This is a genomic window from Corynebacterium silvaticum, from assembly GCF_002162115.2.
In the GTDB taxonomy this organism is placed as follows: domain Bacteria; phylum Actinomycetota; class Actinomycetes; order Mycobacteriales; family Mycobacteriaceae; genus Corynebacterium; species Corynebacterium silvaticum.
The window spans coordinates 344432-459774 of record NZ_CP021417.2 but is presented as its reverse complement, the minus strand read 5'-3'; the positions used below and the strand labels follow the sequence as shown (position 1 = coordinate 459774).

The window sequence follows — 115343 nt, the reverse complement described above, 5'->3', positions numbered from 1 at the left end:
TTTACACGGTTAACACCCTCAACGAGGACCTTATCGGTCTTCGGGAAAGCCTGAATGACCTTGCCCTTAGCACCCTTATCGGGGCCAGAGATCACCAGAACCATATCGCCCTTATGGACCTTCATTCTTAGATCACCTCCGGTGCAAGAGAAACGATCTTCATGAAGCGCTTGTCGCGCAGCTCACGAGCAACGGGGCCGAAGATACGGGTACCCTTAGGCTCGTTGTCGTTCTTGATCAGAACAGCAGCGTTCTCATCGAAGCGAATGTAGGAGCCGTCTGCACGACGGGTTTCCTTCTTTGCGCGAACGATAACAGCCTTCACAACCTCGCCAGCCTTGACGTTGCCGCCGGGGGTTGCTTCCTTGACAGTCGCGACAATAACGTCGCCGATGCCAGCAAAGCGTCGGGTGGAGCCACCAAGAACGCGGATGCAGAGAATCTCTCGTGCACCAGTGTTATCGGCAACCCGCAGACGCGATTCCTGCTGAATCACTATGGGTCTCCTGACCTGGATGTTTGTGCGGCAGATTTCCGAACTGACGCACGCGGTCTATGTACTACTACCTACACATGCTCAACGAACCATCAATGGTCGAGGGGTCTCGGCCGCGACACTCGGAAACTAGTGCACAATCAGCCGACCTATATAGGCAACCTGAACATTTAACCACAAGCCCCACCACACCAGCAAGCTTCACCTCATATCAAACCCAAGAGCCTTCCCAACAAGCCCCCACGCGCCGCCAACACCCTCAAGAGATTTAGGACATTGCTTTACGACGTCCCCTCCCACCCAGACATTCCACCAAACACCCCAGCAAGGCCAGGAACCTGCAAACCACCCCCAAACGGGGAAAGGTGGGTGGTTTTCATTCTGGATACCTTTTACAAACGACCTGTTGGCCAACAGGAACAAGCGGAATAAATGTTAAATCCGACATCTTTTCAGATTAAAAATTTCCCCCGATCTACCATATCTACAAAGGTGAAAGACAGAAAACGAGGCTTAATAAGCAATAGAAGCATGGAAATAATTAATTTGAACTTTCTTGAAAGAATCACACAAAAAGTCCCTCATCTCTGCTAATTTTCATACTTAATATGAACTGACTCACGTTAAGAGTGTTTAGTGATTCCCTTTACTTTTGGCAGGTAAGGCTTCATCCAACGCTCACACATAAAATCACGACAGGCAGCCCATACCTATGATCAAGTTTCTCATTAAGAAAACGCTTGGCTGGTTGGCCATGATTTTTCTCGCGGTGAACCTTACATACTTCCTCGCGTCCTTCTTCCTTAATCCCCGTTCAAACTATGTTGGCCGCCGACCGCCTGTTCCGGAAGATCGTGTCGACGCGATACTGAGCCCGCTCAACCTCAATGACAAAGAACCGATCATTGAGCGCTGGTGGCACTGGCTTTCCAACATCATCATGCACTGGGACTAGGGGTCTTCACCGCTAGGCGATTCCGTAAACTCTCAGATCTCCTATCGCATCTGGGTTTCCGCCCAACTTCTGCTCCTCGCCACAATCATTTCCGTGCTGCTTGGCGTAGGCATTGGTGTTTTCACGGCTTTCCGCCAATACAAAGCCGGCGATCGGGTCTTCCAGTTCATCTCTATCCTGGCCATGAACATCCACGTTGTCGTGGCATCCATCGTGGTTGTATGGCTTGCTATTAAAACTAATCAGGCTCTAGGCACCAATCTCTTCTTTGTTACAGGGGCCTCATCCGTGGGCGTTGAGGGATTCTTACCCAAGCTCATCGATTACGCGCAGCACCTCATATTGCCCACCGTTTCACTCATCATCATCTCTTACGCGAGTTACCACTTTCTCCAGCGCTCAATATTGCTCGACAACATCGACGCCGACTATGTGCGCACTGCACGTGCAAAGGGACTCACCAGGGCACAGGCTGTGCGTCGACACGCTCTGCGCACGTCCATCATCCCCGTAGCTACTACCGTCGCATTCTCCATACCCGGAATTTTTACCGGTGCGATTATGACCGAAACGATCTTCGGATGGCAGGGCATGGGGCAATATTTCGTCTCCACTATTAATAAGAATGACATCCATGGAGTTGTCGCAGTCGCTGCCTTTGGTGCCCTTATGACGGCCATCGGCGCAGTCCTCGCCGACATCTTTGTTGTCATTCTCGATCCACGAGTCCGGGTGAGCTAACCATGCGCAAGGAATATCGCAATAACGGCGAGGATCGGCACGAGGACCTCTCCCCCAACGTTCTGCCTACCGCAGACCTCACGGTTTCCAGCTCTCCGCTGGCGCAAACCAACACCTCTAGCGTCACAGAATCGGAAATCCTCAACGCCCAGCAGGGTATTGAAACAGCGCATGTTACTGTGCAAAAACCGATGAACAAATACCGTCTCTATCTGCGCGTTTCCTTCGCAACAAGACGGCAGTAGTCGGCTCAGTAATCCTGTTTCTGCTCTTCCTGCTGGCGATTTTTGGTTCTTTCATAGCTCAATGGGACTTTGATGACCCAGACTTTTTAGCACTGAGTAGCCCGCCTTCCCCTGAGCACTGGTTTGGCACGAGTTCTTCAGGAAACGATCTTTTTGCCATGGTCGTTCATGGACTTGGACGTTCCCTCACCATCGCCATCACTGTTTCACTCGCCACTACCCTTATCTCCGCATTCGTCGGTTCCACTGCAGCTTTGCTCGGCGGACGCCCCGAACGCGCGATCTTAGGGATTATTCACTTCCTCCTGGTGATCCCATCCTTCCTCATCATTACCCTTATTGTTTCTGGCTCCGGCGGTGACTGGAAACTACTCATCGTGGTTTTGATTGCATTCGGATGGATGTACTACGCCCGAGTGATCTGGTCTATGTCGCTGTCCCTCAGAGAACGGGAATATATCAAGGCAGCCCGCTACATGGGGGTCTCTAACTTCACTATCATTCGCTACCACCTTATCCCCAACATTGGCTCGCTTCTTGTCATTAATGCCACGTTAGGTGTGGTCAGCGCGGTCATGAGCGAAACTGGGTTGTCCTTCTTGGGACTTGGCGTCAAGATCCCCGACGTATCCCTCGGTACCCTGCTCTCTACCGGCGCGAATTCACTCTTATCTTCACCTTGGGAATTCTATTTCCCAGCTGCAGTGCTCACTCTCCTCACCGTTTCCATGGCGTTCATTGCTGATGGTCTCCGCGACGCGCTCGATCCCAATTCCGCAGCAGTTGGAAAGGCTTAAACCATGACTAATCCAGTCCTTAGCGTCCAGAACCTCAACGTCACCTTCCCTTCAGAAGCTGGAAACGTCAACGCAGTTCGCGGTATCTCTTTTGATCTTTATCCTGGTCAGACACTCGGCATAGTGGGAGAATCTGGTTCCGGAAAATCCGTAGCCTCTATGGCAGTCATGGGTTTGCTGCCCGACTACGCCACAGTTACAGGTTCCGTTCAACTTCATGACCGCGAGCTCATCGGGCTTTCCGACGACGCCATGTCCGCAACACGCGGCAAGGAAATTAGCATGATCTTCCAAGATCCACTCTCTGCGCTGACACCCGTATTCAATGTGGGATCTCAGATCGTCGAAGCCCTGCGCTGCCACCAAAAAATTTCTAAGGCCAAAGCGTGGGATATGGCTATCGAGCTTCTGGACCTCGTGGGCATACCTGATCCCAAGCGTCGCGCCCTTGCTTTTCCCCACGAATTTTCCGGCGGTATGCGCCAACGCGTCGTGATAGCCATCGCCATCGCCAACAATCCGTCAGTCCTTATCGCTGACGAGCCAACCACGGCCCTCGACGTGACTCGTGACTATTCAGGCCCAGATCCTCCGACCTGATCAAAATGGCGCAAAAGGAAACTAACGCCGCGACGATCATGATTGCTCATGACATGGGCGTTGTTGCTGGCACCGCGGACAACGTGATGGTTATGTACGCAGGACGCCCCGTAGAATACGCCGGCGTTCACGAGCTTTTCAGCGAGCCTAAGATGCCTTATACCGTCGGATTGCTTGGCTCTATCCCCTCTGTACGCAAACGCGAAAAGGTCTCACTTACCACTATTGAGGGAAGCTCTCCGATCGTGGTTAATCTGCCCGACGAGTGCTCTTTTGCACCGCGCTGCCCCATAGCCACGGACGAGTGCCGTGCGACTGAGCCTGGCCTGCTGCCCATTAATGATCAGCATCAGGCAGCGTGCGTGTATCCGCTCTACTGCGATCTCCCGCGGAGAACTTCATGGCGCTCCGATTTTCCCCACGCCTCCTGTTCATGAGGGCGCCCTCATGCGAATCCCCCGCGAGAAGCGCTCCTGCGTGCTTAGCGTCTCTGATCTGACTAAAACATTCCCATTGGTCAAAGGTGCTCTCCTGAAACGAACGGTGGGAGAAGTCCGAGCGGTGAGCGGCCTGACCTTTGACATCAAAGAGGGCGAATGCTTTGCTATCGTCGGCGAATCTGGCTGCGGTAAGACCACCACGCTGTTGGAGATCATGGATCTGGCCCCGCAAGCACCCACTCAGATTCGGTTAGGTGAGCAAGACGTCGCGGGCATATCCAAGCATCAACGACGACTCCTACGCAAAGACATTCAGATCGTTTTCCAAGACCCCATGGGAGCTCTTGACCCACGACTCACTGTCGCAGAGATCCTCCGCGAGCCTCTCGATTCCTTGGGATGGGACGGCGATAAAAATGAGCGTATCCGCGAGCTTATCCGACTAGTCGGCTTAAACCCCGCCCATATTGATAGGTTCCCCGGCCACTTTTCCGGTGGCCAACGCCAGCGCATTTCCCTAGCTCGTGCGCTTGCTGCCAATCCCAAGTTGATCGTCCTTGACGAGCCCGTCTCTGCTCTCGACGTCTCTGTCCAGGCAGGAATGCTGAACCTCCTCGATGAGCTCAAAGCCCGCCTAGGCATCAGCTACCTGTTTGTGGCTCACGACCTCTCCGTTATCCGTCACATTTCTGACCGTGCCGCAGTAATGTACCTGGGTCGTTTTGTCGAACAGGGCGATACAGATTCTCTCTTTGACAATCCGCAGCACCCTTATACCAAAGCGCTGCTCTCGGCGATCCCGCTGGCGGATCCCGTCGCCGAGCGCAACCGAAGACGGATCATCCTCACCGACTCGCAGCCTTCCCCCACAGAGGAGATCACGGGCTGCGCGTTTCGGGGACGATGCCCGCTTTACGCCACGCTTGGCGACGCCCACCAGCGTCGATGCCGCGACCAAGAACCGGAGGTACGCAGAATAGACGATTCAGAAAATTCAGATCATCTTCACGCTTGTCACTTTGCGGGTACTCCCCTCAATTAATCCTCTCAACTTAGGAAGAAAGGCATGTCCATGAAACTCAGAAGCCCCAGCGGGAAATTAGCCGCTGTGTTTGCTGCAAGTGCGTTATTCCTTGCAGGATGCGGTGGCGACTCGCCCACGTCGAAGGACGCGCAGACTGCCGATACCATCAGTATCGCCGATTCCAATCCTTTGGATCGCGACAAGATTAAGCAGGGCGGCACGTTCACCACTGCTATTGGTGAATTCTCTGAACAGCAGAATCGCCACCACGCGGATTCCACGCGTTACACCACGATGCTGTGGGAATGGTACAACCCGACACTTATTGATTCCACTCCAGAGAGCGAGTTCTCTTTTAACAAGAACTACGTGACGGATGTGAAGGAAGAATCTTCCAGCTCCAAAACCAAGCTCGTTTACACCATCAACGACAAAGCTGTTTTCAATGATGGAACCCCATCGACTGGCGTGCTTTTGAAACCACCTGGAAAATCAACAAACGGCAAAGACCCTGCTTTTGTCCCCTCAGCCACTGACGGTTATGAGAACATCACTTCGGTGACCAAGGGCGCTAATGACAAGCAAGCTGTCGTAGAATTCGACAGCACCTACCCTTGGTGGACGGGCCTATTCAGTATCATCGCTCACCCAGCGTTGGGTGATCCCCACAACTACAATGACTATGTAAAGAAAGTGCACCCTGAATGGGGCGCAGGGCCCTACAAGGTGGAATCTATCGATTTCAACCGAGGCGAAGCCACGTTCGTTCCCAATGAAAAATGGTGGGGTGACGCACCAAAGCTAGATAAGCGCATCTTCCGTCAGATGGACACCACTGCGGCTGTCAACGCGTTTAAGAACGGTGAGATCGATTCTACGGCTGTTCCGTCGAAAGACCGCTACGCTGCAGTCAAGGATATGCAGGGTATTGAGCTCCGCACCGGTCGTCTACCTAAGAACGCATTGCTGCTACTCAACGCAAAGTCCGATATTTTGCAAGATATCAAGGTGCGCGAGGCAGTATCTCGTGGTCTAGACCGTAAGCTGCTGTCCTCGATCTGGTTCCAAGGCGTTCCTTACACCGAGGATCCTCCTGGATCTCTCATCAACTTCCCCTTCCAGAAGGACTATCAGGACAACTTCTCCAAGGTAGCTACCTTTGACGCAGACAAGGCTAAGGCTCTTCTTGATGAAGCCGGCTGGGCTGAAGGCCCCAACGGAATCCGTGAAAAGGACGGCAAGCCTCTAGCTATTCGATATGTTTTGGTTGGTGAAGACGAGCAAACTACGTCTGTTGCTAAAGCCAGCCAGAAGATGCTCAAAGACATCGGTATCGATTTGAAGATCGAGACTCATCCATCCTCTGATTTTTCCAAGCTCGCAACCAGTGACGACTACGACATCTTCCCCATCGGTTTCACCGCTGGCGATCCTTTCGGCGTCACGTACTTCGGGCAAACGTACCTCTCCGATTCCCAGCTCAATCGTTCTCACTCGGGAACCCCCGAACTTGATGCTAAGATTCGCGAGCTCCAGGCGCTTCCTACCCGTGAGGAACAAATCAAACGTGCAAACGAACTGGAAGTAGAGGCTCTCGCTCGCTACGGGGTAATCCCTGAATTCAACGGCGTTAATATCGTCGCGGTGAAGAAGGGGCTTGCTAACTACGGCGCCTATGCTTTTGCTAGCGTTCCCATAGAAAACATCGGCTGGGCTGCCGAATAAAGATAGTACAAACTAGTACAAACCGGACCATACTGAACTGCTCCCCGCTAGTTCAGTATGGTCCGGCTTGTTTTTGCCATCACAGGCTTGCAAGAGCCCAGAGCTTACTGCTCTGTGCAAACGCGGTGCATATCTCAATTTCTCAAGATATACACCGCGTTTGCGATTAGCCAGGAGCTAATTCTCTGTCAAAGACTACTTAGCCTTCTCAATGATCTCAACGAGACGGAAGTGCTTGTCCTTGGACAGCGGACGAGTCTCCTCGATGCGGACGAGGTCGCCGACGCCGGCGATGCTGTCCTCATCGTGTGTCTTGACCTTCGAGTTGGTACGAATGGTCTTGCCGTACTTGGCGTGCTGCTTGCGGTCCTCAAGCTCAACAACGATGGTCTTCTGCATCTTGTCAGAAACCACGTAGCCGGTGCGGACCTTGCGTGCGCCCTTTTCCTTCTTGTTCACGTTTGCCTCACTCATGTTTAAGCCTCAGCTCCCGGAACCTCGGACAGGCCCAGCTCACGCTCGCGAATAACGGTGTAGATGCGGGCGATGTCGCGCTTTACCGTGCGAAGGCGGCGGTTGTTGGTCAACTGGCCGGTAGCAGCCTGGAAGCGCAGGTTGAACAGCTCTTCCTTGGCTTCGGTCAGACGGGTCTTCAGCTCCTCGGCGTTCAGCTCGCGAAGCTCGTGTGCGGGGGTACCGTTAGCCATTAGAACTGGTCCTCCTTCTTAACGATACGAACTTTGCAAGGAAGCTTCTGGCCTGCACGGCGCAGAGCCTCAAGAGCTACCTCTTCATTCGGGAAGCTCATCTCGAAGAGGATACGACCCGGCTTGACGTTAGCGATCCACTTCTCCACGGGGCCCTTACCGGAACCCATACGCACGCCGAGCGGCTTCTGGGTCAGCGGACGATCCGGGAAGATGTTGATCCACACCTTGCCACCACGCTTGACGTGGCGGTTGATGGCGATACGTGCAGACTCGATCTGACGGTTGGTGATATAGGCAGGCTCAAGAGCCTGGATGCCGTAGTCACCGAAAGTGATGCGGTTACCGCCCTTGGACACGCCACTACGAGTCGGACGGTGCTGGCGACGGTATTTGACGCGCTTAGGGATAAGCATTCTTAGCCCTCCTGCTTCTGCTCAGCGCGGTTACGACGCTGGCCACCGCGACGCGGGCATGCGTTGCGGTCACCACGGCGGCGACGCTCTACGGGTGCATTGATCTCGCTCTCACGACGACCACCGACGACGTCACCCTTGTAGATCCACACCTTGACGCCAATGCGACCGAAAGTGGTGTGTGCCTCGTAGGTGCCGTAATCGATCTCGGCGCGGAGGGTGTGCAGCGGAACGCGACCCTCATGGTAGCGCTCGGTGCGGGACATCTCGGCACCGCCGAGACGACCGGAACAAACAACCTTGATGCCCTTGACCTGTGGCTGGCGCATTGCAGACTGGATAGCCTTGCGCATTGCGCGACGGAATGCCACACGGTTGGTCAGCTGCTCGGCGATGGACTGAGCCACCAACTGAGCGTTTGCATCAATGTTCTTGACCTCAAGGATGTTGAGGGCGACCTGCTTGCCAGTGAGCTTCTCCAGCTCTTTGCGCAGACGGTCTGCCTCAGAACCACGACGACCAATCACGATGCCCGGACGAGCGGTGTGAATATCGACGCGGACGCGATCGCGGGTGCGCTCGATAACGATATCGGCGATACCTGCACGGTCCAAGGTCTTTACCAAGTACTCGCGGACACGGATGTCCTCAGCAACGTACTCGGAGTAGTTCTTGTCGGCGTACCAGTGGGACTTCCACTCGGAAGTGATGCCCAAACGTAGGCCGTGAGGATGGATTTTCTGGCCCACTACTTGGCCCCTTCCTTCTGGCTCTCAACAACCACGGTGATGTGGCTGGTGCGCTTGCGTATCTGGAAAGCACGACCCTGAGCGCGGGGGCTGAAACGACGCATGGTCGGCCCCTCGTCGGCAAAAGCCTCAGAGATGACCAGGGAGCGGCGATCTAGACCGAAGTTGTTCTCAGCGTTAGCGGCTGCAGAAGCAACGACCTTTGCAACCGGCTCAGAAGCAGCCTGTGGAGCGTACTTCAGGATTGCGAGTGCTTCCTCGATGGACTTGCCGCGGACCAGATCGATCACACGACGTGCCTTCATAGGAGAGACACGGACGAAGCGCGCGGTAGCGCGTGCGGAGGTGACAGATTCACTCATCGCTTATCGACGTCCCTTCTTATCGTCCTTGATGTGACCCTTGAAGGTCTTGGTGGGTGCAAACTCACCGAGCTTGTGGCCGACCATAGAGTCGTCCACGAACACTGGCACGTGCTTGCGACCGTCGTGGACGGCGAAGGTGTGGCCAATGAAGTCCGGGAGAATGGTGGAACGGCGGGACCAGGTCTTGATGACCTGCTTGGTGCCCTTTTCGTTCTGAGCATCGACCTTTGCGAGGAGGTGCTCATCGACGAACGGGCCCTTCTTAAGGCTGCGTGGCATCTAAGTTTTCCTCCTCTTAGCGCTTCTTGCTCTTGTTCGTGCGACGACGCGACACGATCATATTGTTGCTGTAACGGTTGGGGTTGCGGGTACGACCCTCTTTCTTTCCCCATGGGGAAACAGGGTGACGACCACCGGAGGTCTTACCTTCACCACCACCGTGTGGGTGATCGACCGGGTTCATAACGACACCACGGACGGTCGGGCGGACGCCCTTCCAGCGCATACGGCCGGCTTTACCCCAGCGGATGTTGATTTGGTCAGCGTTGCCGACCTCGCCCACGGTTGCGCGGCAACGGATATCCACGCGGCGGATTTCCGAAGACGGCATACGCAGAACTGCGTACTTACCAGCTTTACCGAGGAGCTGGATGGAGGCACCAGCGGAACGAGCCAGCTTAGCGCCTGCGCCCGGCTTCAACTCGACGCAGTGAATGGTGGTACCAGCAGGGATGTTACGCAGCGGAAGGTTGTTGCCAACCTTGATGTCTGCAGCAGCACCAGATTCGATCATCTGGCCCTGCTTCATACCCTTAGGAGCGATGATGTAGCGCTTCTCGCCATCTACGTAGTGCAGAAGTGCGATGTTAGCGGTACGGTTCGGGTCGTACTCAATGTGAGCGACCTTTGCGGGAATGCCGTCTTTGTCATTACGACGGAAGTCGATGACGCGGTACTGGCGCTTGTGTCCACCGCCCTTGTGGCGAACGGTGATGTGGCCGTGAACGTTACGGCCGCCCTTCTTAGGGAGCGGGCGAACCAGAGATTTTTCCGGAGTAGAACGAGTGATCTCGTCGAACATGGAAACGGAGCTCTGGCGGCGACCCGGGGTTGTCGGCTTGTACTTACGAATAGCCATAATTTGTCCTTACCTCGAACCTTAAGCGGCGGAGCCGCCGAAGATGTCGATTGCGTCGCTGCCCTCTCGAAGCGTCACGTAAGCGCGCTTGGTTGCCTTGCGTACGCCGTAACCGGAGCGAGTGCGCTTGCGCTTGCCCTCACGGTTAGCGGTGTTAACGGAAGCAACCTTGACGCCGAAGATCTGCTCGATTGCGATCTTGATCTCGGTCTTGTTGGCGGTAGGAGCAACGAAGAACACGTAGGTGTTCTGCTCCATCAAGCCATAAGACTTCTCGGAGACGACCGGGGCGAGAATGATGTCACGGGGGTCTGCGATCTTAGCCATTACTTCTCCTCCTGAGCCGCGCCGGTGACGCGGTTGATGAAGGTGTTCAAAGCCTCGACAGAGAACACAACGTCATCAGACTTGAGGACGTCATAAGTGTTCAGCTGATCAGCGAACAGGATGTGAACGCCGGGCAGGTTACGAGCACTCTTCTGTGCGGTGGTGTCCTCACGACCGACAACGAGAAGAACGTTGCAACGATCGGTGATGCGCTCAACGAAAGCGCGTGCGGACTTGGTGGAAGGAGTCTGACCAGCGACCAGCTCGGTGATCACGTGGATACGCTCGTGGCGAGCGCGATCCGACAGTGCACCGTACAGAGCAGCCTTGATCATCTTCTTCGGGGTGCGCTGGCTGTAGTCGCGTGGCTTAGGGCCGTGCGAGATGCCGCCACCGGTGAAGTGAGGAGCACGGATCGAGCCCTGACGAGCGCGGCCAGTGCCCTTCTGACGGAACGGCTTGCGTCCGCCACCGGAGACCTCAGCGCGGGTCTTGGTCGAGTGAGTACCCTGACGCTTTGCAGCAAGCTGTGCGTTGACAACCTGGTGCATAAGTGCCACAGAAGCTTCACGATCGAAGATCTCTGCTGGCAGTTCGACTTGACCGTCGGTCTTGCCCTCAGCGGTGAGGACGTCCAACTTTAGATTGGTCATGCGTGTGCACCGCCCTTCACTGCAGTCTTAACGGTAACGATGCCACCGCGGTTGCCAGGAATAGCGCCCTTGATCAGAATCAGGTTGGCATCTGCATCAATCTTCTGAACCTTCAGGTTCTGGGTGGTGACGCGATCATTACCCATGCGGCCTGCCATGCGGGTGCCCTTGAAAACGCGACCTGGGGTAGCGCAGGCACCGATGCCACCGACGCGGCGGTGTGCAGCCTGGTTACCGTGGGCAGCGCCCTGACCTGCAAAGCCGTGGCGCTTCATAGCACCTGCGTAGCCCTTACCCTTGGTCGTTCCGGTGACGTCAACAAAGGTGATGCCTTCGAAGATCTCAACGGTAACGTCCTGACCGAGCTCGTATGCAGAAACGTCGTTCATACGAATCTCTGCAACGTGACGGCGAGGGGTAACGCCAGCTTTCTTGAAATGACCGGTTGCAGGCTTGTTTGCCTTGCGAGGGTCGATGTCGCCGTAGGCGATCTGGATGGCGTTGTAGCCATCGGTTTCGATGGTGCGAATCTGGGTGACCACACACGGCCCAGCTTCAACGACGGTAACCGGGATTACTCGGTTGTCCTCGTCAAAGATCTGGGTCATGCCGAGCTTGGTGCCCAGAATGCCCTTGATCTCAGTTTCACTCATAAGTTATTCTCCGCTGCCAAAAATTTCGTCGATCACTGAATATTCACGTCGACGCTGGCCGGAAGGTCGATGCGCATAAGAGCGTCAACCGTCTTCGGCGTCGGGTCGAGGATGTCGATCAGGCGCTTGTGAGTGCGCATCTCGAAGTGCTCGCGAGAATCCTTGTACTTATGGGGAGAACGAATAACGGCGTATACGTTCTTTTCGGTGGGCAACGGCACCGGGCCGACGACACGTGCACCCGTACGGGTCACGGTCTCGACGATTTTGCGTGCAGACGCATCAATCGCCTCGTGATCGTAGGCCTTCAGCCGAATGCGGATCTTTTGTCCCGCCACGCTTATCCTCTTCCTCGCTTGTCCCACATCCTAGGGATTGGTGGGAATCGCTCTTAATATCTCTATAACGTTGTCCGGACCTTAGGGCCTGGGCGCAACGCCAGTTCTTACTTGACTGTCTATGACGACTTGGTGGAGTTAGTGGACGTGGACACAAACACACGCCATAACACCTGACGGGGTACAAGACCCGTATGTCAAGCCGGAAGGGACCTAATATCTCACGATAAGCGTGGCCCTTACGTACTGCCGCTGTTTATTTGCCATGCCCCTTCACTCCGGCCCTCAAGAAAAACGTGCATTGCACCCAATCTCTTAAGGATCCTTCCGTTTCCCTCATTCACGTTTCCGCTCAGAGGTTCACCATGAAGGTGTCATGTTTGCTTTACCAGCAGTAATTCAAAATTTCCGCACCATATATGCGAAGACTTTGCGATAACTGTGTCAAAGCAACCTTTGTATTTAAACATCAATAGCCATCCAGCACAACCCTTCCCAGAACTTTCTCCACACTTTTCACGTGTTTTCCGTCACATAGGAAGGTTCTAGCTTTTCGACGCCCCCGCGCCCCCATCACGCCGACTTGTCTAAAAATTGTCCGCATCGTTATCCACATGGAGTTGCCCTCCCCTCCCCTTTTAAGAAAAACCCTTTTAGTATAGAGGACGTAACTTCAGGGGCTGAACAAACCGGCTGCGTACGCGTTACACCGCCATATACGAGGAGGATCGTCTCATGTCCGATACACAGAATGCTCCAGCAGTAGAAACTTCAACTGCTGGTTCCCCTACAACATTGGAAACCACTCACGGCAGGACTGTCATTGAAGATACCGTCGTGGCAAAGATCGCTGGCCTAGCCACCAGAGAAGTATCGGGAGTTCATGCCGTCGGCGGCAACGCTGCGCGCGTAGTCGGGGCACTGCGCGACTCGATTCCTGGATCGCGCACCAATCTTCAGCAGGGTGTCGAGGTGGAGGTTGGCGAGCGCCAAGCTGCAGTAGACGTTGCCATCGTCGCTGAATACGGAGTCGCTATCCACCAGCTGGCACAAGCAATTCGACAGAACATTATCAATGCCATTGAGCGCATGACGGGCCTTGAGGTCACTGAAGTCAACGTCACCGTTCATGACGTCCACTTGGAGCTCGATGAAGACGAAGGCGAAGCCAACGATTCTCCTGCTCACACTCGCGTCCACTAAGGAGCTTTCACAGTGACAACCCCGCGACCATCAGGGCTTCCCACTCTCCCCTCATATGAATCTGCATACGCGCTAACAGAAAAGATTCTTGGGATTGATGGTGTTGCGGAGCTTCGTGGCGGACGTTTTGGTGAGGTCGCGCTGCTCTATCCGCGGTGCAAAATCACCGGACTCCGATTAGACGATATACAACAGGGCCAGCAGACCCTTGAGGTAAATGTTGCTGCTTATTACGGCTATAACCTCACGGAGCTTGCCCAATCAATCACTGCGGCTGTGGCGGATTCTGATCTCTGCGATGTTAATTCGATTGACGTGGTCATCAGTGACGTCGTAAAGCTAACCCAGCTAAAGGAGCTTTAATGTTTCAGAATAAAACCCTTCTCGGCGCAATCCTCGGCGTTTTGGTGATCTTTGCGATCCTGTCGGGCCATTTGCTCACGCTCCTCATTCTGGCGGTCGCTGGAGGCATAGGTGCCCTTATCGGCGCGCACTTTGATGGAAAGATCGACCTGTACAAGATTTTCCACGACCTCGTTGAGAATCTCCGACGTGGAGGCCGCGGATAATGACAGCCCCTCCGGTAATCATCACGGATCGGGCTCTCACCAAGCTGGCTAAAGCGGCTGTGCACTCAGTCCCCGGCACAGTACGCGTTCCACGCCGCGCTGGCCGCTCGCTTCCGCGTATCGACGTCCGCCGCGACGACCTCCACTCAATCCCCACAGTGGAAGCCTTTGTAGCAGTAACGTGGCCCAGTCCGGTGACAGCCGTGGCGGAAAATGTGGCCGCTGCGATTAGCGAGTGGTTCTCTAGCTACGCGGGTATTCAGGGCGTACCTGTGAATGTTGTAGTCACCGCTCTTAACCACGGAGCACGGCTTGACGTCGCGCCCGAGCCACAGCCACCACGGGTAACACACCCTGTGGCTCCTGAACCGCAATCGCTCGTGCCTATCGTCACTGCGCCCCAACGCGCACTGAAACCCATAACTATCCACAGAATCGAATCAAGGAGGAGCCATGGATAGCCCCACTGCTATCAAAGGACGCCCCGCCGCCCGCCTTGCCGCGATTCTCATTGGGCTCGTCGCTATAGGCATCGGCTTTGTCGCCGCGCGAGAACTCTGGTGGGTGCGAACTGAAGGCCACCACCGCCATGCCTGGGTGAACCCAGTGCTTCGTTTTATTTCTGCCGTCACCTACCAGCCTTGGATGCTAGCTGCGGGCATAGCAACGGTGATTCTCGCCCTGGTTCTGATAGCTATTGCTTTCAAACCTCGACCTCGTACCCATGTGGCGCTTATCGACGATGTCACCTGTTATGTGCGCCCCCTTGATATCGCACGCCTAGCTACTTTGAACGCCAAGCAGGTCCCTGGGGTCAACCAAGCGCACACCACAGTAAATGGTTCCGCTCGCTCCATCAGGGTGGTGGCGTCCATTGATTCTCACCAGCTCACAGAAGCTAAAACATATGAGGAACGTATTCGTACTGCTGTTGAGCCCCTCGCCCTGAAGCTGTGCACACGTCCCAAGCTCAAAGTTGTAGTGAGAGGTGAAAGTCAATGAAACGATCTACGGCTAGTTTCGACCGTCTCCTATGCCTCCTCATCGGTGCTCTTCTCGGAGCTCTGGCTGCGTGGACCATTGCCCTCAATTTTGATCTTCCGTGGGCACAGCAGCTCGCTGATCTTGCTGAGTTTCCGCGTTGGCACCAGGCATCTCAGCAACGCTGGTTCGATGTCGCTTTGTTCTTCGCCGCGGTTCTTTTCTTAATCAGCGGAGTCTGGATTGTGGTTGCCAATATGCGTCGCAATCATATTTCCCGCGTCACTCAGAAGAACGGGACAATCAGCGTCAACATAGACCACATAGCAGAACTAGCAGCCGAAGACATAGAAGAACTCGATCCTGTTATCTCCGCCCACGGGCATGTGGAAAGACGCGGCGAGGAGACAGTCATCGCCCTCACGATCCTCTTGGAATCGGTACCGAATGCGCTGAGCATCCAGCAGGCGCTTCAGCAACTAGACCAGGACATAGCAGCGGTTTTACCGGACACGCCTATTCGCACCGAGTACCGTGTGCACATGGCTAAAGTTGAAGACTAAGGATAAAGCCGGTCTACGCCCGCTACGCCCCGTAACAGCTCGGGGTCTACCGGGGTTCCTTCCCTAAAAATCGAGAGTTCTCCCGTGGGCTCAAGAATCACGCACTGCACCATGTCCATACGGTGTATCCCAGCTCTTCTAATGGCGAATCGGACATCCGACTTAGCCAAGTGAGTCTTACGCAATTCCTCAAAAATCCACTCGCCGTGCACCAGCACTATGCGCGGACGGCCGTCAAAGGTTTGTCGCAGACCAGAAGAAACACCACGTGCGGCCCCAAACATAGCTTCCAGCAGCATCAGAGTTATCAACCCGATCACGCCAGCGGCGAGCGTCGGAGGATGCCCGATGATAACGCGACCCGCCACAGCACCAACCATTGTGAGAACCACCGCGTCAAAGGCTGTCATACGGGAGAGCACCCGTGCGCCGAATATTCGGATCATCAGCAGAAAAACAAGATAAATACCAACCCCGGCGATAATCACAACGGGGATACGCCACGGCTCGATGGTCAGTTGCTCTACGAGGATAGGTTTAAACTCCTGCACCACAGGAACTTTACCGGCAGTAGAAACCTCAGTGCTCCTACCCAAGGATATGTGCTGCGATAGCGGGCAACTCCACCGCAGTGCGTTCCTTGGTGAGGAGCTTTAGTGGCTTTTCTATTTCAGGCGACCACGCCTGAGGAACCCGATACTCGTGGGTCTCCACCTCGCGACACCTGCGCACAAAGTGACGCGCTTGATGGCCTCTTTGGAGAACCACGGAGGCGTCGGCAAGCTCAATTACGCGCGTATCCGTATCTTCCGCCAGCGTTGTCTTCTCAATACGGCGAATCGTGTCTAGACGGTGTTCAATGCCCTGGTGGTCAGCCACAACGAGGGGCAAGCCCACCCGTGCTTGCACTAGGGACTTGTAGTTCCACCAGATAGGTTGCTGCCAACCGCGAAGCAGCACAATGCGCTCCCGGGTAAGTACTGCGGTGGTGTTGTTGGCAAGCAACACGCTGTACCGCCCTGTGACTTTGGAGAGCTCCCCCGGATAGGTAGTGGCAATCATCATGCATATGTCATGGGCATCGTTATCGGAAATTCCCCACGTAAGTCCGTGGGTGTTCAGCATGCCCATGAGTGCAGCAAAATCCAGATCCGGCTGGCCTTCCCACACTTCTCGGACGGCATCAAGCATTCTATCCATGTGGGAACGATCGATCATGGGTTCCGATTTTATCCCACGGCATAAAAAATCCGCCCTGGCACAGAGACCAAGGCGGATTTTTAAAAGCCTAGCAGCGAACTGCTAAAAGATCATTACTTGATGATCTTGGTGACGCGGCCAGCGCCAACGGTGCGGGAGCCCTCGCGGATAGCGAAGCGCAGGCCCTCGTCCATAGCGACAGGCTGGATCAGGGTGACGGACATGTCGACGTTGTCGCCAGGCATAACCATCTCGGTGCCCTCAGGAAGCTTCACAACACCGGTAACGTCGGTGGTGCGGAAGTAGAACTGAGGACGGTAGTTGTCGAAGAACGGGGTGTGGCGGCCGCCCTCGTCCTTGGAAAGGACGTAGACAGAGCCCTCGAACTCGGTGTGAGGAGTGTAAGCGCCTGGCTTAACAACAACCTGACCGCGCTCGACGTCTTCGCGCTTGATACCACGGAGGAGGAGACCACAGTTGTCGCCAGCCTCGGTGTAGTCGAGAAGCTTACGGAACATCTCGATACCGGTAACGGTGGTCTGGGTGGACTTTTCCTTGATACCGATGATCTCAACGTCTTCGTTGACGTTCAGCTGGCCACGCTCAACACGGCCGGTAACAACGGTGCCACGACCGGTGATGGTGAAGATGTCCTCGATAGGCATGAGGAATGGCTTGTCGGTCTCGCGCTCTGGATCCGGGATGGAATCGTCGCAAGCCTGCATGAGCTCGAGGATGGACTTGGTCCACTCCTCGTCGCCCTCGAGAGCCTTCAGTGCGGAGATGTGGATGATTGGAGCCTCTTCATCGTAATCCTGCTCAGCGAGCAGCTCACGGATCTCCATCTCGACGAGCTCGATGATTTCCTCATCGTCAACCATGTCGCACTTGTTAAGAGCAACGAGGATGTAAGGAACGCCAACCTGGCGAGCGAGCAGAACGTGCTCACGGGTCTGAGGCATTGGGCCGTCGGTAGCAGCAACCACGAGGATTGCGCCGTCCATCTGAGCAGCGCCGGTGATCATGTTCTTGATGTAGTCGGCGTGACCCGGAGCATCCACGTGTGCGTAGTGGCGCTTCTCGGTCTGGTACTCAACGTGGGAGATGTTGATCGTGATGCCACGCTCCTTCTCCTCCGGTGCCTTGTCAATGGCGTCGAAGGCGAAAGCCTCGTTGAGATCCGGGTATGCGTCAGCCAGAACCTTGGTGATAGCAGCGGTAGTGGTGGTCTTGCCGTGATCGACATGACCGATGGTACCGATGTTAACGTGCGGCTTAGTACGCTCGAACTTAGCCTTTGCCACTGTGTGTCCTCCTGGACTTCGTGGTGGCTACGATTTCGCAGCCACGAGTTGACAGTTGCTGTACATTCTGACCGCTAATTCGGCAGTCTGGCAGTACAGCTATTTACTAATGCGCCAGTTACATGATCCTAGGGTCACACGGTGTTTTTATCAAACCACCGAAGGATCCAGATGGATCTTACAGGGTAACGGCCGGCTCAGCATTCCGCAGGTGGAAACGCTCAACGAGCCGCTACCCCTTTCCGTACCGCCCCTTTCCCCACCAGCACAGGAGGGAAAAGGACATAGTACGAGAGGGCTTAACGCTTAGGCAGTGCCGTTGCGCTCAGCAACGATCTCGGTTGCTACGTTGGTCGGAACCTCTGCGTAGGAATCGAAGATCATGGTGTAGTTAGCGCGGCCCTGGGTACGAGAGCGCAGGTCACCAACGTAACCGAACATCTCGGACAGCGGAACCTTTGCCTTAACAACCTTGGCGCCAGCACGGTCACCCATTGCGGAGACCTGGCCACGACGAGAGTTGATGTCGCCGATAACGTCGCCCATGTACTCCTCAGGAGTAATGACCTCGACAGCCATCAAAGGCTCAAGAAGAACTGGCTTTGCCTTTGCGACAGCCTCTTTAAGAGCCTGAGAACCAGCAAGTTTGAAGGCCATTTCAGAGGAGTCAACCTCGTGGTATGCGCCGTCGATAAGCGTTGCCTTGATGTTTACCAGCGGGAAGCCAGCGAGGTAGCCGTACTGCATTGCATCCTGGATACCTGCATCCACGGAAGGAATGTATTCCTTCGGAATGCGTCCACCGGTGACAGCGTTCTCGAACTTGTAGATTGGGGACTCGCCCTCTTCCAAGGTCTCCAGCTCAGGAACGTAAGGCTCGATGCCGATGATGACCTTAGCGAACTGACCGGAACCACCAGTCTGCTTCTTGTGGGTGTACTCAAGCTTCTCGACGGTCTTACGGATGGTCTCGCGGTATGCAACCTGCGGGTTACCAACGTTAGCTTCGACCTTGAATTCGCGCTTCATGCGGTCAACAAGAACGTCGAGGTGGAGCTCACCCATGCCGCCGATGACGGTCTGGCCGGACTCTTCGTCGAGCTCAACGGTGAAGGTTGGGTCCTCTTCAGAAAGCTTCTGAATAGCGGTACCGAGCTTCTCCTGGTCAGACTTGGTCTTTGGCTCGATGGACACCTTGATCACTGGGTCCGGGAAGTCCATGGACTCAAGGATGATCTGGTCGTTCTTATCGCAGAGGGTGTCACCAGTGGTGGTGTCCTTCAGACCGATGAACGCGTAGATGTTACCAGCGCGTGCCTCGTCAACAGGGTTCTCCTTGTTGGCGTGCATCTGGAACAGCTTACCAATGCGCTCGTTCTTGCCCTTGGTGGAGTTGGCAACCTGAGCACCAGGCTCAACAACACCGGAGTAAACGCGAACGAAGGTGAGCTTGCCGAAGAACGGGTGAGCTGCGATCTTGAACGCAAGAGCAGAGAAAGGCTCTTCAACGGAAGGCTTACGAACCAAGTCCACAGACTCGTCGCCAACCTTGTGTCCGTGAACCTCTCCGATGTCCAATGGAGTTGGGAGGTAATCGATAACAGCGTCGAGCAGTGGCTGAACACCCTTGTTGCGGTAAGCGGTACCACAAAGAACTGGGTAGACCTCAGAGTTAACGGTCAGCTTACGGATACCGGCCTTGAGCTCTTCGATGGTGAGTTCCTCGCCACCGAAGTACTTCTCCATGAGAGCCTCATCGGCCTCAGCGACGGTCTCAACGAGCTTCTCGCGGTATTCAGCAGCCTTGTCAGCCAAGTCAGCTGGAATCTCCTCGATAACTGGCTCAGCGCCGGTCTCGACCTTGCCGCGCCACGTGATGGCCTTCATCTCAAGAAGGTCAACAACACCATCGAAGTCATCTTCAGCGCCGATAGGCAGCTGCATGACCAATGGCTTAGCACCGAGGCGATCGATGATGGTCTGAACGGTGAAGTAGAAGTCTGCACCGAGCTTGTCCATCTTGTTCACAAAGCAGATACGGGGAACGTCGTACTTAGCAGCCTGACGCCACACCTGCTCGGACTGAGGCTCAACGCCCTCTTTACCGTCGAACACTGCGACTGCGCCGTCGAGAACGCGAAGGGAGCGCTCAACCTCAACGGTGAAGTCCACGTGGCCTGGGGTATCGATGATGTTGATCTGGTTGCCGTTCCAGAAACAGGTAACAGCAGCCGAGGTAATGGTGATGCCGCGTTCCTTCTCCTGCTCCATCCAGTCAGTGGTGGAAGCACCATCGTGGGTCTCGCCGACCTTACGGTTGATGCCGGTGTAGAAGAGGATACGCTCGGTGGTGGTGGTCTTACCGGCGTCAATGTGGGCCATGATGCCGATGTTGCGGACCTTGTTCAAGTCCTTAAGCACTTCTTGTGCCACAGTTGTCCCTAACTTATGTAGCTAGAGTGGTCTTTGTCCCTAGAGCGGTAAACGCTGCAGGAAGACACACTCACTGCACGGATAGTTCGTGTTTATTCTGCCAAAAACTCGTTGAATTCTCAGCCGAGTTCCAACAAAACGTGAAAGTTTACGAGATCTTTCCTATGGAAAAGTGACCCAACTGGCGGCGCGCAGCTTCTCACATCTCCTTGTCGCCGTGGTTTTACACGTGCGCAACGAGGGTGAAAACTCTGAGCCGTCCCAGTCGGGTCACAATACGCATACGAATTACCAGCGGTAGTGGGCGAAGGCGCGGTTAGCCTCAGCCATCTTGTGGGTGTCCTCGCGACGCTTCACGGAAGCACCGAGGCCGTTCGCTGCATCAAGGATCTCGTTAGCGAGACGCTCGATCATGGTGTTCTCGCGGCGCTGACGGGTGAACGTAACCAACCAACGCAGGGCCAGGGTGTTTGCACGGCCCGGGCGAACCTCAACAGGAACCTGGTAGGTAGCGCCACCGACGCGGCGGGAACGAACCTCAAGATCAGGCTTGATGTTGCCGAGAGCCTTCTCAAGGGTCAGAACCGGATCAGTACCGGTCTTTTCCTTGCAGATGTCCAGTGCGCCGTAAACGATACGCTCAGCGGTGGACTTCTTGCCGTCCAACAGAACCTTGTTTACCAACTGGGTAACAACCTCAGAGCCGAAAACTGGGTCTTTAACGATAGGACGCTTGGGAGCTGCATTCTTACGCATTGATTACTTCTCCTTCTTTGCGCCGTAGCGGGAGCGAGCCTGCTTACGATCCTTCACACCCTGGGTATCCAGTGCGCCACGGATGATCTTGTAGCGAACACCCGGAAGGTCCTTCACACGACCACCGCGGACGAGCACCATGGAGTGCTCCTGGAGGTTGTGGCCCTCACCTAGGATGTAAGCGGAAACCTCGATGCCGGAGGTAAGGCGCACACGAGCGACCTTACGCAGAGCGGAGTTCGGCTTCTTAGGAGTAGTGGTGTACACACGGGTGCACACGCCACGACGCTGCGGGGAGCCCTTCAGGGCTGCAGTGGAAACCTTTGCAGTCTTATCGTGGCGGCCCTTGCGGACCAGCTGCTGAATAGTAGGCATAGCCGTCTTTCTCAATCGGTACTTTTCTTCGAAGCTGAAAACCTCGAAGAAGTTATCGCTTCATGTGCCTGGCTAGTGCGGAATGGCCCCTAAAGGACCCTAGAAAAACCAAAAAAGGGGCTCTTTTCCGGGGCCGCTTCCGCATTTACCACAACGCTTCAATCCACTGTGGACTGGTATGCAACCTTTCACAAGATCACACACTGGCGCCAACCAGGCAAAACGTCAGGCTCCCACCATCAAACAAGTGGGACTAGCACACAACCTACAGCATCTGGCCAAGACAAGCAAGCCAAAGGCCTTAAAGATGCCGCAACACAGCAGGCACCACACCAATACTTCCGCACACAGCGCAACAGCTACCGCAGCGATTGTCGTTTTTGAGAATGCTAGCCCCCTAGCCGTCAGAAAAAGCCCAAGAGAGACTTTTCAGCGTTCTCAAAAACGACATTTTTACCGCAGAGGCTTCCTTATTCCCCCGCTAGAACCACAACTCCGAGTCCGGAGGAGCGCGCACCCTCATAGAAATCAGTGAAAGAACGAATAGCCTCCCCAAGGCCAGCTTCCTGCACTGCAGCATCATCCACGGAAGAGAGATCTGAAAGTACTTTTTCTACACGCTGCGGAGCAACGATCCCCACCATCGGGTCCCCCACGATAATTTCTTCCCCGTCAACCGCAGCAGTACTCAGCCCCGCCGAGTGCAGCAGCTCCTGTACATCCATCCATGCGGCAGCAACATCAAAAAGCTCCCCATGACTGCCCGTATACAAAGCCTCCACCAGATCGTCATCCTTGATGCGAAGGTCATCAAGAATCCAGTCCTCGACTGCCACATAAGAGTTGTAAGACATATTCATTCCTTCATCATTTTCTATTGTAGTCGCCGAGATTACCCGCAACAGCATCAAGAGTGTCATCCCACGCCATTAAAGCCCACACCACCACATGCAATAAAGTGATACAGGCCATAAAAAAGAAAAATCGAATTAGACGACAAATATCACCCCCACAAGATATACCTACGTTTCCGCAAGGCAAGTCACAGTCACGCCACAACATATAGTAATTGGTGACACTTCAACAACTATATAATGTAGTTACAAAGGGATAATTCCGCCTATGTTATTCCCTATGACCGAATCCTATGTTAACTCCCGCTCCACTATCGAGGAATACCTCGATCGATCAGACTGGCGCGTCAATGCCAACGCAAACCAGGACTATTCCCTCGGCGGGATGATCCTCAATTCGGCGGGAAAAATCACCGCCAATTATTGGTTGGATAACGTCTTCAGCCCAGAGGCCGGGCAGGCACATCGCGATGGCACCATCCACATCCATGACCTGGATATGCTTTCCGGCTATTGCGCAGGCTGGTCCTTGCGCCAGCTTCTGGAACAGGGGTTCAACGGTGTTTCAGGCACAATCTCCTCACATCCTCCCAAGCACTTTTCTTCCGCATGTGGGCAGATAGTTAATTTCCTGGGTACGTTGCAAAACGAATGGGCCGGTGCACAAGCGTTCAGCTCTTTTGACACATACATGGCCCCCTTTGTCCGCCTGGATAATCTCAGTTACGAGGACGTTGTCCAGCAGATGCAGGAGTTTATTTTCAACCTCAATGTACCTTCACGTTGGGGTACGCAGACACCTTTTACCAATCTCACTTTCGACTGGACCTGCCCCGAGGATCTGCACGACCAGGTTCCATTCATCGGCGAGGAGCCGCAGGCGTTTACGTATGGCGAGTTGCAAGCAGAGATGGACATCATCAACCGCGCATTCATTGAGGTCATGAGCGCAGGCGACGCGGATGGACGTCCCTTCACCTTCCCGATCCCCACGTATAACATCACCAAGGATTTCGACTGGGATTCGTCGAACTCTCAAGCTCTCTTCACGATGACCGCGAAATATGGGCTGCCCTATTTCCAAAACTTTATTAACTCCGACCTTGATCCCGGCATGATTCGCTCTATGTGCTGTCGCCTGCAGCTGGACCTCCGCGAACTACTCAAACGCGGTAATGGGCTCTTTGGTTCGGCGGAGTTGACCGGTTCCATTGGCGTGGTCACGCTCAACTGCGCCCGCCTGGGGTATCTCCATGCTGATGATGAGGAAGGCCTGCTGGCGAGCGTCGACAAGCTTGTTGATCTTGGCATAGAGACCCTCGAACGCCGCCGGGCCTTTGTGGCTAAGCAAATGGACGCGGGCCTCTACCCCTACAGCTCTCGGTGGCTGCCCAGCTTGGACAACCATTTCTCCACTATCGGAGTTAACGGCTGCAATGAGATGATCCGTAATTTCACCCACGATGCCTATGACCTCACCGATCCCCAGGGCCACGCCCAGGTGGCTCGTCTGCTTGATCACATCAACGATCTCTTGGTCAAGGCTCAAGAGCGCACAGGTCACCTGTTTAATCTTGAGGCCACCCCCGCCGAGGGCGCCACCTACAGGTTGGCCAAGGAAGACATCAAGCGCTACCCCGGCGTCCTCCACGCTGGTACGGATGAAGAGCCCTATTACACTAATTCTTCCCAGCTACCGGTGTCTCATACCCCAGACCCCTTTGAGGCGCTTGCTCTCCAGGAAGATCTGCAATCTAAATACACCGGTGGAACCGTGCTCCACCTTTATATGGGTGCCGCCATGAGCGATGGCGAGGCGTGCGCAAAACTCGTCCGGCGTTCTTTGGAAAACTTCCGTCTTCCTTACGTCACTATCACTCCCACGTTCTCCATTTGCCCTACCCACGGCTATATTTCCGGCGAGCACCCAGAATGCCCCGATTGTGGAGAAAAGACTGAGATGTGGACCCGAGTGATGGGCTACTTCCGCCCTGTCCAGAGCTTTAATACCGGAAAGAAGGGCGAGTTCCATGAGCGCACCTACTTTGCGGAGACCCTTGCCTGATACAACGACTGCTCAGACTGCCTCACTGCCGATCGCGGGGATCATTCCTTTCTCCGCAACGGACTGGCCGGGCAAGCTCACTGCAACGGCCTTCACACAGGGATGCCCCCTACGCTGCGTGTATTGCCATAATCCGCAGTTGCAGGCCTTTACACCCGGCGCGCACTCGCTTGCAGAGTTTCTCTCCCTTTTGGGTTCTCGGCATGGGCTTATCGACGCCGCCGTCATCTCAGGTGGCGAACCTACCTCCGTCCGCGGTCTAGCAGCTGCGATCGCCGCTATCCATGACATCGGGTTCCCCGTGGGGATTCACACGTGTGGTTATGCCCCGGGGCGCATTGCTGAGCTAGTGCGGGACCCTGCCACCACTCCGGATTGGGTTGGGCTCGATATCAAGGCCTTGCCCCGGCATATGCATGAGGTCACGGGGTGTTCGCCGCGGGTGGCAGCGTCTGTGTGGGAATCGCTACGGATTCTGCAGACCGCTGGGGTGGCGGTGACGCTGCGAACCACGCTGTGGGAAGGCTCTGTTATTGAGCAGAACCTTGACGAGCTACGCTCCTTGGTTGCGGCCCGCAGTATGGATGCGTCTGTGGACCTTGTTATTCAGCATGCACGCGCTGCCGACGGGAGCCCATGGACACCAGATCACTCCGGGTAGCGATCCGCGCTTAAAGATCCCCAAACATCAGTGCGCCAACTCCTATCGCTGTGAGCAGCGCGATCACAAAGGTGAGTGGGACAAAGCGCGCAACAAATCCAGTGCCCCACGCCCCACGTTGCATCGCCATGAGTTTGACGTCCACCATCGGTCCGACCACTAAAAACGTGAGTTGGGCTGTGGGCGGCATCATGGTGAAAGAAGCGGCGATAAAGGCGTCTGCCTCGGAGCACAGCGCGAGGAGCACGGCTAATGCTGCCATCGCCAGGCAGGCAAAAACTGGTCTATCGCCAAGGAGCAGGAACCACTCCCGCGGGACGATGAGCTTAAGCAGCCCAGCGAGCAGCGCGCCAAGAACAAGATAACCTCCGGCGTTGAGGAGATCGTGGAGAAAAGATTCCCTCAGCCTTTCCCATTTATTGGGCGCATGGTGCTCGTGCGAGTGGCCTTCTCCATCGGGCATGTCGACGCTCCCACTCATCCATATCCACCCCACCAGCACTGCCGCACTCAGAGAGGCCACAAATCTGGCGATCACCATGCGCGTGTCGCCGCCAAAGGCAACCGCAGTGGAGACCAGCACCACCGGATTAATCGCGGGGCTGGCGAGGAGGAAGGCAAGGGCTGCGGCGGGTGGCACTCCCCTGCGGATAAGCGACTGGGTAATGGGCACCGACGCACATTCGCAGGCAGGAAGCAGCATCCCTGAGGCTGCGGCCGTAGGGACGGCGAGGCGTTGGGAGCGCGGTAGGCGTCGAAAAGCAGCCTCGGGTACAAAGACCTCGATGAATCCTGAAATGATGACGCCGAGGATCAGAAAAGGTATTGCTTGCACCACAATTGCGATACTTATCTGCGTCCACGCCTTCGCGAGCCCGTGAAGCTGAATTAGCGGCCCAAAGATGAGCAATGCGCTGAGCACCAGGAGAGAGATGATCGCGCCGTACTGGACGACTCTGTGTCTCATAAGTAGGGCTTCTCCGGCTGCGGGATCTGGGTGGCATGGTCTATCTTGAGCACCGGAAACTGCGGATTGAACTTCTCCGAGTGGGGGATGACTTCCGCGGTGATCTCATACCAGTTGTCCTCAATGAGGTCTGCGTCCCCCTCCAGTGAGGCGGTGTAGGCCATGGCGTCGGCAGCGCAACAAAAAATCTTATACCGGCTAATCCTCCATGTGCCGTCTACCGAACGCGAGGCGAATCCCGTCACAGCCACGGTCTTTCCCACCATCGATGCGCTGTCCGAGCGCAGAAACCGGGCCGTGAGTTCCTCCATAGTGAGCTCGTTGGTGCCATAACTGCGCAGCGGTTCCATCGGCAGATCGTCTAAGGAGTTTTTCCGCGTTGTTGTACCAGTGCTTTCCGCGGTATAGCGTAACGACGCCGCCCCTAGCGCAGTCGGAGCACAAAGCGCTACGAGTATCACGGGGACTAATAGCAGCCAGGAAGTAGCGCGCATCGGAGAATGCGAGCACGGATACCGGCGAGCGCTGTATGAGCTCCACCCACCAAGCCCTATCAACAGCACTCCGCTCAGTACTATCCAGGGGCGGAAAGCTGGTTGGAGGTAGTTGTTGATGCCTCCTGTTATTGACTCCACAAGCAGCAGCACTCCGAGAGCTGCAATCACAAAAGCACCAACGGCAACGCCCTTGGTGGATTCTGTGTGTGACTGCCCAATATTCATGTATTAGAGGGTGCAGCCTTTCTTCCAACCTGGCAAGTCCTTCCCTGACTTTATAGGTTGGTGGCACGGGCTGCACCCTCTACACTTGCCGCTAGTTTTACTAACGGACGTCTCGTTTGGAGTTGACCCACAAGCCCATAGCTAGTGGCACAACGATCCACACCACAATAAGGCCTATGTTGTAAGCCAACGGCTGTACCTCCGCAAAGTTCCACCCTTCAGGGTAGCCTTTTCCATACTTGGTCAACTGGCTAATGCGTTCCCCAGGTGTTATCAGCCATAGCGGTACAAATGCGTTGAACTGTGCTGCAGCAGCGTCAATGAGTCGTTCAATAATCAAGAACCAAGCAAGTGGGAGTGCCATAGCAGCCACTCGGCTACGAGTCACCACAGCCAAGCCCATTGCGATAAAGCTGAACACCAGGAATAGCACACCGTCTCTCAGGATCACCGTTGCTTCCTCGTTTAACAACCTGCTCAGAGGCAATACCAGGAACACCAGGTAGATAAGGGCCACGCCTACCAGATAATTAATCAGAAGGAAGCCTGTTACCACTAGCATCCTTGCGTTAAGCCACAGGCTGCGACGCGGTTGAGTCAAGAAAGCTTGGGCATGCATCCGGTCATTAAACTCACCGGCTACCCCCGAGGACGCAAAAGATACAGACAGCATCGTAAAAATCATCGCACCCGGGAGAACAAATGCCCAGTTGAACTCTGATCCTTCGCCGCTAAACAGATTGATGAGCACAGCTGGCCCATAGAGCGAGCCAGTAAGAAGAATCGCCCATACCCAGGTGCTTCTTAGCGTCAATAGTTTGGTTGTTTCCGAGCGCAAAGCATTTATCATGTGGTTTCTCGTCCTTTCATTCCTATGAGTAAAAACTGTTAATGAGTAGCGCTCGAAGCTGTGTCTTCCACAGCACTATCGACGGTCTGTTTAGTGCGGTATTCCTGGGATTCAGCGGTAGCTGCGAGGAACCTTTGCTCTAGATTTTCTTGCTTAGTAGTCAGTCCAAACACAGGGAGACGGGCTTCTAAAGCTGTCATAGCCACGGCTGTGCGCACGGCTTGTTCGTCTGTGTTTTTATCCACGCTGACGCTAAATCCCGCAGTGGTTTGTAGGTTAGTAATTTCAAATCCTTGGTTTTGTAATTCCGAGGCAAGTTCAACAGCGTTCGGTGTTTCTACCTCCACGCGGGTGCCGTCTGCCAAGAATTCTTCAAGGGAATACTCGCCGATCATTTTCCCTCGCCCAATCACAACCAACCGGTCTGCGGTCAATTGCATCTCTGAGAGCAGGTGGGAAGAGACCAAGACGCTTCGCCCTTCAGCGGCAAGGCTACGAATCGTGTTACGCATCCAGCTCACACCCTCGGGGTCGAGGCCGTTGACTGGCTCGTCAAGGATGAGATGCTGCGGGTCTCCCAGCAAAGCTGCGGCAACGCCAATGCGCTGTTTCATACCTAGGGAATAAGTACCGATTTTTCCTTTAGCTGCTTCCTGCAGCCCCACGATATCCAGGCACTCTTCTACCCGGGTATCGGAGATACCTGCACCTCGCGCAAGCACCCGGAGGTGATTACGTCCTGATCGGGCGGGATTAAACCAACTAGCATCAAGAATTGCGCCAGCCATTTTTGGTTTGTCGCTTACGTTTGCAAATGGTCCCGTGTACGTATCAGTAAAAAACTCAACACTGCCTTCCGTAGGCGCATCCAGACCAAGTATGCATCGCATTGTTGTGGATTTACCGGAACCGTTTGGTCCTAGGAATCCAGTCACGGTTCCATCCGGAACGGTGAAGCTCACATCAGCGATGGCGGTCTTGGAACCATACTTCTTGCTTAAGTGTCGAACTGTGATCATGTTTTCCATGATCTGCTACTTCTCAACTTTTGTAATCCTGCTGGGGACCGATCTTTTATGTCACCCCTAGGTATGACGACGCACATGTGCAGTCCACCTAATTATCTACAATTAGTATTGCGCGCAATAGTAATCCCGAGGTGTCATTTCAGCGAGTCTAACTTCACAACATTCTTAACCACCAACACCATAAGCTGGAGATATAGGCCCGACTCAAGCGAATGCTCTGGGAAATTCGTGGCACAGCCGGGTATCCGAGGAAACACACCGGAAAGGTTTACTATGCTACCGAGCATCCCCTCACCCGACTACCCAACGCTATTCTTTTTTGAACGTGGCGACTGGTGGGATTACGCAATGCTGATCATTGTCACCGCTGCGCTTGCATTCACCGCTTGGCTAGCCCAAAGAAATAAATGGGTAGTCCTTTTAGTTTTTGTAGTCGCGCCACTATTGCTCACACTATTGTGGTGGCCACATTCTACCGAAGGAACGGCATCCTCGGGATGGTTTGCCATTGTTAAACAATATTCTGCCCTCGCAGGATCCCTCTACCTCGTAGCCTTGCAATACGCCAAAAAACTGCGACACAACTACTGGTATCTCACTATCCCTCAGGCGATCTTAGCTATCAACATTTTGGAAGCAGTGGTTCGCGATTTTCAGGCATATAACATTCATGGATTCGACCCGAGTCAACACATGGTCATATGGGGCGGCCCCTGGAACATCATGAACGGTATTGCAGGAATCCTCAACCTCTTAGCCATATCCGGCTGGGTTGGGATCTTTGTAGCTAAAGGACAATCTCGCGCGATCATCTGGGGCGACCTCACGCTTGGTTGGATCATTGCTTACGACGTCTGGAACCTCTCCTACTGCTACAACTGCCTCACAGACCGCGCCTGGTATTCCGGGGTCGCCCTCTTATTATCGTGCACAATTCCCGTATTCTTTACGTTTGGTCGAGGCTCGTGGATTCAATTCCGTGCCTACACCCTCACCCTATGGTCCGCCGTCGTTCTTACGTTCCCAGCTTTTACGGAGAGCTCGGTCTTTGCCCATCGCTCGGCACACAACCCCACAGCCCTCTTCATCCTGGCCGCGCTGTCCCTCACGCTCAACATCGTGGTCTTTGGCTACCACATATACAGAATCATGCGATACCGCAGAAACCCACTTGTTCAGGAGGTCTACTCCAAGGGCAAAGAATACACTGCGCTCATACGCACGCATGCCACTCAGGAAGATCAAGATCGTATAGCCGCCAGGCTGGGATCCACCCCAGAAGCCCTGGGGTACAGAGATCCTATTGCGCGCAATAGCAAAAAGAAAACCCTATCGCCACACTGAACTACCACAATGATCCATGATTATATTGCGCACAATACTACTATTGTGCGCAATATAATCTAATAAGAACGCTGAGTACTACTCTTCTGCCTTCTTCCCCCATCCCTTAAGGTATGTGCGTTCTTTCTTTTGCCTTATCTGCTCTTCCCAGGAGAACTTTGGCTCTTCCCAATCTTTAAAGTAGTCCGGATCAATAATGTCTGACCATGGAGTTCCAGGCCCGACAGGAGGCCATGCAGGATCATCGGTCTTTGGTGGACGAATCTCCGCAACTGCAGGGCAGCTGCGCCCGTATTGGAACCATTGCGTATAGGTATCTTCAAACAGTGGAGTCCCATCCCACCGACCAGCAGGCACCTTTGATCCAAAGTAGCGCCCACCCAGAGTACCGCGCATGAATTTTCCAATATGCTGCTGCTTCTTTCGGAACTCTGCAACGCGCTTGATATAGATGTTCTGCAGACGCGTCATACAACCACCAATAAGCTCAATGTTTACCCAATTGATCGCTGTGGGCAGTGGAGCGTTTGGCTCATATCCGATACGCCAATGGTTGATCAGCCGAGTACGCTCGCCTTTAAGCGGGATCATGTAGAAACACCACGCTGCAGCAAAATGATCCATAGATGGATACCGGAAGGCATAAGACCCTGGGGCAGCTGGAGGGTTTTTAGTATCAACCCACTGAACTAGGTATTTACCTGGAACAACATCGGCCCATTCCATCGACATTCCCTGATAATCAAAGGCTGCAATATCACCTGGGACCATTGAGTCTGGCTGTTGGAATTCTTCCTGTAATTCATAGCTGTTGTAGAACGGTAGACGAGCAAAAGTACGCTCAAGCCACTCTGAAGAAAATGAACCTGTTTTGTTAGCACCCAGCTGCTTTAATATCCGCCATACGGCGTACGCTGGAGCGTCAATGTCGATAGCGTAAGTGGAAGAATAACCATTGTCATAGTTCGCATCAATAAGGTCATCGCCAGGATATGTCCACGCTTGTTCTTCCGGGGTCGCTTTACCGCTGAGCTGGCTAAACGCATACATTCCCCCAATCGTTGTGGCCCCTAATACACCTATCCCCCAGGCTGCACGCGCGCCAGTGCTCTTATATTTTTTCTTCCCCATATTGTGCTCAACCGCCTTAGCTAGTCAATGGTTGCAGGAACACGGAGATGTGCTCCCGTAGCGGGCCAAGGGCACATGCATCAACTACCTATCGCGCAACGCCCTTCATGCGTGCCCGTGTGTTAATAGCCTCATTCTATCACCGCGATAACCTGCGCTGGTAGGGTTAAAAACTAGTTACATCCCACAATTGGAGGCATGAGCTATGCATTCGCTCTTTCTCTGGGAAATCGGCACCCCCCTCGTTTACATCACTTGGGTTGTAGTTTTTGTTGCCCAAGTAGCTATTTCAGAAATTAATCGCCGCTGGAACTGGACAATATTTTTTCTTTGGACGTTCGGCGGCCTCGCCCTAATGCCTTATGCCGCACTACACGGCACCCCTATGGTCGGCTGGTTCCCCTTTGGCAAATACGTGATTATGGTTGCCACAGCAACGATGACGGGTTTTCTTCTGTGGTACGGCAAACGCAACCCGGTCAAAGCACATCGCTACGCCATATGGTTTGGTGTGGCACTCTGGATCGGCCTCGCGGTGAACATCATGGAAGCAAATATCCGCGATGTCACGATTTTCTTTGAATCAGACAAATACCTGCGGTGCGCCACCGATCCTGCCTGTTTGAAGTCCATTAATGACGCACACGTAGGCATCGACATGATTAATGGGTTACCGGAAACTCGCGGTGTTACAGTGTCCGTCGGAAGCCCCGAATGGTATTCCGCCGTGGCAGCTAATTTCCGAGCATCTGGTGTGGGAATAGACCCAGCCACCGGGTTCCGGACTATCGGCGGGTATTGGAATCTGCTCACCGCCGCCGCAGGAGTGCTCAATATTGTCACGATCACGGGCTTGGGGAAAATATTTGTGACTTCCAACAAGGAGCGCAAAGTACGCGGGCTCATTTGGGTGGACATGGTGTGGCCCTGGGTGATTGCTTATGACCTTTGGAACCATGCATTCTTATACAACGCGCTTGCCGACTACACCTGGTACTGCACTCTTGCACTGCTTTTAGCTTGCACAATACCCGCTTTTACCTGGGCAAAGGGTCAATGGATCTGGTTCCGTTGCTTTACATTGATGTTCTGGATCGCCGCGAACAACCTCTTGCCGGAGTTCTTGGTTCCGCCGAGCAGCATCACCAACTTCTCCACGATGAACCCCGTCGCAAATGCTGTGTGCGCGTGGGCCGCGTTCCTATTCAACGTGGGTCTCTTCATTTATTGGTTGTATAAAATCCGCACGACCAAGCGAAACCCGCTGCGCGATCCTTTGTACCCGGAGCTCAAAGAGTTCCGCACCATCATGCGAGAGCATGCCGATGACGCCGATAAGTACTTTGTCACCGACATGATTAAAGAAACTCCTGAAGAATTAGGGTTTGCGCCGCAGTCCGCTACCCCACCGCCAGATGGTTATGTAGGAACAATGCCGTGGTGGCGCAGCGATAAGCGCTACCCCAAGCCGCGCACCCCGCTTTCGGCTGATCCAGCGCTCGCGGCCAAGAAGATTCCTTCCGATCCCACCTGGGATGTGCGCAGCTAAATCAGTTTCTTCACCGTGGGTCAGTTACCTAAAAGAGCATCCTGGGTAACTAACCCACGCTTAAAGGCAAAAAGCACCGCGTGGACTCGGTCACGGGAACCCGTTTTGGTGAGGACCCTGCCCACGTGTGTTTTGACCGTGGGTAAAGAGATAAATAGTTGTGAGGCAATTTCTGGGTTGGATTTGCCCATTGCGATTAACTCAAGAATTTCTAGTTCACGCGGTGTCAATGGTTCAGCAAGACCCTCGTTTATGCGCTTGGGGTCGCTTATCTTTTTGTTCGTCTGCCCGGATCGTATTCTCCGAAATAATTTGGCGGTGGCCGCCGGGCTGATCACCGCGCTTTGCGCCCCGACTGACCTGACCGCGTCCAGCAGATCCTCTGGTGCAGTGTCTTTGAGCAAGAATCCTGAAGCCCCGTTTTCCACCGCTTCCATGACGTAATTCTCGCTGTCAAAAGTAGTCAGGATGATCACCCGAAGCGGCTCGCCGGTAGGCCCCATCGCACTTCGCGCTACCAGCTCTTTAGTAGCTGAGATACCGTCCATGATCGGCATCTGCACGTCCATCAGAACCACGTCAACGGGTTGTGCCGTCGCGCGATCCAGCGCCTCTACTCCGTTGTTTGCTTCCCAAGCGATGTGAATATCATCTTGCGAACCAAGCACCATACTAAAACCGGCTCTCACCAGCTGTTGGTCGTCGACAAGCCCTACGTTAATCATGTCCTCTTAACCTCTTACAATGGGATTTCAACATCAACGCGCCACCCGCCAGCATTGCATATCGACGCACCCCATGTCGCCTTTCCGCCATGTAACAAAGCGCGCTCTTTGATTCCTGCCAAACCGCGCCCAACCGAATCGACTGCGTAGTTCACGAGGGCCTCGCCATGCGCGTTGTCCACTGTAATACGCAGGATTTTGTCTTTGGGTACGCCCCAGTCCAAAGTCACCTTAACTGCCGTTTTCCCCGCGTGTTTGAGCACGTTTGTCAAGGATTCTTGAATAACACGAAAAACCGTCAGCCCCCGAGATTCATCGACTGCTACGAGCTCGCCGCGTACGGAAAAGTCTATCTGCAACCCTGCAGCGCGGGCTTCGTCGATAAGCCTTCCTATCTCATCAAAACCGGGCGTCGCGTTAATGTCTCTCTCGTCTTCCTCTCCCGAGTTTTCCCTTAACACGGTGAGCAAGCCCCGCATCTGTGACAACGCGTCGCGCCCCACCGACGAGATAGTTTCCAACGCATCAATGGCGGCCGCCGGATCTTTTCTCCCCGCGTATCGACCACCATCTGACTGCGCGATCACTATGGCCAAAGAATGCGCCACAATATCGTGCATCTCGCGCGCAATACGATTCCGCTCCGCTAGCGCTGCCAGCTCAGCCTTGGAACGGAGTTCCTCCAGCGCTTGATTTTTCCGCCTGGTATTAAGACCTATTTGCCACCACAGAGAAATGGAAATAACAATGAAAACCAAAACCCAGGCTGCCTCGATCCAAAAATTGGGTTCCCGTACTGCATTACCGTCAATGAATGCTTTTCCGCCTAGGGCGCTACTCACCGCAATCAAAGTCAGGCCTACAACGCTGCCGAGCACAAGCGCTACAATCCACGCCTTTCTGTGGCGCTGAATATACGCAGCTATAAACCAGGATTGATAGCACACAGATGCGTACCCCAGAAGGGCCACCAACGGGGCTCCCCAAGCTATCAGCAGCAGCGCGAAAACCACGATCCACAGCCCCATCACCCTGCGATATCGCTGAACAAGCAGCCCAATAAAAAGCGCTACGCTGCCCACCCACAGCAAAGCAAAAACTATCGACTGATGCATCTGCTCACGCGGGGATGCCATCTCTGGCTTGATAGCAGTATTCTGCACAGCGATCAGGAAGAAAAAACCGCCCACCAGGCTCTGCGCCACCAGCTGTGACCAAAACCCGCGATCCTGGAGCCATCCGCACGTATCCATGCGCTTTGTGAGTGCAGAAAAAGATTTCATGATAATCAAAAGCCTATAGCAGCTGAATCCTTGTATCCATCCGACCGCAGTATGAATCTCCCAGCTTATTGACGCCCCTCAGCAGCCGTTTAAAAAACGTAACAGGGGCCTGCTGCACACCACAATGCAACAAACCCCTGCGATTCAGTCCTTATGTTGTTGTTTTAGTTTCTGCTTTAGCTGCGTTTACGGCGCACCGTCAGGACCGCACCGACGGCAATCAATACAGCTGCAAGGATTGCCAACACCCATACATTGGCACCCGTCTGAGCAAGGACCTTCTTCTCGACCTTGTTCACATTAGCAACGGGAGTCTCGGTCTTCTCTGCGCGCTTCGCTGGAACCTGTGGAGTGGCATTGAAGTGTGCTGGTCCTGCAGGGGCCTTGTGCGGGGAGAACCCTAGGGCTGCGGCCACGATTCCCAGTCCACCCAAAGGCAGCAAAATCCACCACGGGAAAGAGGGCTTTTCCACGAGCGGCTCGTCTTTTTCCACCGTCACGGTCTGCGACTGAGCCTCGTAGTCCTCGTGCTTTGCCACAACCGTCGTTTCGTCATTCTTTTTGAAGAGCTTTTCAAAGACAACGAGCGTTTTACCTGCGAATTCGCCGCTTACGTTAAATGTAACGTCAACGGAACCGTTGGCCTGTTCAGCCTTGATACCTGTACTTGTCTGGGTGTCTTTATCCATCAGTTCACCGCGAAGCACATACTCTTCACCCGGAGTAAGTCCCGTGTATTCCACGGTGTCTACGATGGTACCGCCCGGGGATATCCTGATCCAATTTATCCAGCGCGGTGGTCTTCAACGTTGTCTCTGGCGAAACTTCCGGTTCCACAGGTGTGCCGTCTTGAGGATTAACAAATTTAATGCTCAAGAGGTTTTGGAAGCCAAGCTGTTCCTGGGTCTTGTTGCTGTACGGAGTGTAGATGGCCAAGGTAGCTTGTTTGGAGTCTACTTCTTTGAGCACGACCGGAGACTCTGCTTGTCCAGTAAGGTTTTTGAAAGCCTGGTCAATTTGGCGATGGCCTGAAGTAGCCTCGTACAGGTATTTCCCCCAGTCGCTATCCGACCAGTACCACACAGCCAGCTGCGTAGCGTAGCGGAACTCATTGTCCGTGAGATTCAGGGCAGACTTCAGGCCTGCTGCGTCATGGCTGTAACCGTTATAGATAGCCTTCAGCACTCCTGCATCCGGGTCGCTACCTTCTCGCCAACGGTGAGCAAACTTTTTCAGAGAAGTATCAAAATTGGCCTTGTACCTGAGATCAACGCCAGAATTGTAATAGCTTGCCAAGTCAGATGGCTGGGCATCCTTACGCATCGGTGGCGCTGAATTCATGTTAAAGCAGTACGCAAGCTCAGTTTCTTCCTCCGTCGCAGATTCCGGTTGAACAACGAGAGGCGGGACAGGAGAGAATTGATGAACTCCATTCCCATAAGGATTTTGGATTGCTACACGGCTATCCATGTAACCAAGATAAGGGGCGTCATTTTCAACAGCACCAGCGCTAATACTTGAGGTGAAAGAGAGCGCTACGCCCGTGATAAGTGCGGCAACCCTTTTTAAGGTATTCTTTTTCATTTTTCTTTCTGAGTGGGTCCGGATACTTCCGGTTTTTCAAAAAAGTGTCAACCACTCACAATGTTCCGGAAGTAAGGAAAAGCACGGCATACGCCTTGAAGAACCTGTGCACATCAAACTTACAAGACGCTAATTCTAGGAATATACAACAAAGGTTTAACGCGTACTATTCATTGAAAATTTTGAAAATTTAACAGGTAAAAGCTTTCATAAAACGCACTTCAACTGCATAAATAAAAAGTCCACCCCTGCAGTAACCCTGCTTTTCCTTTGAAAAAAATCACACTTTTCCCTGAAGGATTTCCACCTTAAGGAGACTCAGATAGTGTTGCAAAAGATCCCGAATCAGAGTTTTAACTAAAAGCCGATTTTCTTCCTGCTGGGGACCTCAGACACCCCCACATATGAACGTCGTTAACAATTATCGTCGGCTAACGGATCCTTTCCCCCAAGTAGCATTTCACAACGCTTGTAATCTTCAAGCGACGCAAAGTGCCGAGAATACAGGTCCGTGTCCTCATCAACTTTTCCGTAGAGCGCCGGAGCCACATCGACGATATGTCTTAAGATCACAGCCTTATTTTCCGAGGATCCTCTAGGTGTCTCCTGCTCTCTGGCGCGCGCTTCTACGCGCGAATAAGCTTCAGCATCGCTATCCGCATACACCAAGTACCAATCCTCACGAAAGAAACTTGGCCGAGGATTCTCGTTGTGATCCGCCAACTCAAATATGGCAATTCCCACATATGGTTCCATAACCACATCGTTACCATAAATGTGAAAGCGGAAACAGGGGTCACCATCTCCGCCCCGGAGACAAGTACAAGCCGTATCTTCTTATTAAGTCGCTGACTACATAGCAAAAGCTCCCTAGGAGTGAGATCTAATTTCTTAGACCAACTTCCTAGGGAGCTTAGGACTATGACCGTTTAGAGGTCGTAGGCCTCATCCAGTGGCACAGAAGCGCCGGTAAACTCACCGTAGCCGTCATCGCCATAGATGGAGTCTCCATAAGTCGGGATTGAGTAAGCCGCATTGCGAGCTGCCTCAGTCGGCTTAACGGAGATGTTGCGGTAACGGGAAATACCGGTACCGGCCGGGATCAGCTTACCGATGATCACGTTCTCCTTGAGGCCGATCAGCTTATCGGACCGCTTGTTGATGGCGGCGTCGGTAAGCACGCGTGTGGTCTCCTGGAAGGACGCGGCGGACAGCCACGACTCGGTAGCCAGCGATGCCTTGGTAATACCCATGATCTCCGAGCGGAGCTCAGCGGGCTGACCACCAGCGGCAATAGCCTCGGCGTTAGCAGCCTTAGCCTCCGAGAGATCAACGAGAGTGCCTGGGAGGAACTCAGTCGATCCGGACTCGATGACGGTTCCGCGACGCAGCATCTGGCGGATGATGATCTCGATGTGCTTATCGTGGATAGCCACACCCTGTGCACGGTAAACGTCCTGAACCTCGTCAACGAGGTGCTGCTCAACACCACGACGACCAAGAACCTCAAGTACGTCGTGCGGATCAGCAGGACCACGCAGCAGACGATCGCCCACGTTCACGTGGTCGCCCTCTGACAAGGTGCGCTCGATCATGGCACCCGGGTTGGACTCCATAGGAACCCGAACGGTAGCCAGACCCTGACGCTTAGAAAGCTTCTCGTAGACCACAACATCAGACCCATCATCTGGGTTGATGGTGAGGGTGTAGAAGTTGCCTTCATCCTCAAGGTGGACGGTACCTGCGACAGAAGCAATCGGAGCACGGTTCTTAGGAACACGAGCCTCGAAGAGCTCCTGAACACGAGGAAGACCACCGGTAATGTCGCCACCGACACCACCCTGGTGGAACGTACGCATTGTCAGCTGGGTACCAGGCTCACCAATGGACTGAGCAGCGACAATACCCACTGCCTCTCCGATGTCAACGAGCTTGCCGGTAGCCATGGACTTGCCGTAGCACTTAGCACACACGCCGGTCGGGGTCTGGCAGGTAAGCACGGAGCGAACCTTGACCTCAGCAACACCTGCAGCGATGAGCTTCTCGATGAGCTGATCGGTGAGGTTTTCACCAGCAGGCACCAAGACGTTGCCTTCAGAATCCTTGACGTCGACGGAAGCCACACGGACAGCGACAGAAGTCTCGATGAGGCTGTGTCCGGTGTAACCGGTGACGTTGCCCTGAGCATCCTTAACCTCGACAGCCAATGGGACACGAATGCCCTGCTTGGTGCCACAGTCATCCTCGCGGACGATAACGTCCTGCGCGACGTCCACCAGACGACGGGTGAGGTAACCCGAGTCGGCGGTACGCAGAGCGGTATCGGCAAGGCCCTTACGCGAACCGTGAGAGTTGTTGAAGTACTCAAGAACCGACAGGCCTTCACGGAAGGACGTCTTGATCGGTCGGGTGATGTAGTCACCCTTTGAGTTCACAACCATGCCCTTCATGCCGGCCAGGGTCCAGATCTGACGCATGTTACCGGCAGCACCGGACTTCACGATCATAGGAATCGGGTTGTCGTCCGGGTAGAGCTTCTCGACGGCGTTACCAACCTCGTCGGTAGCCTCCTTCCAGAGCTCAACCAGACGGTCGTAGCGCTCGCGCTCGGTCAGAGCGCCCTGCTCCCAGTACTTCCGCTCGATCTTTGCAGCCTCGGCCTCATAGCGGTCGAGGATCTCTTCCTTGTTAGGAAGAACGAGCACGTCAGACATGGTGATGGTCACGCCGCTTCGGGTTGCCCAGTAGAAGCCGGCATCCTTCATCTTGTCCATCGTCTGAGCGACAGTAATCATCGGATAGGTCGCAGCGAGGTCATTAATCACGTCGCCCAAGAGAATCTTGTTCGACCCGCCACCCTTACGGACCATAACGCCCTCAAGGTATGGGTAGTTCCACGGCAAAAGCTCGTTGAACATGATGCGACCAAGGGTGGTATCAGCCAACCAGGTCTGACCCTGCTCCCAACCCTCTGGGAACTGTTCTGCCTCGACGTCTGCCGGCGGACGCAGGTGGCTGATGCGCACCTGAATCTTAGCCTGCAGGCCAAGAACTCCACGGTCCCGAGCCATAAGAGCCTCGGCGTAGGAGGAGTACACACCGGTTGCTGGTCCGGTTTCGGTAGCAGCCTGGTATGCACCCTGGCCACCGATCTCGTCCTCAGTCTTGTCCATGGTGAGGTAGTAAAGACCGGTCACCATGTCCAGACGCGGCATGGCAAGTGGCTTACCGGATGCCGGGGAGAGAATGTTGTTAGAGGCAAGCATGAGGATGCGGGCCTCAGCTTGTGCCTCAGCAGACAGCGGCAAGTGCACAGCCATCTGGTCACCGTCGAAGTCGGCGTTGAAGGCTTCACAGGCAAGCGGGTGCAGCTGGATGGCTTTACCCTCGACGAGCTTAGGCTCGAAGGCCTGGATACCTAGGCGGTGCAGGGTAGGTGCACGGTTAAGCATCACAGGGTGCTCAGAAATTGCTTCTTCCAGAACGTCCCACACCTCAGGGCGCTGACGCTCAACCATGCGCTTAGCCGACTTGATGTTCTGCGCGTAATCGTTTTCCACAAGGCGCTTCATAACAAACGGCTTGAAGAGCTCAAGAGCCATGAGCTTAGGAAGACCACACTCGTGCAGCTTCAGCTGCGGGCCAACGATAATAACGGAACGACCAGAATAGTCGACACGCTTACCCAGCAGGTTCTGACGGAAACGACCCTGCTTACCCTTGAGCAGATCGCTCAGGGACTTCAGCGGACGGTTGCCCGGACCAGTGACAGGGCGGCCACGACGGCCGTTGTCGAATAGCGCGTCGACGGACTCCTGCAGCATGCGCTTCTCGTTGTTCACGATGATCTCAGGAGCACCAAGATCGATCATGCGCTTGAGGCGGTTGTTGCGGTTGATCACGCGACGGTAGAGATCGTTCAGGTCGGAGGTAGCAAAGCGGCCACCATCGAGCTGAACCATCGGACGCAGCTCCGGCGGGATCACCGGGATGCAGTCGAGCACCATGCCAGCTGGGTCATTGCCCGAGCGCTGGAATGCAGCAACGACCTTGAGGCGCTTGAGAGCGCGCATCTTCTTCTGGCCTTTGCCGTTGTTGATGATCTCGCGCAGCTCTTCTGCCTCAGCGTCGAGGTCAAAGTTGCGGATAAGGGTTTGGATAGCCTCCGCGCCCATGCCACCGGTGAAGTAATCCTCGTAGCGATCAACAAGCTCTTCATAGATGGTCTCATCGATGATCATCTGCTTAGGAGCAAGCTTGATAAAGGTCTGCCAGATCTCCTCAAGACGGTCGATCTCACGCTCAGCACGCTCGCGGATGTGCTGCATCTCTTTGTCTGCAGCCTTTTGCACCTTGTTGCGAGCATCGGCCTTTGCACCTGCTGCTTCAAGCTCAGCGAGGTCTTCCTCTAGCTTCTGAGCGCGCTCTGCGATCTCAGACTCAGCGTCAGCCTCAACGTCCTTCTTCTCCAAAAGCATTTCTGCCTCAAGAGTGGTCTGATCGCTGTGGCGAGCTTCCTCGTCAACACCAGTGATGATGTTGGCAGCAAAGTAGATGATGCGCTCAAGGTCCTTTGGAGCCAGGTCCAAAAGGTAGCCGAGGCGAGACGGAACGCCCTTGAAGTACCAGATGTGGGTCACGGGCGCAGCCAACTCGATGTGGCCCATGCGCTCACGACGAACCTTGGACTTGGTCACCTCAACGCCACAGCGCTCACAGATGATGCCCTTGTAACGGACACGCTTGTACTTACCACAAGCACACTCCCAGTCGCGGGTTGGACCGAAAATTCGCTCGCAGAAGAGGCCGTCCTTCTCCGGCTTCAGGGTGCGGTAGTTGATGGTCTCCGGCTTCTTGACCTCGCCTTTGGACCAACGACGAATGTCGTCGGCGGTAGCCAGGCCGATGCGGAGCTCGTCGAAGAAGTTGACGTCGATCACGTAACTCCCTTTCCCCCCGGTTTTCCCAGGGGATCGTTTCAAAAAGTGATGATGCTTTAAATTCCGCCTGCTCAGCAGCGTTAACTACCAAGCAGACCTGGTGTATTAGGCGATGTCGGCGTCGGAACGCTCGTCGCGAGACAGGTTGATGCCTAGTGAAGCACCAGCCTGGTCGAACTCGTCGTCATCCGAACCGGACAGCTCCATCGGAGTGCCGTCTGCGGAAAGAACTTCCACGTTCAAGCACAGCGACTGAAGCTCCTTGAGGAGCACCTTGAAGGACTCAGGGATACCCGGATCCGGAATGTTCTCGCCCTTAACGATTGCCTCGTAGACCTTCACGCGGCCGACCACGTCGTCAGACTTGATGGTCAGAAGCTCCTGAAGCGTGTAGGCAGCGCCATAAGCCTGCATTGCCCACACCTCCATTTCGCCGAAGCGCTGTCCACCGAACTGTGCCTTACCACCCAGCGGCTGCTGAGTAATCATGGAGTAAGGACCGGTGGAACGTGCGTGGATCTTCTCATCAACCAAGTGGTGCAGCTTCAGCATGTACATGTAGCCGACAGACACTGGGTATGGGAAAGGCTCGCCAGAACGGCCGTCGAAAAGCTGCGCCTTGCCGTTTTCGTCCACCATGACGTCGCCGTCGCGGTTTGGACGGGAGTTAGCAAGAAGACCAGCAACTTCCTCGTTGGTAGCGCCGTCGAACACTGGGGTTGCGGTGAGCGAACCAGCGGGGACGTCGTAAAGCTCCTCAGGAAGAGTCTTAAGCAGCTCAGCGTTAGCAGGATCCTCAGGATCGATCTTCCAACCAGCAGCAGCCAACCAACCAAGGTGAACTTCCAGCACCTGGCCGATGTTCATACGACGAGGCACACCGTGCGTGTTCAGGATGATGTCAACCGGGGTACCGTCAGGCATGAACGGCATATCTTCCTGCGGAAGAATCTTGCCAACAACGCCCTTGTTACCGTGGCGACCAGCGAGCTTATCGCCGTCCTGGATCTTGCGCTTCTGGGCAACGTAAACGCGAATCATCTCGTTAACGCCAGGTGCAAGATCGTCATCGTCTTCACGGGAGAAACGACGAACGCCGATGACCTTACCGGTCTCGCCGTGAGGAACCTTCATAGAGGTATCGCGAACCTCGCGGGCCTTCTCACCGAAGATTGCGCGCAGCAGGCGCTCTTCAGGGGTCAGCTCGGTCTCACCCTTAGGAGTGACCTTACCCACCAAGATGTCGCCGTCGCGGACGTCGGCGCCAATGCGGACGATGCCGCGCTCGTCGAGGTCCTTGAGCACGTCCTCGGACACATTCGGGATCTCACGAGTGATTTCCTCGGCACCCAGCTTGGTGTCGCGGGCATCAATCTCGTGCTCCTCGATGTGGATCGAAGTGAGGATGTCCTCTTCCACAACACGCTGGTTGAGGATAATAGCGTCCTCGTAGTTGTGGCCTTCCCAAGGCATGAACGCAACAAGGAGGTTACGTCCAAGCGACATCTCACCGTTGTGAGTACCGGGGCCATCGGCAAGAACCTGTCCAGCCTCAACGCGGTCGCCCAAGTTGACCAATGGGATCTGGTTGTAGCAGGTGCCCTGGTTGGTGCGCTCGAACTTGCGCAGCATGTAGGTCTCGCGGGTGCCATCATCAGCCATCACGGTGATGAAGTCAGCAGAGACGTTTTCTACAGCGCCAGCCTTTTTGTTGATGATCAGGTCGCCTGCGTCGTAAGCAGCACGACGCTCCATGCCGGTTCCCACGAACGGAGCTTCCGAACGAACCAGCGGCACAGCCTGACGCTGCATGTTCGCGCCCATGAGGGCACGGTTAGCGTCGTCGTGCTCAAGGAACGGAATCATGGCGGTAGCCACAGAAACCATCTGGCGTGGGGAAACGTCGAGGTAATCAACGCTTTCCGGTGCAACGACCTGAATGTCGCCATTCTTCACACGCACGGTAACGCTGTCCGCGGTGATCTTGCCGTTTGCGTCCACCTCAACGTGAGCCTGACCCACCACAAAGCGGTCTTCCTCATCTGCCGTGAGGTAGTCGATCTGATCGGTGAGAACGCCGTTTTCTACCTTGCGGTAAGGGGTCTCGATGAATCCGAAAGAGTTCACTCGTGCATAAGAAGCCAAGGAACCAATCAAACCAATGTTCGGACCTTCGGGAGTCTCAATCGGGCACATACGGCCATAGTGAGAAGCGTGAACGTCTCGAACCTCAATGCCGGCGCGCTCACGCGAGAGGCCGCCTGGACCCAGAGCAGAGAGACGACGCTTGTGGGTAAGACCGGACAGGGAGTTGTTCTGGTCCATGAACTGCGAGAGCTGGGAGGTACCAAAGAACTCGCGGATGGCAGCAGAAACCGGGCGCACGTTGATCAAGGAGGTAGGAGTAATAGACTCCGCGTCCTGGGTTGTCATGCGTTCGCGAACCACGCGCTCCATGCGGGAGAGACCCACACGAACTTGGTTCTGGATCAGCTCTCCGACGGTACGCAGACGACGGTTACCAAAGTGGTCGATGTCATCTGTATCCACAGGAATCACATCGCCGTTTGGTGCAACCATGGTGCTCTCGCCCGCATGGAGGCGTACGAGGTACTCGAGGGTGGTGGCGATGTCCTGCTCAGTGAGGGTCATCAAGCCCTCGTTGTCTCCACCAAGACCGAGTTTGCGGTTCACTTTGTAGCGTCCAACCTTGGCAAGGTCGTAACGCTTCGCGCGGAAGAAGGCGTTGTCTAGCAGTGACTGTGCGAGGTCACGAGTCGGCTGCTCGCCCGGACGCTGTTTGCGGTAGATCTCCAGCAGAGCCTCATCGGTGTTAGCTACACCGTCTGACTCGAGCGTGGACATCATAATTTCGGAGAAGCCGAAGCGCTCCGTGATCTGCTCGGTGGTCCAACCAAGAGCCTTGAGCAGAACCGTCACCGGCTGGCGACGTTTGCGGTCGATGCGGACACCAACGGTATCGCGCTTGTCCACGTCGAATTCCAACCATGCACCGCGTGAAGGGATCACCTTCACAGAGTGCAGCGGACGCTCGGTGGACTTATCAATCGTCTGGTCAAAGTAAACACCAGGCGAACGAACAAGCTGGGAGACCACGACACGCTCGGTGCCGTTAACGATGAAGGTTCCCTTGTTGGTCATCATCGGGAAGTCACCGATGAAGACAGTTTGGGACTTGATCTCCTGAGTTTCGTTGTTGATAAATTCTGCAGTCACATAAAGCGGCGCAGAATAGTTAATGTCCTTGTCTTTACACTCATCGATAGTGTTCTTCATGTCCTCGAAGCGTGGCTCCGAGAGAGACAATGACATATTTCCGGAATAATCCTGAATCGGAGAGAGCTCCTCCAGGATGTCTTCCAGTCCGCTGGTTACGCGGACGCATTCACCCAGCTCCTCCTGCTGGCGGGCACGCCACTCGGGCGTACCAATGAGCCATGCGAAGGAATCGAGCTGAATATCGAGAAGTCCCGGGACCTCAATAGGTTCCGTAATTTTGGCGAACGAAAAACGTTCGGGAGCCCCGGGGATATCGGCCACTGACTTGGTCTGGTGGGAGACTGCCAAGATGGGTCCTTCCAGCACCTCACGCGGCGGTGGCCCCGCAATATTGACCACCATAACCGCTGGTAATTGAGCAATCGGTCTGCTGAGGAGATAACACACCTAGATAGCACGGAATGACCTTGTCAAATCGGTTTTTTCAACCGGACTGATCAAGGTCCTCGAACTAGCCAGATACGTACTCCAGCGCAACGAAACAGCTTATACCATACTTCCCCCCTTGTAAAGGGGTGCCATACTAGTACCTCATCGCTTACGGGGCCAAAAAGCGCCGGCGGCTCCCACAATAGTCAGTATCACTCCGACCGCAAGCACAACATAATTAATAACCCGGGCAGTCTTGCCGTCCGACACGCCAGATGCCTGATGCAAAAGCTCTGATACGCGTTCTTCGCTTACCTTTCCGTTAAAGGTGAGAACGTCCTCGCGCTTGACACCTTCTGCATCACCGAAATAATCATCGATTTTTTCTTCCACGTCAACTACCAGACCAGTCTTCTGGTCCACCAGCCAGTCTCTGGTACCCGAGTGAAAGAGATAGCCAGGTGTGGTGCTTTCCCCGTCGCGGAAAGTCGTGGTGTTCAGCACCGAGTGATAGAGCTGTGCGACATTAGTGGGCTGAATCTCCTGGCGGTAGCGGTAGAGCGTACGGCCTTCTTTAACAGTTTCCTCCGTAAAAACCGCGGGGAGGGTTTTACGCAGGGTTACGTCAAAGACCTCATAGGTGGTCTTTTCTGCGTCAGTGGGAAATTTTAGCCATTGTCCGTCGATGGTGACGCTGCGCGTGGGGCTAGCCAGCTGATCCGTCATTGTAGCTTGAGATGTTGCAGCGCCAGTGCGCCGGTCAATGGAATAGGACCACACGCTGGCACTGATGAGCCGGTCAAGGTCTTTTTGCAAGCTTTCCCGCATATCGGTGACGCCAACTCGAACCGTGGCGCTCACGTTATCGCTCGGAGGCAAAATCTCCGTATGAAATTGACGTGTCACAGGAGCCTGCACCACAAGATCCTTACCAACAACGCGAGTCGTGGCTTTTTCATCCCGCAGGGTGAGAGTGGTGTGTGAGAGATTGAGAGGCAAGCGAGCATCACTAATTAAGAAGCTAGGAGCCAGTGTCCCCCACACAACAAGCGCGAGACCAAGTCCTAGGCCCAACACTGCGAGGATCCTTGACCGAGGAAGCATGACGGTGATGTTACCTTCTTTCTCCGGTCTCGGTTCAGGTGGGGTCTCCAAGCAGTGTCTGCCAGTCTCACGCTTTCGTGAGCAATCCCGCAAGCAATACTAGGCTATTTCCGCTTTGCAATGTTCCTAGCCTGGGTAAAGAACACCACTCCGCCGAGCATAGCCATTGCGCCCAGGCCAAAGAGAAAACCAGTCCACCAACCACGTTTTCTCATGGACTCACCTGTGGCAGCGATCTTCTCATTGCTGGCCTCTTGAGCCTCATCCGCTTTGTTGTCGGCGGTCTTCTCTGCCGGCTTTGCTGATGCTTTCTTCTCTGTGGACTTTTTAGCTGGTTTCTTCTTGTCTTTAGAAGCTTCCTTATCTTTTGTCGAGGGCTTAGCGGAGGAACCACCAGAGGACGACGAGGTGCTCCGTGGTTTGTTCGGCTTTGCTGCGCTGCCACCGCGATCGGAGCTCGTGCCACGAGAAGAACGGTCTGGTGTGCTCGTGTTCTGCTCAGGAGATCCTTGCTCGCTGCGTCCTCTCTCAGTGCGCGCCGAGTCGTTCGAGGCAGGCTTGCGCTGTTCCTGTTTCCGCCCTGAATCGTTAGCCGTAACCACTTTGAAGAGCGAGTCAGTCTGCCGGGACATGGTGTTTAGCTCCCGATCAAGCTCGCGGATTTCCTTAGCCAAGTTTTTTAGACCAACCGGAACAAGAGGAGACGGCGCGGAAGGTGCCGTGTCTTCTTTAGGCTCTTTCGGTTCTTCCGTCTTAGGCTGCTCAGACTCGGATTCCTTGGTCTCCGGTTCCGCTTTCTCTGGGTCCTTCTTAGGAGCCTCCGCCTCCGGTGTCTTCGGAGCAGAAGTCTCTGACTCTTGGGACTGCGGTTCCTTAGGCGTGTCCTTCTGAGTCTTCGGCTTCTCTTTTTTGCTCTCTTTGCTTTCCGGCTCTGCGGAGTTTGTTGCTTTAGCTTCATCCTTCTTAGCCGCTTCCTTCAGGGGCTTTTTATCGACGGACTTCTCTGCAATCTCCTTGAGCGATGCTTCTTTTTCTACCTGAGCAGCCCCAACCAGGAATGTGGTGCTAAAGCTGTATTTTTGGGCCGCAGCGTGGTTTTGTTCATTCTGGTCTTCCACAGAGAACGTAAACTTTGCCGTGTAAGCCCCTGGCGCGGTAAAAGCGAATGCTTGGCGATAAGAACTTCCGCCCTCGTATTCCCATGCCTGATCCAGGTCCTGGGAGTCAAAGGCCGCTTCCGCTTTCTCTTCGCCCATCTCTGCGGTCACCATGCGCCCGGGCCCATGGTATTCCGAGAGAGCTACCGTGACTTTCTTGGTAGCCGGGACTTTTTCAAAGTTAAATCCCACGGAGGGAACCTCTGGGTTGGCGTCTTTTTCCTGAGGCAGATACCACAGAGGAGCTGGTTCTTTCTTGTCCTTGAAACCTAGCAGTGCGCCTGGAACCCGTGCTTTATCACCAACTGTGATCAGTGCTTCGCCGGAGGCGTAGGACTTAGGGGTTGCGGATTCTCCAGCGAACTCGTCTTTTTTGTCCTTTGCCACCACCAGGGACGCTACGTTCTGGGATTCTTGCTGCCCTGCGGCCTTTTCCCCAGGAGTCCCCGGGATCGTAATGTTCAGGTCTCCTTTACGGAGAACTGTCTGCGGAGCCTTGGGCTTTTGGGCAAGCTTCTCCCACAGCGAGCGGACTTCTTGATCAGTCAGCTTGCTGTTGTCTTTGCCTGATGCCTCAAGTTTTTTCCCCTCTTGTATGAGCTTCTTTTCCAGGGTCTCAGGGGTCTGCTCAGGTTCCTCTAGCGGGGTTTCCTCCAAAACCTCAGGCTCTTCGGACAGGTCTTCGACGTCCTCTGATGGCTTTGTGGTGGGCTTCTTATAAGAAGTCGCGGAGGCCCCGATGGGCAGAGTAAAGCTATCGAGTTGTTTCATCGTGGACTCTAGATCGAATGCAACGCCTTTATTATCGGCTTTGCTTTCCGACGCCGCAGTCGGTTCCGCCTCGGCCCCCTCTTGAGCAAAAGCCAAAGAGTTGTGCAGCCCACACAGAGACACTGCTAAACCGACGCCAACCAGTGGTCGCCCAATACGAGTAGTGATTTGTTGTTTCCTCATGAGAAAACGGCTCCTTGTGAGTTGTCTGCCGACGTGCGGCATTTGAACAATCCGTGGCGAGGTGAAAGGCACCACGAAAGAAGGAAAAAGACTGTGGCCACGAGCACAATGGTCGCTCCTGTGGGGAGATCCAAGGCCCATGAAAGATACACGCCGACCAGGGATGAGCACGTGCCAACCCCTGCGGCAATCGCAGACATAATACTAAATTTGTCTGTCAACATTCGAGCTGTCGCTGCGGGAGTGACCAACAGCGCAAGCACCAAGATATTTCCGATCGTTTGGACAGAAATAACCACGGCGGCGGTGACTGCGACGTACAGGAGGACGTCGAGAAGCATCGTGGGCAGATTCATTGCGCGCGCGGTCTCCCGGTCCAAGGTAACCGCGGTGAGCTGTGGTGCAAGAAGAGCTAGCAGCACAATCACGACCAGGCCTACAACGGCAGTAAGAATAATGTCTTCCGTGGATACTCCGGTGATAGAGCCAAAAAGAAAGCTGGTCAGCGATGCCGTGTAGCCGTCAACTTGGGAGATAAAAACCACACCGGAAGCAAAAGCCGCGGCAAAGAAGATGCCGATAACTGTGTCTTCTTTTACGCGTCGTCGTTGAGAGAACATCGCAATAAGTAGGGCTACGACCGCGCCGGCCACCGCACCACCCACAAGCACCGACCCTTGCAGGACAAAGGCGATGGCGATACCAGGAAAGACCGCGTGAGCCACGGCGTCGCCTACAAAGGCCATACCGCGCAGCACCACGTGAGTACCCACTACCCCACACACAATCGAACTGATCACTGAGATCAGCAAGGCTTTAGGCAAGAAGGCCAGGGCGGGGTTAGTCAAATCGGAGAAGAACTCCATGAGCGAAATCATGGCGCTGGCACTCCTTTCTGTGCGTTGCGCGCATCCTCGCGGCGTAAAGCGCCGACAGACACAAGCAAAGGCGAGTGCTCACTCACGCTAAAAGTCTCGATCCAGGGCTCTGGCCGTTCCAGGTCATCCGGCGCTGCATCCGCAACGATCTGGCCGTTGAAAAGGAGGATGCGGTCACAGGAACTCACCGCCTCAACCAAGTTGTGCGTGCTCATTACGATAGCGGTGCCCTCCTTGGCCAACCGGTGGAATAGTTCCAGCAGGGATTCGGCAGAAGGCATATCCAACCCGGTAAAGGGCTCGTCAAGGAAGAGCACCTTCGGGGCGATGGAAAGCGCACGCGCGATAAGAACTCGCTGCTTCTGCCCACCGGATAGCTCACCGATAGGTCGGTCTGCCAGGTGGGTCATCCCCACCATGTCTAGCGCACGGTGCACCGCATCGAAGTCCTTTTGCCCGGCGCGCTTGAACCAACCAATCAGCCCTGTGCGCCCGTTCATCACAAGTCCATGCACGTCGATGGGATAATCCCACGCAAATTCATGACGCTGCGGCACATAACCGGCATGGTTACGCACGCCGCGCCCCTGGGTGCCCGATATAGATACATGCCCGGAATCTGTTGGTATGAGACCCAAAATTGCACGCATCATGGTGGTTTTGCCGGCACCATTGGGGCCAATCAGGCCTACAAATTCGCCTGCGCGCACATCAAAATGTATGTCCTTCATTACGGTGCGACCTCCCAGGCTTACGCCTAGACCGCGCACTTCAATGACGGGTGCAACACTACTCATCGTTGCCCATTCTGTGCAGCTGTTTCTTTACGTTTCTTTGCTGATGCCCGCATGCGGAGCCCAGCGATCACAAATCCCAGGGCGATAAGAATCATCGCGATGAAGATCCATACGGCCACGGAGCTTGAGTTGTCCTCGGCAAGTGCGTCCTTTGCTTTAGTGCTTGTCGAAGCCCCCTTATCCCCGCTCTTTGTTGAGCTCGGGAGGAACTCGCCATCCCACTGTGCGGACTTTGCTTCCTCCAAGGATTCTTTGCCCACTGCAAAGGTCAGTACTTCGGTGATCTCCTTGGTGGTGCCGTCGAGAAGCGGAATGAGCGCACGTACTGCCACCTTATGCACGCCTGGCTGCGTAAACACCCAGTTAGCGTGCGTATGGGTGTTTAAATCCACCCACATCGGCTGGGAATCCTTTTTTTCTGAGGTCCACAGCACCTGCGGCTCTGCAAAACCGCCATTTTGTAGGAACAAAGAGAATTGCCCGTCGCCTTCATGGCCTGCAAATTCCAGCGTGATGCCGCGATCAGCTGTTTTGGTCAGCGCAGGATTTTGGGTGTTCCACCCCAACCATGGCACCCCATGTACCTCGCTTTGTGGGATCACCCACACCTGAGAACCTGGCTTTGCCCCAGTGAAGTCAAAGGATTGTGATCCTTCGGGCAGAGTCTGCTTGGCACTGTCATCCACGAGGAAAACGGTGTCTGATAGGTGCCGCCACTTGGGTGGGAACTCCGAATCATCGCGCACCAAAAAGCGGGTTTCCCCAGAATCTGTGTTCACCACAGGTCCTAGATCAGCGTGTCCATGATCGAATACTTTTTGGGTACCGAGCGTCACCACGTCTTCGGTGTCCGTCACTGTCTGTTCTAGGGATGGGTCATCCTGGCTCTGGGCTACAGCAACTGCTGGGAAAGCAACATGAGTAGCAGCGACAGTGGCAACCGGCACTGCAATGCTCGACACGATTGCCATACCTGTTGCAAGCACTCCGACGCGTGCCTTGTTCACGCAGACAGCTGGGGCCTTAAGTTTAAGATTGATAGACACTGGTTTTGCTCCGATTAATGATGCTGCCTCAGAAAACATAAGGCGCTCGCTCTAATAAAAGATGGAATGAGTTTTTCTAGTGCTGAGTGTTTAAGACGTATCTCGATGCACCCCAAGACATTGCTGCAGGCTTGCTGCGTTTGCCCGCATAAGGTCAACGTAAGTAGTTACGTCTTCATCAAAAGAATCTCCGCGGATGGGACAGACCCGGATGTTGAGGCGCTTGGCGGTTTCCAGCAAATCTGTGGAGGTAACAGCCAACTGCGGTTCTAAGAACACCGCTGGTACATGGAGGTTCTTCAGGGTATTGGTCAAGGCTATGAGGTCACGAGCAGAGGGCTCAACACCTGGATTAGGGGTGACAAATCCTGCTGCATCAATCCCATAGGCATGGGCTAGGTAGGAGTAGCCGTCGTGGGTGGTCACCAAGTGCCGGCGTTCCTCCGGGATGGAGGCGATCGTGTCTGTGACTTCCTGATGCAACGCACCTAGCTCACCGATATACGCATCTGCATTTGCCGTATAATCGCGCGCACCCTGCGGATCAGCCGCAATGAGCTCGTCCCTTATTGTTTTTACAAATGCGATGACGTTATCCACGTCGTGCCACAGGTGCGGGTCCACTTCCCCGTGCACGTGTTTGCCCAGCACGGCCTGCGGAAGAACATAGACCTCATCTCCCGGGGTTCCTAGGAAGCGGAACTGCGGGCCTGCCGGGATTTTTTGGAGCGTATTGTTGGGGACTTCTATCACCGTCGATGCAGAGTCATAAACGGCTGCAATGTCCTTGCTGTCTGCAGCGTCTCCTTGAATCTCAATTTTTTTGTTATTCAGGTTGATAGAGACATCCTGGTGGCCCTGGTCAAGTACCGTTGCAGAGGCGCCGGAGGGAGTGCTCTTAGCGCTTACGCCGACCGCCATGGTGATGGAGCTTGCGCCTACCGGGATAGGTCGGGCGCCACGCTCGGTGACCAATTCCGCCTCAATGTCGATGACGTACACGCCAGGCTTGCTAAAGGCCCAACTCACATGCGTATGTGCGGCGGCGGGCAGAGTGATCGTATCGCCCTCGTATCCGCGCTCAGGGTGGAAGCCGTCGCGCGAATTGAAATACACCTCGGGTGTGCCAAAAGCAGTGGTCAGATACGCAGCAGCATCCCCTGGCGCCTCGGCGCCGTCGGCTCCACGCACACCAGTAACGTGAATGTTTATCTCGCTATGCGAGTTTGCGCCTAGCTGCGCTCCCGTGCCCTCTACACGCATGCCGAGCCACACAGAATCCAAGGTGACGTCCTCGACTAGCTGCAGCAAATGCGCGCCATGCTTGGTGGATTGCTCGCCAAGCGCGACAACTTTAGCGGGTTTTACCGCAGCATTATCAATGGCGCGCAGCACAGATTGTTGTTCTAGAAGAAGGCCGTTGGTAAAGATAACGTCCGCGTTGGCCACGTTGCGGACGCCGCGAAGCGAAGGCTCATAAGTATGCGGGTCTGCGCCCCGAGGCATGAGAGCGGTGACGCGGGCTCGATCGCCGGCTACATTGCGCGCAATATCTGCAACGATCTGCGTAGACGCAACAACGTCCGTGATGCCGTCGACACGGCTAGGAAGATCCTTGGTGCCCGTTCCACACGCAGCGACAAAGAAAGCGCAGGCAATCAATGCTCCAGCCCCCGCCTGCTTACGACGGGTGCTGGGTATCGTCTTCAAATACATGATCAGAGGCTATTTGTTGCGGGTAACAGCCTTAACCAAACGAACTGTTCCAGCACCAAATACCGCTAGACCAACGCCCAAAACGAGGAAAGCAGCCGTCATATAAGAAGGTCCAGTCTCAGGCAAAGACTGACGCTTTGCGGGAGACGCAGCCGGAGCGGGCTTAGAAGAAGTAGGTTTTGAGGATGTGGTGGTACTAGAAGTGGAGCGGCTCGAAGACGAGCTCGATGGGCGGCTCTTCCTATCCTCGTTACCGCTACGAGCGGATACAGCAATGGCCTCTCCCTCACCGTCGCAGCTCGCTACCGTGTTGGGGCCACCGTTGCCAACGCTCCACACATAGCGCGCCACATTACTCGCCGCGCCATCTGCAGTTGCTTGCACACACATGGTGTAGGTGCCAGGCGCGGTAAACACCCAGTTGGTGTGCACATGCGCCGGCTCCTGCTGGACGATGGTCTCTCCGCTTCTTACTTCAAACCCTTTATCTGCCAAGATCGGGGTGTTGCCACCAAAGGAGCCTGTTTGGAAAGCATAAACCTGCCCGGGGCCAGAAACTTTGACAAAGTTGATGTCCACTTCACCAAAACCACCCGAGCGAACGCCATTGGTATCCCAACCCGGCCAGATGAGATTTGGGTCCTGAGTCTGTGGCAGGTAATAGCCGGACGTTCCCACCTCAGGTACCTGTGCGGTCTTATCCGTCCATGCTTCTTCTTTTACCCGCAGCGTCACAGAATCAGGGTCTCGCAACACATGAGAGCCGGTTACGTCTTCCTTGAGATTAAGTTTAAGGTTTCCGCCATCAGCCGTTACGTTAAAAGCGTCAATATGCCCTGAATCAAGCTCTAGGTCTTCCGCCCACGCCGCCGGCGCAAAACTGGCGGATAATCCGACAAGAACAACCGCACTAGCAGCCGCGATCCGTGAAGTAGGTGAGGAGCGAAGAGGGCGAGTGAACACGGAATTCCTTTACAAATATGGCATTTTTTAGTTCTTTATCTCAGCTGTAAGGTTCAGCCGAACGACCTAACCATAATGGGAATTGCGTTCATTTGCAATAAGTGTGCGACCTTTACCTCCCCTATTGGAGTTTTCGCCGTAATAGGGCCCTCTTTGCCACCATTTTCGCACCACCACCCCAGATGACACCACGTATCTTGTATAAAACAGGGACACCTTAGGGGCAGAGAACACTCTGATAAAAGACAAAACTCCCACCGGGAAAGCATCATGCTTATCCCAGCGGGAGTGATGTGTTCAGTAATCGAAAGATTACTTGAGGGTAACCTTTGCGCCAGCCTCTTCGAGCTTAGCCTTAGCAGCCTCAGCGTCATCCTTGGATGCAGCCTCGATGATTGCCTTAGGAGCGGACTCAACGAGCTCCTTAGCTTCCTTCAGGCCCAGGCCGGAAACGATCTCGCGAACAGCCTTGATCACGCCGATCTTCTTAGCGCCAGCGTCCTCGAGAACGACATCGAACTCGGTCTTCTCTTCAGCAGCAGCCTCAGCGCCAGCAGCGCCTGGAGCAGCAACTGCAACAGGAGCAGCAGCGGTAACTTCGAAGACCTCTTCGAATTCCTTGACGAACTCAGAGAGCTCGATAAGGGTCATCTCTTTGAAAGCCTCAATGAGCTCGTCCTTGGTGAGCTTAGCCATAGTGGTAATCCTTTCGATTGCGGGCTGTGCACCAGCCCAAAAGTATGTGGTTTTTGTTTAGGTACCGAGTTCGGTGACCTAAGCTTCCTTCTTCTCCTGAAGCGCAGCGCCGAGGCGTGCGACCTGAGAAGCAGGGGCGTTGAACAGGCCAGCGGCCTTTGCCAAGTTGCCCTTCATGGCGCCTGCCAGCTTCGCAAGAGTGGTCTCGCGGTTGTCCAGCTCGGCGATAGCGTTGACCTGATCAGCGTTCAGGGCATCGCCATCCATGTAGCCACCCTTGACTACGAATGCCTTGTTGTTAGAAGCGAACTTCTTCATCGCCTTAGCGGCATCAACAGCCTCGCCCTTAATAAAGGCGATAGCGGTCGGGCCGGAGAGGAGATCATCAAGGCCCTCGACGCCAGCTTCTTTAGCAGCCAGCTTCAGCAGGGTGTTCTTGGCGACGGAGTACTGGACATCCGCATCCGCACCGAGGGTACGACGCAGCTCAGTGATCTGAGCAACGGTCAGTCCGCGGTATTCGGTGATAACGATGGAGTCGGTATCTGCAAAGCGCTCTTTGAGCTCTGCAAGCGACGATACGTTCTTCGGGTTTGCCATTACTTCGCCTCCTTCCTCTTGTATCTCTTGGGTATCTGATCCGCCGAGGCTTTTCACCAGCGCTAGCCAATAAAAAAGCCCCGTGCAAGAGCACAGGGGGCGCACATACTCCGAAAGGAGTGTGAACTCTAAGTGTCTCCTGCGTGGGCCGTTCCAATCTCTTGGAATCCTTCGAGCCTAAGGCTGACCGACGGTCTTCGGTGAAACTTGAGTACGAGCCGAATTCGACTCATTCAAACTTCGAGCGATAACGCTAGTGCACAACGCGATCTTTAGCAAATCGAAAGAACTCCGCGTAGTGTTCCTACACCGTTAGCTCGGCTTTTAATCCGCAAAAGGATAATCCGTATAGCCGTGAGGCCCGCCCACATAAAAGGTATCCGGATCAGGAACATTCAGCGCTATGCCTTCGCGCCACCGACGCACGAGATCAGGATTAGCAATGAGCTCGCGCCCCACGGCCACCGCATCCGCGTGGCCTGACTCAACGATGTCAACGGCCTCTTCATACTCGGTATAAGAGCCAAAACCTGAGTTTAGGATCACAAATCCGCCAAAGGCCTCTGCCAGCTGGCGGACAAAGTCGCTGCGATAATCCGCGTGGAGTATCGATAGGTACGCGAGTCCTAGGTTGCGGATTTCGTCGAGAAGCACCTGATAGGTGGCTAGAGTCTCCTCGCGGTCGGTTTCCATTACTCCTTGAATATTGTGTTCCGGTGAAATACGCAGACCCACCCGGTGCGCGCCGATTTCCTCCGCCACTGCTTGAACAACCTGAATCACAAACCGTGCTCGGTTTTCCGGCGTGCCGCCAAACTCATCCGTGCGCACGTTAGAGGACGGACTTAAAAATTCGTGCAGCAAATAACCATTTGCCCCATGCAGCTCCACACCGTCGAGACCTGCATCAACAGCACGACGGCTAGCGGCGACAAACTCCTGTTTCACACGCTCAAGTTCCTCTGGTTCAAGCGCATGAGGAACAGGAAGATCAACTTTTCCGGCAGGTGTGCGCATCTGTGTCCCCGAAGCCAGTGCGCTAGGAGTCTCAGGAGCCACACCGCCGTTCATCGACTCATGGCTCATACACCCGGCATGCATGACTTGCATCACGACGCTCCCGCCTGCCGCATGCACGGCCTCAGCGACCTTGCGCCATCCCTCCTGCTGCGCGCTATCGGCGATGCCAGGTTGTCCGCTAAATCCACGACCACGAAGCGTCGGGTATGTTCCCTCCGTAACAATCAAGCCTGCCGACGCCCTCTGCGCGTAATACTCGGCGTGCAGTGCACTAGGGACACCGTCTTCACCGGCCCGGAGCCGCGTTAACGCGGCCATCGTAATCCGGTTGCGGAGGATTAACGCCCCAGCTTGGGCAGAAGTAAAAAGTGAAGTCATGGCGGAGCATGCCTTTCTCTGGATGCGAAGGGGGTCTTGCAGCCTTTCAACAGCTCCAAGACCCACCTCATTCCACGCCACGATTCCTGCCTGCTCAACGCGCCTTTTTACGCCAGTGCACCCATCGGGTCCCACGCTGGAAGAACATGAGGGGTTTTGGTTAACGCCTGGCGATACTCCTCCGGAAGACGCGAGGCTGGCACTGCGACTTCAAAAACATATTCCTCGAACCAAGAATCACTCATCGTCCAGAACCCCTTATCGGCCTTATCCGCACCCCAGGAGTTCTCCACCCGCCAGCGGTTCACGGTTGTGCCGTCTTCTGCCAGATCCATGCCGGTGAACACCATGGCATGAGTCATCAAAGAATCACTCGTTAAGAGCCTCTGGGCCTTCGACATATCAAAATCCACACCATACAGGCCCTCGTAATCAACCAGGTGGGCATCCCACAGGCCCGCATCCGCATAGGCTTGTACCTCGGTATCGCAGCCGAACCACACCGGGGTGGCGTCGAGAAGCGAATCGCGAACCGCATCCCGCAGTACCTCTATGGGGGCATTGACGTACGTTACCGGTGGCGCCCCAACAACATTGCCCAGGTATTCCACTGTGTAGAGCTCACCGAATGCATTGCGCGGATCATTGACCACGCACACATAATCGCTGAGATCATGAGGAAGATAGCGCTGCGCAAACTCCAGCGGAGACATCGTCCCCTCACGCACAAAAGCATCATCTTTGGTGCGGTACTGCCACTGGAATGTCTCAGGAGGGACCCCTAGATGTGTAGTAATCACCTTAAAAGCGCTTTCTAACGCTTCTTCCCGTGCGCCGGCCACGCCCTCTCTTATCCGCAGGGCTCCCCGCCGTAAGACAGAGGCCAGATCTCGATTCATGGCGTGGGTGTTGCTGCTAGAAAATGTCTCGGGCATCGCGTACTGCGGAACCACACCATATTTGTGCACCAAAGCAACAAACATATTCCATTGCCCGCCATCATCGATCGGGTCGCGCAACAGCTTTTCCACGGTCCGATCTGTCAGCTCCCGGTCGCGTAGCTCATCCATTGCGCAGAGGAAATAGTTTGCTTTTTCTACTTTGTCCCAAAAATGGATGTATGTCTGGGATAGCTCGAAGTCTTTGATGGCGGTTTCCTTCATGATCGCGCCACGCAAAGAATTCAGACCCGCGAAGATCCAGCACCGGCCGGAATTCTTTTGGTTGGCCACCGCCCAAGAATCCACCCTGGTGGACACAGTTGTATCCAGGGAACGCAGCACCTCACGATCGAGCGCAACCTTGGTAGCTGAGCTCACCGCAACGGCATTGCGTGCTAACCGCAGAGTCGGGTCCTTGAGTAACTCGGCATTTGTAGCAGACACCGAGTTCATAGTTAGTTCAGTCATGAGTCTTTCAGTTCCTTAAGCCTTATGCGGTATCGGTGTCTAAAACATCAGATCATAAGCCGGGAGACGGATAGGCTCCATGTCCAAAGCTTTGTGTACTTTCTCCGGGACAAAGTCGCGTTGTAAGGCAACATAGAAAACATTCTCTTCAAACCACTCGTCCGACATGGTGGCGTATCCTGCGCCCACAGCCTCTGTCTTTTTATCGTGCAGCTTAGTTCCCCACGAGTTTTCCACCCGCCAAGCGCGTATGGAACCCATCAGGGTGACGATCAAAGCCGCTGAGCACCATCGCATGAGTCGGCTGCGATTCCCCAGAGATAAACCGTTCCTCTTTTGTAGAGTCGAGCGCCACACCGTACACGCCGGCCAGGTCCAGAAGCGAGGTGTCCCACACCCCCAGTTTGCGGTTAAACTGCCGGCTCACGTCGCACGCAAACCACACCGGCTCCCCCGCTTCGATGCTTGCAGCTACGGCCTCCTTGAGCACCTCCATCTCCACGTTGATGTAATCATGCTCTTGAGCACCCGCAACGTTGGTGCACAATTCCACCAGGAAACGAGTGTTCTTTGGTTTGTCACTCCGTGGGTCCTCGGCAAGAACCACCATGGTGTCTAGGCCTGGCAGGTATTTCTCCGCAAACTCACGTGGTGTACACGTCCCCTCCCTGACAAATGTACCGTCTTTAGTACGGTATTTCCACATAAACTCAGTTGGCGGCACCCCAAGGTGAACAGTAATCGCGCGCTGCGCGTCTCGCATCGTCGCATTCATGATGTCGTCGGCTTCCGAGTCCGTCTCCGCGTCCCGTATCCGGCACGCCCCGCGACGCAGCACATGGGCCAAAGCTCGATTCAGTTCCCGGGTATTCCCCGCCGACTCAACTTCTGGCATCGCGTAATCCGGAACCACACCATACTTGCGCACCAGGTTGCCAACGTAGCTATACCATCCCCCGTCCTCAGCCGCGAAGCGCACCAGCTGAGCAATCACCCGATCATCAATATCCTGATCGCGGCGTTCCCGCATCTCCGTTAAAAAGAACTGAGCTCGCTCCAACTTGTCAAAGTACTGCACATATGAGTGCGAGAAATCAAAAGTTTCCAGATTAAGCTTCTTTGCTACTGCATGACGATGCACATTCAAAGCGGCAAATAACCAACAGCGTCCCGAGCGTTTTTGGTCCGTCACAGCTAATGAGTCAAGCTTGTGCTCTACGGTGTGATCAAGCTTGACGACGGCCTCTCTATTGAGTGCGGCGTCGTTAATGCCCACGGACGTAACCGCATTACGAGCTAGAGTTGCAGCAGGATCGTCGATTAGCTGCGAGCGCAAACGCGCACGTGTTTCTTGGCTAAGCGGGACAAAGGAATTCATGCTGACGGTTATACACGTAACCGCCTACAGAAACCACAAAAATACCCCCTGCCCACAACATATGGGACAGAGGGTATTCCATGCTTAAAGCATGTACACTACGAGTTTTTACTCAGCGGTGTAGTTCTTCTGGATGGAGGTGTCAACTGGAACACCAGGGCCGGAGGTCGACGCAAGGGTGACCTTCTTCACGTAGATGCCCTTAGAAGAGGAAGGCTTGATGCGGTTGATCTCATCGAGCAGTGCGCCGTAGTTCTCAGCGAGAGCCTTAGCGTCGAAGGAAGCCTTACCGATAACAGCGTGCAGGTTAGCAGCCTTGTCAACGCGGAAGGAGATCTTGCCGCCCTTGACGTCAGCGATTGCCTTAGCAACGTCGGTGGTAACGGTACCGGTCTTAGGGTTAGGCATCAGACCACGAGGGCCGAGGACGCGAGCAACGCGGCCAACCTTAGCCATCTGATCTGGGGTTGCGATTGCAACATCGAAGTTGATGGTGCCAGCGGTGATCTGCTCGATCAGCTCGGTGGTGCCCACGATGTCTGCGCCTGCTGCCTCAGCCTCGGTAGCCTTCTCACCCTCAGCGAAAACAGCAACGCGAACGGTCTTGCCGGTGCCGTTAGGAAGGGAGACGGTGCCGCGAACCAGCTGGTCAGCCTTGCGGGGATCAACACCAAGACGGATAGCAACGTCGATGGTTGCGTCGTAGTTCTTGGAGGAGGTCTCCTTGACCAGTTCAGCGGCCTTCAGCGGGGTGTAGAGACGACCCTTGTCGATCTTCTCAGCGGCGGCGCGGTATGCCTTAGATTTGTTGCCCATTGTCGATCCTTTGATTTTCTAGATGAGGATGTGTGGTGTGCGGGCCGGAGCCGGCCCTACCACGGAATAACTGAGGAATTAGTCCTCAACAACGATGCCCATGGAGCGGGCGGTGCCAGCGATGATGCGAGCAGCGTTATCGATGTCGTTAGCGTTGAGGTCTTCCATCTTGGTCTGAGCGATCTCGCGGACCTGCTCCATGGTGACCTTGCCCACCTTCTGGGTGTGCGGGACGCCGGAGCCCTTCTGCAGACCAGCTGCCTTGAGCAGCAGTTTAGCTGCAGGAGGGGTCTTCAGTTTGAACTCGAAAGAGCGATCTTCATAAACGGTGATCTCAACAGGAACAACGCTGCCGCGCTGGTTCTCAGTTGCAGCGTTGTAAGCCTTGCAGAACTCCATGATGTTCACGCCGTGAGCACCAAGAGCCGGACCAACTGGCGGAGCCGGGTTAGCCTGGCCAGCCTGGATCTGCAGCTTAATAAGGCCGGTGACCTTCTTCTTCGGAGCCATCGTTTACCTGCTTCCTTGTTAACAGTAGTAGTGGCGATTCGATGGTTATAGGAACCACTACCACCGTCCGGATGCCGAGCCCCGAGTCTGCGCTGCAACACTAGCGTTGCTGCTCAGCCCGTAACCCGGCCACCGGGAATGTACGTTTCTTTGCGCAAAAAACACGCTTTTTACCATGCTACAGCAAACCCCGCCACCTGCCAAAACATCATGGCAGATAGCGGGGAAACGGGAGAAAAGGTCGAGCACCACATGCGGGGTGCCAGCTCTTGTCATATCCGACAAGAGCCGACCTCATTAGCTAACTTTTTCCACCTGGTCAAAGTTGAGTTCGACCGGGGTCTCACGACCAAAGATAGAAACCAGTGCCTGCAACTTATTGTTCTCAGTATCGATAGCAGAGATCGTTGCAGAAACAGAAGCCAGCGCGCCGGAGAGAATCGTGACAGCCTCGCCAACCTGGAAGTCAACCTCAACCTTAGGCTTGGTGGATGCGCCAGGCATGGCCACAACCTTCTCACCCTCAGCGTTCACAGCGTTGCTCTCGCCGCCGTCGCCAGCCACAGACTCCTGAGGTATGAGGAACTTGGCCACATCACGGTGCTTCACCGGAGTTGCGTTGCCCTCGTTGCCCACAAAGCTGGTCACGCCAGGGGTGTCGCGAACAACAGACCAGGAGCGGTCATTAATGTCCATGCGCACAAGGACGTAGCCGGGAAGGAGCTTGCGCTTCACCAGCTTGCGTTTGCCGTCGCGAAGCTCAACAGCCTGTTCGATCGGGACCACAACGTCAAAGATAGAATCCTCAACTTCAAGGGTCTGCGCGCGCATATCCAGGTTGGTCTTCACTTTGTTCTCGTAGCCGGAATAGCACTGAATGATGTACCACGAACCTGGCAGCTTCTTCAGCTCACGCGTGTACTTGCGCAGGCGTGCCTTGTACTCGGCATCGCCATCCTCAACAGCACCTGCAAGCGCAGCTTCTGCATCTACTTCCTGGACAGGTTGCTCAACTGCCTCGTCCAACTCGGGTGCAGCCTCTGCAGCTTCCGTCTCCGCGGCGATGGTCGCCTCTACGGCGTCGTCAAAAGCCTCGGCAAATGAACCGCTATTGTTCTCGTCGCTCATGTGTCTTTTCTCCTGAAGTGTTGACGTTCGGAATTCATGGTACCCCGAGACGTGCAATAAATTATCCCGCCGATCCAAAGGATCTGACGGGATGTTTGTAGCTTTACGCTCATCCTACCTAGCGAGTAAGGACCTTCTCAACTCCCAGCCCCGCAACAAAATCTACGCCTGCCACAAGTGCAGTCATGAGAATAAGGAATGCAAAGACGATAAGCGTGTAGTTGACCATCTGCTTAGCAGTAGGCCAAATGACCTTCTTCATCTCCGAGGCCACTTCAGGCACAAAAGCAACAACCTTGTTGTTCTTCTTGCCCTCGTTGTCTCCCGCAGGTGCGACCTTCTTGGCCTCATAAGAAGAAGTGGAGGTGGCGTTCACACCAGCGAGCTGGCGTTTACCGGTAGGACGCGATGTAGCGCCCACCTTCTCAGGCTGTTGTTCAGTCACAGCTCTCCTCGTTGTTGTCTACGATGCCGATTCTACGACGCAATTACTCATCGCCGCTTCCCGGGCATCTCTTTACCGTTACCGTACCTTGGCACGCGCCCACAAAGCTAAACGACGTAGCAACGAGACCACATGCGCGCAGCACAAGCACGGCTAAAAGAACCCTGTTTTGAGGATAGGCATACTACCCGTCCCCAGTTATCGTGACGACTATATCAGAATTCCTTAAGGCTAGGAATTAATCCCAACAGCATTTGTCAAAGCCAAGTATCAAAGCCGAGACAAACGCACACCTCAATAGCAAAAACCGGCAGATGTTGAACATCTGCCGGTTTCTTTTGCAGGGGCGACAGGACTCGAACCTGCAACCTACGGTTTTGGAGACCGTTGCTCTACCAATTGAACTACGCCCCTAGGCCGTTGTTTCCGATCACTCGAAAGCAACACGGGCAACCTTACTAGACCGCCCAACAAAAGGGAATTCCTATGGAAAAAGCACCGGAAAGCATCCCAGTGCATAGCCATTTGGCATATTCCCTAGTAGCGATGGCGAGAATTGAACTCGCGACACAGCGATTATGAGTCGCTTGCTCTACCACTGAGCTACACCGCCCCACTCCCTCATCTGAACAATGCCAGATAAAAGAACAGAGCCCCCTGACAGAATCGAACTGTCGACCTTTTCCTTACCATGGAAACGCTCTGCCGACTGAGCTAAGGGGGCACAGCCTCTTGTTGTGAACCAGAATTCTCTGGGCCGCTCCGTTGAAGCCTCACAAAGATTAACCCGAGTAGAGCAATTAATACAAATCACCAGTTCATAGCACTTTTAGAGGCCTGAAACTCACCACTAGAAACGCTTTATAGATGCCTTTTGAAGAACTCCAGCGACTCCCCTGCCCCAAATCCTCTAGACCCTCTAGCCTTCCAGACGATTCCGCGCCCCATTGTCGTTTTCGAGAACGCTAGCCCTTCCACTCCCCACAAAAGCCCAGTTCACCTTTCTCAGCGTTCTCAAAAACGACAATCGTCCAACACCCCCACACCCAACACCACCCCGAAGACGCCAAAAAGCCCCAGCATTTTACTGCTGAGGCTTAGTTGGTGCCAGGTAGAAGATTCGAACTTCTGTAGGCAATGCCGACGGATTTACAGTCCGCTCCCTTTGGCCGCTCGGGCAACCTGGCGTGCTCCACGTTCGCGGTGCGCTACATACTGTACTACGAATCTAGTAGGCAAAGGCAAATCGGTGCCCTGACCTGCTTTTAGCCAACGCGCTGAACGGTAAAGCGAGCCAGATTGCGCAGCGCATCTGTTGTTGCATTCTGAGGCAGAAGTTCCAGTTGACTCTCTGATTCGCTGAGGTAGCTATGAACATCAGCGAGTGCCTGCTCTCGACCCGTGGATTGAGCGAGCAGATCAAGAACCCTTGCGACGGTCACGTCATCAGTCACTGGGCCCGTCAGCGTTGCACGAAGCTCTTCACCTACTGGCGTTTGCTCGCGTAGTGCGTACAGAACGGGAAGGGTGAACACGCCTTCTCGTAGATCTGTCCCCGGAGTCTTTCCTGAGTCTTCAGAATCCGAGAAAATGTCGATGATGTCATCAACAATCTGGAAGACCATGCCGATTGCGGCACCGTATGCCCGCAGTGCCTCGATATGAGCGGGAGATGCTCCCGAGTGCAGCGCTCCAAGATATCCGGCGGACGCTATCAGCACCCCCGTCTTTTCACGAATCACAGCCATATAGTGCTCGATTGGGTCGCCGTCCCCAACCCCAATGGTTTCCCGCATCTGACCAGTGACCAGGTCGCCGAAGGTTTCGGAGAAATGGCGTACTGTGTCAGTGCCCAAATCAGCCATGAGTCGCGAGACATGGGCCAGCAAAATATCGCCGGCCAGGATGGCCACGGAGTTGTTCCAGCGCGCGTTGGCGCTTTCTACGCCGCGTCGTTTAGCGGCTTCATCCATCACATCATCGTGGTAGAGGGTGGCCAGGTGAGTCATTTCAACGACTACGGCAGCTTTGATCACGTCCTCAGATACGGGTCGATCCCCGTACTGGGATGCCAAAAGGGCAAACATGGGCCGGAAACGTTTTCCGCCGGCTTTCGCGAGGTGCTTGACCTTCTCCACAATGAAGTCCTCGCCGACGGAGAGCTCCTTTTGAAGTAGTTCCTCGACACGAGTCATGCCGACGGAAATATCCTCGTTGAGGGCGGGGTTACCGAGGTCAACTCGCGTACCGGTGGACGTGCTTAATCCTTCGGCACCGTTGCTCATTCCAAAACTGCCTTTACAAGGTCATGGCAGCAGCCACCCGCATTAGGATGAACTAACTGCACTTAACGTTCTACAACTAACCCCCTAACCGTAGTCGAAACTGTCATGCTTACACACCCCGGGGTGTGAAGGAAGGCCCATAGCTGTCACAATGGTGCGCGTGAATGATTCCGTTTTTTCTGTAGATGTGCTCGTGGTGGGTGCTGGCCCTGCCGGTTCCACGGCAGCTATTAATGCCGCCCAGCGCGGCTTAACGGTTTTGCTTATCGACGCCGCCACCTTCCCCCGCGACAAAACCTGCGGCGATGGTCTCACGCCCCGCGCGGTGCACCAATTAGAAAAAATTGGGATTGATGTCACCTCTCGCTATTCCTCTCAAGGCCTAAAACTGCACGGTTTTGGGGGTTCGGTCACTGCGCCATGGCCCACGTCTTCCTTTGGAACGATCGGCTCTGCCATGCCGCGTACAGAGTTTGACGAGCTGCTCTTAAATACAGCTCAACAGCACAATAATGTCCTGGTATGGCAGGGGGTCACGGCGATCTCCGTGGACGCAGACCCTCATAGCTCGCAACCACCGAGTGAGTTCCCCAAGGCTGGCCGCATCCGCACTGTCACTGTGGACGATGGCCGAGTCATTGCCCCCACTTTTGTCATTGTCGCGGATGGTGTGCGTTCCACTTTTGGAAAACTGCTGGGCCGGCAGTGGCACCGCGGCGAGGTGTACGGGATTGCAGCGCGGTCTTATTGCGAGACTCCCCGAGCAGATGACCCATGGATACACTCGCACCTAGAGCTTCGCGACGATACAGGTACCACGCAGCCCGGATACGGATGGATATTTCCGTTAGGCAACGGCACCGCAAACGTCGGCTGCGGCGCCTTGTCCACGGACACTCGCCCAGCAAAGGTGAACACAAAAAAACTTCTCCGAAACTACGCTGAGCAGCACAGCGCGGAATGGGGTTTTGGAACGCCACAACGCGTCGCTTCCGCGTTATTGCCTATGGGAGGCGCGGTAAGCAACGTCGCGGGTCCTAACTGGATGCTCATTGGCGACGCCGCAGCCTGTGTGAACCCCCTCAACGGTGAAGGCATCGACTACGGCATGGAAACCGCAGCGCTGGCAGTCAGCCTGGTGGGCACCGATAAAGATCTATCTCAGGCCTGGCCAGAACTCTTGCGTTCCACCTACGGTGAGGCGTTCATGCTCGCTCGCACTGCCGCACGGTTGCTCACCTATCCGCAGTTCTTGCCCATGGCAGGTCCGCTCGCTCTACGCAGACCGCTGGGAAACGTCATCATGCCAGCGGCTGCACGGCTCATGGGCAACCTTGTCTCGGACTCCGACCGTGATCTTGTTGCGCGTCTCTGGCGTGGCACGGGCGCGGGCGTCAGCCGGTGGCGTCGTGATAGCCCGTTGTGGTCATAAGGCAACTCTGCACACGCGTAGCTTTACTGCAATGTGGCGTTAACCATGCTTTTTCTGGTGGAGCTCCGCCCTGAGGCCTTCTAGACTGAGAAAGTATGCATACCTCGAAATTAGTTGTTGTTGGCGTAGGCCACGTTGGCTCCTACGTTCTTAGCTACGCAATGGATTCAGGCCTCTACTCGGAGATAGCCACGATTGACATCAAGCTGGGCGTATCCAAGGGTGAGGCCATAGATCAAGCCCAATCCACAGGTGTCCCGGGAACCTCATACACATACTGCCACCCAGGCGACTATTCCGATTGTGCCGACGCGGACGTGATTATCGTCGCCGCGGGCGGCTCTATCTTGCCGGATCCCGATGATCCCGAGCGAATGCCGAACCGAGCCGAGCTTGCAGAGATGAGTGGCGCGGTGGTTCGCGATGTTATGGGAAATATCGCAGCGCATACCAAGGGCGCAGTGGTCATCTTTATCACCAACCCACTCGACGCTATGCTGCATATCGCGGCCACGGAATTTGATTATCCCACCGAAAAAATCTTTGGAACTGGCACCATGCTAGATTCCGCGCGGATGCGTTGGATCATAGGCACTGAGCTTGGCATTGATCCCAAATCGGTCACTGGTTACATGATGGGCGAGCATGGCTCTACGTCGGTGCCTATTCTCTCGCGGGTCAACGTTCAAGGCCTCAGCTGGGATGAGCTTTCTGCCTGGCGTGGCAGTCCCCTTCCCACCGCACCGGAGATCCAAGAGCGGGTGATTAAGGCGGCCTACGACGTTCTCTTGGCCAAGGGCTGGACCAATGCTGGTGTGGCTCGATCAGCTAACGAGTTGGCTAAGTGCGTGTTGCTTAATGAGCATGCCGTACACCCCATCTGCACCCCGCTCAATGGTGAATATGGGCTCCACGACGTTTCCATGTCCGTGCCTACTCTCATCGGCAATACCGGCGCCCTCCGCAAGATGCCTCCGACCCTCAACGATTGGGAGTTGGAGCAAATACACAAGTCTGCCGAGTTCATCCGTGAGACGGTACAACGCGCCAGCCCATAACCGGATAACCTAGCTACGCATTGAAGGCTTCCTTGCTCCGGCATAACGCCGCAAGGAGGCCTCTGATTTTTGTTCCTAGCCGTTGCCCCCAGGTTTTACTGCCGAGTGCAACGCAACGATCCCGAGGGAAAGATTCTGCCAACCGGCATCAGACCAGCCATTGTTGTTGATAGCGCGAGCCAGCTCTTCTCTTTCTGGCCATGCACGGATGGACTCAGCAAGGTATTCATAAGCCTCTGGGTTTGTGCCCACGGCTTTGGCTATCAGTGGCAACAACCTGGTCAGATACTCTTTGTAGATTGGCTTAAAGCCAGGAACGTTGGGGGTGGAGAACTCCGCAATGGTGAGCCGGCCACCGGGTTTGGTCACCCGTGCCATCTCTCGAAGTGCCGCCTGGTAATCATGGACGTTGCGCAGGCCATAAGAGATGGTGACCGCGTCAAAGGAGTTATCGGCAAAAGGCAGCTGCATCCCGTCGCCCACCACTTTGGGGACGTCTCGGTCTTTGCCTGCTGCGAGCATTCCCTGCGAAAAATCACAGGCCACAACCCATGCCCCGGATTTCCCTAGCTCCACCGTAGATACTGCGGTACCGGCGGCTAGATCCAGAACCCGTTCGCCGGGTTTAAGGTTCAACCGTTCGCGGGTCTTCTCGCGCCACTTACGGTCTTGCCCAAAGCTCAGCACGGTGTTCGTGATGTCGTAGTTTTTACCCACACCGTCGAACATTTTTGCCACGTCGAAGGGGTTCTTTTCCAAAGATGCCTTAGCCACGGTTGTCCAGTGTAATCATCGCTTCTTGGTAATAGCGGAAGAGTTGGTCACAAATTCGAGCCCATGACTTATCTTCCACGCTCTGGCGTGCGGTTTTGCTCAAATCTTCGCGGGCCAAAAAGACGTCATGGACGGAGAGTGACAAACCTGTCAGTGAGTCGTCGATAAGCGGTAACAGTACGCCCGACCCACTATCTACCAGGTCTCGCGGCCCGCCCTCCGCTACGGAAACCACCGGAACCCCGGACGCCTTGGCCTCCTGGATTGTCTGGCAAAAGGTCTCAAACTCACCAGGGTGCACAAACACGTCAAAGCTAGCGTAGGCCCGCGCCAGGTCAAGGCCTGTGAGTGCTCCGGTAAAAATCGCGTCCGGGAGCCGCGATTCTAAGGTTTTCCGCTCTGGGCCATCACCCACGATGACCAGTTGGATATTGTTGTCGCACGCTAGGTCAACGAGCCTATGCACGCCTTTCTCCGCAGCCAGCCTGCCCACATACCCCACAACGATGCGACCACCCGCGCCCCAGCTACGCCTGAGTCCGTGGTCTCTGCGATCTGGGTGAAACAGCTCCAGATCCACTCCCCGACCCCAAGATTTGACTCGCTCGATGCCATGCAGTTCCAGGGCTGCCACCGCCTATGTAGAGGGGGCGAGAGTGAGGGTCGCTGCATTGTGAAAAGCCCGTGTCCAGGCCCAACTAGTACGTTCCAACCATCGCAAATGATATTTGTGACTAAAACCCGCAATGTCCGTTTGGAAGACAGCTACACACGGTATCCCTAGTCCCCTGGCAACAAAGGCGCCCCGAGCGGCCAACGCATAGGGCGATGCAAGGTGCACAACATCGGGTCTAAAGGCTCGCAACAGCTCCCGAATCCCTACGGGGACTCCAATGGGCAGGGAGTTAATCAGTGGCACCATCACGGTCGGCACGCGGTGAATGGTCGCTCCGCAGTAGGAACGTATTTCTTCTTCACCATCCCGCGCACCCGGCGCGATCACCATGGCCTGGTGCCCGCATCTCTGAGCGTGTTCCAGGACGCGCAGCACTGAATTGGATACCCCGTTGATAGAGGGGAGAAAGGATTCAGCGATTATCGCTATGCGCATGTTTTCTGTACCACAGGGTGACAGCCCACCACAGGGCCACCGCGATGGCGAGAGACACCACCCAGGTGCTCAACGCCGGTATGAGGGCGAGTGTCCATCCCCTGCCCTGTACTTTTACCAGGTCTGGGTTGCTTTTGGCATAGGTGACCCACACGCGTTGTCCTTTGCCTAACCCTGTGGGGTACAGCAGGCCGCCACGAGGGGAATGGTAGACGCCGTCTTCATCTTGGTATTCCACTGTGGAGCGGAATGTGCCCACGTCAATAACTTTAGCCAGTGTGCGGCCTGGTGATTCTGCTATCTCGCGGTCGTTTAGGGCAGGGCCTATCACCATGCTGACACAACCAATTGTTGCGGCAGCAAAAAGCGCCAGGATGGCTTGATGCAAGCGCCTCCTGATGCTCGCTGGCGGATAGTGCGGCAGCCGGCTCACATGTTCACCTTCTTAGCCAGCGCCTCGTGCATGGCGCGGCGGTCAGCACGTGTGGTTCGGGCTTCGATGAGGGTAAACCCTGCCGTGTCGGTGGCGTCGATAAGCTTTTCGACGAGCCCCTGCACATCCGTTGCGCGGTGATATTCCACGCCGTATGCGGCGGCGATGCTTTCTATGTCCACCTCATGCGGGGTGACAAAGGCTCGCTCAAAACTGCCTCGCAGCTGGGGGTTTCCTACCTCAAGGGTCTCAAAGATTCCACCGCCGGAGTCGTTAGCCACCACGATTGTCAGGTTTTCCGGCTGTGGCGAATCGGGGCCGATGAGGAGCCCGCCCACGTCGTGGAGGAAGGTCACATCTCCCATGAGCGCCACAGTGCGGGCAGCGCGGATTTCCTCGGGGTTTCGGGTTTGCACGGCCAACGCCACGCCAATCGCTTGGGACACAGTGCCGTCGATCCCTGCGGTACCGCGAGGCGTGAAGGTGTCTACTGCGGAAAACGGCAGGCCAACAAAGGAGGCATCGCGAACCGGATTGGATGCTCCCAGAACGAGGGTGTCACCGGTGGCAAGCGTGTCTGCTACCGCTGCGGCAACATGCAGGCCACTGAAGCTAAAGTCTTGGGCGAGTACATCCCGGACGGCCTCGGCAGCCAGCGCAGAGGCAGCTTCGCAGATTGTGAGCCATTGCTTTGAGGGCTGACCTGTAGCTTTTACCCGAGTCGCGACTTGTTGCGCGCTGCGAGTGGGGTCGGTGACTGTGTCGGTGCGCGTTAGTACGGTTACCTCGATTGCCGGATCCGCGATCAGGTCAAAGACGCTCCGGTGCAGCGTTGGATGTCCCACCACAATCACTTGCTCCGGCTTGGTATTGACCACATAGCCTTCAGCAGAAACCTGTTCATGAGCAAATATTCCGGCTGCCAGCGGGTGCACGGGATGATAGGGGGCGGGGGCGCTTGGCTCTGCAATGGTGGGGACGTCTTCTAAGCCTGGTACTTCCCATGCCTCATCACCAACAATGACCAGGGTGTTGCGGCTGAGGTCTATTTCTACCTCACCGTGATCTAGGACATCGCCTTTTATCGGCGTCTTTTTCACACTCTCAGCAGGAGGCTCCGGGAGGCAGTCCCCCACCAAAGGCGTATCCAACTCTACGTTGATATGAACCTGGCCCTTGTTAAAGGCTGCATCGATGAGTTGTACGTCTGCAAGCGTAGCCACGGAGGTCGTAGGAACGACTCCGAAGATTCCTATCTGGTTGATCGTCTGATTCGCGCCCGTCCCCTGCAGTCGCGCCGGGCGATCCGCCGAAATCATGGCGATAGGTGTGTGGGAGTGAGCAGCCTCCAGCATAGCGGGAAGGCAATTGGCCACCGCTGTACCAGAGGTAGTGACGATTCCCACGTGCCGACCGGACGCCCGCCCCATGCCTAGCGCCAGGAATGCTGCACTGCGCTCGTCGATACGCGTATGCACTCGGATGTCTCCCCGAGCGAGCAGCTCCAAGGAAAGCGGAGAGTTACGCGAGCCGGGGCAGATCACCACATCGGTGAGGTGGCGGGCGAGTTCGGCAGCGACGGCGCGTGCAAGCTGGGGCGATGACATCATGCCCCATATTTTAGGCGTTCCTGCGCAGCCAATGACAGTGGGGCGTGCACCAAGGCTTTTTGTTTAGCGTGCTAGGAACGCCCACGAGTCTTGTAGTCGTTGCAGCCACACATCGCGGCGGTGACCGCTCACGCTCAACTCCGATAGCCGATCGGGGTCCGGAGCAAGCATGTCCACAGCCAGATGCCCATCGACGATCTGACGCGGTTCAGTGATGTCTTCCACAAAAAGCCGCTGTGTGGCCAGCCCGGCCGCAGCCGGAGGCACGTCAAAGTCTTCATCATCAGTGTGCTTGGGCAGGGCTGCCACCGCCGCCAGCCCGGCATTCATTCCCACGCCCGTATCCAGAGCGCTGGCCACCGTAATATCCAGGCCACGCGCACGCATAAACTCGGCGATCTCGAGTAGTTTCCGCGGACCGCCTAGCGGTGCGGCTTTCACCACCGCAACGTCTGCTCCCTGGGCGCGCGCCACCTCATAGGGATCTTCTGCCCTGCGTATCGACTCATCCGCAGCCACCCGAACAAACAGGCCAGCCCGAATAAGGCGCTGACGCAGCTCGACGAGCTCCGCAACCGTCGCACAAGGCTGCTCCATATAGTCCAGAGGGCCCAACTGCTGAGCGGCGGAAAAGGCTTGATCAACAGACCAACCACGGTTCGCATCAACGCGCACTATCGCCGAGGGCATTACCTCCCGAACGGCAGCCACACGGGCAACGTCATCCGCAAGCGACTGCCCCTTCTCCGCAACCTTTACTTTGAAGGTTCTACACCCAGCAAAATGCGCCATCACCTCAGGTACTCGCACGGAATCCACTGCGGGAATAGTGCCGTTGACCTCTACGGAGTTGCGCATAGCTTCCGGTGGCCCCTGGTACGCCATCTCAAGGCCTGAAGAAAGCCAATGAGCGGACTCTTCAGGACTATAGTCCGCAAAAGGCGCAAACTCGCCCCATCCTGCAGGACCTTCGATGAGGAGGGCTTCACGCGTGGTCACTCCACGAAAAGGCACCGCCATAGGGAGCGCAACCACGTGGGCGCGCTCACGTATCTCGTCTAACGTGGCGCCCCACGCTGAGAGGGGTTTCGCTTGTGTCATATAGCTAGGTTACCGCCCCGCCGCCAATCTTCATCATTAAGAATAGAAATGTTTTGAACTATTGAAGTTTTAGAGTGCGGGACATAAGAGTCAAGCCAGAAGATGAGCCGACGGCTTTTCCCGAACAGAGATGGCAAGCGCCGTCAAAAATGAAAAACATCACTTTTAAATTGGAATGTGACCAATACTGCTAGCGTAATTAACGATTGGTTATAACCAGCTCCCTCTGAGAAGGACTGCCGCATGCTCTACATCATTATCGCTCTGCTGGCCGTCGCCGCAGTCGTTTACTTTACCTCATAGCCAAAAAGTCCACGCCGCCGCAGCCATTTTCTTTGTAGGCGTGATTCTCCTCATGATCGCTGCTCTCACAGGCCGGGCAGAATTTCGTTCCACAGACATAGCTTCTTCCGGAAATGCACTCTACGACCAATTACTCGTAGTAGAGGCTCTTTTTAAGAGTCGATTCTCCGGAATCGGTATGGCCATTATGGTGCTCTTTGGTTTTGTTTCCTATATGCGCCATATCGGCGCTGATGCCAAAACTGTGGTAATTCTTTCCGCGCCATTACGTCGTTTCAGAGGATCTTATTGGCTCGTACCCGTAGGTTTTCTCATCGGCAACCTTTTATCCCTCGTCATCCCCTCAGCTTCAGCCCTTTCACTTCTTCTCGTGGCCACGCTTCTACCTGCACTCATAGCCGCAGTCCTTACCCCTCTGACGGTGGGTGCCATCGTGGTCACCTCTTCCACGATTATCCCCACTCCTCTAGAGGCCGGGCTCATTCAGGGTGCCGATCTTACCAATATGACGGTTACGGAATTTGTCTACGGATATGTTGCATGGGCAACCATTCCTACCTTGGTCATCACTGCTTTTGTACACATGTGGTGGCAACGTCATTGCGACATCGTCGACGCACGGCATTCCCACGATGCCCCACAGCATCACACAGAAAGCCTAGAAATAAACGATTCCGGCTGCCACCAGAGACGCACTTGAACGTGTGTCTGGCTTACCAGGCTATTACGCAGTCCTCCCGCTACTCCCCCTTCTTCTGATTATTGTGTCAGCTCTCCTAAAGCGCCTCGACGTGCTCCCCTTTGAAGCTGGGATCCTACCGGTTACTGTGGTGTCTCTCTTTACTGCACTCTTCATCGAGTCATTACGCAAACGTACGATCACGGGTGCTATCGACTCTGCAGCGAGCTTTTTCAAAGGTATGGGTGAAGGCGCAGCCGGCGTAGTCGCACTGTTGGTAGCTGCTGCGGTATTAGTCGAAGGCATCACTCAGATGGGCGTGATCGATATGCTCATCAGAGCAGCCGAAGATTCTTCCGGCGCAGCTGTGCTCATCATCCTCATTTTTGTTGCAGCAACTGCGGCCATGGCCACCCTCACAGGATCTGGTACCGCACCTTACTTTGCGTTCTCCGAGGTTGTTCCTTCTTTAGCGGCACAGTCTTCTATTCACGCACCCCAAATGCTTACCGCTATCTGGGGAACCTCTAATCTGATGCGCCAGATTTCTCCAGTCAACGCCGCAGTTCTTATTGTCTCCGGCGCCATCAATGTCAACCCGATTCGCCTGTTCAAACGCACACTTGTCCCTATGTCCGTCGCAACGATACTCAACACGGTGTGTGCCTTCTTGTTTATCGGCTAATCCACACGTATTTCCCGAACCATTGCTTCGCCGCCCACCAAGCGCTCCGCAACCGGTTTTAGCTATGCTAAGCAGCATGACACTCCTTGCTGAAGCCCTCTCGGAGCGCGCCGAGGCCCAAGCCCGCTTGGACAGCCTCCGCGAGCGCCTCATGTCCGTCGCCCGCGTCCAGGAAGGTGACGTTCCTGACGAGGATCCTGCCACACTACTCACCGAAGCCGAGGCTGTGGCACGGCGTATCGACGCCCTGGTTATTGCCATCAACGCAACCAACACCGCCACCGCGTTCGATGAGACTAAAAACCTCACGCAAGCGCTCGCAGAACGCGATGGGCTGCTCAGATTGCGCCGCCTCTATGCGGATCTGGCCAAGGTCGCTGGCACCCGCCAAGACCGCTATTCCCGCGCAGAGATCAAGTTCGTCTCCACCCTTCCGGTAGCTGAGTTACGGACGCAAGCCGACGCATACGCTCAGGCTTATCGCGAATTGGATACCCGTATACAGCAGCTCAATTGGAATACTCCGCTGGTAGAGTAACCTTTTACATGTAGTTGGTAGTCCAAGAACAGTCAGCGAGCGCACCCCTTGCTCAGAAGGACTTATCTGAGCTCATGGCGCCCAATAGCGGTATCAGGGCCGAGGCGTTCATATCTCCTCACAGCACTCATTACCCCGCCGAACTGCGCACATGAGAACATGCGGCTTATAGTCCGCGGCACATCGCACAATTCACCACCACCGCGCTGGGGCTATTTCTTGGATGAGGGTCGGGTTCGGGGACTACATTCTTTAATTATGAGCGAGCAGAAAAAATACAGCACCGACAATCCTTTTGATCCGTCTCAGTGGAAGACCGTCGCAGGATTCGAGGATCTTACTGATATTACGTACCACCGCTATGCAGCCGAGGGCCGGGAAAACGGGATTGTGCGCATAGCGTTTGACCGCCCGGAAGTCCGTAATGCTTTCCGTCCGCACACTGTCGACGAGCTCTACCGCGCGCTCGATCACGCTCGTCGCACGCCCGACGTAGGAACGGTGCTGCTCACTGGCAACGGCCCGAGCAAAAAAGACGGTGGCTGGGCTTTCTGTTCCGGCGGTGACCAGCGTATTCGGGGCCGTTCCGGGTATCGCTACGCAACCGAACACGCTCACGACGACGCCGTTGCAGACGAATCAACGGTGGACACAGCTCGGGAAAAGGTCGAGGGCGGCAGGTTGCATATCCTTGAGGTGCAACGACTCATCCGCACCATGCCCAAAGTAGTCATAGCAGTGGTCAACGGCTGGGCCGCCGGCGGTGGACACTCCTTACATGTGGTGTGTGACATGACGATCGCCTCCCGGCAGGAAGCCCGCTTCAAGCAGACCGATGCGGATGTGGGATCCTTCGACGCCGGCTATGGTTCCGCCTACCTAGCAAAAATGGTGGGACAGAAGTTTGCTCGCGAGATCTTTTTCCTTGGCCGCGCATACGATGCGGAGACGATGCAACGCATGGGTGCTGTGAATATCGTGGCCGATCACAAGGACTTGGAACAAGAAGCTATCCAGATGGCGCGCGACATCAATGGCAAGTCCCCCACCGCGCAACGCATGCTCAAGTTTGCTTTTAATCTCACCGATGATGGACTCATGGGCCAGCAAGTCTTTGCTGGTGAGGCCACACGCCTGGCGTATATGACGGATGAGGCAGTGGAAGGCAAAGAAGCTTTCCTGGAAAAGCGTGACCCGGACTGGAGCGAGTTCCCCTACTACTACTAGGCGATACCTTGATTGGGGCATGGGATCGGGAGCAGTGGGCATTAGCACTAAACTTTAAGTGTGCATGTACTTGAGCCTCTCGTCGTTCCCGCGCATGATCCTGCCAGCATCCTTGATAGCTTGGAGCAGGCCATCGTGGGACAGCGCAGTTTTCTCCCCATTCCGTCCAATGACAAGGATCGGGCGGATCTGCTGCGCAGAAGCCAACGCGTGGGCCAACCCATTGACCCGGAGATTGCCCTGGTCATGAGCACGTCCGGTTCCACCGGGATGCCTAAAGGCGCTATGCTCACCGCGCGCAATCTCGTGTCTTCGGCAGACGCTACCCATCAGTTTCTCGGTGACGAGGCCCAGTGGCTGTTGGCCATGCCTGCCCATCACATCGCGGGGATGCAAGTACTGATTCGTTCGCTCATCGCTGGTTATGATCCCGTTGTCGTCGATGTTTCACGTGGTTTCAACGTGGCTTCCTTTGCTACTGCCGCTGCGAGCGTCGAGGGCGAACGCGTTTACACGTCGCTCACGCCCCTGCAGCTGCTTAAAGCAATGGATACTTTGATAGGAATCGAGGCGCTGCGAACCTTTGATGCAATCCTCGTGGGTGGTGCGCCTTTGCGTGCCGACGACCTCCGCGCTGCCAAAGAACTCGGCATCAACATCGTGACCACCTACGGTTCCTCCGAAACATCCGGAGGTTGTGTGTACAACGGCCGGCCGATCCCTGGCGCGAGTGTGCGGGTTGTCGGCGAGCGGATTCATCTGGGTGGACCTATGGTCGCACAGGGCTACCGCTCTATGCCCGATCATGAGGCTTTTGCTGAGCCCGGGTGGTTTATCACCTCCGACGCGGGAACACTCACCGGTGGAATACTCAATGTCACCGGAAGGTTAGACAACGTTATCGACTCCGGTGGGTTAAAGATCCACCCCGAGGTTCTAGAGCGCACACTTTGCGACATTCGCGGGGTCACTGCGGCTTGCGTGGTAGGTCTGCCTGATAGGAGATTTGGGCAGATTATTGTCGCAGCGTACGAGGGCAGCGCGCATCCTACAGATATCATCTCCGCGCTTGATGATCTCCCCCGTTGGCAGCTACCCAAGGACATCCGTCGGGTGGAATCTTTGCCGCTCATCGGCACCGGGAAAGTCGATCGCAGGAGTGTCACCGCGCTTTTCACACAGCAGTGAGACAATGGACAGCATGTCGAAAGCTACCTTTGCCGATTGGAAGGAAGGCGCACGCCCCCACACATGGGCTAATGCCTTTGCCCCTGTCATTATCGGGTCGGGCGCCGCTGCCCAGGCCAATGGCTTTAGCTGGTGGCGAGCTCTGCTGGCGCTCGTTGTCACATGGGCCCTTATCGTAGGTGTGAATTACGCCAACGATTATTCTGACGGCATCCGAGGCACAGATGACGACCGCACTGGCCCCCTGCGTCTTACGGGGTCCGGGCTAGCGCAGCCAGCTGAGGTTAAGCGGGCCGCTTTTCTCGCTTTCGGTGTCGCTGCCGTCGCCGGTATCGCATTGTGCTTAGCAAGCGCGTGGTGGCTCATTGCCGTGGGTGCGCTTTGTATCCTCGGCGCGTGGTTTTATACCGGTGGAAAAAATCCCTATGGATACCGTGGGCTAGGCGAGGTATCGGTGTTTGTGTTCTTCGGCCTTGTTGCCGTCATGGGCACTCAGTTCACCCAGCTGGGAAGAATCACGTGGGTTGGCTTTGGCTGTGCTGTAGCGGTGGGTGCAATGTCTGCCGGAGTAAATCTTATAAACAATCTCCGCGATATCCCCACGGACTCCGCCGCAGGAAAAACTACCCTTGCAGTTATCCTGGGCGATACCGCAACACGACGCTTGTATTGCCTCCTTGTGTCCATACCATTCGTGGTGTCTCTTGCGTTCTTCACCATTTCCCCGTGGGCCGGCATCGGCATTATTGCGCTTCCGCTTGCAATAAAAGCAGCGGTCCCCGTGGTGAAAGGTCGAAAGGCTAAAGAACTCATTCCGGTGCTTGGTGCTACCGGAAAAGCCATGGTGGTATGGTCCGTGGCAACCGCGATAGTTTTAGCGGTTGGATAGCTCGCTTTTCACCCAATCCTTCTCGGCCTTGCGCTGTGCGCTCCAAAGGGCCACAGCCTCAGTGGCTTGTACCCGGATGCCTTTAAACACGAACATGGACAAGGGCATAGCCACGATTAAGGCCAGCGTGGCCGAGATAAGAATGGGCACCGGGGCCCCTACAGCTACCGCGATTCCCTGAATGATTGCGGTCAGCACGATAAATAGTGCACAACGTGCGATTCCGTACACGATGACAGCCTTGCGGGCAGCTGCCTTTACCTGCGGATCGACGATCGGACGGGAATTCTCTGGCATTGCAGTTTCGCTCACACACAGCACCCTACTCAACAGTTCTTCTTTCAGGGTAATCTAGGCTCACAGTCACATAACCCCATAACTTTATCTTTTTGAAAGGATTCTCCGTGGGCCGTCTTATTCTTCTTCTCCTCCTTATCGCCACCGTCGTGTTGGTGTGGAAGGCATTTGGTCCTCAAACGTGGCAGAAGCGGGAGACTCCGGAGCCACCCCGCATCAAGGGCCCGGATGATGATGAAGAATTCTTATGGCGACTAGAGCGGGATCAGTTTAAAAAACGTCGCGCGGAGGAAGAAGCAAGGCGCAAAGCAGCTGAGAAAAAGAAGCGAGAAGACACAGAGAATCCTGCAAATCCCGAAGGGAAAAATCCACAGGATAACAAGGATTTAGGCGCTTAACCTCGCGTTTTTGTTGACATATAAAACTTTAGAAAAGTTTTACTTAAGAAATAGTTACCGTTATAGTGCTGTGCATGAATTCTCCCTCGAATAAAGCACAGCGTCTTTTTAGTGCGCTTGCCGATCCCCTGCGGATTCGGATTCTTTACCTCGTGGCGGAGCACCGCGAAGGCATGGAATGGAGATCACCAGTACGCTCGGGATCGCGGCGCCCATTCTGGCGCAGCATATGGACAAGCTCGCAGAAGCACACCTGATCTGCACGCATAAAGATGGAAAGCGCATCAGCTACCACGTAGTTCCTGAAGAATTCGCGCGAGTTCAAGAACTTTTCCTTGCCATCAATGCCAACCCGCGTATCAGCGCATTCCTCAACCGACCCCGTTAATGAGCAAACCCCCTCAGCCCTATCGACGGCCAAAGGGGTAAGCGTTCACATCTTATGCTCGGTTAATTCAGACCCGCATACGAGTGCAAACCAGAGACCACCATATTGATAAAGAAGAGATTGAATACCATGGTCACAAGCGCCGCAATATTGATCCACGCAGCCCGCGAATCGCGCCAGCCTGAGGTAGCGCGCGCGTGTAGGTAGGCCGCATAAAGAATCCACGTTGCAAAGGCCACGGTCTCCTTAGGATCCCAGCCCCAGAAACGCCCCCATGCGCTTTCCGCCCAAATAGCTCCCAAAATAATCCCCAGGCCAAAGACCGGGACGGTGATGATCGCCGTGCGGTAGGCGATGGCGTCGAGAAGCTTTGCAGACGGCAACGGCTTGGCCAGCGCCCCCAGTATCCCCTTCTCTTGCCCTTGTACCTGATATAAGCGCAGCAGGTACAACACAGAAGCAACGCCAGAGATCATGCCGATGGAAGCGCCTATAGACACTGTGGATACGTGAATCGGGAACCAGAATGACTGCAAAGCAGGCACTACCGGGGCAGAGTCAGCGTACAGTTTGGTACCACCAAAAAAGAGTAGAGCCAGGATGGGAGTAAGGACCCACGGCCACAGCACGCGCATTTCTCGACGTTGCAAGAAGAACGCCGCGATCCCCACCGCAAAACAGCTGATGACCAGAACATACTCATAGAGGTTGCCAAAGGGGAATCGCGAGGCGGACAGGCCACGCAAAATCGCGGAGGCAGCATGGACAACGACGCCCAGCCACACGATCATCTGGGTCATCCCGGCAAACTTTTCCGCGGATGCTTCCACCTTAGAGATCCGTTCATCCGAGAAATCTGGCCCCTGGCTAAGCCCACCAGCGTTGCCGCCAGCATTATCGGACTCGCTCCCCACGGCAACGAGCTCCCGCTCGTCTGCCCTTTCCCGTTTCAGGTCAATGAGTGTTCTCGTTCTCATATAGAAAACAATGGAAAGCACAAGCGCAATGAAATAGATGACGAAGCTCGACGCAAATGCAATATCGGATAGCGACGCAAGATTCGAGTTGACGTTCATGGTACCTCTAATCAGAGTTAGTGATCTCGGAACAGAATACCCGCAAAAAGTTTGATGTCTACCACACCTGCACATGTTCCTTGCGTACACAGATTTTTAACCCCAAAAAGGCGCTAACCTTTGGCACACTTATGCACAACGCTCCCCCTTACCGAAAGGACACATGCAATGACGCCCCAAGAGCTGCTTAAGGCATGGCACGAACAGCAGACGGCTTTCATTGAGCACCGAGACCTCAGGACCCGCACGATCGTCGACGTCCTCAAAGCTCGTTATGCCAACACCCCCATCACCGTCCTCGATCTTGCTTGTGGCCCGGGCAGCCTTGGCACGGAGATTCTTCGGGAGCTGCCCCACGCCACGGTCATCAGCGTAGACCGCGACCCTGTGTTACTGCGCTTGGGTGCAGAGACGCACAGCTTCGGCGAGCGTCTGCGCTTTATCGACGCCGATCTCACCGATCCCCACTGGATGGAACAGCTTCCCACCACGGACTTTGATGCCGTTATCAGCGCCACCGCATTGCACTGGTTTGCTCCCGACCAGTTATCCCGGCTCTACCTGGATCTCACTCAGGTGGTTAAACCTGGCGCGATCTTTATGAATGCCGACCATTTGCTTTACGACACCCACCACAATCCCGCCCTAGCAGCCCTTTCTGAAACAATCCGAGAGGACTTCCGCACCCGTACAGTTACCTCGGGAGTCCTCACGTGGGAGGCGTGGTGGGAGGCAGCATTCCAGATGCCGGGTTGGGAGAAAGAAGCAGATCTGTGGCATCAGCGCTGGGCGAACAAATCCCCCACGGTGAAGGTGGACAGCTCCTACCACCTCGCGGCACTACGCTCCGCGGGGTGTGCAGAAACGGGTCACCTCTATCAGTGGCTTGATGACTAAGTGATCTACGGCATCTGGCCCGCAGACTAGGGGGTTAGTCTTCGTCCGGGTCGGGAAGCCCAAGGATGCGTCGGTGGATCCGCTCGTATTCGCTTCCCCACCCGGCGCGGTCAGTTCTGGCTAGACCTGCGGTCTCCACAAACGTAACGGTGTCTGAGACAGGACGCACGCGCACCCAGATTCGCCGGCGTCGGATCAGCAATGAGCCAGCGAGCGAACCCAACGCTATGACGGTGAAAAAGAGCACCCAGAGCTGCGCGGGATCGTGGCTGATCTGGTAGTTGGCAAATTGTTCGGCACCGTCAAATGAGACCACTGTTCCGTCGTCAAGAGTCACGGACTGGCCGACACTCAGGTTGACCCGTTCCAGCTTTTGCAGCTGCCCGGAGTGGATCAGGGTGCTGTCCAGGCTAAAGAGGTTCTGGCCCCTACCGGAGTCCAAGCCGTTGTCGCCCCGGTAGATGTCGATGGCCACCGCGGGGTCAGTCATAGCCGGGTACCTGGAGGTCAGAAGGGATTTATTTTCGCCTTCCCACGAGGCGGTAGGTGCAAACAGCCCTTGGATCGCCAGCTGGTTTTGGCGCTTTTCAAAGGCGTCTTTGTACATCCCGGCAGGTGGATCAAAACGAACCACGCCGTCCGATAGGAAGTTCATAAGGTCAGTTGGCTGCCACTGAACGGTCTGGGTTCGCTTTTCCCCGTTGGGCCACGTGACGGTAAATGTTGGCGCATAGCCGTGGCCTTGCAGATACACTCGGTCGCCAGCGATGCGCAGTGGGTGGTTGACTTTGAGCGTGTACTGTTTCCACGTCTCGGTGTCGTTGAAGATATTGTCTCCCTCTGCGTAGGAGACCAAAGATGTGAACATCTTCGCTTGTCCGTTGGGGAGATAATCGGCAGAGAAGTTGTGCGCGATAAAACAGAAGGGGTTTAAGCCGGTGCCGTCGAAAAGCGAGCCGGCGCGGAAGGAATCGTAGTTTGCTGTCGCGGTGTTGCAGAATTCCGTGCTCTTTGTCTTATCTTCGCTGGCAACAATGATCACTTGCCCCTCGTAGAAAAACAGTTTGCCCACTGCAATCGCAACCAGCATGCCCACCAAGCCGAGGTGGAATGTCAGATTGAAAAACTCCCGTAGGTATCCTCGCTCAGCGGAGAACGAGCGCATCCCGGCGCGATCTTCCTCTGGGGTATATTCCGCAAGCTTCCAGCCTTTGAGCTGCGTGCGGATGTCTTCTTCTACGTCGCGCAGCGGCTTTTCGACGTTCCCCTCGCCATGCAGCGGCAACCGGCTCAGATTCTTTGGGGCCCGAACCGGGTCGGTCTTCATGGCTTTGTAATGGTCCCACGAACGCGGGATGATGCACCCGATGAGGGAAAGGAACAGCAGGCCAAAGATCGCGGTGAACCAGGTGGAGCTGAAAACGTCGAAAAGCTGCAGTTTGTCGTAGATCTCGGCGGTTCGGCCATTATTAGCGATGTATTCCGTAACCTTTGACTGGTTGAGGGAGCGCTGTGGCAACAAAGCGCCAGGAATCGACGCCAACGCCAGAAGAAATAGCAGGGCCAGCGCCGTACGCATACTCGTGAGCCAGTGCCATGCTTTTAGTGGATAGCTCAGCAGCTTCCTCGTCCGATTACTCATTCACATGCTCTTTCTAAATAAAAGTTGCACCGTACTCGACGGTCCACTGGCGCACCCAATTAATAAACATTCCCCACGTTCCAGAGACTAACGCCGCGCCGACCATAATCAACGCCACGCCGCCCACTATCTGAATAGTGCGCGAATGCCGCCGCAGGACCCCCACGCCATGCATCGCACGCGCAGACCCCAGGGCAACAGCCACAAACGGCAGTCCCAATCCGGCACAGTACGCCAGGATGAGGGCCACTCCCCGAGCCGCAGTTGTCCCCTCTGTGCCAGCAGAAATAGAGATAATAGCCGCCAAGGTAGGCCCCAAGCAGGGAGTCCACCCCAGCGCAAAAACCCCTCCGAGCAGCGGCGCACCCAACCAGGTAGACCAGCGTTTGGGGGTCAGGCGCTTATCTTCTTGGAGAAAAGGAACCCATCCCAAAAACACCACGCCCATGAGCACCGTAACCGCTCCACCGACACGCATCAAGGTTTCCGCGTTGGGGGTAAGGGCACTAATGACACCAAACACGGTTGCCGTAGCCAGGGTAAAAATCACGGTGAACCCAAGGACAAACAAGAGGGCCGCACCGGTCACCCGCCAGCGCCCCTTCTTGGCTACCTGCGGTCCCTGCTCACCAAATTCCATCTCAGCGCCAACTACTCCCGCCAAATAGGACATATAGCCGGGCACCAAGGGGATCACGCAGGGGCTGGCAAAAGAGACTAGGCCCGCAAGCGCTGCGGCCAAGAGGCCAAGCAGCAAAGGCCCGGTGGCTGCAACATCTGCGATCTGCTCGCCAATACCGCTAGCTAAGACGTCGGTCATGCGATTTTTTCAATCACATCAATGACGTCCTTGGCGGTGATTTCTCGCAGGAAAACCGCTGCCGGGCGATGCTGCTTGTCCAGGATAATTGTTGTGGGGACCACGGCAGCCGGGACCCCTCCGAGCTGCGCGGCAGACTTGAACGGCGGGTCATACAGACTGGGGTAGGTCAGCCCATTATCTTTGACAAAATCTTGGGCAATCTGTTTGGAATAATCGCGCACGTTGATTCCCAGCACCGTCCCGCGCTTCTCCTTTTCCAGGTATTCCTGCACAGTTTGTAGGTCGTCGGACTCACTGCGGCAAGGCGCGCACCATTGTCCCCATGCATTCAACACAACGATCTGATCTTTGTAGTCATCAAGACTGATCTTGCCGTCCGAGGCCAAAGACTCACCGGAGATGTTCTTCACCGGAGCGCGGTCAGCCTCATCGTAGAAGATCTCCGTCTGACCACCTGGGGAATGAAATTGGAACGTCCCGCCGATGGCCACTGCGTCTGTCCCTGCAGTGTCCTCAGAGCTACATGCGCTAAGTACACACAGACTCGCTATCATCGCCGCAGCGAGAGTCCTTTTCACTGTTAGATCTCCTGTGCTGGTTCCGTGTAGATATAGTCAATGATCTGGTCGTCTTCAAACACCAGCGAGCTCACGCTAGCCAAGTTACAGTGCCGTACCGCCGGGTTATGCGCCAGCGGTTTTCCTTGGACATGCCGCTGGACGCACACAATAGGAAGCTGGTGGCTTACCAAGATCGCCTCGTGCCCCTCAGCAGCACGACGAGCGTCTTCCACTACCTCCATCATGCGGTCGCGTTGATCCACATAGTGCTCTCCCCAGCTGGGCAGGAGCGGATTTGCCATGAGCGGCCATCTGACGGGGTTCCATAGTTGGGAGCGCAACCCCTTGACGCGGAGACCTTCAAAACGGTTGCCGGATTCCAAAAGGCGGTCGTCGAGACGCACGTCAAGCCCTAGTTTCTCCGCGAAGGGCGCTGCGGTCTCCTGTGCTCGTTCCAAAGGCGAGGACATCAAGACAGTCACGTCGTGTCCCACAAAGGAGCTAGCGGTACGAGCCGCCATGCTGCGCCCGCGTGAAGAGATGTGATAGTCAGGGATTCGCCCGTACAGGATGCGTTCTGGGTTAAAGACTTCTCCATGCCGGACGAGGTGGACGATAGTGGTACTCATGAGGCCTTTCAGTGCTTGTGTGCGGCTGCCGCAGCCTGGGCCGCTGGGCGTAGGGCGTTCTCGATCTTCTCAAAATCTTCGTCGGTAAGCGCCGCGGACACAAACCACGTCTCAAACACGCTCGCCGGCGCATAGATGCCATTATCCATGAGCGCATGGAAGAAAGGAGAAAAGCGGAATGTCTCAGCAGCCTTCATCTCATCAAAGTTGTGGCCTTCGCCTTCTGCAAAGCGAATGGACAGCATCGTGGCGGCTCGCTGAATATGGTGGGCTACACCCTCGCGTTCTAGCGCGGTGGTCAGCAATCCAGCCAAACGATCAGCATTGGCGCGCACCACGTCATAGACCTCGGGAGTAGCAAGCTCAAGCGACTTCATTCCGGCGGCCACTGCTACCGGGTTACCTGAGAGAGTTCCGGCCTGATATACCGGCCCCTCGGGAGCAAGGTACTTCATAATGTCCGCACGACCACCGAAGGCCGCCGCTGGAAGACCTCCGGAGATGACCTTGCCAAAGGTGGTGAGGTCACCAGCCACATGGTCTACCCCAAACCAACCGCTGTAGGAGGTGCGGAAGCCCGTCATCACCTCATCAAGGATGAGCAACGCGCCATGCGCGTGGGCGAGCTCTTTAAGCTGCGCATTAAAGTTATCGCGCGGGGCAACCGTGCCCATGTTTCCTGCCGCCGCCTCGGCGATGACGCAGGCAATCTGCCCCTCATTTTCCGCAAAAGCCTGAGCCACAGCCTCGATGTCGTTATAGGGCACCACGATGGTATCTGCGGCGGAAGCGCCCGTCACGCCTGGGGAATCCGGCAGAGCAAACGTAGCTACCCCGGATCCCGCGGATGCCAGTAGCGCATCGACGTGTCCATGATAGCACCCATCGAATTTAATGATCTTGGGGCGGCCGGTGAACCCACGCGCCAGCCGAACCGCAGACATAGTCGCCTCAGTGCCTGAGTTGACCATACGAACTTCCTCAACTGAGGTGCGTTCAACAATCATGCTGGCTATGCGCACTTCGGCCTCGGTAGGGGCGCCAAAAGACAGACCTTTCTCTGCTACCTTTTGCACCGCGCCAACGATTTCGGGGTGAGCGTGGCCCAAAAGCATCGGGCCCCAAGAACACACCAGGTCCACGTATTCGTTGCCGTCTACGTCGTAAAGCTTGGATCCCTTCGCTGATGCGATGAAGCGTGCTTGCCCTCCCACGGAGCCAAAAGCACGCACCGGCGAGTTCACACCACCTGGGGTTACTGTGCAGGCTTGGTGGAAAAGCTCACGGGAACGCTGAACGTTAGAGGAAGTCGGGATAACAGTCATGCGTACCATCCTATTACGTAATGAGCTCACAAACTTTAGGCCCACTATTTCCTCCGCGCGCTGCGAAGCCCACCGCACCTTCTCTATCATGGCGCCATGACTATTGCATTTCTTGGAACCGGCCGAATGGGCACAGAACTAGCGCTCCACTTGCTCAAAGAGCACGACCTCGTGGTGTGGAATCGCACCTCAAGCAAGCTGAACGCCTGGTAGCAGCAGGCGCCACGCTCGCTTCTTCCCTCGAGGAAGCCGTCGCTGGTGCCGATATCGTTGTGACGTCACTTTTTGGCCCCGATACAGTGCGAGACGTGGTTATTAACCCTCGCCTCATCCCCGAGGGGGTGCTGTGGGTTGATACGACCACTGTTAGCCCAGAAGACTGCGCCGAGTTCGCTGACGCAGTGCCCAGCTATGTCGCAGCCCCGGTCGTGGGTACCCTCGGCCCCGCCCGCGCCGGTTCTTTAGGCGTTTACGTGGGCAGCGCCGATGAACATTACCGTGAGGCCGCCGCCGCACTAGTCGCCCCGTGGGCAGACCCCGAACGGCTTGTGCTTGTCGACGCCGCCCCCAAAGCCGCCGTCGGAAAATTGCTAGCTAATCTCGCCCTTGCAGTAAGCGCCCAGGGGCTCAAAGAAGCCCTGCTTCTAGGAGACTCCAGTGGTTTGTCGCCTGAAGAAACCCTCACCATGCTCAACTCCACCGGATTGGCCTTTATCGCCGGAATGAAGCGCCCCTTTGTCTTAGGCGAACGCCCCACTACACCTGGCGATTTCACCGCAGATGCGATTGCAAAGGACGCTCGCCTAATGCTCGACACCGCTGCCCAGCCGCTCCCCGCCGTTGCCTCAGCGCTGAGTTCCTTAGAAGAGCAACAGCAGGCCGGGCATGGCGATGAGGATTTCTCTGTGATTCTGACGCGCCGCGACAGCTAACACGCCTTAGGCAAGCGCGCGTTTGGCTGCAGCTCTCGCTGCGTCGATCACCGCAGGCACGCCGACGCCATCGGCCCATGCGCCGGTAGCGTCGATGCCTTCGACCTCAGCAAGTGCGTCCTTGATTGCCGCCACCGTTTCCAGATGTCCTGGCCCATACACGGGCAAGCCGCCGAACCAGCGCTGGACAAAGATCTCCGATAAGCCCGCAGCGCGTCCGTCGAATCCCGTAATGGTCTGCAGATCGTCGAGGGCTGCGTCGACAAGCTCGTCCTCGTCCGCGCGAGCAATCGCGTCGTCGCCAAACCGCCCAAAAGAGGCTCGGACTAAAGCGCCGCCGCGCTCGCCAAGGTGCGGCCACTTCTTGGAAGAGAAGGTGAACGCCTTTGCTTTCACATCGTGAGCATCGGTGGCAACAAGGATCCCTGAGTTCTCGGTGAGTCCCTCGGAATGATCAAATTTCATTCCTACCACGGCAGAGCTTGCCAACTTGATGGTTTTGAGCTGCTGCGCGGCCTCCGGCGCAAGGTTTTTCAGCAGCAGTGCAGCGGTGGGTGCCGGCACCGTCAACAGCACCCTGTCAAAGACCCCCTCAGCGCCTTTGAGGGTGAAGCCTTCAGCTGTTTTATCAATTGCAGTGATAAAGGCATCGATGTGGATTTTTGCCTCGCTACGCTCCGCAAGGATTTCATACATCTCCGCATAACCGCCCGTGAAAGACGCGAATACGCTCGGGGTATGTCCCCGCGCTTTGTTTCGGGTCTCTCGCTCAGCGAGAAGCTGCTGGACAGCGCCCGTGATGGTTACTGGTTTCCCCTCCTCTTTAAGGCGGTCGAAGGCGCGTGCTAACTGGGGCACCGTAGCGCGCAGGCTTAGATCGTCCGAGGTGGAAGAATAGACGCCGCCTTGCAACGCAGACACCACGTGATCCACAACGTCATCGCCCAAGCGTTCCCGCAGGAGCGCCCCCAGGCTTACCTCTTGAGGCCAGTCAATTGAGCCCGCGTCTTTCTCCGCATCAATGCGTTTGAGGGTTTCCTCGCTGACCAAGTTTCCCAGGCCCTCGCTTGTTCCTGGAATACCCATGATCGTGTTGGAGGGCATCCCGTGGAGGCTCCCTTCCACGTACAACAAAGAAGGCAACCCCGAGGGCGAGCGCAGGTTCTCCCCGAGTCCTAGCTCTTTAAAGAACTCAGTGGTGTCTTCCCTGAAGGCGAGATATGCTTCTGCGCCCATATCGGTAGGGCCGGAGGCAAACGGAACCGTGAACAATTTGCCGCCGATTCGATCGGTCGCCTCAAACACCTCTACTTCCACGTGAGGGTCGAGTGTATGGATCTCATAAGCAGCCGTTAGTCCCGCTAAACCGGCACCGATGATGGCAATGCGCACGTGGATGACCTTCCTTGAAACTTAACTTTGTTGTGGCTTGGGAGAACTAGTCGCCGAGGCATTTAAAAACGGTGAATCAGCTCCACCGCACGAGTGATCGCTTCAGGATCAGTGTGCGGCAATACGCCGTGTCCGAGGTTAAATATATGCCCAGTGGCGTGTCCTGCGGCAATGGCGAGATCGGCTTCAGCGCAGATGCGCTCGATCTCAGTTTTTAATACGTCTTCTCCGGCAAAAAGCAACGCCGGGTCTAGGTTTCCTTGCAGCACCTTTGCCCCGGAACGGGCGTGAATGCGCTCGGCGGCGACGTCGAGAGGCACGCGCCAATCCACACCCATCACTTCAGAGCCGGCCTCGCTCATCGTGGCGAGCAGTTCACCGGTGCTCACGCCGAAGTGAATGCGAGGCACGTCCGCTACCTCTTCTAAGATCTGAGTAGAATACGGAAGCACGTGGTTGCGGTAATCGCGCTCTGTGAGGAAGCCCGCCCAGGAGTCGAAAAGCTGCATGGTCTGAACGCCTGCGTCGATCTGGGTGCGCAGGAATCGCACGATGGTGGGAACCAGACGCTGCATGAGGGCATGCCAGGTCTCGGGGTCGCCATGCATCATGGACTTAGTCTTTTCGTGATTCTTGCTGGGGCCGCCCTCTACAAGGTAACTCGCCAGTGTGAATGGCGCGCCAGCAAAACCGATCAGTGTCTGCTGATCCGTCAGCTCGTCCTGAATAATCTCGATGCCTCGGGCTACTTGCAGGACATCATCGTCAAGAATCGGTAGCGCATCCACATCGGCCCCGTTATGGATCGCGCGATCCATAACGGGGCCGCGACCAGGAATGATTTCTACTTTTACCCCAGCGGCTTTAAGCGGAACCACAATGTCTGAGAACAAGATCGCGGCATCTACGTCGTGGCGGCGCACTGGCTGCAGAGTAATTTCTGCAAGAAGTTCTGGCATAAAACAGCTGTCCAGCATGCCAATACCTTCCCGTACCTGGCGATACTCAAGCAGCGAGCGGCCGGCTTGGCGCATAAACCATACGGGACGACGCGTGGGAGTTTTCCCCTGAATGGCGTCAAGAATTGGCGCATTGAAAGGTTGTGACATGCCACCAATAATGCACAACAAAACGGCTAAAGGAAAGCAAGCCGACCCTATTTCAGGCGAGAACCCTATCAACCATTTGATTGATAGGGTTCCGATGGTGCCGTCATCCGGCACTAGTTATAGCGCTCTACTATCTATATGCTGCGCAACCAATGAGAGCGAACCTCAATAATCACGCTCGACCCCAGCATGAGCAGAGGGGCAATCATCGGGTGCAGGACTCCCGCCACCGCCGCCACAATGGCCAGCAAGTTGTAGGTCCACGCAAAAATCAGGTTTCCACGGATCCTGCGATTCAGGCGACGCGCAAAATGGAACAAACGCGGAATAGGCGCCACATCCGGTTTGAGCATGACCACATCCGCAGCGGGATGCTCAAGCGCAAGTGCCCCCTGTGAACCCGACATCGCGCTAATCATGATGCCCACGTTGGCAACCCGATAGCACTCCTCCACTGACTCATCACCAACCATGGCGATATTCGCCCCATGAGAACGCACAGATCGAACAGTCTGCGGCTTCCGCCCGGGCTGCACACCGGCCAGCACGTGAGATACTCCCACCATATCGCCGTATCGACGCGCCACCGGGTACGTATCCCGGCTAAGCATCATCGTTTCCAGCCCCATCGACTCAAGCGAGTCCACGGCATCCACGGCATCATCTTTGGCACCGTTGTACAACGTGATCACGCCACGATCTTTGTTCTTCCATCGCACAACCAGCGGACTGCTGCCAGATACTGCAGCCGCGGCCAGACGACCATGCAGGTCAGAAAGGTTGCGCGGACGCCATAACACTGCTTCCACGCTCCGCAGTTCTTCTTCCCCATCGCTGTTGACTACCGGCAACTCCACATGCCCGCGGAAGCTTCCCTCCTCGTCCACCTTCGAGTGGGTGACTTCAATCCAACCTGGAATGGAATCATCAGTAGAAGCATCCCGTGCTTCTCGTGCCGCGCGCACCAGGGCACGGGACACAGGATGCCCGCTTTCCATGGCTAGAGCACCGGCAACGCGAAGCACCAGATCGGGATTTTCCCCACGGTCAGCGGTGACTGTTTCTACAGACATCTCCGGACGCGAAATAGCGCCCACACGATTGAAAATAACCGTGTCTACCTCGTCGACGTTGCGCAGCGTCTCACCCGATTTAATCAGTGTTCCACGTCGTGCAGCGCCTTCGATGCCTTGTCGCATAGCTAACGACGCAGAGGTGGCAAGCGCCGCCGGAGCCACGCAGCCCAATACTGCAAGGCCCGTGGCAAATGCCTGGTTCAGGTTGTTTGTGATCAATGCCCACAGAGCAAAATCCGTGGCCGCGATAACAAACGACACGGGAACGAGCATCGAGGCAGCCTTGGTAGCTATGGCATCCGAGCGATTCTGATGCACATTAGCATCCACCACCCACCGATTTATGGCAGCCAACCAGGTCCTATGCCCAGTCTGCAGCACGCGAACCTTAAGTTCCTTGCCGCCATTGATACACCCTGCATAGACTCGGTCGTTGACTTTTACTTCACATGAGCCAATGCCCAAGGCCGTACCGTCCAAGGTGCCGCCACCGCCGACCACTATTCCGTCGACAGGCACAAGGCCCCCAGCGGGAATGATGACGTCATCGCCTACATTCAGCTTCTGGATCGCTTTGTCTTCTTTCCCAGCTCCCCCGGCTTTCCGTTTTTTGGACACCACCGTGACGGTAGAAGCGGGATGCGGTTTGTACTTCAGAAGATCATCTTGGAGACTGCTGCGAGCTCTGCGGGCAGCGAGCCTTCCGGCAAGAAGGATCAGCGTCATTCCGCAGGCTACGTCGAAAAAGAGCGCACCAGACTCAAAAATCGTAGGATCGATCGCAATCCACTTCGGCCGCGCTCGATACTCCGGGTCGCCTACCGGGGTAAACAGCACCATGCTCAACGACCACAGCCACGCCAGCAGGATTGCTACCGACGAGGCACTGTCCAAGGCGGACATGCCCCGACGAGCCCCACCCAGCGTTGCTCGGTGAAAAGGCCACGCACCATAAAACACAACGGGGATGGAAAGCGCAGCCAAAGCCCACTGCCAGTTATCAAACTGCAGGTCTCTGGAGTAGCTAATGGCCACGACGGGAATTGTAAAAAGCGCGCTAATGCATAGACGCGTTTTGGTCATGAGTGACCGCGCAGTAAAGAGAACAGCAGTGCTTGACTCTTTACGGGAGGTGTCCTCACGGCGTTCCAGGAACCCGGCCCTGCGCGCTAGCTTAAAACGACGCTCTTTCTCATCCACGCGCGAACCAAAGCGGCTAATCCGGCGGTCACGGCGTCGCGAGCGCTTGTACCGGCCCTCCTCAACATCGGACCAGGCTAGCCGACGCCGCAGGGAGGAATCCGTGAGCGTTGCAGTAATTCCGAACCTCTGGAATACGTCAACAAACATCATCGGGTCGATAGTGCGGCTTGCACTCACCCACGCCATCGACGAGGGATACACAATCTTTGCGTCTACGCCCTCCAACTCGCCTAGAACATCTTCTACTTCGGACACCGAAGAGGCGCTGGAAAGTCCTTTTAATTCAAACGCAAAAGAGGTTCTTCCTGCATGGATAGCAGCTGCAGCGACTTCTTCCGGGTCAATAGCATGGAAGGCCCCCGTGTTAATGCCAGCCTTGGCAGCGGCACGTTTCGCCTTTTCGATGGCGTCGGCAAGCCCTTCCTGGGTGCCCAGAGGACGCGCAGGGGCACCGCCCTCGTCCTTGGCTCCACGGTTGCTGCTAAGAGTGCCCATTCTTCCCCCTAGAGCTCTCCCACTCACCAGTCCACGCCAAAGTTTCGGGCCGCATCTTAAAGATGAGCGCCACGACGGCCGCAACACCCATACAGATCTGGATGCAGCCGTCAACGGCATACACGGCAACAGGAACAGACGGAGAACTTGGGGTCAGCAAGAAAACCGTCACCAGCCGCACCCCAAAATAAAGAGAGAAATACGTGAGGATGCGGCGCGATAGAGTAGCAGATTTATTGCCTTTATAAAGCAGCGCGGCCAACCACGCGATAATGCCCAGCACGATGAAAGAAAAAAGTCCCGCCAGAATGATACTGAGGCTTGCTGCCACGTTCATGATCTCGGGAGAAAGATTCTCTTCCTTCATCGACTCTTTGAGCTTAGAAATCAACTCAGGCTTGTTGGCAAAACCAACAATGATATTGATGATCTGGTGTACCGTCTCCACACAGATGGCAAAAATCCACACGCGAACCGCCCAGCGAACTGCGTCGGGACGCTCCCGCTTAGCGTCGGGAGTGGTCGGTTGAGATGGTGATCGCTCGAGTCGCTGTTGGTGGTTGGTCATTATTTCCCTAGTGCTGTAGTTTTTTCGCCGCGTCGACGGCAAAGTAAGTAAGAATCTGGTCTGCGCCAGCGCGTTTGATAGAAATCAATGATTCCATCATCACACGTTCAAGGTCGAGCCAGTTATTACGGGCGGCCGCATGCAGCATGGCATATTCGCCTGATACTTGATAAGCCGCAACCGGGACAACCGACGTGGAGGCCACCTCTGCTAACACGTCGAGGTAAGGCATGGCTGGTTTGACCATAACAAAGTCCGCCCCCTCTTCAATATCCAGGTCGACCTCCACCAGCGATTCCCGGAAGTTAGCCGGATCCTGCTGATAAGTTCTGCGGTCGCCTTCCAAGGACGAACCCACTGCCTCGCGGAACGGCCCATAGAAAACCGACGCGTACTTGGTGGAGTACGCCATGATGGCCACGTCCTGGAACCCGTGAGCGTCGAGAGCTTCACGGATTGCCATAATCTGCCCATCCATCATGCCGGAGGGGCTTACCATGTGCGCGCCTGCCTCAGCCTGCGCCACCGCCATCTTTTGATAAAGCGGAATGGTCGCGTCATTATCCACGATCACCTCGCCAAAGCGGTCGGTGCTCAGTACGCCGCAGTGTCCATGGTCGGTGAACTCGTCAAGGCAGGTGTCTGCCATGATAATGACCTGGTTACCAAACTCCTGGCGTAGTGCGGTGATACCCCGGTTGAGGATTCCCTCTGGTGCCCAGGATTGAGATCCCTGCAGGTCTTTGTCGGCGTCGAGAGGCACGCCGAAGAGATCCACGCACTTAATCCCCACGGAAATCGCCTCCCTGACAGCCTCAATCAAGGAGGGAATAGTGTGCTGGTACACACCTGGCATAGAGGAGATTTCGCGCGGCTCGGTTATTCCATCTGCAACAAACATGGGAAGAATCAGGTCAGCGGGACGAAGCGTCGTCTCTGCCACTAATTCGCGCATAACTGGCGTGCTTCGGAGCCTGCGTGGACGACGAATCAGGTGGAGATCTTCGTTGCTCATAGGTAATGCCTTCTTCCAGATTGTTGGGTCTGTCGCCGTAATAACGTTACTCGCGATTTTTCCGGGCGCGCCGTTTCTTCCTAGGCGGCGGCAGCTGACCGGCCGCTCGTAGTTGTGCCACATGAGCAGCAAGGCTGTTTACCAGATGCGGGACGTCCGCCACCTCAGGGACCACGTCCACGCGCAGGCCTAACTCTTTTGCCGCGGCCTCCGCCATGGGCCCGATGCATGCAATGATCGTGCGCTGATGCGGTTTCCCGGCGATGCCCACCAGATTTTTCACCGTCGACGCAGAGGTAAAGCACACTGCGTCAAAACCGCCGCTTTTAATCATGTCGCGCACTTCCGCGCTCGGCGGTGCAGCGCGTACCGTGCGATACGCGACCACATCATCGACCTCCCAGCCAAGGCCCTCTAGGCCTTCTACCAGGACGTCCGTTGCAATATCTGCGCGAGGCAAAAGGACTCGTCCCACCGGGTCAAGGTCTTCCACGTATTCCGGGAACACCGACACCAAGCCTGCGGCATTTTGCTGATTCCTCGGCGGTAGCAGCTCGGGAGTAATTCCGAGCTCGCGGATCGCCTTAGCGGTTTTTGTCCCTACCGCGCCGATGCGTACGCCGGCAAAGGCGCGGGCATCGAGGCCGAAAGAGCCGATCTTTTCTCGCACAGCTTTCACCGCATTAACGCTGGTAAAGATCACCCACTGGTAGCGTCCCTCGACGATTCCCTTGATGGCTTTCTCCATTTGCGCGGGGTTGCGCGGCGGTTCCACGGAGATCGTGGGGACTTCTTGCGGGATTGCCCCCTGCGAAGCCAGCAATGTGCTCATGGGGCCGGCTTGTTCTTTAGCTCGCGGCACCAGGACTCGCCAGCCAAAGAGAGAGCGATTCTCCCACCAGGAGTATTTGGTGCGATCGTCCACGGCTTTGCCTAAGGTGACCACGAGAGTGCCAGCGAGGTCCCCGTCTAGCTTGCTCAGAGTACCCAGAGTGACGTCAAAACTTCGCTGCAAACGCGTCGTGCCGTGAGCGGTCACCGTCACCGGGGTCGATGCCCCCAGCCCACGGGCTTTGAGTTCTGCCGCTATTGTGGGCAGGTCTTCTTTGGTCGCCTGTAAAACCAGTGGCTGGGGTGCTGCCGCCAACTGTTCCCAATCCACGTCTTCACCGGTCACGTCAGTTTCCGTATAGGAAGACCCCAGCGCGATACCCGCAAAAGCCGGAACGGTAGCAGGCAAGGACATACCTGGAACAATGTGGAATTCCAGTCCAGCCTGAGTGACTGCGGATATTTCTTCCAGAGTGCGGTCGCAGGATAGAGGGTTACCCTGCACGAGGCGGATAACGTCCTCGCCGGTGGTCAAAAGCTCCTTAAGCTTGTCGACGACCTCCGCCACCGGAACGTCATCGTCTACTTCAGTAATCTCAGCAGCGGTCGGGGCGTCCGGGCGCTGCGGTTTACGGCGGGCGCCGGCCTCTTTTGCCTCCGCGCAGAGGCGCTCGTATTCTTCCTCAGCCGCCTGGATCTTATCTCCCGGAACGTCTAGTTCACGTGCGACTACTGAGCGAACTCCCGGTAGCACTTCTGCGTCTACTACGGCAAAAGCGGTATGGCTGAGAACTTCACGGGCGCGAACGGTGAGCAGGTCAGGGTTTCCTGGGCCTGCTCCTACGAAGATCACTTTTCCCTCCGGCAAAGGGGTGACCGGAGTGGGCTGCGGAGTTGAACTCATGAACAAGTATCCGTATTTCTAGGAACTGCAAAGAGCTCCGAGTTGTGGAGTGGGCGAAAAGTTAAGAGAGACTGCTAAACACAAATTCACGCCGCTGTAAATCACTAAGAGGGGCCTCGTGATTAAGCGGCGTCAAGCGTGTGGTAATACAACGTCCTTTGAGGATAATTGAGCAAGGCGTTTAATAAAAACCGGCGGACTATTGCCGCAGCGCACGTGGCTCGGTTATCGCACAGAGCGGGGAAACATTGAGTGCATCAGGAAAGCACTTCGGCAGCGCCATCCTGGATAAGCTTTGCTGCAACTGCTTCTCCGATAGCCACAGCCTCCGTCAGCGCCCCGGTCATCGTTGCGCGCAGAACCTTGCGTCCGTCGAGAGACACAACTGCTCCCGTGACGTGAAGCTCTTGCCCGCTGATCACGGAATGCGCGGCCACAGGTGCCGTACATCCGGCTTCCAACCGATTGAGTACCACGCGTTCGGCGAGCGCGCAGGTCTCGTCGTCTGCGTTCCGAATTGCGTTGATGGCAGCAACAGCGGCTGCGTCGTCGATGCGGCATTCGATGGCCAAAGCTCCCTGCGCCGGCGCGGGGAGGAAACGATCTGGGTTGAATACCTCTGTCGCTTCACCGCCACGGCCCACACGCGATAGGCCAGCATAAGCCAGAACGACTGCATCGAGTTCTCCGGAAAAGACCTTGCCCATCCGGGTGTCGATGTTGCCGCGCATCGGTACGCATTCCACATCAGGGCGCAAGGCTTTGACCTGTGAGATCCTCCGAGGTGCTCCCGTGCCAATGCGCGCCCCCTGAGGTAGTTCCTCCAGTGCCAGGCCGTCGCGGGCTACGAGGCAATCGCGGGCGTCGGCACGCTCTGGCACGATTAAGTGGAAACGTGGATCGCGCTGCGTGGGCAGATCTTTGAAGGAATGCACAGCGATGTCGCAGCCGCCTTCAACGAGGACTTCGCGCAGTGCTTGCGTAAAAATGCCCACGCCGATGCGTTCCACGGGTGCCATATTGACGTCCCCAGGTGTGGTGACGATGCTCAATTCCGCCGAATATCCGTGAGCAGCGAGGGCGTCTCGCACGTGTCCCGACTGAGTGGTAGCTAAAAGGCTGCCTCGTGTACCAATAGTAAAAGTCATGGTCAGTCTTCCTTGATTGCTCGGATAATCTTGTTGGCGTCGCTAACCCCTAGGGCCATGACCTCGGCATCGGGCAGGTCGCGCACGCCACGTTTTACGCTTTGAGCTTCCACCGGCAATCCAAAGAGGTCCTGCAGAGCGGTCTCGTAGGAAACCGCCCCAGAACTTGCCGCAAGCTCTTTGACCCGAACCGTCGGCTGGTGCAGGAGCTTATCCACGACTCGGCATATCGTGCGTTGAACTTCTTCAAAGTCGTCTTCATCCATGCCCGGGGTTCGGGTGTGCAGCCGCTCCAGCTCGGAAGCTATCAGCCCAGAAGCGTGTCGACGCAACGCCGATACCGCAGGTGCCACATCCCGAACCCGCTGCGCAGAGGTGTACGCGCTGAGTTCTTCCGCAACGATCTTTTGCGCAGCGTCATCAGCATCTTTGCCCTCAGTCTTGGCTTCATGCAGCTTCTCTATGTTAACCAGCTGCACTCCCGCGATTTCCGCAACATCATCGTTGATATCGCGTGGCATGGAGAGATCAACAAATATCAGGCCTAAGTGTTTTTCCGGTACGTCTTGAGCTGAGATCGTGTACGTGTGTGCTCCTGTCGCGGAGATAGCGATATGCACCCCGCTCAGGGCACTCCCCCGCGATGCAAAATCGACGACCTCCGCAGGAACCCCAGCTTCACGAGAATGCTCGGCCAGCCGTTCCGCTCTACTGCGGGTTCGATTGGAAAAGACGAGTCCTTCTATGCCCAATCGCCCCAGATGGGTAGCAGCCAACGAGGCCATCGCTCCGGCACCCAGCACGAGCGCTTTTTTACCACGCAGATCACTCAACCCGGCATCGGCCATTGCTTGGTCAAAGGCAAAGGAAACCATAGAAGCGCCGGCGTCGTCGATGTCGGTCTCCGTGTGCACGCGCTTGCCGGTATGCAAGGACGCCTGAACTAGACCGTGTAGAGCGGGGCCCACGGTCCCCGACTCGATAGCCTGCTGATACGCGGTGCGCACCTGACCAATAATCTGTTGTTCCCCCATCACCATCGAGTCCATGCCCGAGGCGACCACCATCATGTGTTCCGCAGCAGCATCCGCATAGCGCACATAGAGGTACCCCCGGAGGGTGTCCATGTCCACGCCGCTCATGGTGTGGAGCACTTCCACTACGTCATTGACACCCGTGTGAAAACTCGATGTCATCGCATAGACCTCTAGGCGATTACAGGTGGATATGATCATCGCCTCAGTCAGCGAAGGACGCGCAACGAGGTCGGTGGCTGTTTGGGAACGCACCTCATCGTTCATGCTCAGCCGTTCCAGGAGGGTCACTGGAGCCGACCGGTGAGACATCCCAACAACCAGCACACTCACGGACCAACCACCGCTTTCACACCGTCTACCTGGATCATCTGATCGATTTTTCTTAAAATCTTAGCTAAAAAGGCAGCGTTATCAATCTTTAGATTGATCGTTTCTTCGCCACTCTGATGCATCAACGCTAGTCAAGCGTTAAGAAAGTCACAAGAAAGCATGGACTAACTACCGAGTTCGGCAGCAAGCTCATCATTGTCCACTTCCCAACACGCAAACTCTTCGCCGTCGATGACAACGACGGGAACCCTATCACCGTATTCGGCTGCCAGTGCCCGATCCGTGTCTACGTCGATAATGCTCAATACCGCCCCGGCTGCAGCGACCACGGGGATAATCTGCTCAGCCACCCGCCGACATGAACCACATGTCTTGCGGGTCATAAGCTCCACTTCGCGCGCATTTTCTACACCAGACACAAAGAGATCACCGGCCCTTTTTACTGTTCGACACTACGATGGACTGAGACTACTCTTAAAGCTCCACCCTGTCGAAAGGCCCGATCTTCATCCGTGAGCATCTCACAACCCGATCCCACTTGGCCCCAAACCCCACAAGAATTCTTGGCCGGCTGGTCCACCTCCCGTGGCAACCTTCGCCGCTTCTTTGAGGAACACGCACTTCCGCCTATCGACGCCCAGGCGCAGCGCGAAGCCGGAGAGGCTGCTGCGGCCCTCGCCGCTGCCGAAATCTACGGGATTGAGTTGGATGAATACACCTCCGGGTTGGAGTCTGTCTCAGGATCATTCGAGGCCGCTGGCGCTACGCACGTCACCAGCCCAGACCCCAGCATCCCGCAAGACTTTGGTGCCGCCGCCTTCTTTGACATCGACAATACGTTGATCCAAGGCTCTTCCCTGGTTGTCTTTGCTCTCGGGCTGGCCAAAAAACGTTATTTTAAGTTCAGCGAGATCCTTCCCATGGCGTGGAAACAGATCAAATTCCGAGTCACGGGCGCAGAAAACGCAGCGGACGTGGCCGAGGGGCGCAAACAGGCGCTTGAATTTATTAAAGGTCGCCGCGTGGACGAGCTGGTTGAGCTCTGCGAAGAAATCGTGGGCAACAATATGAGTGAAAAGCTCTGGCCGGGAACCAAGTCCCTCGCGGATCAGCATATTGCTGCGGGCCAACAGGTCTGGCTTGTGAGCGCCACCCCCGTCCAGCTAGCGCAATCTCTGGCCAAGCGACTTGGCTTTACCGGGGCTTTGGGCACTGTCGCCGAGGTCAAAGATGGTGTCTTCACCGGAAGACTGGTCGGCGATATTTTGCATGGCCCCGGCAAATTGCACGCAGTTGCAGCGCTCTCCACCATTGAGCGGCTCGACCTCAGCCGATGCACCGCCTACTCCGACTCCATCAACGATGTTCCTATGCTCTCCATGGTGGGAACCGCGGTAGCCATTAACCCGGATCGCCCGCTAGCCAAGGTGGCTAAGCAGCACGGCTGGGAGATGCATGACTACCGCAGCCTGCGCAAAGCTATGCGAACCTACGGTCTGCCAGCCCTGATCACCGCAGCGTTTAGCCTCGGCGGTTGGAAAGCGTGGCGACGCTAATCCCGTTTCCCCTTCTCCGGTGTCCGAAGAATATAGATCACCAGTCCGACCGCAATAATTCCTAGCACGATCAACACCGACGTCAGATTGCTCACGTTAACTGCTACGTCGAGCACCCATGCTTGGATTGCGGACTGGGTTTCAATACTGAGGAGCCCCGGCAAACCAGTCGTGGCATGAGTGAACATAAAGACTAATCCGATGATCACAAAAATCACGCCGGAGATCATCGACATGGTGTTGAGTTTTAACCGACCCACGTTCACGATCTTGCCTCCTAGCGCTCCGCGAGGAATGCGTTCCCAGAACAGCGCCAGTATCACCAGGGGAACGACCATCCCCAAGGCATAGCAGCCTAGGACGAGGGCACCATACGAGCTTGATGCACTCACGACTGCAGTCGTGAGCACCGCACCGAGCAATGGGCCCGCACAGAATCCCGAGAACCCATAAGCCGCGCCGAGCAAAAAGACAGAGAGCCATCCTTGTCCGCGCACCCGGCCCGCCAATCCAGAGAGACCTGGCAGGGATATGCCGCCGCCGAAAAAGGTGAAAATGCCCAGGGCTACGATCACGATTCCGCCGCCGAGGATCAACGTTTCACGGTGCAGCGCCAAAAATCCACCGAGCCGTCCTGCAGCGGTTCCCACCGGCACCAACACAGCCGCTAGTCCAAGGAAGAACACGCCTGTCCGTGCCATGATCTGCGAGGATCGTTGGAACGCATAGGCAAAGAACGCCGGAAGCAGCAGCGCAGAACACGGACTCAGCAGCGCTAGGATTCCGCCCAGGAATGCGCCAAGTAATCCAATATCAGACACGTGGAACGGCAACCTCTCCATCTGCGACCTTGGCTAATTCCGCCTCGATAGCGCGGACAAAGACTTCAGTGGGTTGTGCGCCGGAGACGTATTGGGTTCCCACGACAAAGCCGGGAGTTCCGTTGATCCCCAACGAGCCAGCGTATTCGCGTGCCTTGTTCACCACGGAGTCGTAGGTGCTATCGGTGGCTTCTCGGCTAAAACGCGCCATGTCTTTCACGCCTGCCTGCCGAGCGAATTCCTCAAAGTTGGCCAACTTATTTTCAGGGTGTCCCTTGACGGTTTTGCTGGCCTGGAAAAGTGCGCTGCGGAACTCGTTGAATTTGCCCTGAGCGGCGGCAGCTCGGCCAGCCTTAGCAGCCGAGACAGCATCGGGGCCGTTAACTGGCAGGTCATTCCATTCGATACGAACGAGGCCCTTGTCAACGTATTCCTTGATGATCGTCGGCTCGGTCTCGTTAGACCACTTTGCGCAGAAAGGGCACTCAAAATCGGAGTATTCCGAGATCACGACGGGTGCGTCGAGCGCGCCGAGCGCAAAAGGATCCTTTGCGTTTCGACGATGCACATTAAGGATATCTTCCGCTGATTTCAGTTCTTTTCCGGGACCATAGATCATGGCGTCATAAGAACCGTTTGCCAGTGTGACGGGGCCATCAGTCTTTGTACCCGGCGTTACCCGGGAAGAACCGGTCTTACCCGTAAAGCCTGGCGGCAAGGAAGGCCCTGCAGATTCTTGTGAAGTGCCTGCTTTGTTCGCAGAGGTACCCTCGTTTTTCGTGGCAGAGCCACGGCCCAAGGTATAAGCGCCAATGCCAACGATGAGAAGAATGACGATAAGCAGCGCCACAACCGCTGGACGCTTTGCTGAAAACATAAAGTTAGGGCTCCTTTTGTTGTGAAAAACCTTTTTACACCATAACAAAACCGCCCAGGGTAATCCCTGGGCGGTGAATGCTTTATTTACCGAGCTTTCTACGCTGAACGCGAGTACGGCGCAGCAACTTGCGGTGCTTCTTCTTGGACATGCGCTTGCGGCGCTTCTTGATGACAGAACCCATAACGGTTTCCCTCGCTTTATTGATCGGTGTACGTACTTCCCTGTCAGAAGCCCCACGGTCTCTTTTGCAATGCATACGCGGCCGAAGTGCACATCCGCCCGCGCAGGGTTACTGCCTGTCATGCGAGGGCGCTGACCCTCACTAGACATGCGGCAACCGCCGGTTGGGGCTGTTGTCTGACACGAATGGTCACAATAATACCGACGCTCACACCAGAGACCAAAAACGCCCCCATGAGTCACAAAAATAACGAGGGGCAGTCGCCCCAGAAATACTGGTGGAAACTACCCCTCGGCAAAGCTCTCAAGATGCTTATCCCACGTCGTAGTAGGAGGCATCCAGGTACTCGTTAACAGCCTTTTCGTGCACGCGGAAGCTGCGCCCCACGCGAACTGCCGGAAGCTCACCAGAGTGAACCAACCGATAAACGGTCATTTTAGATACGCGCATAATCTCCGCGACCTCGGCGACTGTCAAAAAAGTGCCATTATCTTCTCTAGCCATAATTTATCTAACCCTTCAGCAAGTCGCGCGCTGCAGGCTTCCCCTCCTACAGAACGAACACGCACGTGCTTAACAAAGCTTAGCGTGAAACGTGTGACACTTGCGACCCACCTGTTAATTTATTTCCCCAAACGCAACATAAGTCACGTAAATACCCTCCCCTCCCCAGTGGAAACAACTGGTCACAGGCGAAACATCAAAACCCCAACCCTCAAGTACAGGTTCAGTGAAAAGGGGAAAGCTAAAGGGGTAGAAGACTACTTCTACCCCTTTAGCTTGGAGCGACTTAGCCGAGCTCACCGTTTCGCTTCGCAGCAGCCTCAGCTGCGCGATACACCATTCCCCGCAAGCCGCTTTCCTCCAGCTCACGGATAGCTGCAATCGTGGTACCCGCCGGTGAACAGACGTTAGCGCGCAATTGCGTAGGCTCCTCCCCGGTTTCCTTGAGCATTGCGGCCGCACCATAAAACGCATTGACTGCCAGCTCCTTGGCTTGGTCCCGATTCAGTCCCAGGTGCACGCCGGCGTCGATAAGCGCCTCAGCAAAGAGGAATACGTATGCAGGCGAAGAACCCGACAGCGCAATAACAGTATCTAAATCAGACTCTTCTATCAACGTGACGTTGCCAACGGTCTCAAGCAGCTTGCACACCTGTTCCACCGCGGACTGATCCGCGAAACGACCAGGGGCGACCGCCGAATTTCCTTTGCCTACCAGCATCGGAGTGTTAGGCATAACGCGAATCACGGGCGAGCCAGCCGCCAAGATTTCTTCGATAGCCGCGGTGCTTACGCCTGCCGCCATCGAGACCACGGTGGTGTTGGAGTTGTTATCGACCGCGTCCGCGATCTCCTCGACCACATTAATAATCTGCTTTGGTTTGACGCATAAAAATACAACGTCAACCTCGTCAACGGCAGGAATATTCTCCGTAAAAGATACGACGCCGTACTTTTCTTTCAGAGCCTGACCGTGCTCCGCGTTCCTGTTGGTGACGTTGATATTTTTAGGGTTCATCCCCGCAGCAATAAGCCCTGAGATAAGGGCTTCGCCGATCTTGCCGCCACCAATCACTGCAATTGAAGTCATGGCGACCACTCTGCCACGCTCGCCGCACCAACAGCAAAAGCGAAGGGCTGGCGGAAGATTGCTCTCCACCAGCCCTTAAAAGCCTATGTACAGGGATTAAGACACGAGCAGCGGGCCAAACGTCATGACCAGACCAGCGACGCCTGCAAGAATCATGGACTCGCGATCCCGCTCCGTGCGCAATGCATGAACGACGCCAACGATAGCTCCGGTCACGGCCACAGCCAATGCTGCCACGATCGCTTTACTCAGAGCACCCCAAAGCTGCTGGAAGCCTAGGAAAATGACAACACCCAGGACGATTCCCGCCAAAGCCATGAAGATGACTCCCATGGCAGAGATCTGTTCCTCTTCTTCGTCTTCCTCGTAGTATTCGTCGTATTCGTCATACTCGTCGTCGAATTCTTCTGCGTCTTCATAGTCTTCGTAGTCATCTTCTACGTCATAAAACGCTTCGTCCTCGTCTTCGACAACCGCAAATGTGCTGGTCTCTTCAGCGGCATTGACGGGTTCCGCAGGAGGAGTATCTGCAACCTCGGCAGGCGCTACAGCTGCCATACCAAGGGAGTCAGCGGCAACCTGCACCGCTTCACTGTCCGAATCCTTTGAGACCGCGGGGAAAGAATCAGTGGTCAGGCGAACCGGATCTTTCTCATCCACAACACTCAGAACAATGGTTTGTTCCTTGCTGGGGGTCTCTGCCACGGGTGCTTCTGGCCCAACAGGCGTTTCCACATTATTAGCGGCGAGAAGCTCCTCAGCCTGGGTTGCAGCTTGCCGTTCCTGAGTCTTCTCCGACTGCCCCTTGACCGCGTTAAACGCGGCATCACGTTTTATTGCCTGAGTACGGGAAGTCGTGGGGAATGCGTCCGCGAACGGGGCAGGATCATGGGAGGCAGGGTCTGTAAAAGCCGCAGGTTGCGTGCGAGAGCCTTGTGCAACGCTATCCGGTTCTCCCGTGCTAGACGACGCGGCAGAGGAAGCAGGGACGTCGATAGGCTGGCTGGAGTGCTTCGACTCGGCGGGCTTAGCGGCCACCTTAGGAATGCTGCCAGTCAGCTCCGCAACGGAAATGCCCCCATCTTCCAGGTTGTGGCGTCGACGTCGCGGAGTTTCGGAGCTACCGCCGTTTTTGCCGGAACGCGCCAATAGTTCCGCAACGGTGAGTTGTTTCTCGCTCATCTCTCCTACTTCTCTACTAAAAGGGTTTCCTTTGGCACAATACCCTGTTCTATACGCCGAAGTATGACGCCTTCACGGAGTGCCCACGGGCAAATTTCTAAATGTTCAATTCCCAACGCCCTCATAGCAGCTTCTGCGACAAGCGCCCCCGCTACAATCTGCTGCGATCTATTCGCGCTCACGCCTTCCAGCTCTGCCCGGTCTGCGGCCGTCATCCTAGAGATAAAAGCAATCAGTTGTCGCAGGCCAGGAGCACTAAGCTCGCGCTTGACAAAGGGGCCAGCGGAAGAAGGAGCTGCGCCGGTGAGGCGACCTAAGGTGCGAAAAGTTTTCGAGGTTCCCACAGCCAGACGCGCCTCACCATAGGACTTCAGTGTTTTTGCACTCTCAACCAACTCAGCATCGATAAAATCACGCAGAAGGTTGATCTTCTTACGCTCAGGGGGATCCGTATCAAACCAATTGTGGGTAAGACGAGCGGCACCGAGGTCTAGGGAGAAAGCCGCGTCCGGGTTCTCGTTCTCCCCCGTCGACATTTCTAGCGATCCGCCACCAATATCCAGATTAATAATCCGTCCGGCCGACCATCCATACCAACGCCGTACGGCAAGGAAAGTCAGTCTCGCTTCATCCCTTCCGGAGAGTACTTCAAGGTTGACCCCCGTATGCTTAGCGACCTCCGCAAGCACCTCATCAGAATTAGTTGCTGAACGCACCGCGGACGTAGCAAAGGGCATGAGCTCTTCACACCCAAGTTGCTCGGCTAATGCAGCAGCTTCCGCCACCGAGGCCACGAGCTTATCCACCCCAGCAGCGGTAATGGCACCCTTTTTGTCCAGGTACCCCACCAGCTTTAAGGTGGTTTTCCAGTCACTCATCGGAGTCGGGCGACCACCCTGTTGGGCATCCACCGCCACCAAGTGAACCGTGTTGCTTCCCACGTCCAATACACCTAATCGCACTACTCCAGGGTAGACCGTATAGCCTGTCCAGTGTGAATGACCCCAAAACCACTCCCGAATCTGCTCCAGTGCATCTTGGTTTCCCCGAGTTTTCGCCGGCTGCAGAATCGATCCGACGCGGCGATGAATTAGCGCCGGATTTTCCGCGCCAATGGTTTGAGTTCACCAATCCGGAAGACCCGATGCATCAGTTCAGCATCGACCTCACCTGGATCGAATCCACATATTCCTGCGCCTTTGGCACTGAATCATGCAAAGGCATCGACGCATCCCTTCCTTCCGTAGGATGCTGCGGGCACGGAGCCTATCTCTCCGACGACGAGGACCGCGAACAGCTGTTGCAGGCCGTGTCGCAGATGCCCGCGCGCTATTGGCAGCTGCGCCCAGAAGAAACTGACGCTTTTATTTCCGCCGACGACCCCGCAGAGACAGAACCTTGGCTGGTGTGGGATGAGCTAGACGACGACAACGGCGAACCAGAACCAGCACTGAAAACCACAGTGGTCGACGGCGCATGCATCTTTGCCAACCGCAAGGGCTGGCCCACCGGCACCGGCTGCGCGATTCATCAATGGGCGCTCGATGCAGGCCGCGATCTCACGGTGGTCAAACCGGAAGTATGCTGGCAGCTCCCGTTACGCAGACTCGAAGCATATGAAGAGCGTGCCGACGGCGTAGAGATCCTACGCACCACGATCACAGAATATGAACGGCGTGGTTGGGGCAACGGCGGCGAAGACTTTGACTGGTACTGCACCACCGCACCGGCATGCCACGACAACTCCGACCCCTTGTGGGTGACTCATGAGGCGGAGCTCAGAGCACTCATGGGAGACCCCTCATACGAGTTTTTAGCGCACATATGCCGCACGCGGGATACCGCCCGACGCAGCGGCGTTCCCGCAAGCATTTTTAGCCCGCATCCGGCTAGCGTAGCTGCGGGCGCTCGCCCACAGGCCACATCCTAATCTTCGAACTTGTAGCCCAATCCCCGCACTGTAACCAGATGCTTAGGGGAAGAAGGCTCTTCTTCAATCTTGGATCGCAGGCGCTTGACGTGAACGTCCAGCGTCTTGGTGTCTCCCACGTAATCTGCGCCCCAGATGCGGTCGATAAGCTGGCCCCTCGTGAGGACCCGCCCGGAGTTGCGCATGAGGTATTCCAGCAGGTCGAACTCTTTTAGCGGCATAGAAATGCTTTCTCCTGCCACGGTGACCGTATGGCGTTCCACGTCCATGCGTACGCGACCACCGCCGAGGATATCGTCGCCGTCTTCCTCGTAATCTGCTACTTGTTGCTCGCCGCCGCGTCGCAACACTGCCCGGATTCGCGCAATGAGTTCTCGCGCCGAATAAGGCTTGGTCACATAATCGTCTGCGCCAAGTTCCAGGCCCACGACCTTGTCTATCTCAGAGTCACGGGCGGTCACCATAATCACTGGGACGCTCGACACCTTGCGCAACCGCTTGCACACATCGGTTCCAGACATGCCAGGCAGCATGAGATCGAGCAAAACAATGTCGATGTCGTTCTTCTCAAATTCCACTAGGGCTGTGGGGCCATCGCCTGCGACTACCACCTCAAACCCTTCTTTGCGCAATAAAAACGCCAGCGGATCGGCGAGGGACTCTTCATCTTCAACTAGAAGAATAGTAATCATTTAGGCCTTGTCCTTTCGGCGAGAGTCCCCACGAGGCACGCTGGGGTGAAGCAACAATTCTGAATCCGATTCGGCATCGACGGAATCTGCAGGCGCAGATTCCTCGGGGTGATAGATCGGCAAGTCAATGGTAAACGTCGACCCGGTCCCGGGGCGCGACCACAGCTTCACATCCCCCCCATGGTTAGCAGCAACATGCTTAACAATAGCCAGGCCCAAACCGGTTCCTCCGGTAGAGCGCGACCGCGCCTTATCCACCCGGAAGAACCGCTCAAAAACTCGACTTTGGTTTTCCGGGGAGATACCAATACCGCTGTCGATGACGCGGATGAGCACGAGCTCGTCGAAAAGCACTTTGGTGGTCACCGATACCGGCATCGCATTCGGAGAATAATTAATAGCGTTGCTGATGAGGTTGGACACTGCCGTGACCAAAAGGCTTCTATCGCCCATCACTTCAACGCCGCACTTCTTCCCCCGCGTCAACTCAATGCCCGCGTTCTCGGCGGCAAGGTGGTTCCGGCTCAAGGCTTCGTCGATGATCTCGTCCACCGCGACTGGTTGCAGATCAGGCAGTGCCTCCGCACCCTGCAGCTTGGACAAGGAGATCAGCTCATTAATCATGTCTGCAAGCCGATGCGCCTCTTTTTGCAGACGCTTACCAAAGTACTCAACCTGCTCTTGATCATCTGAGCCTTGCGTTATTGCTTCAGCCAGCAAAGCCATGCCCCCCACCGGGGTTTTCAGCTCATGAGACACATTGGCCACAAAGTCCCGCCGCGCAGCCTCCATGCGCTGATTCTCTGATTCATCGGTGCTAAAAACGATCACGTAGCGGTCATCCACCAGGGTCAGGGGTTTCACCATCGCCCGCACCGACGTGATGCGCGTACGCCTATCCGCAATGGCCAACTCCAGGGAGTGGGTTTCCCGATCCTCAAAGACCTCTTGAGAAAGCGCCCAAATGTCAGGGTTCAGGCTTCTCTCATGCACAATCCCCATGTCATGGGCACGGGCATTAGACAAAAGGACACTGCCGGTACGATCCACCACCGTGACTCCCGTGGGCGATCCCTGCACAGCCAAGTGCAGCATTTGACCAACGGTGGTCACCTGGTTGGCGTGGGCGCCCGCGAGCGACCGATGGTAGCGCCCCGAGCGGCCTTGGACCCACTTAAACGCGGGTAGGGCGAGGCCCATAAGAGCCGCGCCCAATACGAAAGCTAGTAAAACATTCACTAGCTCACCATCGTAACCTGTTATTTGCCGCCTTGTGCAGCAACCGCCGCAGCGCCTGCTGCCGCTGCCTCTGGATCAAGGTAAGTACCACCCGGATTAAGGACCTTTCCGTCCTGGTCAAGCTCGTATACCAGCGGAATTCCGGTAGGAATATTCAGCTCAGCAATATCTGCATCCGAGATATTGTCGAGGTGCTTGACCAATGCACGCAAGGAATTGCCATGCGCTGCGATAAGGACAGTCTCGCCCTTCTTTGCTCGCGGCAAAATTTCCTCTTCAAAGTAAGGCACAAAACGATCCACGACGTCTTTCAGGCATTCCGTGCGCGGCACCTGGGGAAGATCCGCGTAGCGAGGATCATTGGCCTGGGAGAACTCGCTTGAATCCTCCAGCTCCGGAGGAGGGGTGCCATAAGAACGACGCCATTCCATGAACTGATCTGCGCCGTACTTCTCTTTGGTCTCAGCCTTGTTCAGGCCCTGCAGCGCACCATAGTGACGCTCGTTGAGACGCCAGTCGCGTACAACAGGAATCCAATGGCGATCTGCCGCGTTAAGCGCGATGTTGGCGGTGCGGATTGCACGACGAAGAAGCGACGTATACACAACAGTTGGCAGAACATCCTGCTGCTTCAGCATCTCGCCGCCACGCTTGGCCTCGGCCTCGCCTTGCTCGGTAAGGTTAACGTCCACCCAACCAGTGAATTGGTTGGAGGCGTTCCACTCGCTTTGTCCGTGACGGAGAAGAATCAGTTTTCCGATAGTCATAGTGCTCAGTTTGCCACGAAAATGTCCGCCCGGCAGCGATCACACTAAAATGTGGGATTGTTTACACTTATGTCCGAGCGGACTTTATCGTAGTGGCGGCCTCTATGCGGAGAATCCTTATCGCTTACCCTTCCGCATGGCGCTCTTTACATTCATCAACATCAATAGTGAGCGCGGCCTCATAGACTTCTTCCAGCTTCTCCGCAGAGGCAGCCCACGTAAAGTTCGCAGCGTGGCGCACTGCTTCCTCACCCATCTGGATCCGCAATGCATCGTCGTCAAGCAGCTGCGCCAGTGCATCCGCCCAGATTTCCGGCGCGTGGCCGTCGACAAGCAACCCAGTCTCCCCATCGGACACCGCAATCGGCAGACCACCCACCCGAGCCGCAACCACCGGCGTTCCGCTCGCCTGGGCCTCCATAGCAACAAGCCCAAACGACTCGTTATATGAAGGCACCGCAACAATATCCGCTGCCTGATAGATAGAGACCAGCTCTTCCGGCGGACGCGGGTCAAGGAACCGCACTCGCTTACCCAACCCCAAACGCCGACTCAATTCAATGTAATGTTCGACGGTCGCCGCGGCACCAGAGGGACCACCACAAAAAATAACCCGAAGTTCACGTTCAGGATCACGGCGTATCAGTTCAGCCACAGCAGCAAGCAATACTTGTGGCCCCTTAAACTCCTGCAGCCTTCCCACAAAAGCAATGACCTTGATATGCAAAGGAATTCCCAAACACCGTCGAGATACCTCCGTATTACGCTGCGTACCCGGCGTAAAAAGGGAAATATCCGTGCCCGGCGCGATCACCGCCACCTTATCCGGCAGCGCATCATAATGACGGATAAGGTCGCTGGTTTCTTCTGGGGTGTTCACCACTAAAATATCCGCGTTATCCACTAGTTGCTGTTCACAAATCCGGCGAGCTTCCGACTCACGCATGTCAGAGGTTGAGCTATAGAAATTCTTCACCGCCGCCAGCGTATGAGCAGTATGAACCAGCGGAATCTCCCAAAGATCGCGCAACAGCCACCCCACCTGACCGGACAGCCAATAATGGCTATGCACTACGTCGTAGGTCAGCGCATTGCACTTAACAAACTGCACTATTCCGCCCGCGAATGCCGCCAGCTGGGTAGGCAGCTCTTCCTTAGACAACCCTTCATAGGGACCCGCCACGATGTTAATAACCCGAAGGCCTGGCTCTACATCGACGACCTCCCCGTGGCCGAGGCGCGTCGCCCGCGTAAAAACGTCCACGTCTAGCCCACGACGCGCCAGTTCCCGCGCTATCGACAAAACATAAACGTTCATTCCACCGGCATCGCCGCTACCCGGCTGCTGCAGCGGCGATGTATGCATCGAAATCATGGCTATACGCATAACGATCATTCTAAGAGGAGAACGTCGTCTGCGTTTGTGTTGGTAGCGCTGTGAGGTGTTGCTATGCCACTGCCAGCATGTCACCCTATGTCGCCTTGCACCTTTTCCTATTGTTTAGATCACTCTTTTATATGAATGCTTGGAGTATCACTTGAATGTCATATTGTGACTCTAGCCATTTGCTTTAGGCGCAATTCATCAAAGATATACGCCCCTCCCCGCCTCACAAATCCATAACATTTCCAAAATCACCAGCTTATGGATTCCCCCAGTACTCAAACATGAGGCTATGCTCGTATTAAAACTTACCGGTGTGTAAAGTTAATCCAACGTCGAAGGGACATCATGTCAGCATTTGAGACCAAAGCGTGGCTACAGTACTACCCCAGCTGGACACCTCACAGTCTTGATTATGGAGATACCACTCTCCTTGATATTTATGACAACAACTTGGCCATCAACGCCGACAAACCTGCCACCTATTTCTTTGGCAAGCGCCAGAGCTATGCCGAATTGGATAAGCAGGTACGCAGCGCGGCCGCAGGCCTCCGAGCACTTGGTGTCCGCGCCGGCGACCGCGTAGCCATTTGTCTCCCCAACTGTCCGCAGCACGTCGCTGCGCATTATGCGGTACTCAAGCTTGGGGCAATCGTCGTTGAGCACAACCCCCTTTACACAGCACATGAGCTAGAAGCGCCGTTCACCGACCACGGTGCACGCGTGGCCATTGTGTGGGATAAGGCCGCACCGACGCTGGAGAAACTACGACGCACCACCCCGCTAGAAACCATCGTGTCCGTCAATATGATCGACGCAATGCCGCCACTGCAAAAATATGCGCTCAAGCTGCCGATTCCCGCCTTGATGAAAAAGCGCGATGCAATCACCGCGCCAGCGCCCAATACCATCCCCTGGCAGATCCTCACCGGTACCGCACTCGGTGGCCAGGGCGAAGATATCGTCTCCTGCCCCGAAGTAACCAAAGACTCTGTGGCACTCATCCTGTACACCTCAGGCACCACGGGCGCGCCCAAGGGCGCTCAGCTTACCCACGGTGGCCTCTTTGCCAACCTCCTGCAAGGCAAAGCCTGGATCCAGGGGCTGGGAGATCAAGATGAACGACTCCTCGGCGCCATCCCAATGTTCCATGCTTACGGCGTTACCATCGTCCTCAACCTGGCGTTTTACATCGGCGGAGAGATGGTGTTGCTGCCAGCACCGCAGATCCCGCTGATCATGAAGATCATGAAGAAGGAGCCCGTTACGTGGGTTCCCGGCGTCCCCACCCTGTACCAAAAGATCGCCGAGGCAGCCGAGAAATCCGGCATCTCCATCTCCAGCGTCCGCAATTCCTTCTCCGGCGCTTCCGCACTGCCGGTGGATACCGTCGCATACTGGGAAAAGCTCACGAGCGGCCTGCTTGTCGAGGGCTACGGACTCACCGAGACGTCTCCCGTTATCGTCGGAAACCCCATGACCTCAGACCGCCGTCCTGGTTACGTGGGAATCCCCTTCCCCGACACCGAAGTTCGCATCGCAAACCCTGAGAACCTCGACGAGACGATGCCCGACGGGCAGGAAGGCGAAATCCTGGTTCGCGGCCCCCAGGTGTTTGCCGGTTACCTCAACCAGCCCGAGGCCACCGCGAATAGCTTCCACAAAGATTGGTACCGCACGGGCGACGTCGGCATCATGGAAGAAGACGGCTTCATCCGCCTTGTTGCTCGCATCAAGGAAATCATCATTACCGGAGGCTTCAATGTGTATCCGGCAGAGGTAGAAGATGTTCTTCGCCAGCACCCTGATGTCCTCGATGCCGCCGTTGTTGGACTCCCGCGTAGCGACGGCTCCGAGTCCGTTGTCGCCGCAATCACCCTCAACGAGGGCGCAGCCCTTGACCCCGAGGGGCTTAAGGATCACTGCCGCGGAAACCTCACCCGTTACAAAGTGCCGCGCACCTTCTACCACTTTGAAGAGCTCGCTAAGGACCAGCTTGGAAAGATCCGCCGCCGCGAGGTGCAGGCAGAACTGATCCAGAAGCTCAAGAAGTAACGCGACAGCTTTTCTGCACGTCCCTGCATTTCCATAGACAAAGCGCGCTCCGACGCCCGCTAGACCCCCTAACGTCTATGGAAATGCAGGGTCTTGCTTATTCACCCACTCATATTCGATCTAAAATTCGACGCCAATCCACACCGGCTCAGGCTCCAAAGCCACTCCAAAAGTTTTTTGGACACCGTCGCAAATATCATGTGCCAACGCCACCAGATCTGTTGTGGTTGCGTTGCCCCGGTTGGTCAGAGCCAGGGTGTGTTTAGTGGAAAGACGAGCAGGCGCGCCTTCGGGGTAGCCCTTCTTATATCCAGCCCTATCTATCAGCCAGGCCGCAGAAAGCTTCCATGCGCCGGGGCCCATCGGGTAGCACGGCATGGCGGCCGCATCCTCTGGTTCGCACAGCTCCGCCATCCGAGTCCGCACCGTTTCCAAGAGTGCATCGCTGACAATCGGGTTGGTAAAAAACGATCCGGCAGACCACGTGTCGTGGTCATCGGGGTCATAGACCATTCCTTTCCCCCGGCGCAGCTGCACAACGGCTTCTCTTACTTCCCGCACATTCCAGCGAATCGCTTCCTCGCCAGGGGCCGCTACGCCCAAGAGGCGCGCTAATTCCCCAAAGCGCAAAGGCGCAGAAAGCCCGTCCAAGGATAGCTGCAGCGTGATGCCCAGCACTACGGCCCGGCCCGTGAACTTCAAGTTGGAGTACCTATATGCCAGCTCTAATTCCGCAGCCGGAACCTCGGAGACCTCACCAGTGCCACGATCCAAAAGCTCAACGCTTACCAGGACATCTGCTATTTCTGCACCATATGCCCCAACATTTTGCACGGGGGTCGCTCCCGCAGAGCCGGGGATTCCGGAAAGACATTCGATGCCTCCGAGCCCTGCGTCGACAGCAAACGCGACGACGTCGTCCCACACCGCGCCAGCATCTACTACAAGACGCCCAGTGTGCATATCTGCAGAAATCTCTTCGCATTCTACGATCACAGCGACGACCGGAATATCGCCATCAGCGATCACCAGATTAGACCCTCCACCAACGATGAGAAGGGGGATGCGGTGGGCGTCGAGAAGCCTCACCACATGCGCCACAGCCTCACGTGAGCCGCAATGAACAGCGGCGATAGGCGTGCCGCCGAGATGGAAAGTGGTGAGTTCGGAGAAGGCAAGAGACTCGATGCGAGTATCGGCATGGCGCTCGATCTCGGGTCGAATTTCGGCGAATGTTTGGGTCAGCGATGTATCCGTCACCCCTTTAAGGGTAGTCTGTACGCATGACAACGCGTAGCGAGAACACTGTCACCATCAATCAGCCAGCTGAAAAGGTGCATGCAGCCCTGACTAACCCCGATTACTGGGCGTTCGTCGTGGAAAACCTGAGCCCCGAACCAGGTCAGGTTCACGAGTTCGCAGACGCCAACGGCGGCGCCGTAGTAACGCTCTTTGAGGTGCTCCCCCTTGAGGTGCTCCCCGAAGCTGTTCGTGCGATGATCAGCCAGGCATTGAAGGTTAAGCGTGTAGTGACTGTCGGCGGCCTCAACGGCGACTCCGCCCCCATCAGCTACACCGCCGACGTAAAAGGCACCCCTGTAGATTTCAAGGGCGAGATTGCTCTGACCGGCGCTGGTCAATCCACCACGCTGTCCTATGCCAACGAGGTCACCGTGAACATCCCGTTCATGGGTGCAGCCATCGAGCCCAAGGTTGGCGAGGCCCTCGGCGAGCTCTTCCAAAATGAAGGCAACCTCACCGCACAGTGGATCTCCGAGAACCTCTAACTCGATTTTTTAACATTTGACCGATGGCCGACCATGCCCATAATCTCCGAACTTCCTTTGGGCACGGTCGGCCTTTGTCACGTCCTGTCGGCGTAATCACCCGTGGGACAACAGGATTCAATCGCCTCCGCAGGTGCGATAGGTGGATGGCGCATCACCCAGATATACGGGCGGCACTGCGCAGAGCCGAAACCCCACTGGCCCTGGATGTGGACTATGGGGCGAGTTCTACCACCACGGTAGACTGGGCCCGTTGGTTGCGCACAATACGCCCTACTACACAGGTCACAGGGCTAGAAATCGATCCGGAGCGGGTTCTGCCTCCGCGTGATGGAGTTACCTTTGAGCTCGGGGGTTTTGAGCTAGCGGGTTATCAGCCCACGATCGTGCGAGCTTTCAACGTTTTACGCCAGTATGACGTAGACCAAGTGCACGACGCATAGAACATGGTTACCTCGCGACTCCAGCCAGGCGGATTCTTCATCGAGGGCACATGCGACGAACTCGGCCGGCGCTCAACATGGGTATTACTTAATCACTCAGGCCCGCTATCACTCACCCTTGCGTGAGATCCCTTCGACGTAGAACGCCCCTCCGACATCGCAGAGCGCCTTCCCAAAGCCCTCATTCACCGAAACGTTCCCGGCGAGAAGATTCACCAGCTACTTTCGCTTGCCGACGCCGCCTGGAACCACAGCGCCCCATGGGCATCCTATGGACCCCGCGTGCGCTGGAGAGCTGCCCGCGCTTCCCTCGCGGAGCAAGGCATCCCCATGATGCCTATTCGTCGCCCCGTGCGCGACAGCCTCCTGACTGTCCCATGGTCTCTTGTAGACCCAGTGCAGCGCTGATTCCCCACCGAACCGCTAAGAAGTTCGCACGTACATTAGCGCCTCGTGATTGTCACGGCCTTTTCCCTGTGATTCCAGCCAAAACGGTTTTTCATCTATTTTCATTGCATTTTCCAATTGAGTAAATAGGTTCGACCAAAAGCTGATCAAACACATATAAACACCGCATGTCGCAGCCCGCTTTCACCTTTACCGACCACAATCCAAGCAGCTAGCGGCCCATTATTTCCGGTAAGTGTACAGGTTTTCACCGTTTTCTACACGGACGAGGTCAGACACAATCACACAACCCCAAACCCCATTTACGCCGTTGTGAGCCACAAGTAAAAACGAATCTAAGTGAGATAACTCACCCCTTTCTGTTTATGCAGAGATGGGTCACTATTACTACACTCGAATTTGTTCATGGCAAAAGCCGTCAAAAATAGCTCAGCCCCGACGTACGAACCTAGGACCGAGTAAAAACTAGCGGCTATGCCATCTAGGAATCTCTGTATCCCCGAACCCGCAGGGATCACAGCAACTCGATTTAGAGAGGGCACTTTCTCGATGACCACCGCCCAACAAGAAACGAACGTGTCTGCTTGGGAAGGCTTTGCAGCCGGCCCATGGCAGGAAGACATCGATGTTCGCGACTTCATTCAGCGCAACTACACCCCCTACGATGACGACGCCAGCTTCTTGGCAGGCCCCACGGAGAAAACACTCCGCGTATGGGACACACTGGAAAAGAACTACCTTTCCGTAGAGCGCAAGAAGCGCGTTTTCGACGTAGACACCGATACTCCTGCTGACATCGACGCGTTCCCTGCTGGCTACATCTCCGAAGACGATAACGTCATCGTTGGCCTGCAGACAGACGTTCCACTGAAGCGCGCAATGATGCCTTTCGGTGGTTGGCGCATGGTCGAGACCG

106 protein-coding genes, 4 tRNA genes and 8 pseudogenes (2 of these 118 running past the window's edge) are annotated in these 115343 nt (G+C 55.6%); 31 read left to right on the top strand and 87 right to left on the bottom strand.

Annotated features, from left to right (window positions below; genetic code table 11):
* Positions 1-125 carry the 5' portion of a 50S ribosomal protein L24 gene (rplX, locus tag CBE74_RS14590; RefSeq protein WP_087453389.1) on the bottom strand. 190 nt of this gene lie to the left of the window's left edge, so the window shows 125 of its 315 coding nt (coding positions 1-125); the start codon lies at positions 123-125; its stop codon lies off the left edge, out of view.
* Positions 126-127: 2 nt separating this feature from the next.
* The gene (gene rplN / locus CBE74_RS14585; RefSeq protein ID WP_013241217.1) at positions 128-496 is read right to left on the bottom strand and encodes a 50S ribosomal protein L14; all 369 of its coding nucleotides are present in this window, start codon (positions 494-496) and stop codon (positions 128-130) included.
* A 712-nt stretch (positions 497-1208) separates the two neighbouring features.
* Between rplN and CBE74_RS14580 the strand changes: the two are divergent.
* The 4 genes and pseudogenes from CBE74_RS14580 (at position 1209) to CBE74_RS14565 (ending at position 7023) form a co-directional block, all read left to right on the top strand.
* Positions 1209-2192 (top strand): annotated as a pseudogene (locus CBE74_RS14580) (ABC transporter permease).
* A 2-nt stretch (positions 2193-2194) separates the two neighbouring features.
* Positions 2195-3234: pseudogene (locus tag CBE74_RS14575) on the top strand (ABC transporter permease).
* A gap of 3 nt (positions 3235-3237) precedes the next feature.
* Positions 3238-5316: pseudogene (locus CBE74_RS14570) on the top strand (dipeptide ABC transporter ATP-binding protein).
* A gap of 24 nt (positions 5317-5340) precedes the next feature.
* Complete coding sequence (locus CBE74_RS14565; RefSeq protein ID WP_087453388.1) at positions 5341-7023, top strand: ABC transporter family substrate-binding protein; 1683 nt, start codon at positions 5341-5343, stop codon at positions 7021-7023.
* Between the two features lie 195 nt (positions 7024-7218).
* Here the strand turns inward: CBE74_RS14565 and rpsQ are convergent, their stop codons facing one another.
* Genes rpsQ through rpsJ form a run of 11 tightly spaced genes read right to left on the bottom strand, consistent with a single transcriptional unit; the run spans position 7219 to position 12369 of the window.
* Positions 7219-7497, bottom strand: coding sequence for a 30S ribosomal protein S17 (gene rpsQ, locus CBE74_RS14560; protein WP_087453387.1), 279 nt, complete (start codon positions 7495-7497; stop codon positions 7219-7221).
* Between the two features lie 2 nt (positions 7498-7499).
* Entirely contained in the window at positions 7500-7730 is a 231-nt protein-coding gene (gene rpmC / locus CBE74_RS14555) for a 50S ribosomal protein L29 (RefSeq protein WP_004566751.1), read from the bottom strand.
* On the bottom strand, positions 7730-8146 hold the full coding sequence (gene rplP, locus CBE74_RS14550) for a 50S ribosomal protein L16 (protein WP_013241210.1): 417 nt from the start codon (positions 8144-8146) through the stop codon (positions 7730-7732). The genes rpmC and rplP overlap by 1 nt, the downstream gene beginning before the upstream one ends.
* Positions 8147-8148: 2 nt before the next feature.
* The gene (gene rpsC, locus CBE74_RS14545; RefSeq protein ID WP_087453386.1) at positions 8149-8895 is read right to left on the bottom strand and encodes a 30S ribosomal protein S3; all 747 of its coding nucleotides are present in this window, start codon (positions 8893-8895) and stop codon (positions 8149-8151) included.
* On the bottom strand, positions 8895-9257 hold the full coding sequence (gene rplV / locus CBE74_RS14540) for a 50S ribosomal protein L22 (RefSeq protein WP_013910798.1): 363 nt from the start codon (positions 9255-9257) through the stop codon (positions 8895-8897). The genes rpsC and rplV overlap by 1 nt, the downstream gene beginning before the upstream one ends.
* A 3-nt stretch (positions 9258-9260) precedes the next feature.
* Positions 9261-9539: a 30S ribosomal protein S19 gene (rpsS, locus tag CBE74_RS14535; RefSeq protein ID WP_013241207.1), complete on the bottom strand. Its 279-nt coding sequence runs from the start codon at positions 9537-9539 to the stop codon at positions 9261-9263.
* Between the two features lie 16 nt (positions 9540-9555).
* Entirely contained in the window at positions 9556-10398 is an 843-nt protein-coding gene (gene rplB, locus CBE74_RS14530; RefSeq protein WP_013910797.1) for a 50S ribosomal protein L2, read from the bottom strand.
* Between the two features lie 21 nt (positions 10399-10419).
* Positions 10420-10725, bottom strand: coding sequence for a 50S ribosomal protein L23 (gene rplW / locus CBE74_RS14525; protein ID WP_023635110.1), 306 nt, complete (start codon positions 10723-10725; stop codon positions 10420-10422).
* Positions 10725-11378: a 50S ribosomal protein L4 gene (rplD, locus tag CBE74_RS14520; protein ID WP_087453385.1), complete on the bottom strand. Its 654-nt coding sequence runs from the start codon at positions 11376-11378 to the stop codon at positions 10725-10727. The genes rplW and rplD overlap by 1 nt, the downstream gene beginning before the upstream one ends.
* Positions 11375-12031, bottom strand: a complete 657-nt coding sequence (gene rplC, locus CBE74_RS14515) for a 50S ribosomal protein L3 (RefSeq protein WP_013241203.1) — start codon at positions 12029-12031, stop codon at positions 11375-11377. Before rplC ends, rplD begins: the two co-directional genes overlap by 4 nt.
* A 32-nt stretch (positions 12032-12063) precedes the next feature.
* Complete coding sequence (rpsJ, locus tag CBE74_RS14510; protein ID WP_003854291.1) at positions 12064-12369, bottom strand: 30S ribosomal protein S10; 306 nt, start codon at positions 12367-12369, stop codon at positions 12064-12066.
* 735 nt (positions 12370-13104) lie between these two features.
* Between rpsJ and CBE74_RS14505 the strand changes: the two genes are divergently transcribed.
* Genes CBE74_RS14505 through CBE74_RS14480 form a run of 6 tightly spaced genes read left to right on the top strand, consistent with a single transcriptional unit; the run spans position 13105 to position 15685 of the window.
* Complete coding sequence (locus CBE74_RS14505; protein WP_087453384.1) at positions 13105-13572, top strand: Asp23/Gls24 family envelope stress response protein; 468 nt, start codon at positions 13105-13107, stop codon at positions 13570-13572.
* A gap of 12 nt (positions 13573-13584) precedes the next feature.
* Entirely contained in the window at positions 13585-13935 is a 351-nt protein-coding gene (locus CBE74_RS14500; RefSeq protein ID WP_087453383.1) for an Asp23/Gls24 family envelope stress response protein, read from the top strand.
* On the top strand, positions 13935-14141 hold the full coding sequence (locus CBE74_RS14495; RefSeq protein WP_013910792.1) for a hypothetical protein: 207 nt from the start codon (positions 13935-13937) through the stop codon (positions 14139-14141). Before CBE74_RS14500 ends, CBE74_RS14495 begins: the two co-directional genes overlap by 1 nt.
* Positions 14141-14602 carry an Asp23/Gls24 family envelope stress response protein gene (locus tag CBE74_RS14490; RefSeq protein ID WP_087453382.1) on the top strand — a complete coding sequence of 154 codons (462 nt, stop codon included), beginning with the start codon at positions 14141-14143 and terminating at the stop codon, positions 14600-14602. The genes CBE74_RS14495 and CBE74_RS14490 overlap by 1 nt, the downstream gene beginning before the upstream one ends.
* Positions 14595-15143 (top strand): DUF6286 domain-containing protein, encoded by a 549-nt coding sequence (locus tag CBE74_RS14485; RefSeq protein WP_087453381.1) that lies wholly within the window; start codon positions 14595-14597, stop codon positions 15141-15143. The genes CBE74_RS14490 and CBE74_RS14485 overlap by 8 nt, the downstream gene beginning before the upstream one ends.
* A complete protein-coding gene (locus tag CBE74_RS14480) occupies positions 15140-15685 on the top strand; it encodes an alkaline shock response membrane anchor protein AmaP (RefSeq protein WP_087453380.1) in 546 nt (181 codons plus the stop codon). Before CBE74_RS14485 ends, CBE74_RS14480 begins: the two co-directional genes overlap by 4 nt.
* On the opposite strand, the gene CBE74_RS14475 is transcribed toward CBE74_RS14480, so the two are convergent.
* The 7 genes from CBE74_RS14475 to CBE74_RS14445 all read right to left on the bottom strand — a co-directional run bounded on the left by CBE74_RS14475 (position 15682) and on the right by CBE74_RS14445 (position 22607).
* Positions 15682-16239 (bottom strand): DUF421 domain-containing protein, encoded by a 558-nt coding sequence (locus tag CBE74_RS14475; protein WP_375167316.1) that lies wholly within the window; start codon positions 16237-16239, stop codon positions 15682-15684. The genes CBE74_RS14480 and CBE74_RS14475 overlap by 4 nt on opposite strands.
* Before the next feature lie 34 nt (positions 16240-16273).
* Positions 16274-16903 carry a hypothetical protein gene (locus CBE74_RS14470; protein ID WP_087453378.1) on the bottom strand — a complete coding sequence of 210 codons (630 nt, stop codon included), beginning with the start codon at positions 16901-16903 and terminating at the stop codon, positions 16274-16276.
* A gap of 95 nt (positions 16904-16998) precedes the next feature.
* Positions 16999-18189, bottom strand: coding sequence for an elongation factor Tu (tuf, locus tag CBE74_RS14465; protein ID WP_013241194.1), 1191 nt, complete (start codon positions 18187-18189; stop codon positions 16999-17001).
* Between the two features lie 306 nt (positions 18190-18495).
* Entirely contained in the window at positions 18496-20622 is a 2127-nt protein-coding gene (fusA, locus tag CBE74_RS14460; protein WP_087453377.1) for an elongation factor G, read from the bottom strand.
* A 288-nt stretch (positions 20623-20910) separates the two neighbouring features.
* Entirely contained in the window at positions 20911-21378 is a 468-nt protein-coding gene (gene rpsG / locus CBE74_RS14455; RefSeq protein ID WP_013241192.1) for a 30S ribosomal protein S7, read from the bottom strand.
* A gap of 3 nt (positions 21379-21381) precedes the next feature.
* Complete coding sequence (gene rpsL, locus CBE74_RS14450) at positions 21382-21753, bottom strand: 30S ribosomal protein S12 (RefSeq protein WP_087453376.1); 372 nt, start codon at positions 21751-21753, stop codon at positions 21382-21384.
* Positions 21754-22223: 470 nt separating this feature from the next.
* Positions 22224-22607: a hypothetical protein gene (locus CBE74_RS14445; RefSeq protein ID WP_087453375.1), complete on the bottom strand. Its 384-nt coding sequence runs from the start codon at positions 22605-22607 to the stop codon at positions 22224-22226.
* 268 nt (positions 22608-22875) lie between these two features.
* Here CBE74_RS14445 and CBE74_RS14440 point away from each other — a divergent pair, with 268 nt between their 5' ends.
* A complete protein-coding gene (locus tag CBE74_RS14440; protein WP_087453374.1) occupies positions 22876-24672 on the top strand; it encodes a ribonucleoside triphosphate reductase in 1797 nt (598 codons plus the stop codon).
* Positions 24638-25333, top strand: a complete 696-nt coding sequence (locus CBE74_RS14435) for an anaerobic ribonucleoside-triphosphate reductase activating protein (RefSeq protein ID WP_087453373.1) — start codon at positions 24638-24640, stop codon at positions 25331-25333. The genes CBE74_RS14440 and CBE74_RS14435 overlap by 35 nt, the downstream gene beginning before the upstream one ends.
* Positions 25334-25343: 10 nt before the next feature.
* On the opposite strand, the gene CBE74_RS14430 is transcribed toward CBE74_RS14435, so the two are convergent.
* From CBE74_RS14430 to CBE74_RS14415, 4 genes are all read right to left on the bottom strand, one after another.
* Positions 25344-26300 (bottom strand): permease, encoded by a 957-nt coding sequence (locus tag CBE74_RS14430; RefSeq protein WP_087453372.1) that lies wholly within the window; start codon positions 26298-26300, stop codon positions 25344-25346.
* Positions 26297-27022 (bottom strand): TIGR03943 family putative permease subunit, encoded by a 726-nt coding sequence (locus CBE74_RS14425; protein WP_087453371.1) that lies wholly within the window; start codon positions 27020-27022, stop codon positions 26297-26299. Before CBE74_RS14425 ends, CBE74_RS14430 begins: the two co-directional genes overlap by 4 nt.
* 100 nt (positions 27023-27122) lie before the next feature.
* On the bottom strand, positions 27123-27872 hold the full coding sequence (locus tag CBE74_RS14420; protein WP_087453370.1) for an ABC transporter permease subunit: 750 nt from the start codon (positions 27870-27872) through the stop codon (positions 27123-27125).
* A gap of 38 nt (positions 27873-27910) precedes the next feature.
* Positions 27911-28900 carry an ABC transporter ATP-binding protein gene (locus CBE74_RS14415; RefSeq protein WP_087453369.1) on the bottom strand — a complete coding sequence of 330 codons (990 nt, stop codon included), beginning with the start codon at positions 28898-28900 and terminating at the stop codon, positions 27911-27913.
* A gap of 273 nt (positions 28901-29173) precedes the next feature.
* Here CBE74_RS14415 and CBE74_RS14410 point away from each other — a divergent pair, with 273 nt between their 5' ends.
* Positions 29174-30244 (top strand): DUF5692 family protein, encoded by a 1071-nt coding sequence (locus CBE74_RS14410; protein WP_221337806.1) that lies wholly within the window; start codon positions 29174-29176, stop codon positions 30242-30244.
* A 78-nt stretch (positions 30245-30322) separates the two neighbouring features.
* Here the strand turns inward: CBE74_RS14410 and CBE74_RS14405 are convergent, their stop codons facing one another.
* Positions 30323-31375 carry a hypothetical protein gene (locus CBE74_RS14405; protein WP_171483315.1) on the bottom strand — a complete coding sequence of 351 codons (1053 nt, stop codon included), beginning with the start codon at positions 31373-31375 and terminating at the stop codon, positions 30323-30325.
* 205 nt (positions 31376-31580) lie between these two features.
* On the opposite strand from CBE74_RS14405, the gene CBE74_RS14400 reads away from it, so the two are divergent.
* On the top strand, positions 31581-32924 hold the full coding sequence (locus CBE74_RS14400) for a DUF5692 family protein (RefSeq protein ID WP_087453368.1): 1344 nt from the start codon (positions 31581-31583) through the stop codon (positions 32922-32924).
* Between the two features lie 20 nt (positions 32925-32944).
* Here the strand turns inward: CBE74_RS14400 and CBE74_RS14395 are convergent, their stop codons facing one another.
* The 29 genes from CBE74_RS14395 to CBE74_RS14255 all read right to left on the bottom strand — a co-directional run bounded on the left by CBE74_RS14395 (position 32945) and on the right by CBE74_RS14255 (position 64405).
* A complete protein-coding gene (locus CBE74_RS14395) occupies positions 32945-33649 on the bottom strand; it encodes a response regulator (RefSeq protein WP_087453367.1) in 705 nt (234 codons plus the stop codon).
* Positions 33650-33663: 14 nt separating this feature from the next.
* Complete coding sequence (locus CBE74_RS14390; protein WP_087453366.1) at positions 33664-34932, bottom strand: sensor histidine kinase; 1269 nt, start codon at positions 34930-34932, stop codon at positions 33664-33666.
* Between the two features lie 176 nt (positions 34933-35108).
* Positions 35109-35675, bottom strand: a complete 567-nt coding sequence (locus CBE74_RS14385; protein ID WP_233426079.1) for a VaFE repeat-containing surface-anchored protein — start codon at positions 35673-35675, stop codon at positions 35109-35111.
* The gene (locus CBE74_RS14380) at positions 35647-36516 is read right to left on the bottom strand and encodes a thioester domain-containing protein (protein ID WP_225870232.1); all 870 of its coding nucleotides are present in this window, start codon (positions 36514-36516) and stop codon (positions 35647-35649) included. Before CBE74_RS14380 ends, CBE74_RS14385 begins: the two co-directional genes overlap by 29 nt.
* Positions 36517-36930: 414 nt before the next feature.
* A complete protein-coding gene (locus tag CBE74_RS14375; protein ID WP_087453365.1) occupies positions 36931-37272 on the bottom strand; it encodes a DUF4288 domain-containing protein in 342 nt (113 codons plus the stop codon).
* A gap of 173 nt (positions 37273-37445) precedes the next feature.
* Positions 37446-41456 (bottom strand): DNA-directed RNA polymerase subunit beta', encoded by a 4011-nt coding sequence (locus CBE74_RS14370; protein WP_087453364.1) that lies wholly within the window; start codon positions 41454-41456, stop codon positions 37446-37448.
* A gap of 105 nt (positions 41457-41561) precedes the next feature.
* On the bottom strand, positions 41562-45062 hold the full coding sequence (gene rpoB / locus CBE74_RS14365; RefSeq protein ID WP_171483329.1) for a DNA-directed RNA polymerase subunit beta: 3501 nt from the start codon (positions 45060-45062) through the stop codon (positions 41562-41564).
* A gap of 225 nt (positions 45063-45287) precedes the next feature.
* Positions 45288-46229 carry a cell envelope lipid trafficking protein PgfA gene (gene pgfA / locus CBE74_RS14360; protein ID WP_087453362.1) on the bottom strand — a complete coding sequence of 314 codons (942 nt, stop codon included), beginning with the start codon at positions 46227-46229 and terminating at the stop codon, positions 45288-45290.
* Between the two features lie 104 nt (positions 46230-46333).
* Positions 46334-48340 (bottom strand): hypothetical protein, encoded by a 2007-nt coding sequence (locus CBE74_RS14355; protein WP_087453361.1) that lies wholly within the window; start codon positions 48338-48340, stop codon positions 46334-46336.
* The gene (locus CBE74_RS14350) at positions 48337-49218 is read right to left on the bottom strand and encodes an anchored repeat-type ABC transporter permease subunit (RefSeq protein ID WP_087453360.1); all 882 of its coding nucleotides are present in this window, start codon (positions 49216-49218) and stop codon (positions 48337-48339) included. Before CBE74_RS14350 ends, CBE74_RS14355 begins: the two co-directional genes overlap by 4 nt.
* The gene (locus tag CBE74_RS14345) at positions 49215-50015 is read right to left on the bottom strand and encodes an anchored repeat-type ABC transporter ATP-binding subunit (RefSeq protein WP_087453359.1); all 801 of its coding nucleotides are present in this window, start codon (positions 50013-50015) and stop codon (positions 49215-49217) included. Before CBE74_RS14345 ends, CBE74_RS14350 begins: the two co-directional genes overlap by 4 nt.
* Complete coding sequence (locus CBE74_RS14340) at positions 50012-51061, bottom strand: choice-of-anchor M domain-containing protein (RefSeq protein ID WP_087454827.1); 1050 nt, start codon at positions 51059-51061, stop codon at positions 50012-50014. Before CBE74_RS14340 ends, CBE74_RS14345 begins: the two co-directional genes overlap by 4 nt.
* Before the next feature lie 90 nt (positions 51062-51151).
* Positions 51152-52777: an anchored repeat ABC transporter, substrate-binding protein gene (locus CBE74_RS14335; RefSeq protein ID WP_087453358.1), complete on the bottom strand. Its 1626-nt coding sequence runs from the start codon at positions 52775-52777 to the stop codon at positions 51152-51154.
* A 9-nt stretch (positions 52778-52786) separates the two neighbouring features.
* Positions 52787-53740, bottom strand: coding sequence for a choice-of-anchor M domain-containing protein (locus CBE74_RS14330; protein ID WP_087453357.1), 954 nt, complete (start codon positions 53738-53740; stop codon positions 52787-52789).
* A 312-nt stretch (positions 53741-54052) separates the two neighbouring features.
* Complete coding sequence (rplL, locus tag CBE74_RS14325) at positions 54053-54436, bottom strand: 50S ribosomal protein L7/L12 (RefSeq protein ID WP_013241171.1); 384 nt, start codon at positions 54434-54436, stop codon at positions 54053-54055.
* Between the two features lie 78 nt (positions 54437-54514).
* On the bottom strand, positions 54515-55036 hold the full coding sequence (gene rplJ, locus CBE74_RS14320) for a 50S ribosomal protein L10 (RefSeq protein WP_087453356.1): 522 nt from the start codon (positions 55034-55036) through the stop codon (positions 54515-54517).
* 324 nt (positions 55037-55360) lie between these two features.
* Complete coding sequence (locus CBE74_RS14315) at positions 55361-56434, bottom strand: alkene reductase (protein ID WP_087454826.1); 1074 nt, start codon at positions 56432-56434, stop codon at positions 55361-55363.
* A 107-nt stretch (positions 56435-56541) separates the two neighbouring features.
* Positions 56542-57843 (bottom strand): C1 family peptidase, encoded by a 1302-nt coding sequence (locus CBE74_RS14310; protein ID WP_087453355.1) that lies wholly within the window; start codon positions 57841-57843, stop codon positions 56542-56544.
* A gap of 39 nt (positions 57844-57882) precedes the next feature.
* Positions 57883-58080 (bottom strand): C1 family peptidase, encoded by a 198-nt coding sequence (locus tag CBE74_RS14305; RefSeq protein WP_259493881.1) that lies wholly within the window; start codon positions 58078-58080, stop codon positions 57883-57885.
* Entirely contained in the window at positions 58058-59221 is a 1164-nt protein-coding gene (locus tag CBE74_RS14300; protein WP_233426077.1) for a C1 family peptidase, read from the bottom strand. Before CBE74_RS14300 ends, CBE74_RS14305 begins: the two co-directional genes overlap by 23 nt.
* A 108-nt stretch (positions 59222-59329) precedes the next feature.
* Positions 59330-60037 (bottom strand): 50S ribosomal protein L1, encoded by a 708-nt coding sequence (rplA, locus tag CBE74_RS14295; protein ID WP_013910758.1) that lies wholly within the window; start codon positions 60035-60037, stop codon positions 59330-59332.
* Between the two features lie 78 nt (positions 60038-60115).
* The gene (gene rplK, locus CBE74_RS14290; RefSeq protein WP_013910757.1) at positions 60116-60547 is read right to left on the bottom strand and encodes a 50S ribosomal protein L11; all 432 of its coding nucleotides are present in this window, start codon (positions 60545-60547) and stop codon (positions 60116-60118) included.
* Between the two features lie 297 nt (positions 60548-60844).
* A complete protein-coding gene (gene nusG / locus CBE74_RS14285) occupies positions 60845-61675 on the bottom strand; it encodes a transcription termination/antitermination protein NusG (RefSeq protein ID WP_087453354.1) in 831 nt (276 codons plus the stop codon).
* Between the two features lie 118 nt (positions 61676-61793).
* Complete coding sequence (secE, locus tag CBE74_RS14280; protein WP_087453353.1) at positions 61794-62120, bottom strand: preprotein translocase subunit SecE; 327 nt, start codon at positions 62118-62120, stop codon at positions 61794-61796.
* 341 nt (positions 62121-62461) lie between these two features.
* Positions 62462-62534, bottom strand: a tRNA-Trp gene (locus CBE74_RS14275).
* A gap of 127 nt (positions 62535-62661) precedes the next feature.
* Positions 62662-62733 (bottom strand) — tRNA-Met (locus CBE74_RS14270).
* A gap of 38 nt (positions 62734-62771) precedes the next feature.
* Positions 62772-62844 (bottom strand) — tRNA-Thr (locus CBE74_RS14265).
* A 378-nt stretch (positions 62845-63222) separates the two neighbouring features.
* Positions 63223-63307 (bottom strand) — tRNA-Tyr (locus CBE74_RS14260).
* A gap of 78 nt (positions 63308-63385) precedes the next feature.
* Positions 63386-64405, bottom strand: coding sequence for a polyprenyl synthetase family protein (locus tag CBE74_RS14255; protein ID WP_087453352.1), 1020 nt, complete (start codon positions 64403-64405; stop codon positions 63386-63388).
* Positions 64406-64556: 151 nt separating this feature from the next.
* On the opposite strand from CBE74_RS14255, the gene CBE74_RS14250 reads away from it, so the two are divergent.
* Both CBE74_RS14250 and CBE74_RS14245 read left to right on the top strand, forming a co-directional pair.
* Complete coding sequence (locus CBE74_RS14250) at positions 64557-65837, top strand: geranylgeranyl reductase family protein (RefSeq protein WP_087453351.1); 1281 nt, start codon at positions 64557-64559, stop codon at positions 65835-65837.
* Between the two features lie 95 nt (positions 65838-65932).
* On the top strand, positions 65933-66895 hold the full coding sequence (locus CBE74_RS14245) for a lactate/malate family dehydrogenase (protein WP_087453350.1): 963 nt from the start codon (positions 65933-65935) through the stop codon (positions 66893-66895).
* Between the two features lie 75 nt (positions 66896-66970).
* On the opposite strand, the gene CBE74_RS14240 is transcribed toward CBE74_RS14245, so the two are convergent.
* From CBE74_RS14240 to CBE74_RS14215, 5 genes and pseudogenes are all read right to left on the bottom strand, one after another.
* Positions 66971-67669 carry a demethylmenaquinone methyltransferase gene (locus CBE74_RS14240; protein ID WP_087453349.1) on the bottom strand — a complete coding sequence of 233 codons (699 nt, stop codon included), beginning with the start codon at positions 67667-67669 and terminating at the stop codon, positions 66971-66973.
* Positions 67662-68780 (bottom strand): annotated as a pseudogene (locus CBE74_RS24530) (glycosyltransferase family 4 protein). Before CBE74_RS24530 ends, CBE74_RS14240 begins: the two are co-directional and overlap by 8 nt.
* The gene (locus tag CBE74_RS14225) at positions 68758-69213 is read right to left on the bottom strand and encodes a DUF3592 domain-containing protein (protein WP_087454825.1); all 456 of its coding nucleotides are present in this window, start codon (positions 69211-69213) and stop codon (positions 68758-68760) included. Before CBE74_RS14225 ends, CBE74_RS24530 begins: the two are co-directional and overlap by 23 nt.
* Complete coding sequence (gene menD, locus CBE74_RS14220) at positions 69210-70823, bottom strand: 2-succinyl-5-enolpyruvyl-6-hydroxy-3-cyclohexene-1-carboxylic-acid synthase (protein ID WP_087453348.1); 1614 nt, start codon at positions 70821-70823, stop codon at positions 69210-69212. Before menD ends, CBE74_RS14225 begins: the two co-directional genes overlap by 4 nt.
* A gap of 63 nt (positions 70824-70886) precedes the next feature.
* Positions 70887-71924, bottom strand: a complete 1038-nt coding sequence (locus tag CBE74_RS14215; protein ID WP_087453347.1) for an o-succinylbenzoate synthase — start codon at positions 71922-71924, stop codon at positions 70887-70889.
* A gap of 243 nt (positions 71925-72167) precedes the next feature.
* Between CBE74_RS14215 and dcuC the strand changes: the two are divergent.
* The 5 genes and pseudogenes from dcuC (at position 72168) to CBE74_RS14190 (ending at position 77433) form a co-directional block, all read left to right on the top strand.
* Positions 72168-73591, top strand: a pseudogene (gene dcuC / locus CBE74_RS14210) (C4-dicarboxylate transporter DcuC).
* Positions 73592-73667: 76 nt separating this feature from the next.
* Positions 73668-74129 (top strand): DIP1984 family protein, encoded by a 462-nt coding sequence (locus tag CBE74_RS14205; protein ID WP_087453346.1) that lies wholly within the window; start codon positions 73668-73670, stop codon positions 74127-74129.
* Positions 74130-74387: 258 nt separating this feature from the next.
* Positions 74388-75356 carry a 1,4-dihydroxy-2-naphthoyl-CoA synthase gene (locus CBE74_RS14200; RefSeq protein WP_087453345.1) on the top strand — a complete coding sequence of 323 codons (969 nt, stop codon included), beginning with the start codon at positions 74388-74390 and terminating at the stop codon, positions 75354-75356.
* Positions 75357-75416: 60 nt separating this feature from the next.
* Positions 75417-76544 carry an o-succinylbenzoate--CoA ligase gene (menE, locus tag CBE74_RS14195; RefSeq protein WP_087453344.1) on the top strand — a complete coding sequence of 376 codons (1128 nt, stop codon included), beginning with the start codon at positions 75417-75419 and terminating at the stop codon, positions 76542-76544.
* Positions 76545-76557: 13 nt separating this feature from the next.
* A complete protein-coding gene (locus CBE74_RS14190) occupies positions 76558-77433 on the top strand; it encodes a 1,4-dihydroxy-2-naphthoate polyprenyltransferase (RefSeq protein WP_087454823.1) in 876 nt (291 codons plus the stop codon).
* Here the strand turns inward: CBE74_RS14190 and CBE74_RS14185 are convergent.
* The gene (locus CBE74_RS14185) at positions 77419-77730 is read right to left on the bottom strand and encodes a DUF4229 domain-containing protein (protein WP_087454824.1); all 312 of its coding nucleotides are present in this window, start codon (positions 77728-77730) and stop codon (positions 77419-77421) included. The genes CBE74_RS14190 and CBE74_RS14185 overlap by 15 nt on opposite strands.
* Before the next feature lie 107 nt (positions 77731-77837).
* On the opposite strand from CBE74_RS14185, the gene CBE74_RS14180 reads away from it, so the two are divergent.
* Both CBE74_RS14180 and CBE74_RS14175 read left to right on the top strand, forming a co-directional pair.
* Positions 77838-78128, top strand: a complete 291-nt coding sequence (locus CBE74_RS14180) for a hypothetical protein (RefSeq protein ID WP_087453343.1) — start codon at positions 77838-77840, stop codon at positions 78126-78128.
* A 178-nt stretch (positions 78129-78306) separates the two neighbouring features.
* The gene (locus CBE74_RS14175; RefSeq protein ID WP_225870233.1) at positions 78307-78516 is read left to right on the top strand and encodes an ArsR/SmtB family transcription factor; all 210 of its coding nucleotides are present in this window, start codon (positions 78307-78309) and stop codon (positions 78514-78516) included.
* 62 nt (positions 78517-78578) lie between these two features.
* Here CBE74_RS14175 and ccsB read toward each other — a convergent pair whose 3' ends face one another.
* The gene (gene ccsB, locus CBE74_RS14170) at positions 78579-79592 is read right to left on the bottom strand and encodes a c-type cytochrome biogenesis protein CcsB (protein WP_087453342.1); all 1014 of its coding nucleotides are present in this window, start codon (positions 79590-79592) and stop codon (positions 78579-78581) included.
* 168 nt (positions 79593-79760) lie between these two features.
* Here ccsB and CBE74_RS14165 point away from each other — a divergent pair, with 168 nt between their 5' ends.
* Entirely contained in the window at positions 79761-80489 is a 729-nt protein-coding gene (locus tag CBE74_RS14165; protein WP_087453341.1) for a class I SAM-dependent methyltransferase, read from the top strand.
* Positions 80490-80523: 34 nt separating this feature from the next.
* Here the strand turns inward: CBE74_RS14165 and CBE74_RS14160 are convergent, their stop codons facing one another.
* From CBE74_RS14160 to hemL, 5 genes are read right to left on the bottom strand one after another with little or no spacing between them, the layout of a single operon-like run.
* Positions 80524-82131, bottom strand: a complete 1608-nt coding sequence (locus CBE74_RS14160) for a cytochrome c biogenesis protein ResB (RefSeq protein ID WP_087453340.1) — start codon at positions 82129-82131, stop codon at positions 80524-80526.
* A gap of 13 nt (positions 82132-82144) precedes the next feature.
* A complete protein-coding gene (locus CBE74_RS14155) occupies positions 82145-82951 on the bottom strand; it encodes a cytochrome c biogenesis CcdA family protein (RefSeq protein WP_087453339.1) in 807 nt (268 codons plus the stop codon).
* Positions 82948-83532 carry a TlpA disulfide reductase family protein gene (locus CBE74_RS14150; protein WP_023635061.1) on the bottom strand — a complete coding sequence of 195 codons (585 nt, stop codon included), beginning with the start codon at positions 83530-83532 and terminating at the stop codon, positions 82948-82950. The genes CBE74_RS14155 and CBE74_RS14150 overlap by 4 nt, the downstream gene beginning before the upstream one ends.
* A gap of 2 nt (positions 83533-83534) precedes the next feature.
* Positions 83535-84143 (bottom strand): histidine phosphatase family protein, encoded by a 609-nt coding sequence (locus CBE74_RS14145; protein WP_087453338.1) that lies wholly within the window; start codon positions 84141-84143, stop codon positions 83535-83537.
* 8 nt (positions 84144-84151) lie between these two features.
* Complete coding sequence (hemL, locus tag CBE74_RS14140; RefSeq protein ID WP_087454822.1) at positions 84152-85477, bottom strand: glutamate-1-semialdehyde 2,1-aminomutase; 1326 nt, start codon at positions 85475-85477, stop codon at positions 84152-84154.
* An 87-nt stretch (positions 85478-85564) separates the two neighbouring features.
* Here hemL and CBE74_RS14135 point away from each other — a divergent pair.
* A pseudogene (locus CBE74_RS14135) lies at positions 85565-86400 on the top strand (NAD(P)-dependent oxidoreductase).
* 6 nt (positions 86401-86406) lie between these two features.
* Here CBE74_RS14135 and CBE74_RS14130 read toward each other — a convergent pair.
* The 9 genes from CBE74_RS14130 to CBE74_RS14090 form a co-directional block, all read right to left on the bottom strand.
* On the bottom strand, positions 86407-87792 hold the full coding sequence (locus CBE74_RS14130) for a protoporphyrinogen oxidase (RefSeq protein WP_087453337.1): 1386 nt from the start codon (positions 87790-87792) through the stop codon (positions 86407-86409).
* Between the two features lie 62 nt (positions 87793-87854).
* Positions 87855-88901 (bottom strand): uroporphyrinogen decarboxylase, encoded by a 1047-nt coding sequence (hemE, locus tag CBE74_RS14125; RefSeq protein WP_134316158.1) that lies wholly within the window; start codon positions 88899-88901, stop codon positions 87855-87857.
* Positions 88902-89035: 134 nt separating this feature from the next.
* On the bottom strand, positions 89036-91675 hold the full coding sequence (locus CBE74_RS14120; protein ID WP_087453336.1) for a heavy metal translocating P-type ATPase: 2640 nt from the start codon (positions 91673-91675) through the stop codon (positions 89036-89038).
* Positions 91662-92243, bottom strand: a complete 582-nt coding sequence (locus tag CBE74_RS14115) for a hypothetical protein (RefSeq protein ID WP_087453335.1) — start codon at positions 92241-92243, stop codon at positions 91662-91664. Before CBE74_RS14115 ends, CBE74_RS14120 begins: the two co-directional genes overlap by 14 nt.
* Before the next feature lie 7 nt (positions 92244-92250).
* Positions 92251-93258, bottom strand: coding sequence for a porphobilinogen synthase (hemB, locus tag CBE74_RS14110; protein ID WP_087453334.1), 1008 nt, complete (start codon positions 93256-93258; stop codon positions 92251-92253).
* Positions 93259-93304: 46 nt separating this feature from the next.
* Positions 93305-94993, bottom strand: coding sequence for a bifunctional uroporphyrinogen-III C-methyltransferase/uroporphyrinogen-III synthase (locus CBE74_RS14105; protein WP_087453333.1), 1689 nt, complete (start codon positions 94991-94993; stop codon positions 93305-93307).
* Between the two features lie 257 nt (positions 94994-95250).
* Entirely contained in the window at positions 95251-96141 is an 891-nt protein-coding gene (gene hemC / locus CBE74_RS14100) for a hydroxymethylbilane synthase (protein WP_087453332.1), read from the bottom strand.
* 2 nt (positions 96142-96143) lie between these two features.
* Positions 96144-97508, bottom strand: a complete 1365-nt coding sequence (locus CBE74_RS14095; protein ID WP_087453331.1) for a glutamyl-tRNA reductase — start codon at positions 97506-97508, stop codon at positions 96144-96146.
* Between the two features lie 164 nt (positions 97509-97672).
* A complete protein-coding gene (locus CBE74_RS14090) occupies positions 97673-97927 on the bottom strand; it encodes a glutaredoxin family protein (protein ID WP_087453330.1) in 255 nt (84 codons plus the stop codon).
* A 93-nt stretch (positions 97928-98020) separates the two neighbouring features.
* On the opposite strand from CBE74_RS14090, the gene CBE74_RS14085 reads away from it, so the two are divergent.
* Positions 98021-99064 (top strand): HAD-IB family hydrolase, encoded by a 1044-nt coding sequence (locus CBE74_RS14085; protein ID WP_087453329.1) that lies wholly within the window; start codon positions 98021-98023, stop codon positions 99062-99064.
* On the opposite strand, the gene CBE74_RS14080 is transcribed toward CBE74_RS14085, so the two are convergent.
* The 7 genes from CBE74_RS14080 to CBE74_RS14050 form a co-directional block, all read right to left on the bottom strand.
* Entirely contained in the window at positions 99061-99885 is an 825-nt protein-coding gene (locus tag CBE74_RS14080) for a cytochrome c biogenesis CcdA family protein (RefSeq protein ID WP_087453328.1), read from the bottom strand. The genes CBE74_RS14085 and CBE74_RS14080 overlap by 4 nt on opposite strands.
* Positions 99878-100762: a DsbA family protein gene (locus CBE74_RS14075; RefSeq protein WP_087453327.1), complete on the bottom strand. Its 885-nt coding sequence runs from the start codon at positions 100760-100762 to the stop codon at positions 99878-99880. The genes CBE74_RS14080 and CBE74_RS14075 overlap by 8 nt, the downstream gene beginning before the upstream one ends.
* An 82-nt stretch (positions 100763-100844) precedes the next feature.
* Entirely contained in the window at positions 100845-100946 is a 102-nt protein-coding gene (locus CBE74_RS14070) for a 30S ribosomal protein bS22 (protein ID WP_003402602.1), read from the bottom strand.
* A 312-nt stretch (positions 100947-101258) separates the two neighbouring features.
* Positions 101259-101450, bottom strand: a complete 192-nt coding sequence (locus CBE74_RS14065) for a helix-turn-helix domain-containing protein (RefSeq protein ID WP_013241124.1) — start codon at positions 101448-101450, stop codon at positions 101259-101261.
* A 286-nt stretch (positions 101451-101736) separates the two neighbouring features.
* Positions 101737-102540, bottom strand: coding sequence for a pyrroline-5-carboxylate reductase (gene proC, locus CBE74_RS14060; RefSeq protein WP_087453326.1), 804 nt, complete (start codon positions 102538-102540; stop codon positions 101737-101739).
* Between the two features lie 96 nt (positions 102541-102636).
* Entirely contained in the window at positions 102637-103722 is a 1086-nt protein-coding gene (locus CBE74_RS14055) for a DUF2157 domain-containing protein (protein WP_087453325.1), read from the bottom strand.
* A gap of 5 nt (positions 103723-103727) precedes the next feature.
* Positions 103728-104684 carry a Ppx/GppA family phosphatase gene (locus CBE74_RS14050; protein ID WP_087453324.1) on the bottom strand — a complete coding sequence of 319 codons (957 nt, stop codon included), beginning with the start codon at positions 104682-104684 and terminating at the stop codon, positions 103728-103730.
* Between the two features lie 32 nt (positions 104685-104716).
* Between CBE74_RS14050 and CBE74_RS14045 the strand changes: the two genes are divergently transcribed.
* Entirely contained in the window at positions 104717-105652 is a 936-nt protein-coding gene (locus tag CBE74_RS14045) for a DUF3109 family protein (RefSeq protein ID WP_087453323.1), read from the top strand.
* Here CBE74_RS14045 and CBE74_RS14040 read toward each other — a convergent pair.
* From CBE74_RS14040 to mshA, 4 genes are all read right to left on the bottom strand, one after another.
* A complete protein-coding gene (locus CBE74_RS14040; RefSeq protein WP_087453322.1) occupies positions 105649-106344 on the bottom strand; it encodes a response regulator transcription factor in 696 nt (231 codons plus the stop codon). The genes CBE74_RS14045 and CBE74_RS14040 overlap by 4 nt on opposite strands.
* Complete coding sequence (locus tag CBE74_RS14035) at positions 106345-107583, bottom strand: sensor histidine kinase (protein ID WP_087453321.1); 1239 nt, start codon at positions 107581-107583, stop codon at positions 106345-106347.
* A gap of 20 nt (positions 107584-107603) precedes the next feature.
* On the bottom strand, positions 107604-108350 hold the full coding sequence (locus CBE74_RS14030; protein ID WP_087453320.1) for a phosphoglyceromutase: 747 nt from the start codon (positions 108348-108350) through the stop codon (positions 107604-107606).
* 124 nt (positions 108351-108474) lie between these two features.
* A complete protein-coding gene (gene mshA, locus CBE74_RS14025) occupies positions 108475-109737 on the bottom strand; it encodes a D-inositol-3-phosphate glycosyltransferase (protein WP_420043055.1) in 1263 nt (420 codons plus the stop codon).
* A 345-nt stretch (positions 109738-110082) separates the two neighbouring features.
* On the opposite strand from mshA, the gene CBE74_RS14020 reads away from it, so the two are divergent.
* Positions 110083-111789, top strand: coding sequence for a long-chain-fatty-acid--CoA ligase (locus CBE74_RS14020; RefSeq protein WP_087453318.1), 1707 nt, complete (start codon positions 110083-110085; stop codon positions 111787-111789).
* Between the two features lie 120 nt (positions 111790-111909).
* Here CBE74_RS14020 and CBE74_RS14015 read toward each other — a convergent pair whose 3' ends face one another.
* On the bottom strand, positions 111910-113049 hold the full coding sequence (locus CBE74_RS14015; RefSeq protein ID WP_087453317.1) for a UDP-N-acetylmuramate dehydrogenase: 1140 nt from the start codon (positions 113047-113049) through the stop codon (positions 111910-111912).
* A 23-nt stretch (positions 113050-113072) separates the two neighbouring features.
* On the opposite strand from CBE74_RS14015, the gene CBE74_RS14010 reads away from it, so the two are divergent.
* The 3 genes and pseudogenes from CBE74_RS14010 to CBE74_RS14000 all read left to right on the top strand — a co-directional run.
* Positions 113073-113576: a DUF2505 domain-containing protein gene (locus CBE74_RS14010; protein ID WP_134316153.1), complete on the top strand. Its 504-nt coding sequence runs from the start codon at positions 113073-113075 to the stop codon at positions 113574-113576.
* Between the two features lie 23 nt (positions 113577-113599).
* Positions 113600-114427, top strand: a pseudogene (locus CBE74_RS14005) (class I SAM-dependent methyltransferase).
* Between the two features lie 474 nt (positions 114428-114901).
* A pseudogene (locus CBE74_RS14000) lies at positions 114902-115343 on the top strand (pyruvate formate lyase family protein) (its annotated part continues 1460 nt past the right edge of the window); the annotation flags it as partial.

What these genes read in the sequence shown, in the direction of transcription:
- CBE74_RS14495 (WP_013910792.1), top strand. Translation starts at nt 13,935, where the DNA reads ATGTTTCAGAATAAAACCCTTCTCGGCGCAATCCTCGGCGTTTTGGTG.
- CBE74_RS14415 (WP_087453369.1), bottom strand. Translation starts at nt 28,900, where the DNA reads ATGGAAAACATGATCACAGTTCGACACTTAAGCAAGAAGTATGGTTCC.
- mshA (WP_420043055.1), bottom strand. Translation starts at nt 109,737, where the DNA reads ATGCGTATAGCCATGATTTCGATGCATACATCGCCGCTGCAGCAGCCG.
- CBE74_RS14315 (WP_087454826.1), bottom strand. Translation starts at nt 56,434, where the DNA reads ATGACTTCACTTTTTACTTCTGCCCAAGCTGGGGCGTTAATCCTCCGC.
- CBE74_RS14445 (WP_087453375.1), bottom strand. Translation starts at nt 22,607, where the DNA reads ATGTCTTACAACTCTTATGTGGCAGTCGAGGACTGGATTCTTGATGAC.
- CBE74_RS14375 (WP_087453365.1), bottom strand. Translation starts at nt 37,272, where the DNA reads ATGGAACCATATGTGGGAATTGCCATATTTGAGTTGGCGGATCACAAC.
- rpmC (WP_004566751.1), bottom strand. Translation starts at nt 7,730, where the DNA reads ATGGCTAACGGTACCCCCGCACACGAGCTTCGCGAGCTGAACGCCGAG.
- rplV (WP_013910798.1), bottom strand. Translation starts at nt 9,257, where the DNA reads ATGAGTGAATCTGTCACCTCCGCACGCGCTACCGCGCGCTTCGTCCGT.
- CBE74_RS14120 (WP_087453336.1), bottom strand. Translation starts at nt 91,675, where the DNA reads ATGGGCACTCTTAGCAGCAACCGTGGAGCCAAGGACGAGGGCGGTGCC.
- CBE74_RS14390 (WP_087453366.1), bottom strand. Translation starts at nt 34,932, where the DNA reads ATGAAATCTTTTTCTGCACTCACAAAGCGCATGGATACGTGCGGATGG.
- CBE74_RS14245 (WP_087453350.1), top strand. Translation starts at nt 65,933, where the DNA reads ATGCATACCTCGAAATTAGTTGTTGTTGGCGTAGGCCACGTTGGCTCC.
- CBE74_RS14205 (WP_087453346.1), top strand. Translation starts at nt 73,668, where the DNA reads ATGACACTCCTTGCTGAAGCCCTCTCGGAGCGCGCCGAGGCCCAAGCC.
- CBE74_RS14335 (WP_087453358.1), bottom strand. Translation starts at nt 52,777, where the DNA reads ATGTATTTGAAGACGATACCCAGCACCCGTCGTAAGCAGGCGGGGGCT.
- nusG (WP_087453354.1), bottom strand. Translation starts at nt 61,675, where the DNA reads ATGAGCGACGAGAACAATAGCGGTTCATTTGCCGAGGCTTTTGACGAC.
- CBE74_RS14185 (WP_087454824.1), bottom strand. Translation starts at nt 77,730, where the DNA reads ATGCCAGAGAATTCCCGTCCGATCGTCGATCCGCAGGTAAAGGCAGCT.
- CBE74_RS14485 (WP_087453381.1), top strand. Translation starts at nt 14,595, where the DNA reads ATGGATAGCCCCACTGCTATCAAAGGACGCCCCGCCGCCCGCCTTGCC.
- rplJ (WP_087453356.1), bottom strand. Translation starts at nt 55,036, where the DNA reads ATGGCAAACCCGAAGAACGTATCGTCGCTTGCAGAGCTCAAAGAGCGC.
- rplD (WP_087453385.1), bottom strand. Translation starts at nt 11,378, where the DNA reads ATGACCAATCTAAAGTTGGACGTCCTCACCGCTGAGGGCAAGACCGAC.
- CBE74_RS14345 (WP_087453359.1), bottom strand. Translation starts at nt 50,015, where the DNA reads ATGAGTAGTGTTGCACCCGTCATTGAAGTGCGCGGTCTAGGCGTAAGC.
- CBE74_RS14155 (WP_087453339.1), bottom strand. Translation starts at nt 82,951, where the DNA reads ATGACCGACGTCTTAGCTAGCGGTATTGGCGAGCAGATCGCAGATGTT.
- rplP (WP_013241210.1), bottom strand. Translation starts at nt 8,146, where the DNA reads ATGCTTATCCCTAAGCGCGTCAAATACCGTCGCCAGCACCGTCCGACT.
- CBE74_RS14410 (WP_221337806.1), top strand. Translation starts at nt 29,174, where the DNA reads ATGCTACCGAGCATCCCCTCACCCGACTACCCAACGCTATTCTTTTTT.
- rplL (WP_013241171.1), bottom strand. Translation starts at nt 54,436, where the DNA reads ATGGCTAAGCTCACCAAGGACGAGCTCATTGAGGCTTTCAAAGAGATG.
- CBE74_RS14400 (WP_087453368.1), top strand. Translation starts at nt 31,581, where the DNA reads ATGCATTCGCTCTTTCTCTGGGAAATCGGCACCCCCCTCGTTTACATC.
- CBE74_RS14010 (WP_134316153.1), top strand. Translation starts at nt 113,073, where the DNA reads ATGACAACGCGTAGCGAGAACACTGTCACCATCAATCAGCCAGCTGAA.
- hemB (WP_087453334.1), bottom strand. Translation starts at nt 93,258, where the DNA reads ATGAGCAACGAAGATCTCCACCTGATTCGTCGTCCACGCAGGCTCCGA.
- CBE74_RS14380 (WP_225870232.1), bottom strand. Translation starts at nt 36,516, where the DNA reads ATGAAAAAGAATACCTTAAAAAGGGTTGCCGCACTTATCACGGGCGTA.
- rpsL (WP_087453376.1), bottom strand. Translation starts at nt 21,753, where the DNA reads ATGCCTACTATTCAGCAGCTGGTCCGCAAGGGCCGCCACGATAAGACT.
- CBE74_RS14300 (WP_233426077.1), bottom strand. Translation starts at nt 59,221, where the DNA reads ATGAATTCCTTTGTCCCGCTTAGCCAAGAAACACGTGCGCGTTTGCGC.
- CBE74_RS14200 (WP_087453345.1), top strand. Translation starts at nt 74,388, where the DNA reads ATGAGCGAGCAGAAAAAATACAGCACCGACAATCCTTTTGATCCGTCT.
- hemL (WP_087454822.1), bottom strand. Translation starts at nt 85,477, where the DNA reads ATGGTACGCATGACTGTTATCCCGACTTCCTCTAACGTTCAGCGTTCC.
- CBE74_RS14255 (WP_087453352.1), bottom strand. Translation starts at nt 64,405, where the DNA reads ATGAGCAACGGTGCCGAAGGATTAAGCACGTCCACCGGTACGCGAGTT.
- CBE74_RS14435 (WP_087453373.1), top strand. Translation starts at nt 24,638, where the DNA reads ATGAGCGCACCTACTTTGCGGAGACCCTTGCCTGATACAACGACTGCT.
- CBE74_RS14350 (WP_087453360.1), bottom strand. Translation starts at nt 49,218, where the DNA reads ATGATTTCGCTCATGGAGTTCTTCTCCGATTTGACTAACCCCGCCCTG.
- rplK (WP_013910757.1), bottom strand. Translation starts at nt 60,547, where the DNA reads ATGGCTCCGAAGAAGAAGGTCACCGGCCTTATTAAGCTGCAGATCCAG.
- CBE74_RS14430 (WP_087453372.1), bottom strand. Translation starts at nt 26,300, where the DNA reads ATGAGACACAGAGTCGTCCAGTACGGCGCGATCATCTCTCTCCTGGTG.
- CBE74_RS14020 (WP_087453318.1), top strand. Translation starts at nt 110,083, where the DNA reads ATGTCAGCATTTGAGACCAAAGCGTGGCTACAGTACTACCCCAGCTGG.
- rplC (WP_013241203.1), bottom strand. Translation starts at nt 12,031, where the DNA reads ATGAGTGAAACTGAGATCAAGGGCATTCTGGGCACCAAGCTCGGCATG.
- CBE74_RS14105 (WP_087453333.1), bottom strand. Translation starts at nt 94,993, where the DNA reads ATGAGTTCAACTCCGCAGCCCACTCCGGTCACCCCTTTGCCGGAGGGA.
- rpsS (WP_013241207.1), bottom strand. Translation starts at nt 9,539, where the DNA reads ATGCCACGCAGCCTTAAGAAGGGCCCGTTCGTCGATGAGCACCTCCTC.
- CBE74_RS14145 (WP_087453338.1), bottom strand. Translation starts at nt 84,143, where the DNA reads ATGAGTACCACTATCGTCCACCTCGTCCGGCATGGAGAAGTCTTTAAC.
- ccsB (WP_087453342.1), bottom strand. Translation starts at nt 79,592, where the DNA reads ATGAACGTCAACTCGAATCTTGCGTCGCTATCCGATATTGCATTTGCG.
- hemE (WP_134316158.1), bottom strand. Translation starts at nt 88,901, where the DNA reads ATGTCACAACCTTTCAATGCGCCAATTCTTGACGCCATTCAGGGGAAA.
- CBE74_RS14420 (WP_087453370.1), bottom strand. Translation starts at nt 27,872, where the DNA reads ATGATAAATGCTTTGCGCTCGGAAACAACCAAACTATTGACGCTAAGA.
- CBE74_RS14425 (WP_087453371.1), bottom strand. Translation starts at nt 27,022, where the DNA reads ATGAATATTGGGCAGTCACACACAGAATCCACCAAGGGCGTTGCCGTT.
- CBE74_RS14470 (WP_087453378.1), bottom strand. Translation starts at nt 16,903, where the DNA reads ATGATCGATCGTTCCCACATGGATAGAATGCTTGATGCCGTCCGAGAA.
- CBE74_RS14355 (WP_087453361.1), bottom strand. Translation starts at nt 48,340, where the DNA reads ATGAGGAAACAACAAATCACTACTCGTATTGGGCGACCACTGGTTGGC.
- CBE74_RS14075 (WP_087453327.1), bottom strand. Translation starts at nt 100,762, where the DNA reads ATGTTTTCAGCAAAGCGTCCAGCGGTTGTGGCGCTGCTTATCGTCATT.
- CBE74_RS14190 (WP_087454823.1), top strand. Translation starts at nt 76,558, where the DNA reads ATGTCGAAAGCTACCTTTGCCGATTGGAAGGAAGGCGCACGCCCCCAC.
- CBE74_RS14165 (WP_087453341.1), top strand. Translation starts at nt 79,761, where the DNA reads ATGACGCCCCAAGAGCTGCTTAAGGCATGGCACGAACAGCAGACGGCT.
- menD (WP_087453348.1), bottom strand. Translation starts at nt 70,823, where the DNA reads ATGATGTCATCGCCCCAGCTTGCACGCGCCGTCGCTGCCGAACTCGCC.
- CBE74_RS14480 (WP_087453380.1), top strand. Translation starts at nt 15,140, where the DNA reads ATGAAACGATCTACGGCTAGTTTCGACCGTCTCCTATGCCTCCTCATC.
- CBE74_RS14565 (WP_087453388.1), top strand. Translation starts at nt 5,341, where the DNA reads ATGTCCATGAAACTCAGAAGCCCCAGCGGGAAATTAGCCGCTGTGTTT.
- rplB (WP_013910797.1), bottom strand. Translation starts at nt 10,398, where the DNA reads ATGGCTATTCGTAAGTACAAGCCGACAACCCCGGGTCGCCGCCAGAGC.
- pgfA (WP_087453362.1), bottom strand. Translation starts at nt 46,229, where the DNA reads ATGCTTCCTCGGTCAAGGATCCTCGCAGTGTTGGGCCTAGGACTTGGT.
- CBE74_RS14310 (WP_087453355.1), bottom strand. Translation starts at nt 57,843, where the DNA reads ATGACTGAACTAACTATGAACTCGGTGTCTGCTACAAATGCCGAGTTA.
- CBE74_RS14490 (WP_087453382.1), top strand. Translation starts at nt 14,141, where the DNA reads ATGACAGCCCCTCCGGTAATCATCACGGATCGGGCTCTCACCAAGCTG.
- CBE74_RS14160 (WP_087453340.1), bottom strand. Translation starts at nt 82,131, where the DNA reads ATGAGTAATCGGACGAGGAAGCTGCTGAGCTATCCACTAAAAGCATGG.
- CBE74_RS14395 (WP_087453367.1), bottom strand. Translation starts at nt 33,649, where the DNA reads ATGATTAACGTAGGGCTTGTCGACGACCAACAGCTGGTGAGAGCCGGT.
- CBE74_RS14440 (WP_087453374.1), top strand. Translation starts at nt 22,876, where the DNA reads ATGTTATTCCCTATGACCGAATCCTATGTTAACTCCCGCTCCACTATC.
- CBE74_RS14055 (WP_087453325.1), bottom strand. Translation starts at nt 103,722, where the DNA reads ATGAGCGAGAAACAACTCACCGTTGCGGAACTATTGGCGCGTTCCGGC.
- hemC (WP_087453332.1), bottom strand. Translation starts at nt 96,141, where the DNA reads ATGACTTTTACTATTGGTACACGAGGCAGCCTTTTAGCTACCACTCAG.
- rpsG (WP_013241192.1), bottom strand. Translation starts at nt 21,378, where the DNA reads ATGCGTAAGAATGCAGCTCCCAAGCGTCCTATCGTTAAAGACCCAGTT.
- CBE74_RS14065 (WP_013241124.1), bottom strand. Translation starts at nt 101,450, where the DNA reads ATGGCTAGAGAAGATAATGGCACTTTTTTGACAGTCGCCGAGGTCGCG.
- CBE74_RS14250 (WP_087453351.1), top strand. Translation starts at nt 64,557, where the DNA reads ATGGTGCGCGTGAATGATTCCGTTTTTTCTGTAGATGTGCTCGTGGTG.
- CBE74_RS14070 (WP_003402602.1), bottom strand. Translation starts at nt 100,946, where the DNA reads ATGGGTTCTGTCATCAAGAAGCGCCGCAAGCGCATGTCCAAGAAGAAG.
- rplW (WP_023635110.1), bottom strand. Translation starts at nt 10,725, where the DNA reads ATGGCTAAGATCGCAGACCCCCGTGACATCATTCTCGCCCCGGTCGTC.
- CBE74_RS14030 (WP_087453320.1), bottom strand. Translation starts at nt 108,350, where the DNA reads ATGACTATCGGAAAACTGATTCTTCTCCGTCACGGACAAAGCGAGTGG.
- CBE74_RS14175 (WP_225870233.1), top strand. Translation starts at nt 78,307, where the DNA reads ATGGAGATCACCAGTACGCTCGGGATCGCGGCGCCCATTCTGGCGCAG.
- CBE74_RS14405 (WP_171483315.1), bottom strand. Translation starts at nt 31,375, where the DNA reads ATGGGGAAGAAAAAATATAAGAGCACTGGCGCGCGTGCAGCCTGGGGG.
- CBE74_RS14505 (WP_087453384.1), top strand. Translation starts at nt 13,105, where the DNA reads ATGTCCGATACACAGAATGCTCCAGCAGTAGAAACTTCAACTGCTGGT.
- CBE74_RS14215 (WP_087453347.1), bottom strand. Translation starts at nt 71,924, where the DNA reads ATGACACAAGCGAAACCCCTCTCAGCGTGGGGCGCCACGTTAGACGAG.
- rpsQ (WP_087453387.1), bottom strand. Translation starts at nt 7,497, where the DNA reads ATGAGTGAGGCAAACGTGAACAAGAAGGAAAAGGGCGCACGCAAGGTC.
- rplA (WP_013910758.1), bottom strand. Translation starts at nt 60,037, where the DNA reads ATGGGCAACAAATCTAAGGCATACCGCGCCGCCGCTGAGAAGATCGAC.
- CBE74_RS14115 (WP_087453335.1), bottom strand. Translation starts at nt 92,243, where the DNA reads ATGACCAACCACCAACAGCGACTCGAGCGATCACCATCTCAACCGACC.
- proC (WP_087453326.1), bottom strand. Translation starts at nt 102,540, where the DNA reads ATGACTTCAATTGCAGTGATTGGTGGCGGCAAGATCGGCGAAGCCCTT.
- CBE74_RS14040 (WP_087453322.1), bottom strand. Translation starts at nt 106,344, where the DNA reads ATGATTACTATTCTTCTAGTTGAAGATGAAGAGTCCCTCGCCGATCCG.